We start from the raw sequence: 115343 nt of genomic DNA on the forward strand, positions 1-115343 counted from the left end.
GATCAATGATGCGTTGTGCTTCTGACTCAGTTGATAAGAGCTTAGACTCAGCATAAAAAGCATTACCATAAGGATTATCAGGTCCCAAGGGTTCCGCTTGTGTATTCACTTCGTAAACTGAGTTATTTTCCCCATCAACGCACATATCCAGACGCACGTTAAAGAAGTGTTGATGAATTGGGGCGTTTAACTGCGGTGCAATCAGCGTACCGTACTTCGGTACTTCATTAGGCATTGCGGCAGCAGTATTAACAATACCAGTCAGCTTCACTTCGTACTGAATCGTACCATCTTGGTAAAAATACCAGAAGAACCCATATTCATAATTACCAACTGTCGCGATAAATGAGACGACTAAACGACGCGATCGCCTTACTTCAGTATGATCCGTTCTCCAATCAACGTGTTTCCAGAGAATGCCAAAATCTTCCTCATGCATACATATTGCATTTTCAATCTTCACTACTTGTCCGCGACTACTCGTCATATAAGCATCAAAGTAGCGAATCTCACCCAAGCAATCACAACCTAAAGTTAAGGAATTTGCCAAAGTCCCTACACCATACTCCCCAACATCAAACGCATTTTTGCGGTAATGCTGCGGTCGAGGATCGCCATAAGGTACTACCATGTCGGCTAACGAAGCGCGATATACAATTGGACGCACGCGCCCTTGATCTTCGTAACCTACAGTGTATAAAACTAAACCTTCTCTTGGCGTAAACCCGATACGAAATTGCCACTTTTGCCACTTAATAAAGTTTCCTTGTACCTCAAAACTTGTACCCTCCGGCTGCGTAATTTCTAGAGGTTTGATATCGCTGCGTAAATCTTTAATAAACTCTGTGGAATAATTTCCTGAATTCGGCGGTAAAGGAACAACACCATAATCCTCAACCCGAATTACTTCCATTTTATTCAAATCAACAACCGGAATCACGCCTTCAATCGGACGCGCATAACCGTTATCCGTCGGACTCGAACGCACCCAACACAACGCCCGTGACAGTCGCAATCCCTTTTCATCTTCAATGGCATAATAACCCGCCGACCACGGGTCAACCATTACCAAACTTGGATCGGTAATTCCGCGTTTCTTGATCGCTTTCTGAAACTCAGGACTCGCTTTAACCGCTGCTTCGCACTCAATAAATTCATCCAGCATAATAGAGGGCTGGACATCAGAAATTTGCTGCCACGACTTGACAGTTTCAGTATTAAGTGAGACAACCGCCTCATATGTCAATCCATCTTCATTATTCAGAATCCCAATAAAAGCCTCGCGCTCAATACTGTCACCCTCTTCAAAATTAAGAACGACACTCTTAGGAGGTTCCTTAAGAACAACCATCGGAAACCTAACTTTTTCCCCCAAGTCGTACTCTGCTTTAACCGTTGCGACAGCAACTGTAATTTCTTCAGGCGTTAGTGGGTCGAGTGGATGCCTTGCCGAAGCTGATTTAGTAAATGTATCAGGTAATTGATGTGCAGTAGTCATAATCGCTCTTTGTAGGTGTAAACCTCTGGCTTATAAAGTGAAGCGATTCAGAGTGATGCGATCGCGCTTTTCTCAGAGCCAAAGGTGATTGCACTTTGCCTTACACTACGGCGCTTGTCATAACACGTTTGTAGCCAAATTTACCAATCCTCTTCACAAATCGATTTTCCATAATCTACATTCCTAACGATTCCTTTTCTAACCTCCTAACTCTCTAGCAAAACCCGACTATTTTTATCGGGTATGTTTGACGCGAAAAAATGCACCGTGTTACTATCAGGCGACAGTTGACGGAAAAAAATGAAGTAGAGAGCGATCCATGACCCAGGCAAAAACCATCAACCCCACAGCAGCAACCTTCAAAGCCCTCAAATGTAAGGAATGTGGTGCTGAATACGAACTTGCGGCTAGCCATGTCTGTGAAGCTTGCTTTGGGCCATTGGAAGTTACCTACGATTACAACACCCTCCGCCGCACCGTAACGCGCGAAACTATTCAATCGGGACCAAATTCAATTTGGCGCTATCGTTCTTTCTTACCCGTTGCAACTGAAAATGTCATTGATGTAGGTACAGGGATGACTCCCCTTGTACAAGCAAACCGCTTAGCCCGTCGCCTGGGATTGAAAAAGCTATACATCAAAAATGATGCCGTTAATATGCCCACCCTTAGCTTCAAAGATCGGGTGGTATCCGTAGCATTATCCCGCGCACGAGAGCTAGGCTTTTCAACCGTATCGTGTGCAAGTACCGGAAATTTAGCAAATTCAACTGCAGCGATCGCCGCTCATGCAGGATTAGATTGTTGTGTATTTATCCCCTCTGATTTAGAAGCAGGTAAAGTCTTAGGTACGCTCATCTACAGCCCTACCGTAATGGCAGTACAAGGTAACTACGACCAAGTAAACCGCTTGTGTTGCGAAGTTGCCAATACATATGGTTGGGGATTTGTCAATATCAATTTACGTCCTTATTACTCGGAAGGTTCCAAAACTCTTGGCTATGAAGTCGCCGAACAACTCGGCTGGCAATTACCCGATCACATTGTTGCGCCCCTAGCCTCAGGTTCCTTGTTCACAAAGATCTACAAAGGATTCCAGGAGTTTACTCAAGTCGGCTTAGTCGAAGATAAAAGCGTCCGGTTCAGCGGTGCGCAAGCCGAAGGTTGTTCCCCCATCGCGCAAGCCTACAAAGAAGGACGCGATTTTGTTAAACCCGTCAAACCCAACACAATCGCCAAATCAATCGCCATTGGAAATCCAGCCGATGGCATCTATGCGCTCGAAATTGCGCGGAAAACCAACGGTAACATTGCATCAGTTACCGATGCGCAGATCATCGACGGCATCAAACTACTCGCCGAAACCGAAGGCATCTTCACCGAAACCGCAGGCGGGACAACGATCGCAGTTCTCAAAAAACTAGTGGAAGCTGGTAAAATTGACCCCGACGAAACCACAGTCGCCTACATTACTGGAAACGGACTCAAAACCCAAGAAGCCGTACAAGGCTACATCGGCGAACCGTTGACGATTGAAGCCAAGCTTGATAGTTTTGAACGTGCGTTAGAGCGATCGCGTACTTTAGAGCGTCTTGACTGGCAACAAGTCTTGGTATAAGTCTTCTGCTCAAGTCTTACTCTCGTCAACTGTTAAATTGTCAAATCAGGGGCATCTTTGCTATCTGGGCGCATAAATATGCGCCTTCACTAACTCTAGGATTGTTATCTCAACTATGGCTGTTAAAGTACTCATTCCCACTCCATTACAGAAATTTACCAATAATCAAGCGACGCTCGAATGCGACGGTAGCAATATAGCAGAACTTATAGAAGCGCTAGAAAAAAGCTGCCCTGGTATCAAATCGCGGCTTTGTGACGAACAAGGACAACCACGGCGATTTTTGAATCTATACGTCAATAGTGAAGATATCCGCTTTTTGGATGGAACCGAAACACCCCTCAAAGAAGGCGATGAAGTGAGTATTGTTCCGGCTGTTGCAGGTGGTTAGACATTGTGGTTGAAATCAAGATGAGTAAGTTAAAACTCAAGGCATAATCTGCCTATAAATAACCCTTAGGAGTAGAGTAGTGTTATTGACATCTGCTCTATTTTATGTTGTTCGGTAAGCCAATCTTTAGTAACACTTTTGCTTTAAATATCAACTCTTTGAGAAGTATTATATCGCTTGACACTGACAGGCGAATTAGTTTATTCTGCCAACGTTCTTAATAATTACTTGCAATAATCCTCATGCAAATCTATGCGGTTAAAGACTCCTGCAAAGGTGGAAATCGTGTGAGGGCATAGTAATTCCGATTACCACTTATCGTTCATCTGGGCGATAACAGATGGTGCAGCAGTTGGATTATGTATGGTGTGAGGCAAAAGTGAAGTTGCATCTTTTAATTTCCTACATGGCATTGCTCAGTGTTGGGAGTATTCCGACCGCAATTGCATCGCCAAAGTCACTTAATAATATTGCTAATAATTCTTATCAATCACTGCTTAGAAATGTAAAACAACTTGATAAAACAACGCAGCGATTATCTCAGGCTTCCCCGCCAGCAACTGAGGTTGTCCAAATTCAAGGTGTGAGGTTAAACCCAACGGCTAATGGATTGGAAGTTATTTTAGAAACCTCTACTCCACAAAAGCTAGAACTCTCGACAGCAAGCGAGAACGCAACTTTGATTGCCAATGTTGTCAACGCGCAGTTAGTGCTACCAGAAGGTAATGCGTTTTTAGCAAATGACCCAGCAGACGGAATTACTGCTGTTCGAGTCGTAAATCTCGATGCCAATATAATTCAGGTACAGATAATTGGAAGCGTAACAGTACCACAAGTTGAAGTCTTAGAGAGCGATCGCGAAGGGTTAATCTTCAGTGTAGTACCGCCAGCAGCCGTAACCGAAGCTGATGAACTTAACATCGTAGTGACAGCCACACGTACCGCCGAAGCGTTGGAGAATGTCCCGCGTTCAGTCACGACAATAACACGCGAACAACTCGACGATCAAACAACGGTTATAAGAAATTTACCCGATATCTTAGGTCAATTAGTTCCTGGCTTTGGTCCGCCAACACAAAACCGGAGAACTGGGCGTTTGCAAACATTGCGGGGTCGTCCACCACTAATTTTAATTGATGGAGTCGTACAAAGTACAAATGCTGGCTTCGATCGCCAACTCAATGCTATCGATCCATCAGCAATCGAACGAATTGAAGTTGTGCGTGGTCCTAGTGCTGTATATGGTCAGGGTGCAACGGGTGGAGTTATCAATATTATCACGCGGCAACCTACTGATGAGCGGCTGCAATCCGAGTTAATTATCGGTACGCGCACCGACGACGAACTACGCGGCGAAGGTTTTGGTTACAGTTTGAAATATGGTTTAGCGGGTAATGAAGGTAATGTAGACTATCGGATTAATACCTCTTTAGAAACAAACGGTGGTTGGTTTGATGCTGAAGGTAATCGTATTCCACCGAACGATATTGTCGATACAGAAACTCTCAACTTGTTGGCTAAGGTGGGAATCAATCTTGACGCAGAACAACGGCTAGAATTGACATACGATATATACCGCGATCGCGTCGATACCGAATTCATTTCAGACCCCAGCATTTTAGATATTCCTGGGCTACAAACCGCCAGGGCGCTGCGCGTCGGCGAAATTGCCCAAGAAGAACCAAGTAGACAAACAAACCAAGTCGCGAGTTTGAAATATCGCCATGAAAACTTAGGAGGTTCGCAACTCGACTTACAACTCTACTATCAAGACACCCAGATAGCGCAAGAAATTCAAGATATTAGAACCTTCTTTGGTGACGTTCCGCCGTTTATTCCTGGGATATTTCAGACGAATCTCGATCAAAGTAAATGGGGCGCTCGATTACAAGTCGAAACGCCGTTTTCTGAGTCAACACGCCTACTGTGGGGTGCAGACTATCTGCAAGAGGACAGCGATCAACCGTTTTTAGTCATCGATCCTGTTGCTTTTGATACGCGGCGTGAAGCTAATGTATTGACAACTGCTACACAAGTACCACCTTTTCAATTAAACAGTCTGGGAGTGTTTGCCCAAGTTCAGTGGGATTTGAGCGCACAATGGTTACTCAGTGGAGGATTGCGCTATGAAACGATCGGGTTTGAGGTCAATGACTTTTTTGCCAACCCCTTTGCTGATTTTGACAACGCACCAGCGTTAGTGTCAGGTGGTTCTAACCGCGTTGATGATGTTGTTTTTAATCTTGGCAGTGTTTATAAAGTCACCGATGAAATCAGTTTCTTCGCCAACTTCGCGCAAGGTTTTGCGGTTCCCAGTTTAGATTTTCTTGGTCAAGCAACCGCAGGCTTTGCAATTGAAGACGATAATTTATTGCAACCAGAGAAGGTGAACAACTACGAAATTGGGGTTCGTGGCACTTGGGGAACAGTACAAGCAACGCTGGTTGGTTTCTATAACCACTCCGATTTAGGACAAAACCTTGTGATTGCACCCAGTGGTCTGACAAATGCAGCACGAGGTCCGCAACGCAACTATGGCATAGAAGCAACACTCGATTGGCAACCAAGCGATCGCTGGGGTTTTGGCAGTAGCTTAACATGGAACGAAGGTGAAGCTAATTTTCCTGATGATAGTCGCGGCTGGCTAGCGCTAAGTAGTCTAGACGTTCAACCGCTCAAGTTGACAGCCTACATAGAAAATGAAACGCTACCAGGATGGCGAAATCGCTTGCAATTGCTTTTAGTTGGCGATCGCGACCGCGCATTTGAAGAAGAGGTAGAGGAATTTCAAATCGAGGGCTATACAACGCTCGATTTCATCAGCAGCCTCCAAATCGGTCAAGGAAGACTCGAACTCGGTATCGAAAACTTGTTGAATCAGCAGTATTTGCCTGTGAGTTCGCAAGATGGTACTGGAATTCGCGAAATTGTCCGCGAGGCGGCTAGAGGTAGAACAATTAGCGTGCGGTACGCAATTGAATTTTGATAGTGAATTTGCAGTCGGTTCTATGATTATGTGTCTGAGGCGGTGGTTAAAATCTAAGCAAGTGCGCCAGCTAATTTACTTTATTTTGTTTGGCTTGACTTTAACTGCAATTTGTGCATGCAACCAAAATCCTTCGCCACAGGCAGACGATCTTTCTACATCAGGTGCTGTGCGCGTTGTGAAACACGCAATGGGTGAAACCAAGATTGCAACCACTCCGCAGCGAGTCGTTGTCCTCGATACAGCCCCACTTGATGCAGCCTTAGCATTAGGTGTTCAACCGATTGGCGCAAGTTTGCCACGCACGGATGCTTTACCAGCTTATCTCGGCGATCGCACCGCCGGAATTACACCTGTCGGTGAAAATCCACCCAACTTAGAATCAATTGTCCGCCTTCAGCCAGATTTAATCATCGGCAATACAAACGCGCATCGACAAATTTATGACAAGTTATCGCGAATTGCTCCAACAATCCTCACCGCCGGAAACAGTACTGACGGACAGTGGAAACAAGAACTAAGACTGTATGCAGCAGCACTCGGTCGCACCGATGCAGTTCAAACACTACTCAACGACTACAATCAGCGTGTCAAAAAACTCAAACAGCAGCTAAAACAAGCTGACGACCTCCAAGTGTCTGTGATTCTGACTGCTCAAGAGTGGATCGCTTTTTACACCAAAACGAGTTTTCCAGGTTCGGTACTGCAAGATGTTGGTTTAGCTCGCCCTCCGATTCAAAATATTGAGGGAAAATCCTGGGTACAAGTATCGCAGGAAGACCTTCAGAGTATCGATGGTGATGCGATCTTTCTACTTCATGTCGCTTCAGATAAAATGCCAGGAAGCTTTACAGTGAACCAATTTGTGAAAAATCCGCTCTTTTCGCAATTAAAAGCCGTTAAACAGGGACGAGTATACGAAGTCGATGCTGAAGTTTGGCATCTTGGGAGCAATATTTTGGGAGCAAATCGTATTCTTGATGACTTGTTCAAATATTTGGTAGAAAACACCCACTGAAACTATTTGTCGTGGAGACGATCGCCTTTACTTATGACATCAAAGAAATTGATTGCGGCGATTCTGTGTCAATATTTAAAAAAGTAGTAAATTGACAAGTGTGCGTGAAGCAAAGCGATCGCGTTTAAAGCTAGATATAACTAAGGATTAACCTAAGCAATGGCAGACGAAAAAACTCCAAGCCCTAATGGAGACGAAAAACCTAACGTTGCTGAACAAGCCCCTGAAGGAAAAACTGCAAAAGAGGAAGCTCCTCCAAGTACAGTAGAAGAACAAGCGCCTAGCGTCGTCGCAGAAAATCTTCACAGTACGGACGAACCTGAAACTACAGATATTCCTTCTGCAAATGCTCCTGATCCGCAAGCAGCAAATCCTGAAGTGAATCCTAATGCTGCTAAAGCAAAATCAGCAGCAGCGGATACATCGAGTGCTCAATCAGAAGAATCTACCCCAGCCAAACCAGCTGCTAAAAAAACTCCTGCTGCTAAAGGTGAAAAACCAGCTGCAGCGAAAGCTGCTGGAGACAAGCCAGCTGCCAAAAAGGAGAAACCTCCTGCGGTTGAAGACAAGCCTTTTGCTGAATTTATGCAACAGCACTACATACCAGCTTTGCAAACAGCACTAACAAAAGAAGGCATTCAAGACTTAGATCTCAAATTCGCTAAAGAAAAGATCAATGTAGCCGGTTTAACCGACGAATGCTGGCAAGTTAAAGGTTCTTGGCTAAAGGGACAGCGACATTTCAATGTCTATTTTCCTGAAGAAAGTATTCAAGGACAACGCGCCCTTTCCTGCTACGAAGGTTCTAAGCCGAGTGCAATTGAGCCATTCCTGATTGACGAGCGTCGCATAACACTTGACCTAATGGTATTTGGAGTCATGCAACGTTTAAATGGTCAAAAGTGGTTATCACGAAATTAATTAAAGAGCAGTTAGCTATTAGTAATTAGCGATTAGCTAATTATAGAAGAGTTGCAAGTGCAAGACATACAGTTATTTCTTGGGGCTATGCCCTTGGCTTAAATTATGAAGTCTGGCTAAAAGCTAATTGCTAATTGCTGTTATAACTACATTTCCAAAAAGGTGTAAACTACAACACCAGTGTCGGGGTCGTTGTCGATTCCGACATAGCCTGATTTGAGCATATTTTTTAGCATTGCCTCTACATCAGCGAAGCTAGCACCAGTATCCATGACACCTTGCGTAACCGAAATTTTACCACCTCTTTTTGCAGCCGCACGAACAAGTTTGACCATCAATTGGTCGCCGGACGGTTTAATAACATGTGTCACAAAGGCAGGTTGAGCTAGCGGTACACCATAGGGAGATAAACCTATTTTTGCTCTTAGCTTGGTGTTGTAGTCATCAACCATTCGCGGAATCAAAAATAAATCGATGAGTTGTCCTACACCAAATAAACCAAAAGTCCCCAACCAGATCAATCCCGTGATAATTTTACCGTTGTAGAGGCGGTGCAATCCATTGAGCTGTAGCAAACAACCCAGCCATAATATATAAGCACTACTTACTTTGTTTGGAGGCTTTGCAGGTAATTGTGGATCTCCAGTTTTCATAGGTGTAAAGAATATTGCTTTAAAGTAAAAAGTCGCGTGAATTAGATTAAGCTACAAACTTCTCTTTCTATTACCTTAGCTTTTACTGATAAATCCTGGGATGGCTACTGGCATCACATTCGCCGTATACATACCAGATTACGTTTTCATCAGGTAAAATTGCGAATTTTATTAGCTGAATTGCCGAAAATTGCAGTAGGCGATCGCAATTTTGTTAAAAAAATTGACAGCGTGTTGCAACTCTTAACTAAATAAGTGTTTGCCATGCCCTTAAGCCTTGGTAGACTAAGCGTTATCAATTGTTATTTAGTCATTAACTCAACTGCCCCAGGCACAAAACAACAGCAGAAAAGGGCAAATAAAAATATGGTTGATTCTCTTAAAAAACCAGCAGATTTTGAAGAAATGCGCCCAGGGGTGAAAGTACCAGCAAAGGAAACCCTGCTGACGCCGCGATTTTATACAACAGATTTCGACGAGATGGCGCGAATGGATCTCTCGGTTAACGAAGAGGAACTCCAAGCGCTTTTAGAAGAGTTTCGCACTGACTACAATCGCCATCACTTTGTCCGAGATGCCGAGTTTGAGCAGTCTTGGGAACACATTGATGGAGAAACTCGCCAACTCTTTGTAGAATTTTTAGAGCGTTCTTGCACTGCAGAGTTTTCCGGCTTTCTGCTGTACAAAGAACTCAGCCGTCGTCTCAAAGACAAAAATCCTCTCCTCGCAGAATCGTTTGCATTGATGTCTCGCGATGAAGCACGTCATGCAGGATTCTTGAATAAAGCATTGTCAGACTTTAATTTGTCCCTAGATTTGGGCTTTTTAACGAAAAGTCGTAAATATACGTTCTTCAAGCCAAAGTTTATCTTCTACGCGACGTATCTATCCGAAAAGATTGGTTACTGGCGTTACATCACAATATATCGCCATCTAGCCGCACACCCAGAAAATCGCATCTATCCAATCTTCCGATTCTTTGAAAACTGGTGTCAAGACGAAAATCGTCACGGCGATTTCTTTGATGCACTGATGCGATCGCAGCCGCAGTTTCTCAATGACTGGAAAGCGCGGTTATGGTGTCGTTTCTTCTTGCTATCTGTGTTTGTGACAATGTATCTCAACGACATCCAACGTGCAGGATTTTATCAATCCATTGGTTTAAATGCGCGAGATTACGACATCTATGTCATTGAGAAAACTAATGAAACAGCAGGGCGTGTCTTCCCCATTACTCTGAATGTGGAGCATCCCGATTTTTATCGCCGACTTGATATTTGTATCAAGAATAATGAAAAGCTGAGTGCGATTGTTAACTCCAACACGCCAAAATTCCTGCAGTTTTTCCAGAAGCTACCGCTATACGTCGCTAATGGTTGGCAGTTCTTATGCTTGTACCTGATCAAGCCACTTGATGCAGTGACACAAGGTGCGGTGCATTAGATATTCTTAAGTTTTGCTCCGCTGCGGTGGTTCTGCAAGGCGCAGAGCCACTTTTTTTTATGAACTGTCATAAATGCCAAAAGATGCGCGATCGCTTACTCCTAATTTTTAGTTTTTTTTTCTACTTGTACATATCATCTACTCCCGCGAATAGCCAACCACAGCCTTCTCCCACCCCTGGTGCATCTGATTTAGATTTGAGTCCAGACATTGAAAATAACCCAGTTTTGCAGCGCTGGCGCGATCGAGTACCAAATATTTTAGAAGAAATCACGCGCGATCCTAGTTTTCGCACACGCCTACGCTTAGGGTATTCTTTGCTTCCTTCAACAGATCAAGCCGCAGGAATCACCTTTGGAATCGAAGATGTTTTTATTGGTAGCACCCGTTTTACAGTAAGTGCTGAATATTATGCGGCTTTCAGTGGCACTTATACAGCCTACGGTACCGATTTGCGCTACTATCTTCGTCCTTTAGGTAGCTACATTAACGTTGCTCCACTTTTAGGATATCGCTATTTAGCAACTGACACCTATTCAATTGATGGAGTTAATCTTGGTGCGCGACTACTTTTAATTCTCTCGCGCAACGGTGCAGCAGATATTTCAATAACTCAAAGTTGGGTAGATCCAGGTACGGATACTGCAGTGAGTTTAACAACATTATCCATAGGTTATGCTATAACCCCAGAATTGCGTGTTTCTACTGACATTCAAAAACAAAATTCCCCTCGAAGCAAAGATAGTCGCGTCGGAATTATTTTAGAGTGGATGCCTTAATTTCACTAACTGTCTAACTTTTTATAAATTTAGTGCTTGGCAGCTACTGTTTCATAACACTTGAGAACAAGTGATGCAAGCCTATCTAAATCTTCTGTTGCTAGCTTGTGCACATTATTACAACTGTAGTTAATAAGACTTAAACCGAGTTCAGTATATCAATTTAGGATGAATAAGTTCGGGAAACCGTACCAGTGTTTTTGTTGCGATCGCACCTGCTGTTCGCTAAATTAGCACTCAGGAGTTGAGAGTGCTAAAAACGGAAAAATTTATATGGCAGCAGTATCTCTAAGTGTTTCTACAGTAAAACCTTTAGCTGACCGTGTCTTTGTTAAAGTCAGCGCATCTGAAGAAAAAACAGCAGGTGGATTATATTTACCCGACACAGCGAAAGAGAAACCTCAAGTCGGAGAAGTTGTTGCGATTGGTCCTGGTAGACGTAGCGACGATGGTTCGCGCCAGGAGATGGAAATTAAAGTTGGCGACAAAGTACTTTACTCGAAATACGCAGGTACAGACGTCAAACTAGGTACAGAAGAGTATGTGCTGTTGTCAGAAAAAGACATCCTTGCAGTAGTTAGCTAATACCAATTACCAGTCACCAATTACCAATTACCAAAATCATAGATAACTATGGCAAAGCGCATTATTTACAACGAAAACGCTCGTCGTGCCCTTGAAAAGGGTATGGACATTTTAGCTGAATCTGTTGCTGTCACCCTAGGTCCAAAAGGACGTAACGTGGTGCTAGAGAAGAAGTTTGGCGCACCACAGATCGTTAATGACGGCGTGACAATTGCTAAAGAAATTGAATTAGAAGATCACGTAGAAAACACTGGTGTTTCACTCATTCGTCAAGCTGCTTCTAAAACTAATGACGCTGCAGGTGACGGGACAACCACAGCGACCGTTTTAGCTCATGCAATGGTTAAAGAAGGCTTGCGTAACGTCGCAGCTGGTGCTAACGCGATCTCTCTGAAGCGTGGTATCGATAAAGCAACCAACTTTTTGGTAGATAAAATCGCTGAACATGCACGTCCAGTAGAAGATTCTAAAGCGATCGCTCAAGTTGGTTCGATCAGCGCTGGTAACGATGAAGAAGTTGGTCAGATGATCGCTTCGGCGATGGATAAAGTCGGTAAAGAAGGCGTTATTTCCCTCGAAGAAGGGAAGTCGATGACAACCGAACTTGAGATCACAGAAGGGATGCGCTTTGACAAAGGCTACATCTCGCCTTACTTTGCAACCGATCCTGAGCGGATGGAAGCAATATTCGATGAGCCTTACTTGTTGCTCACCGATAAAAAGATTACCTTGGTACAAGATTTAGTACCAGTACTAGAGCAAGTTGCACGTTCTGGTCGTCCGTTGATTATTATCGCTGAAGATATTGAGAAAGAAGCGCTAGCGACTTTGGTTGTTAACCGTTTACGTGGTGTATTGAACGTTGCTGCAGTAAAAGCTCCTGGCTTTGGCGATCGCCGCAAGTCGATGCTTGAAGACATTGCAGTTCTGACTGGTGGTCAAGTTATCACCGAAGACGCTGGTTTAAAATTGGAAAATACCAAGCTTGAGATGCTCGGTAAAGCTCGCCGCGTCACAATTACTAAAGACAACACAACAATTGTTGCAGAGGGTAACGAGCAAGCTGTTAAAACTCGCTGCGACCAAATTCGCCGTCAGATGGAAGAAACTGAGTCTTCCTATGACAAAGAGAAACTGCAAGAGCGTTTAGCTAAACTTGCTGGCGGTGTAGCTGTTGTTAAAGTTGGTGCGGCTACCGAAACCGAAATGAAAGACCGCAAGCTACGCCTCGAAGACGCCATCAACGCGACGAAAGCCGCTGTGGAAGAAGGTATTGTTCCTGGTGGTGGAACAACTCTAGCGCACTTGTCTCCTGAGCTAGAATCTTGGGCTAGTGGTAGTCTCAAGGATGAAGAGTTGATCGGTGCGATGATTGTTTCTCGCGCTTTGGCTGCGCCACTAAAGCGGATTGCGGAAAATGCTGGTCAAAATGGTGCTGTGATTGCTGAACGCGTCAAAGAAAAAGACTTTAACGTTGGTTTCAACGCGGCAACCAATGAGTTTGTTGATATGTTTGATGCTGGTATCGTTGACCCTGCTAAAGTAACTCGTTCGGCGCTACAAAATGCTGCATCGATCGCTGGTATGGTGTTGACTACTGAATGTATCGTAGTTGATAAGCCGGAACCAAAGGATAATGCTGCGGCTGGCGCTGGTGCTGGTATGGGCGGCGGAGATTTTGACTACTAATTAGTTTCTTGTGGGGCGGGTATCTTGCCTGCTATATTCATAGCAGCTGCTTCCTAGTGGAGGTGGCTGTTTTTTTTACGAACCACAGAGGCGCAGAGAACGCAGAGGATATGAGTTAGGATATTCTTTGCTGTAATACAGATTGAATAAATGGACTTTTGTATGTATTGTATGCTGTTGCTTCTACGATACCGAAGGTAACAGCTGCTTTTTTTAGGCGATCGTATTCTTGGGCAAGCGTTGGGTTTTGGCGGAGTTGCTCTCGAAAAAAAATGTTATTTAGATGAACGTCAGAACCTTCTGGTGTCAAGTGTAAGTGAATGTTATAAAAGTTTTGCTGAAAATTGATTCTGGCAACTAACATTGGGCGATCGCTAGGAATATTAGCAAAAGGTGTATCTTCAAAGCCAATTGCTTTTAACTTGTTGAGAACATCAGTAAACTCTTGTTTTGAGCAAGGAATTAGAATATCAATAATTGGTTTGGCATAGATTCCAGGAATTGCTGTACTACCTATGTGTTCAATTTCTATGTTTGGTAGTTGTATAGATATTAAAGCTTTTACAAGCTGAAAAATTTCAGGATACTTTGGATTGTATGGTACAACTTTGCTATCAGTCAGTTGATATGAAACTAGCAATGCCATAGTTTGTAAATACGATTCCTGCAATGATTTCCTTAATACGAAAGCTCGAATTCAGGAATACTTTCTGATTCATTCTGCGCAGCAGCTATCCATTCTTGTATGGCAGGAAGCGCTAATATTGCCTCAGCATACGCTTGACTTGTTGAATCTAATTTCACACCGTATGTCATAAAGCGTAAAACGACTGGTGCAAACATTGCATCAGGAATCGTAAAGTTACTAAACAACATATCGCCGCTACTGCCAAAATTGTTTCGGCAATTGTTCCAAATAGCAAGAACGCGATCAATCTCTTCTTGTACGCCTGGCTGCATACCTAATCCAGGTAAACGAGCACGACAATTCATAGGCATACTGTAACGTAACCTATAAAAACTAGCGTGCATTTCGGCACTGATTGAACGAGCTAAAGCACGAGCTAATGGTTCTTGTGGCAATAAATGTGTATCAGGAAATTCGGCTAGATATTCACAGATTGCTAAGGATTCCCACACTGTAATATCGCCGTGATGTAAAATTGGTACTTTTCCGGCTGGACTATGACGTAGAAGTTCTTGACGTGCTGCAGGTGTGTATAGTGGAATTCGGATTTCTGTGAAGTTTATGCCAATTTGTTTCAATACTAGCCAAGGGCGCAGCGACCATGAGGAATAGTTTTTGTTACCAATAACGAGGGTAAATGTTGACATAATCAAGCCGGTGTGAGAGGAACGATAAGGTAATCATAACTGCGATCGCGCATCAACCAATTAACCTTCTATTGACAGAAATTCTCATAAAAACTATAGTTACTAAAGTCCATTACCGACATCGTGGTTGAAAAGATGGCGATCGCTCTCTCGGAAGCAAGCTGGGATGAACTATGGACTGATTGGGATCGTGCTTATCGTGCTGATGCGATGGATAAGGACGATTGGATTATTGAGTATCCACCCCAACTTGCACAAGGATATAAGCGAAATATTTACTTGCGTAATGGGATTACTCTAACACTGCACAATTATCGATTTCACGATGATTTAACGGTTATTAGCACCCAATCTGAAGCGACGGGTGAGCCTTATCGAGAATTGGAGTTTGTTTTTAATCTTTCCTCAACAAGTAGATATTGGCAGGGTGATTTTGTCACTAGCGGACAACATTACTTGATAGCACACGCTAGCTTGGGAAGTTTTTACTGTCAGGAATTTGCTAAGGAACCAAAACTGGCAGTTGATATTCATCTCGAACCTGCTGTATTCAAGTCTATTGTGAGCAATTCTTTACATATTTTGCCTCTTGACTTGCGACGGATGGTAGAAAGCGACGATTGTCATCCTGTGTCTCGATTCCAAACGATTACACCCGCGATGCAATTGGCTTTAGCACAAATTCTCAATTGTCCGTATCAGGGAGTGCTCAAGCAGATGTACCTTGAAAGCAAGTCGGTTGAACTTTTGGTATTATTTCTCAACCAAGCACAAATAAATTCTGGAACTACATCAAAAATTAGGCTGCAAGCGGATGACGTTGAACGAATTAATGAAGCAAAGAAGATTCTAATTCAACACATTGATAATCCACCAACGTTACTGACTTTAGCGCGTCAAGTCGGGTTGAACGATCGCAAACTCAAGCAGGGATTTCGTCAAGTTTTCAACACAACGGTTTTTGGTTACTTGCATCATTATCGCATGGAAAAGGCACGGCAACTTTTGATCGAACAGTGGTCTATCAGTGCGATCGCAACTGCGGTTGGTTATGCAAGTCCTACAGCTTTTAATGCGGCATTTCGTCGTAAATTTGGCACAAATCCGAAAGCGTATCAGTTAGCTAGTCGTCATAACATCAGTGGTAATTGGTAATTGGTAATTGTGTTGTCGAACCGCTCGCTAGCCACTTGCTCCTCGCTCCTCACCCCTCCAAAAAGTCCGCCACGAAGAGAAAAAAGTCCGTCTTGAAGAGAAAATAACCGCTCAAACCGCGTATTCTCTAAATCATCTTCCTGAGAAGACTTAGCAATTGTTGATGCTTGGCAATATAGCTAAGCCGAGGTTTGGTGTGGGGATATGAGACGACAACAGCAGTTAATTTTCATAGCAGTAGTTACTGTATTTGCGACACAACCTGCATGGGCAGAAGAATCGCCGATTTTGCGTCGCGATCAGATGGCGCGACCCGCAACGACAATTGAGGAATGGCAAGATGCGATCGCCCAAACCGTAGTCCAAATTACCCAAGTGCAACTCAATCCTACAGATGCAGGATTTGAAGTCATTTTAGAAACCAATAATCAACTTGCAACGCCTGTAACGCGCGTTGTTGACAATGCACTAATTGCAAATATTCCTAATGCAGTGTTGACATTACCCAATGGTGAATTTCAAGCGGTAGAACCTACTGAAGGAATTGCATCGGTTAGCGTTACAAATTTATCTGGTGAAAATGTGCGAGTTATCATCACAGGATTTGATGCACCTCCCACCGCACAGATAAACGCCGTAGCACAGGGACTGGTGTTGAGTGTTGCACCTCAAGTAGCCCAATCTGAAGATGAAACGATTGAAATCGTCGTTACAGGAGAGCAAGACGGGTATCCTGTCCCAGAGACAACGACAGGAACAAGAACCGATACCCCAACTCGTGATATTCCCTTTTCAATTCAGACTGTTCCACAGCAGGTTTTACGCGAACAACAGGTGCAGCGAGTTAGCGAGGCGCTAAGAAATGTGGCTGGCGTGCAATCTGAGCAATCTCCTCGCTCTGCATTCGAGGCTCCTCGAATTCGGGGTTTTGGCGGTTTTGATAGTTTCAATATCATTACCAATGGTCTACAAGACGGCAATGCAGGTAGTCAAATTGGAATTGGCAACATTGAGCGTGTGGAAGTCCTTAAAGGACCGGCGGCGGCGTTGTTTAGTCAAGGTGGACCTGGAGGAACAGTTAATATTGTTACTAAGCAACCTCTAAGTACGCCTTTTTATAACGTCGAAGCCAGCGTAGGCAGTTTTGATACGTACAGTGGTTTAATTGACTTATCAGGTCCTTTAGATCAAGCAAATAACGTCCTCTATCGTTTCAATGCTTACGGATATCGAACTGACACATTCGTCGATTTCTTTGAGATCGAACGCTACGGATTTGCACCAACAATTTCGCTACGCCTCGACGATGATACTGATTTGACTTTAGAAGCTGAGTATAACTATTTCGAGCAACCGAACGATCGCGGCTTACCTGCAAGGGGAACTGTTCTACCCAATCCTAACGGTGAACTTCCCATTAGTCGCTTTTTAGGCGAACCATCAATTGATTATGTCAGTGGTCGTGCTACAAGGCTAGGATTCAACTTAGAACATCGCTTGAATGAAGACTGGCAAATTCGCAATAATTTTCGCGTTTCATTGTACCAGCAACCTCAAAACTCAGTTTTTCCCGACACTCTTTTAGAAGACAACCGAACTTTAACACGCGGCTTAATCGTTGCAGAGCAACAAGATACGAATACTTATGTCTTGAATGCGGATATTACTGGAAATTTCAACACAGGAGCTATTAGCCATCAGTTATTAGTTGGGTTTGACCTGTATACATTAAATAGTACATCTCGTTATGTACAACGCAGCCTCAGCCCAATTGATATTTTTAACCCTGTCTATAGCCCTAGCACTGTGGGAGATGTGATTGCAGAGTTTTCACCTTCATCAACCAATACCGATCAGTACGGTATTTACATTCAAGATCAAATTACACTACTGGACAATTTAAAACTGTTGTTGGGTGGACGCTTTGATTGGGTTGAGCAAAGGACAAAAGAAGAAGGCGAACTTACTGGTTCGCAAAGCGATGATGCGTTTAGCCCTCGCGTTGGTATTGTCTATCAACCGATTCAACCGATTTCACTTTACGCTAGCTACAGCCGCTCATTCAAGCAAGTTACAGGTTCAGGGTTAGATAACACGCTGTTTGAACCGGAACGCGGTACTCAATATGAAGTTGGAACAAAAGTAGAGTTGAGCGATCGCATTGCGGCAACATTAGCATATTTCAACATCACTCGTGCTAATGTCCTTACCGAAGATCCCGAAGATCCCAATTTCTCGATTCAAACCGGAGAACAACAAAGCCGAGGAATTGAGTTAGACGTTACTGGTGAAATCTCACCAGGATGGAGCATTATTGCAGGTTATGCCTACACGAATGCAGAAATTACTGAAGATAACACCTATGAAGTTGGTAATCAAATTAATAATGTGCCAAATCATGCTTTTAATATTTGGACAACATATGAAATTCAGCAAGGTTCGCTGCAAGGATTAGGCTTTGGTTTAGGATTATTTTACGTTGGCGATCGTGAAGGAGACTTAGACAACTCATTTAGTTTACCAAGTTATTTCCGTACCGATGCCGCGCTATTCTATAACCGAGGACAATTCCGAGTTGCACTCAATGTCAGAAATTTGTTTGATATTCGGTATTTTGAAACTGCTGAAGGCGATTTGCGTGTGTTTCCAGGCGAACCATTAACTTTACTTGGTTCGGTTTCTTGGCAATTTTAATAATGTTGAATATGTTGCTAAGATTCCATGAAAAAGTAGTTAATAGCTAATAAAGCTCTCTATGCTAAATCTTGAATAGCTTGATTAACTTCTTCAATCAGTTTGGGTAGATCTTCTTTAACTACCTGCCAAATAATATTCATGTCAACGTCAAAATAAGCATGAGTAACTCGGTTTCTCATACCAATAATCTCGCGCCAAGGAATTCGAGAATAAGTATTTTGACAAGCAGGGGAGACTTTATTGGCAGCTTCTCCTATAATTTCGATCAATCGCACTAGTGCTAAAGACAACATTTGGTTACTATCTAAATCTTCGCGATCGCGATCTTTAACAAAATTAATTGCTGTAACTGCTGCATCTCGAATATGTTTAAGACGAGTTAGATCGTCAATCGTGCTCATAAACGATCATTGCCTCTTGTAAAACGCGATCGCGAAAATAACAACTTAAATCTGCTGGTGTTCTTAAATCTACCACTTGCCCTAACAAATGACTTAACTCATCTTCCATCCTCACAATTGCTAACCCAGGTGTTTTTCCTACTTCAAACTCCACTAATACATCTATGTCACTATTCTTAGTAAAATCATCACGCAGAACCGAACCAAATAAAGCTAATTTACGAATAGAGTGCTGCCGACAAAACTGATATATTTCGGCTTTTGGTAAATCAATTAGCAATGTTTTCATAATTCCGATTTCTTCAAAACTTTTCGACTTTTTTTTATTAACGCAATGTCACCACTACAATAATATATACTTTTTTAATATTAAAAATAACCTTTTTGTCTAGTCATTAATCACTATTCTAGTGTCTATGTTTTTATAATTTATAACAATTTTATAAACTTCAATAAATAAATCAATATTAGCAAAGCTACAAAAATAAGTATTTATTAGTTAGAAAAGCTATTACGTCTTCTCAAAAACTAGTGAACTATATGAGAGATATCTGTTATTTCGTTGATCATTACAATATATTACTATGGCATTAAAACTATCCTTACTTATTCAAATCTATCAACGCTTTTTGTTCATTCTCTTTTTGATTTTAATCACTGCGTGTTTCCCTCAAAATCACACTGATACTCCCAATTTACACTCGGCAACTTCAGAATGTCGAGTGATTAAACATTGGATGGGCGAAGCTTGTGTTCCTGCTAATCCACAACGAATTATTGTCCTCGATACCAATCCCCTAGATGCTGTTTTAGCACTCGGAGTTAAACCTATCGGTTCTCCAGGATTTGAGTACCTTTCACTTCCAGAAGCGCAAACAAAGGAAATTGAAATCATTGGGAGTAATGCTCAACCCAGCCTTGAAAAAATTGCCCTTTTAAAACCCGATTTGATTCTAGGTATTCAGTGGAACGCAGAAATTTATCCACAATTATCGCAAATCGCACCGACTGTCATGGCTCCCGCAAACGATCCTGAGTGGAAAGAAGATTTGAGGCTTTATGCTCAAGCACTCGGCAAAACTGAAAAAGCTGAACAACTATTGCAAGATTACCACGAGCGAATTCAAGAATTTCAGCAACGCATGGGTGACAAACTCCAACAAACGGAAGTTTCCATTGTCACAACGATTGCTTATGGTTCTAGTCTTCCCGCCCGCATCTACTTAAGCGAATCATTTATGGGTTCGGTAGTTCAAGAAGCAGGCTTACAAAGACCAACTGCACAAAATACACTACCATTTGCACTAACCCAAAACTGGGCAATAGATGTTTCAATTGAACGACTTGACTTAATCGATGGCGATGTCATTTTTGCGGCAAATACCGATCCTCAAAACTCAGAACTAAAGTCTACCTTATCTGCACTTCAGCAAAATCCGTTGTGGTCGAATCTCAACGCGGTTAAACAAGGCAAAGTCTATACAGTAAGTTATGACATTTGGGTTGCTCAGCGCAATATTGGAGGTGCGAATCGCATTTTGGATGATCTGTTTAAGTATTTAGTTGAGGAAAACGATTAGTAGATGAGTTTATGCGATCGCCCAGTTGAATTGCAACATTATTCTGTTGCAAAGCTAGAAATAAAAGCTGCGATTGGTTCAATTTGTGACTCAGATACTTCAACTGTATTTTCAGGAATGAGTCCTTCCAGACTGTAACCGTCTTCTTGACCTTTAGGCATTGGGTAATATTCAACAATCGTTGCTATAGCACCTTTGTTCAAATCGTATTTAGGCAAATCTTTTTGTAAAGCAACTTGGGTAAAGAGTTGAAATTTCATTGTTCTTCCCTCCTGACTGGAAACAGTGTAACAAACCTTGTGAGTCCGGCAGAAACTAGCCAAATTGTTTTCACACTCAAAACAGTGCCATTTGCTCTGGTTAAACTTCCAACAATGACAAATTTTTGACCATAAGGCGTTTCTTCTGTTGGTACTGCCTCTAACGAAAGTATCTGTTCTCTTAAATCTTGTTCTAATTGCTGCCAGTTCTCTAATATATAACCTGCTTGGGCTAAAAACTGAGACTTATCATCTTTTGGCAGTAAAACCAGTAGATAGTTCCTAAGCTTAGTTTTCGCGATCGCGGCATTAGGGTCTAAATACGTCAATGACTAGCTTGTCCTCAAACACCAATTAACTTCTGTAACGACCAAGGGAAGTTGCTTGATCAATCTTATTATGGCTACCGATATCGAGTATCGGAATTCACTACAAAATTAAACACAATTATCAACTATGTTACAGCCGAAGTTTTTAGAACAGTTATTTGCATCTTTTAACATCGATCCTTACACAGCCCAAACTTTACGCTTTACGCCACCAGACGATCGCACTGAAGTGATTTCTGCTGTGGAGTATGTGCAAAGCGATCGCTGTAATGGCAATGATTAGAAACTGCTTGTTATTAAGCAATAATCTCGCAATCTGGCATCTCTATCTCACCAGTGCTATTGCCGGACTCATTGGCTACATTCAGGGACTTGCGTTTTCTGCTTCACAAGCACTCATTGTTCCTAAGCAACATTATGTACGCATTGGTGCTTTGGGTTCAATCCAAGGCTTTGGTTCGGGTGTCTTTGCACCTGCTTTAGCTGGTATCCTTTATCCACTTGTCGGGCTTGCTGGGATTTTAGTTCTGGATGTGATGACGTTCATCATTGCAGTTGGTACACTCGTAGTCGTGCATATTCCTCAACCTGTGTATCAGGATGAGATGCAACAAGAGATACAAGTGCGATCGCGGCAACAATTAACGTTTGGGTTTCGATATCTTTTACAACACCCTAGCCTAGCAGTTCTGCAACTATTTACACTAAGTTTTATCTTTTTTGATAACGCGGCACTACTTGAGTCTGTTGTTTTAGCACGTACTAATAATAACACCGCTTTAGGAAATATCTTTGGTACTGAACAAGGTAGCGGTATGGCGCTGCAATTTACGCTTTTCTCATTAGATCTCCTGCATGAATCGTAGATGCCCTACGACTGAAGTCGGGGCTATCCAGGCAAAGTGTACCTTCATACACTAAAATGAGATTTTTAGTAGTAAGTCCACGGAGGTGGACTTTGTTTATTTAGGTGCGAATTTATTCGCCCAGTATTCGCCCAGTATTCACGCAGGAGGTCTATTTATTGTGGTGCTAATTTGTATAGGTAGCTATGCAATTCCTGTTCTGAGAAATATTGAGGATCTCTAGCCGGATCGTGATATCGTTCTTTAATGAGAATGCCGATGCATAACTTTATTCGCCCTGTTGCTTGATTTGCTCTAACATTGATTTGTAATCTTGGCGTTCAGGATAGAGTTTTACCAGTTTTTCCAAGGGAGCGATCGCGGCATTTGCAGAATTCATCTGCAACCGTGTCAAGGCTAATCCTTCGAGTGCGGCTTGATTTTCTGGCTCTCGTTGCAAAACAACTTCGTATCCTTGTGCTTGTGCTTGCCGTTGTGATTCTGGCGACACTGCTGCATTCGGGCTAGGTTGAGTCAAAGCATGGTTAATAGTACTAATTGCACCATATAGTGTTGAACCCAAAAAAGCCACAATCGATGCCCAGGTTATAATTTGCTGAAAACGCTTGCGAGAACTATTTTGATATTTATCCATAAGTCTTTTATTATTACTCAATGTATTGTGTCTACTGTTAAGCTACCCATTCTTGTGCAAGTAGTAACCTCTTAGTACCTAGCTTGATGACACAAGACAAACATGGTAGTGATTACCGTACTTCAGGGAAAAATACACACACCAAGTAAAAATATTTGTGGTACTCTAAATTAATAGAAAGTGCTTTTCGAGCTTGAGAAGCTAGAGCATTGCAGATTAAATCAAATTGAAGGCGCTTCTCTAATCGAGCATTGACCAAACTTTATTAAACATTAAATCGAGGTTATGTCTCAGCAAGTTATTCACCCAATGGTGAAGTTGCAACATCATGTGCGATCGCTGGTAGAATCAAATATCCTCAAACCAAGTGATAGCATCTGGAAAATTGCCCTATTGTATGGAAATGAATGGCATTACTGGAAACAAGAACTATTGGACTTCGGGTTTGCGATGCAAGATCCTGTCAGCGAGCTATTAGCAGTTGAAGCGTGGGATGAAGAATAAGGTTATTATCGCAAGTTAATGCGCTGATTTTAGAGCAGCAGCGAGTTCTTTGGCGGTAGCATAGCGATCGCTGGGGGTAGGATCTGTTGCTCTTTCAATCACTCTTCGCAGTTGTGGTGTAATTGTGGGGACACTAGAGACATCAAAGTAATATCCTTTACCACGTTGTTTAAGAAACTTAAAGGGAGTTTCACCAGTCAGTAGAAAAATTAATGTAGCACCTACTGCATAAAGATCTGACTGAATCAATGGTTGCCCTCGCTCTTGTTCAGGCGCAGCAAATCCTTCTGCACCGATCCGAGTTGCCGGAGCCGTACTACTTTCCTTAACTGCACCAAAGTCTAGGACTACGATATGGTTATCTGCGCGGCGTACTAGTAAATTGGCAGGTTTAATATCACGGTGAATTAGAGGAGGATCTTGAGTATGAATGTACTCTAATACGTCACAAGTTTGCAGCATCCAAGCGATCGCTTGTGCTGGTGTTACAGGTCCTCGCTCTAGTACGAGCCTTTCGAGATCTTGACCGTGGATCAGTTCCATTGCTAGATATTTCTTACCATCTTGGAGAAAAAAATCATAATACTGAGGAATACCTGAATGCTGTAATGCAGCTAAAGTACGCGCTTCGCGTTCAAATAACTCTCGTGCTTTGGCAATTTTTGCCATATCCGCATTCATTTCTTTTAAGACAAGAAGTTGGGGATGTTCGGTGATTGTTTTGGTAGCATCCCATGCTAAATAAGTTGTTCCCATACCTCCTTGTCCAAGGGTACGTAGCACTTGGTATTGTCGAATTTGGCGCAAAACTGTAAGCGGTTGACCGCAGCGACTACAAAAAAGGCTGTTAGCCGAATTTCCCCTATGATCGCAGCGCAAGCTAGAAGTTGTAGCAATCTTTCCTTGTGGATTCATCTGAAATCTGAGGAGAGGACCGCCTCGCGCCAACTGAATAATAGAATTATCAGCAACAGGACTTTGTGTCACCAAAGTACCATCTAGAAAAGTGCCATTTGTTCCTCGATTAGTCAGATGCCAAGCACTTTGATGTCCGGTTTGAACGCGCTGTAGTTCAAGATGATAGCGGGAAACCATCAAGTCACTTAATACGACGTCATTGTCTGGAGAACGACCAATCCGAATTAGCGATTGATTTTCAAACTGCCACTGCTGTAGTGGTGTTTTTTGTTGAGGATCTAATAAGTACAGTGCGACCACACCAAATAAGATAAGATGAAAAGACTAAAGTATCGTAGTGAAAATTAAGTTAAAGGTATTGTTGGTTCCGCGTCGTCGCGTTTCGGACGAACTTTTGCCCGAATTAAGATTGCTGTGATGTTATCGTGACCATTGTAATGATTTGCTAAATCAATTAAATTGGCAAGACCTTGAGTTAAATTTGCTTCTGAACTTAGAAGTGGTTCTAAGTGCGTGTGCCAGTGATGTTCTACAAGGTCATTATCTGAAAGACCATCAGAGGTTAATATCAGTAATGTATCTTCGCTGAGTTCAAGAAACTGAACATCAGGACTAACATAACTTGCTTCTCGTGGTCCTAAGGCTTGCGTGAGTTGGTAAGCATCAGGACGCCCATAGGCAACATCAGGTTCTATCCCACGTAAAATTTCGCGTTGCCCGACTTCGTGATCTGTCGTTACTTGTTCGAGTCCATACTGACGTGATAAACGGTAAAGACGACTATCACCAACATGAGCAACAGCAACTTGAGTATTTTGAATCAAAGCCATGACTAAAGTTGTACCCATGCGCCCGACGCCTGCGCGGGCATCTTGTTGGTTGAGGTCGTAAATTGCTTGGTTTGCCAATTGCACAGCTTCGCGAATTGTATTTTCATCAGGTAGTCGATCGGATTGCCAATGACTTTCAAAGTATTGTTTGAGAGTATGTACTGCAAGTTTGCTAGCGACTTCGCCACCAGCATGTCCGCCCATGCCATCACAAAGAATGTATAGCCCACGTGCCTGCAGAGTGCGATCGCCAGGAGTATCAAGTTTATGAATTGTCGTCTCAATACCAAAAAAGTCCTCATTGTGTTCGCGTTGGCGACCGACATCTGTACTTCCTGCATCTTCTAAGCTAAATAATGCTACGGGTAGTAATAGTGTTGGCATGCTTTCAGTATAAATTTGCGTGTCTCCTACTTCTTGTACATCATCAAGTGTTTCTGCAGAATCGGAAGATAACGATGTTGTTGTGGGGGCAAACTGGTCTTGAAATTCTGCAGCAATCGATTCTAAGTGCGATCGCACCTCGTCTATCGATTGAATGCTACCGCTTTGTAGCGCGTTAATTAATTCAACGAGTAAGCCTAATTGAGTTCGTTGAGACTCTTGAAATAGCTGATACCAGAGATCGCCTAAGTCGTGCAGTGTTATTCCAGCATCAGGTTTATTGTACAAACGCTGTAGTGCAAGTACTCCATCTTCGTCTACCCGCAGATTAGCGAGTTCCAACAAGCTTTGCTGACATTGCCAAGGTTCAAGTGCTACCCAAAGTTGCGTCATCTCGTGCAGCCAATACAAGATTTGCAGAGGAGAAGTTTGGTTATCTTGCCAGAGAGTTACAAGCTGTTGCCAATGAGAACGATCCTCAATCAACACAAATTCCACATCGTCACTTTGCCATGCATCATGAATCGCTGGAACAACTTGTTGGAGTTGTGATTGTAGCGTTAGATAAGTTTTTGCGATCGCCGGAACTTCTTCCACGGCTGCTGCACCTGCGAGGAGGGGCGATACTTGCAATGGTTGACAATCAAGAACTCGCCAGCAGATTTCTGTTTGGTCTGCTGATGCTGTGAGTACGTCAAGGATTTGATAGCGTTGCTGTTGATCTAAAAACGCCCCAACTTCTAGTTTTGGCAAAACAGGAAGCGGTATATTTTGTACTGCTAAATCAGAGGTTTCGTCTACAGTTGCTACAGTGTCTGTTTGACATGGCGTCTCACTCGCAGTAGAAGAAATCAACGAGGATTGATTTTGAGCAGTTGCGAACCAAATCGTTCCGGTAACAGCATTGCAGTTGTGGCATCGTTCTTGATTGAGTGCCACAGTTGTGCCGCACTTTGCACAAGGTTTATGCGTAAGCGAAGTACCGCACTGTTGGCAGAACTTATTGTTGGTTGGGTTCTCAAACTGACACTGGGGGCAAATCAGCATATTATAAACAGCTTTGAGGCACTATGGCATGTCATTGGCTACATCCTCCAAGTTGCCACAATTTGTTGCTCCTGCCCACAATTACTAAGCAGTTATGCATTTAATTTAGTTATCGCGACTAATTTGAAGATAAGGTAATCAAAGTCTATAATACTAATTTCGTTGCTGCCGTTGTTGCCACAGTTTTAATAAAGATTCTTCCTCAGAAGTTAGATAGCGCCATTGACCAGGTTGAAGATCTCCTAGTTGCAGGTAAGCGATCGCCACTCGAACTAATCTTAAAGTCGGAAACCCTACTTTTGCAGTCATTTTGCGAACCTGACGATTTTTACCTTCTGTCAGTGTCATTTCTAACCAAGCGGTGGGAACATTTTTGCGAAAGCGAATAGGATGCGATCGCGGTGGAATCGCTGGTTCAATATCGAATAAACGCACTAATGCTGGTTGCGTTTGGTAGTTATTAATGACGACTCCTTGCTGTAATTGACGCAACGCCGCAGCGTCAGGAATCCTTTCAACTTGTACCCAATATGTACGAGGATGCCGAAACTGGGGATGTGAGAGACGATGTTGCATCTGTCCGCAATCGGTTAATAGCATCAAACCTTCACTGTCCCAATCTAAGCGCCCAACCGGATACACTCCAGGAACCGCTATATAGTCCTTAAGCGTATGTCTTGCTGCGCCACTACTATCAGTAAATTGGCTTAAAACACCATATGGCTTGTTAAACAGAATGTAACGATACTTGCCCATGCACTTAGAGATACCAGATTTATAATCAACGCTTTTCTCTCCAAGATAAATGAATCACCCGTTTGTCAACGGAGTTTGAAAGTAAAGTTCTTACTTCAATCAGAGGCGAATAATGAATTAAATCAATTTTATAGCTTATCTTTTTTTACTAATTACTCAATAAAAGGTGTGATAATAGTGACCATCTTTTGAATTTTGATTTGTCAAACAGACAAACTGCTGAACTTTTATGTAACTACAACAAATTAGTTTTTAATAAAATATCAAAAACCTTATTTTTCTATTTTTTTAATCTTTGAGTTACAAGAAAAATAAAAATAATTAAATGAGCAGAAAAACATGCAAACATTAAAGAGCTTAATATATCTATCAAAAGGTAATTTGCCATCAAAGATGGCTCATACCGTACAAATTGCTAAAATGGCACAGGCTTTTTCTCAAAAAATTAAAAATTTTGAGTTAGTTACTGCTGGTGATGCTTTTTCAGCTATTCAAGGTATGAATTCAGAATTTCAAAACTGGTACGGGTTACATCATAAATTTAAGCTTGTACGCTTGCCAATCCACGTCAAATTCAGGTATCCGTTTCCTCATAATTATGAAAATCAAACCTTTTATAAAATAGCTATTTTATATGCTTGCTTGAAATCCCCCTCTGTTGTATATACTCGTACTCCTGCTATTGCTGATATCTTACTAAAGATTGGCATACCTGTTTTATGGGAGTGGCACGAACCGATACCAGAAGAGTCAAAGTCTTTTTATCAAAAAATTTTTGCTGATCAAAACTTGCTTGGTGTTGTTACTACCTTACCTCAGTTAGCCGAAAACTATATCGACAATGGATTGCTGAAGAACAAAATCCTAGTTGCAGCTAATGCAGTTGATCTGAAGAACTTTCTACCTTATCAAGATAAACAATTAGCTCGAAAAGAACTATCTATTTGCCAAGAAGATAAAATAGTTGTGTATTCAGGACACTTGTACGATTATAAAGGTATTCCAACAATTTTGGAAACAGCTCGTCTTCTTCCAGAGTATAAATTTGTACTTGTTGGAGGATGGGCTGATGATGTTCAGAAAGTACAAACAGCTTACCAAAAAATTGGCTTAAGTAATATAACGCTTGTGGGTCACGTACATCAAACAAAACTAGCTTCTTACTTATATGCAGCAGATGTACTGATCCTTCCTACAAGTAAGTATTGGGATTTAGCTGGAGCAACTTGTCCGCTTAAGCTTTTCGACTATATGGTTTCTCGAAGACCAATTGTAGCTTCAGCATTACCAACAATAATGACAGTAGCACGAGATCAACAAAATGTGATTTTAGCAGAGCCAGATGATCCTATTTCTTTTAAAGAAGCTATATTAAGCTTATTTGAAAATCCTGTGCTAGCTGATACTATTGCTGAATGTGCTTTTCAAGAGGTGCAGGACTTGACTTGGGATAATAGAGCAGAGCAAGTTCTACAATTTATCACGGAAAGATTACAAGAAGTAGATGAAGATATAGTTAGCTATAGAACGAGTTTTATAAAATACGTTAAACAAAAAGTTTTTTCACGTTTAGATAGTTATCTACCTTCACTTCAATCATCGCAAGTAAGGTAAATTTAACTGGAATACATCTCATTCTCCCTCTCTTCTCTCAATGATAGGAGAAGAGGTTTTTTCTTTCAATTTCCTTACCTGAAGGCAAAGGGATTTGTGGTCAAAGCAACTGATACCATTAAAACTCAAATAAGGGTTTGGAACACCAAACCCCTACTTTTGTGAACAGAACTCTTGACTGTCTTTTACTCTAGCAATGTGTTATATCCGATTAATTGGATAATGAAAAGCTAGCATGATGTTGGCTATGATAACTCGATAGCTCCCAACGCTCTTAAAGTAGTTTTTTGCGCGTTAGTTAAACCTTCGATATCAGTAATGTTCATATTTTCATAAGGTCTAGTAGTTCTTAATGTTTTCTGACATTGTCCAGTCTTATGCCAAAACTTTATTGTTTCGTCTTGGCTACTACTTGCCACTTGACCATCAGGACTAAAGGCGATCGTTCTTACCCAACTTTTATGTCCTTGCAGCGATTGTAAACATTCACCCGTTGTGACATCCCATAGCTTAACACTACAGCGATCGCCATTCGTTGCTAACATTTGACCATCAGGGCTAAACACAACTGACCAGATCGTACTCGGATCGGCTAAGAGCGACTGCAAACATTGACCTGTCTTGACATCCCAAAGCTTAACAATACCATCATCACTGCCGCTCGCTAAAATCTGACCATCAGGACTCAAGGCGACAGACTTGATGCTAGCTGTATGTCCGTGTAGAGCTTGGTAGCATTGATGAGTAGAAACGTGCCAAACTCTCACGGTTCGATCAGTGCTACCACTAATGATGATTTGACCATCTAAACTCACTGCGATTGTACGCACCTGGCTAGGATGATGCATTGTCCTTAAGCATTCTCCTGTTGTGACATCCCATAACTTTACGCTACAGTCATCACTACCACTCACAATCGTCAAGCTATCGGGAAGAAACGCCACCGAGCGCACTTGATCTTGATGCCCATGTAAGGTTGTCAGACATTCACCCGTGCTAACTGACCATAATCTTAATGTTTGATCGTTGCTCGCACTCACTAAAGTTTGATTATCTGGGCTGAAAGCAACCGACTGTATTCGGCTAGTATGACCTGGCAAGATTTTGATATTTTCGCCATCTTGAGGATTCCACAATCTAATAGATGTATCATTACCACCACTTGCCATCAGCCCATTAGGACTAAAAGCGAGGGCTGCAGCCCAGTTCTGATGAGCGTTTAAAGTTCTGACGCATTGACCAGTACTCATCTCCCATAATTTGATCTGTTGGTCGTTACTACTGCTTGCTAGTGTTTGACCATCAGGATTAAAGGTAACTGCTCGGACTTGACTTGTGTGTCCTTTTAAGGTTTTGAGACATTTACCTGTGTTGACTGACCACAGTTTGGCTGTGCGATCGCTACTCCCACTAGCTAAGATTTGACCGTCGGGACTAAACGCTACTGATTGAACTTCGTTTGTATGGTCTTGTAATGTCTTGAGACATTCACCTGTGCTAACTGACCACAGTTTGGCTGTGCGATCGCTACTCCCACTGGCTAAGATTTGACCGTCGGGACTCATTGCCATTGATAAAATTTTGCCGGTATGCTGTTGCAAAGTTGTCAGCCGTTTTTGCGAGCTAACAGACCATAACTCGATTGTTCCGGTGCTGCTACCACTGATCAGAACTTCACCATTAGGACTAAACGTCAATGAGGTTATTTGATTCACACCTCCACGCAAAGTGGCAATAGATTCTCCAGTATCCGCAGACCATAGTTTGATGCCATCACAACTTGCACTCGCAAGAACTTGACTGTCAGAACTTACTGCGAGCGCGCAGACTGGATTAAGATGTCCGTGCAAAGATTTGAGACATTGACCTGTATTGATATCACCCAACTTCACTGTGCGATCGCTAGCAAAAACCAGTGTTTGCCCATCTGGACTTATATTTGCGACACGTAACCATGTATTGCATCCCTTACTCAGATGTTGTAGCTTCATCTGAGGAACGTGCCAGATGTATGTTGCACCACTAGTGTCAACCACAGTCAAAAATTGTCCATTAGAACTAAATTCGATTGCTAGAAGACTACCAAAATTTGCTAAGAAGACCGACTTATCTATATTTGAGGACGCCAAGTTCACTTGATGTAAATCGATATCAAGACAAGCTTGCCATATGTTTAGATGAGAGAAGTCATATCCATTAAGATCAACTTGCATGTGACCCAATAGATTGAGGATATTACCTCCGGTATACCCTGGTTGCAGCGGCGATCGCTCTTGCAAGCTTTTGATAATTTTGTTGAGGTGGTTGGTAATACTCTTACGACTTCCCATGTCAGCAAAAAGCTGATTAATTATTGGTTGCAAAATGTAGCGAGTTTGTGCATTTCTAATATATTCTTTTGCTTGAGCTTTTACTAGGGCATGACTTCTGAAAAGTACTAATTGTTGTGTCTTCAACTCTAAACATATTTGCTTAATAAAGCGGTCTGTCACGTATTCAGCGATCGCAGGTTGTTGTGTAAATAGTCCTGAATACTTTTCAATCAACGCACGTTGTCGCAGGGACTCTAGAGCCTCAGCCAACTCTAGGGGGTGTACTTCTTGAAGAATATCTTCGGTTAGTTCTCGTAAGGAAACTGGCTTGCGGTTAATTGCTAACCAGTACATAATATCTTGCTCCATCCCTGATAGACGCTCAAAATCTTGGTCGAAGAGATTTTTAATATTGCTAAAAACTGTTTTACCTGAATTTAAGAAGTCTGTAACATTACCATCAAAGACATCTTGAATAATAGGAGCAACCATCTTTAATAACAAAGGATTGCCCCCATAAATTTTCATGATTTTTTCAAAGCTTGCCTCAGTTCCATACAATTGGCTAGATTTAATAATTTGCTGACCTTCTTCTAGGTTTAACCCACCTAAGTACAATGTTTTTATGCGTTGTTCGCCTTCTTCCAAAAACAAATTTCTTGGCTTCTCTCGACTAGTTAATAGCAAACAACTTTGATGCAATGTTTCTCCTATACACCCAATTAACTGTAAGTACCCTTCGGATTCTCGGTGAAATTCCTTGTTATTATTGTTATGTAAAATAGTATCAAAGCCATCAAGCACAAGCAGACAGCGGTGTTTGCGTAGGTAATCTAGTAATCTTAAAACACGTAAACTAATATTTTCTGGTAAATCAGTTTCTTTGTTTTGCGAAAGAAAATAAATGAGTTCCGCCAAGGTATCTTTAATTGGTGGAGCATGATGTAGGGATCGCCAAATAACATACTCAAACTTGTCTTGTACCTGCTGGGCTAACTTAACCGATAAGGCTGTTTTGCCAATGCCTCCTCTACCTAAAATTGTGACTACACGACAGCGATCGCTGACAATCCATTGCTCTAATGCAGATATCTCTTGAGTACGACCATAAAAGATTGCCACATCTGCTGCTTCTCCCCAATCCCTCCGAGTTTCAGTAATTTTTCTTTCTTGAGGTGGTAACGATTTTACTTCTTCTAATTTTCGCTGTAACGCAGTGCGAAAGTTCTTTTTACTAACTTTTTCTCCTAAAGCATCGGAAAGGATTTTCCATAATCTAGGTCCGACATCACGTTTCAAATAGTTGTCACTGTATCCCTCTTTGTCAGCAATCTCTTCATATGTATAACCTAACCAAGCACCCTTGAGAATAATTTTTTGTATATCTGTTAAATAACTTCCTTTTGTAGCAAAAACGGCAATATCTGCAGCCTTAAATTCTTCTTTACTATCTAAGTCTAAGTCAGATTCCGAATAGTTCATCTTTACCTCTACTTGCTTACAGTTTGTTGCTCTACCGCAGAACAAAGTTTCTGATTAAATATTTTATTTTTCTAATTCAGTAAGATTAGGGTACTGAAGAAAAATAGATTATTCGGGATGAAAAAATTACTCTTTGTACCATCATATTGACGGGATTTTAAGGTGAAGTATTGCAGCTATAAATCATACTTTAGTAAACAATAATATAGCAAAACTGTTCTTTAGAAAACAATTAGTAAGTAATTTTGCTAAAGTTCATAAAAAAACTCATACTTTACAGAATTTAGTGTTCTCTTAACGAAGAAATACGTAACTAATTAACCATAACCTTTTGTTGTAATTTTTGTTTCAGAACTTTCATATTTCATTAACAGAGTTTATTATCTTGATTTCCAGAACTTTATTGACTAGCCATATTTATAAAATTGATACATAAGGAAGTAAGTGTTTATTAAAAGAGAGCTTGATGTATCCTTCACATTCAGAAGATAAAGCGAGAACCAATGGTTACGGACGGCACAATCCTGATGCAACCAGTCGTCCAACCTTTTATATGTCAGAAGAACTGCTAAGAGCTATTCAGATTCAAGCACAGCGCGAACGCAACTCTCGTTCTGGGTTTATTTCTGGTTTGTTAAGCTTTCTATTGTTGTCACCCGTTGGTCAACAATTACGAGACAATGCTCGTAGTAACAACCGCACTTTAGCTCAAGAATTAGAGCAATCTTTAGCGTTACTACAACAACAGATACCTATTGAGCAAGTTAATCAGCTTGCGGTTACAAGCCAGCGATCGCAAATAGAAATGCTGACTCATTTGGTGTTATTAGGATTACAAGCATATTCTAGAGAGTAAAGCTTGGCTATAAAAGGCTAGCAGTTATCTATCGAACCTAACTAATTGGCTCGCTGTATGTCTATGGCTTTTCTACAGTTGTAGTCCCATATTGAAGTCATTGAATTATTGAAATGAAATAACAGCATACTATCAATGTCTTCCTAAGCAGAAATCAAGTTAATTTTAAAGGTATTGTTCTCATAGATTTTGGGAGGTATAGAAGAAAAGCGTTTCACAACAGCTCTACTTTTTCACATTTACCAAATTCACAAAGGACGGTACTAACCTAAACAATGATCTAGTTATCCCCCTCAAGTTATTACGTTACATCACCGCAATAGCTGAAGTTATCGGTAAGCTTCAGCTAAGTAACCAACTTTACCTGTACTAAGGTAAAAAGAAAAATTTGAACGAATACATTCGTGCTGACTTATCTATGGCTACCTTTAGCTGATTCACCACTACACCAACTCTTAAATTAATTAATACTTAATGTCAGTGATCTAAATCACAATGTCTTGTGTTTAGTGAAGCAGAAATACGTTAGGTTTGAATCAAGCTATCAAGCAAGAATTGATAATAGAAAAGTTCTAAAATAATCCTGCTTAGTAATATAGCTACGTGTATTAGAACTTACATAGATTTTTCACCAAATTAGGTTTTGAGTAGGTTCAACAAGTACTACATTAAGTTATACTGCTTTTCTAAGTATGTTATCTAGAAAACTTTTCTAGAGAGTTAATAAAGATTAATTAAATCATTAATATTTTACATCTACTACTAATTCTATCAAAGGCAGATTTGATAGTAATATGGTTTAAATGTATAACTAAATATATAACATAGTTAAACAGTAATATTGTTAATCTCGTACATGAGAAGGTCAAAAATCTGATGAATTAAATGCTGTGTAGCATTGAACAAAAGTTTTCTATTTAAAAGTGTATATGTATAAAAGGAAATATAAGTTAGTATATTGTCTGTTATGAACTCAAGATCTTTATTCCAATAGCATAGTTATATAATTTCATTACAATAAAATATGACTATTGTGTAGTTATTAGGTGAGACACTAATTGAAACTTGTTTAATAACATAAATAAATAGGTAGAATTAAAGATAGTTATAGGTCAATAGTTAATGGCTAGGGTAGCAATAATTAATAATTAATCATTAACTAGCATAATGCGCGCTGTAAACTACCATCACAGCGAGTGCATTTTTCTCTACTGTATCTACTACTTGCTTGAATAGTACCAATCTTTTCAGGAATGAATGCAAATAATATTAAACTTCTGTTGGGTTTTAGAAGCAGATATGGCAGATGTGTAGACTAGAGATTATAGACCAAAGACCTCAAGCAATTGCTACACTTTTTTGCGATCGCAGCAGAGCTACTATAAAAGCACCAATTACAACTATCTCATTCACCGCAGACTAATTCTTACATAGAAAAATACTGAATTTATCTGTATCGACAACCTTATGGTTTCAGAGGAAGATACTGAAGTGAACATGAATGTGAGTTTAACTATTCAGTAAGCGTTGACTAACAATTACAGTACTTTTATTCGATAGATGCTCTCTTAGTTAAACCTAGAAATAAAGCTTCGCTGAATTATTTGCAATACATTTACTAACACATCTTAATCGCATTATTGACTGCGGCTAGTCATGACTTTGTTTGTAAGATCTAAGGTTTTATTTGTATTTACTCTTTTAAATTACATTGATTAACCAGTGTTGATATGAAAACTCCTGTTATTGCAATTGGCTTGGATGCAGCTGAACCAGCGTTAATTGAACAATGGATTTCTCAAGGATACTTAAAAAATCTACGTAGTTTGAAGGAGCAAGGTGCCTATAATCGATTACACAATTTCAATTATTACAGAGCAGAAACGCCTTGGACAACTTTTTTGACAGGGTGTTCGCCCCAGAAGACTGGGTATTGGGCACCTATTAAACTTCGTCAAGGAACTTATGAGATAGACGAAATTGGTGCTTACGATTTTGCTGAGTACCCACCTTTTTATACATTAGGAGATGAGTATAAGGTAGGAATATTTGACCTGCCCCATTCTAGACCCTCCAATCAAGTAAACGGCGTACAGGTTTTTGCTTGGGGAGCGCATGCTCCTTTAACATCTAGTGAATCTCAACCATCACAACTACTACAGCAACTGATTGATAAGTATGGAGAACATCCAGCATTGCATAAAGATCATGCAAGTTGTCTGGATGTAGCTGCGTTGAAACGCCTGCAAAAAAATCTTGAGGTTGGGATCTCGCGTCGTTCTGCTATTTGTCAAGAGCTATTGCAAAGAGAAGATTGGGACTTATTTTTAACAATCTTTGGTGAAACTCATTCAGCAGGGCACTATTTTTGGCATCTTAGTCAATCAGATCATCCTTTATATGCGCTATTGAATCGCCCTTCTGGAGATCCTTTACTAGAAGTTTTCCAAGCTATAGACCAAGCCATTGGTGAAATCTTAACTAAAGCACCAGAAAATGCTCGCATCTTGATTTTTGCCGATCATGGCATGGGTGCCAATGTTATGGATTTACCCAGTATGGTGTTTTTACCAGAGTTGCTCTATCGATTGAGTTTCCCAGCACGTGTAGGAATAGCTGCAGGTCAATTGGGAACAACGTTAAAACATCCTTTCACTGGAGTACGTATTCAGCGGGGACCGTTGGGTATGCTTTGGAGCTTAAAACATGACTCTAATCCATTGAAAAGAGCGTTGCGCCGCAACACTCCGACTAAATTATTCAATTACCTTGAGCCGCTTTTTGGTAATTCTCAACAGTCCGATTTAATTTCTCCCTTCCAATTACAAGCGCAATCAGATCCTTTATACTACCAACCTGCAGTTTGGTATAAACCATTTTGGTCTCAAATGAAAGCATTTGCGTTGCCAAGTTTTTCAGAAGGTTATATTCGCATCAATTTACAAGGAAGAGAACCTGAAGGAATTGTTGCACCATCAGAGTATGAAGCCCTTTGCGATCAATTAAGCCAAGAACTTTATGCATTAAGAAATAGTCGAACTGGTACGCCCATAGTCAAAAATATTATTCGCACGCGGCAATCAGCAATTGATGTTGATCCTAAGCTACCGGATGCTGACTTAGTAGTTATTTGGCAAGAAGATCATGCTACAGATGTTGTGGATAGTCCTACGCTTGGACGTATTGGTCCAGTACCCTATTTTCGGACAGGTAGTCATCGTTCGCAAGGTTTCTTAATTGCCAAAGGACCTGGAATTGCTTCTGGTTCTACATTACCCCTGGGACATGCGCTAGATCTTGCACCAACAATTTTGAAGCTTATGGATGCTCCAATTCCTGAGTATTGCGAGGGCAAGGCATTACTAGATTTATCTTCAGTCCTTGTTGGCTAAATCAGCTAGTTAAAGTGATTGATATTTCAGTGTACAACAGCGCTACTTGGGGACAAAAATAACTTTTTCCCACTTACTACTCTTCAACAAAAGAAAGATGGCAGAATCTATTAGAATACCTCACCGCGCTACAAGGCGTCAAAAACTAGACTGGAATGGAAAAAACTACTTATTCTTGGGTTTGGCTGTCAATGCAGTACTTTGGACGTCAGCGTTTACTTATCTGAGTACTCAACAACCAACCTACACTAGCAGTTGGACAGCCACTTTACCAGGCACAGAGTCAAGAACATCTGTAAATTTACCTCAAATTGGGCAAACTTCTACTCAGGTACAGTCTCCATATAGCAACACCTCGCAAGACCCCAGAGAGAATTATAAGTTTATTGCAGAGAGTGAACCAGTTCGTTTAGCTGCTGCCTCTCTAGTTAACATGACTTTAGAAGAGTTTGGTAAGCCGCGAGTTGAGAGAATTGCTAATACCACGCTTGTAACTTTCAAGGTTAGTGGAGAAACGCCAGAAGAAGCTCAGGCAAAATCATATGCACTTCATAAAGCGCTTGATGCCAGACTTCGCGAGCTAAGAGTTCAAGAATCTACTATCCAAAACACTGGCTTTGAAGCAGTACTAGGTACAGCACGCAAAAAACTACAGGAATCGCAGCAACGCCTGTCTGATTACAAAGCTCGCTCAGGTCTGAGCGCTAACGAACAAGTTACTCAACTTTCTTCTAGTATTGAACAGCTACGCAAGGAACAAGCTAACATCGCATCTCAACAACAACAAGCTGATGCTCGTTTGCAGCAGCTATCAGCTAACTTAGGTTTGTCTGCTCAACAAGCTACAGAAGCTTTCAGCTTGCAAACAGATCCTTATTTTCAAAAAGCATTAAGTGATTACGGAGAAACGAGTGGTATTGTAGCTGATCTCAGCTCTAGATACACATCAGAAAACCCTGCTTTGATCAACCAGGAAGCTAAACGAGATGCTATGGAAGCAGCCTTGTTAGCTCGAAGTCAGTCTCTATTAGGAAAACCTGTTAGTCTCGGATATGTGGAGCAACTAAGCCTAAACAATAGTGGCGCTCGACAACAACTTTTTCAACAGTTAGTTTTAGTTCAAGCAGATAAGCAAGGACTCCAAGCGCAGGCAAAGGAAATCGAACAGCAAATAGCAATACTTGATAACAGGCTCAAAAACTTAGCTCAGCATCAGTCTGTAGTAGACGATCTTCAGCGAGATGTACTCATTTCTGAGGCAATATTTTCCTCTACACTAGCCAATTTAGATCTTGGTGGTTCAGACAATTTAGGCTCGTTTCCTCCTATCCAAGTTCTCACAGAACCTAGTCTACCGCAAAGCCCTAGTGCACCAAACAAGCAATTTATTTTGCTAGGGACAACATTAGGTTCCCTGTTTTTAACTGCTGGTTTATTATCAATTTTTTACCGCAAACATTACAGTTCATTGTTTAAAAAAGCTAAGTCTCTGCGCACAAGGGAAATGCCACTATAAGCAGAGACTTTTCCTAAAAAACATAGTACATCGTTCTGCTCTAATATCTCATGAAGCCACAAAATTTTGAAGAAAAAGTAATTTGGTATTGCATCGTTGGAACGTATGCACTGTACTTTCTAGGAGCACAGTTCATAGTAATACCTGTGATGGCTTGGATTTTAGGGTTATACGCGTGCAAAAAACTTTGGGAGCAAACAAACGACACACCAGTTGAAAAGAGGCTTACTATTCCTTTTGCCATTTGGATATGGGCTGCTTCCATGTTAGTCATGGAAGTTGCTCTAATTATGGGTCATCTTGACTTTGACTTAGGAACTGTCAAGATTATCAAATCAACTATAAACTCTTTTGCTAGAACATGGGCTCTTTTCGTCTTATTTCCTCTCATTGGCAGCCTTCTTAATATCCGACATCAAATACTATGTAGAGCGATTTGCCTTCTTTGCTTGCAAACTTTAATTATTGTTCCTTTCTCATATTTAATAGCACATACAAACTTAGCTGGCTTTACGTATATTTCCCCCTTACAGAAAATAGGAGGTTTAAGCGAGTTATTTTACACTGTAAAGTTATTCGATCATGTGCGAGGAAGCCAAATTCGCCTACGTTTATTTGCTCCTTGGTCTCCTGCTTTGGGGCTAGTAGCTAATGTTTACTTTTACCTCGCTTGTTTAGAACCTCAAAAGAAGTGGCGGTGGATTGGTATAGCTGCTGCTATTATTATGATTATTGGCTCAGTATCAAGAGCAGCTATTGTTTGTTTGCCAGCTACTTTAGTTCTAACTTGGCTTCTCGTGAACTTTACTAAACCCCGAGTACAAATTGCCACTGGAACTACTAGCTTCTTTCTAGGTTTTTTAGGCACGCAGTTATTGGATGTAGTAGATCATTTCAAAAATTATTTTCATAGCTTTCGTAGTGCATCCTCAGCAACTAGAGACGTATTAAATAGTATGTCTTTATATCGATGGCAACAAGCACCAATTTGGGGTCATGGAATGGTTGAGTCAGCTGCCTCAGCGATCCTACGTGTACCCCTTGGGACTCACCATACGTGGGTTGGTCTTCTATTTCGTCATGGAGTAGTCGGTTTTTCTGCTTTAGCTTTTCCTATGTTGTGGAGTTTTCTTGAGCTGGTAGCGCGATCGCAGAAAAATATACTTGCAAGAGTTAGTTTAAGCATATTAATAACTTTGTTTGTTTTCAGTTTTGTTGAAAATCTAGATCCATTAACTTATCTTTTCTGGCCTGGTTTAGTCATGATGGGTATGGCATTGAAAGTCAAAACACCTGTAAGTCAAACATAATTTGATTTACTTATACTTTTTAACATAAGCAATACCATGCTTTACATCTTGAAAAATAAACCTATTAAATTTGCTTCTAATCTGTTGACCTAATTCGATTTTAGCAAATGTTACTTCACAAGTTATTACAAACTCAGTTATGAGAAAATTACTGAGTAAGCACTTAGTTTGAAAAATAGAAGTTTTAATATTGAGCTTAAATCATGGTAGATGTATCTATTATTATTCCTGCTTATAACGCAGAAAAAACCATTTTAACAACAATTAAATCTATTCAGAAACAAACTTGTTCTAATTTTGAGTTAATCGTGATTGATGATGGCTCAACTGACAAAACTTGTGAATTACTTAGTACACTTTCTGAACCAAAATTAAAAGTTTTTTCTTATAAAAATGGTGGTCTTCCTGTAGCTCGTAATCGTGGTATTACTCACGCAAGGGGAGATTATATTACATTTATTGATGCAGATGACTTATGGACACCTGATAAACTAGAACTACAGTTAGCCGCTTTACAAGAGTCTTCTGAGGCAGGAGCTGCATATAGCTGGACTGTTTTTATCGATGAAGAAGAAAAATTACTATATGCAGGAAAACCACTGTTTTTTGAAGGTAATATTTATCCTCACTTATTAGTTGAAAACTTTATCTGCAGTGGCTCAAATATTCTTGTTCGTAGGCAATTTATCGAGTCTACAGGAGAGTTTGATGCTTCTCTTAAATCTGCCGAGGATTGGGATTACAATATCCGTCTAGCCCGCCAGTGTCATTTTGTAGTTGTTCCTAAGTATCAAATACTTTACCGGAAGTCATCACAAGCTATGTCATCTAAAGTAGATGTAATGGAAAAAGCCATTCTTACCGTCACTGACAGAGCTTTTTGTAACGCCCCAGCAGAATTACAATTTCTCAAGAACCGCTCCCTAGCAAAAACCTATCAATTTTTTACAAAATTATATCTTGAGTACGCTTTAGATCGTGATGGGCTTAAGATAGCCAGCCAGCGAATACAAAAGGCATTCCAATTATATCCCAGGATTGCACTAGACAAAGAAACTCAGCGCATATTTTTTAAACTTTTGCTACTGCAACTGCTTCCATATAGAAAAGCTATGCAGCTTATCAAGTTTTTTGGTGAAAATTTCCCTATAATATCAATCCAAAACAAAAGTTTAACTTAAGAATTAAGTGCAAGTGCAAGTATGAGTGGAGTAAATTTTCCACTCATTTAACTTCTAAAACTATGGTATTAATTATCCACTCTATTGACTAAAAGCAAGGCAAAATCGACGCCAAACATAGTTGAAAATATTACTTATCCGGCTTTTGTTAGCAATCAAGGAACGCAATCCAGCAAAAGGTAGAGTTATCCAAGAACCAATGATTAGAACAGGTGGAACTGAGATGGGTTCTTGTTCATATCCAACTTTGTTCAATAAACCACCGCAGATATACTGGAAGGTGGCAATCTCTGTGGGCTCAAGTTTCTCTCGCCATCTATACGCTGGCTCTTTGGAAAAACCAACTCTTGAAGAGCTTGGCTTATCAGAGTAAGAGCTATTGACTAAATTAATTTCAAGCATTGAGGGTTCATAGTCTAAACCTAACCATGATGTTAGGGTACTAAGCGTTGACTCTGGAGCAGTTATGAGGTCTTCAAACCGCTGGATATAAACACGCTCTGTACCAAATTGCTCGCGAGCTTGAAGCGCTGCATTGAAAGCTGCTTTCCACATCAGACTAATGATTGTTGGATTGTAAGAGTTGGTAATTCGACTTTTTTGAGAAGAAGCAGCAACATTCCTCCAGTCACGATATGAAGCAATAACTCCTCCTGGATGGCGAACCATACAAATAACTTTTGCACTGGGATAGCGAGTTAAAATTTCCGAAAGTTTAAAAATATGCCTGGGTGTCTTTTCACCCCACTGAGTCTTATTATCACGCTGAGCAGATAGCTGGCAAAACGCTTCAAAATACGAGTCAGTACCATAACCAAGCTTCTGTGCTAACATTCGTAACTCTATTCGATCCATCCATCCTTGTTCTGGAATACCTTCCCCATACCTTTTATGAGTAAGAGCAAGAAAGTAGTCTTCAGTAAGTTTTATCTCTGCTAAGCTTAGAGCCTGTTGCTCGCGACCAGCCATTTTTACACGTAAATCATCAAAATAGTGAGTTTCTCTGGGAGTAATATGTACGCCTGAGTGTTTGTTTAGAATTTGCTGGATTAAGGTTGTCCCAGAACGTGACGCACCAACTATAAAAATACTTTTTTTACTAGCAACATTCGCTTTATTTGTTGTCATGATTACATCTATGTCAAGTTATTAAAAAAGTATTACTTGCTTACTGAGCTAATGTGTTTATCTATGTTAAATAGTTAACTAGATTACAAAACAGTTGGAATTAAATAAAATATTGATATTCAAGCTATCAATTTTTACTATTTAAATTAAACAAATTTTATTTTCTAATTTAGACTTTTAATCTTACTAGCTAGAAGAATGGATGTAACTGGTTCTTCCCATTCATTTTCCGTAGGATTATATATTGCCCAAGGATGTCCAGCTTTACCAAAACTATAGTAACACCAAGAAAACCCTTTAGCATTTACTTCTGAAAGAACTGCTTTGATCCATTTCAACCGTAAGTATTGAGGTGCAAAATTATTAACTCCAAACTCTCCTACATAGATTGGCTTATTGTGTTTCTTAGACCATTGATATACTTGCTGAAAAGCAACAGCTAACTCTTTATATTCTTTTTCTGTTCCCCAAAGTAATCCTTTTTTTCTGCCGCTAATACCCTGATGTGTAAAGTTTAATGGTTTATAATAATGAATTTGAGCAATAATATGCCTATCAAAAGCTGGAAGTTTTAAATTTTTAACAAGTTGCCACCAATTGTTGTAGCCAGCACTACCAATAATAATGTTTCGGTTAGGATTAGTTTTCCGTATTAGAGGAACAACATCAGCAATCCATTGGTTCCATATGGTACTATTTAAATTACCGCAAGGCTCATTCAAAATATCAAAAATAAGATTAGCAGAATAATTTTTATAATGAGCAGCAATCTGTGCCCAAAAAGAGAGAAAGTAAGCCTTATAGTTGCCTGGCTCATCTATAAACTCTTTATGATTTTTCATAGTGAGAACTACGACTAGTTTTTGAGAAAGGCAATCATTTATAGCACGATCGAGAGAATCAAAAAAGTCACTCTCTAGCTTAGTTCCCTGAGCATTTCTCATTGGGTACATCCATAAACGTACTGAATTAAACCCTGCTTCTTTCACGAGAAAAGGTAACTTTGGGTTCCAAGCTACCCACCAACTAGGATCTTTAGAAGTAATCTGAGATTTTAGATTGATGCCTTTACCAATACGCTCATTCATTACCCAAGGATCGACACCATTTTGTTTGTATATTGCTTTAGCATTTATCTGAACAAAACATGAGAATAAAATAGTGAAAGTTAGGATAAAGACATAGATTATTCTAACTTTTTGGTTAAAAATAGATATTTTCATCTTCTCTATATTAAAAATTTGTCAATTATTGCTGAATTTAATTTTAAATTTTCCTAGTGAAGCCTGAAATAATTTACGTAGAGTGATAGAAGTAGTCTAGTTAAATTCAGTGATTAGATAATGAGGATGTTTACTATGATTTGAGAATTTTTCTCAGATTTTTATCACAATAAAACCATATTTGACTAAAATTCTAAAAGAGTCGATACCGAAAAGTTCAGGTATAAATTATACTTTCTCAAAAGTTTTGATAGTGTGAAATCTAAGGTTTAGCAAGGATACTTTTACTCGAATTAGAGGTAAAAATCTAGAAAATAATTATTTCTGCCAAGTCATTACTTCTTTTTATAAAGTTTACAAGATTGCTCTTATTTGTGTTGCATCTGATGATATTTCCACAGTTTCCCCTGTTTTCTCAGCAACTCTTGATATCCTCCTTCTTCTACAATTTTGCCCTGCTCAAGTACTACTACCTTGTCTGCTTGGAAAATGGTAGATAATCGATGGGCGATCGCAATCACTGTTCGACCAGCAGAAAGTTTCTCTAATGATTCTTGAATCAAATTTTCAGACACAGAATCTAATGCACTTGTAGCTTCATCTAGGATTAAGATATCTGGATTACGCAATAAGGCACGGGCGATCGCAATACGCTGGCGTTGACCTCCAGATAACCGTACACCGCGATCGCCTAGCTGAGTTTCAAAACCTTCGGGTAACTCTCGGATAAATTCCAAAGCATTTGCTTGTCGCGCTACTTCCCAAATTGCCGCTTCGTCTACATCTTCTAAAGCATAAGCAATATTGTTACGCACAGAAGTATTAAAAATGAACGTGTCTTGACTAACGATAGCGATTTTTTGGCGCAGCGAGTTAAGGTCAAATTTCCGTATATCAACACCATCAATCAAAATCTGACCGCCCATTGGATCGTAAAATCTGGGAATTAAGTCTGCTAAAGTACTTTTGCCAGCACCAGAAGCACCAACAAGTGCTGTCATTTGTCCCTGATTGATAGTTAGTGTAATGTCGCGTAACACCAATTCACTTTGGTTATATCCAAAGTCTACAGACACAAACTCAATAGTTTGCTGCAATCCAGGAAACTGGGTTTGACCATTCTGGATATAAGCTTTGTCGTAAGTACGAAGTAGTTTTTTAATATTGCTAATTGACCCTTGGAAGTTACTAAATTTTACTCTAGCTCCATCGAGTTGACGTCGAATTGGCATTAGCCGTAATAGAACGAACAAAAACGTTAGCAGTGAAGCTGCTTGTAGCTGTCCTCTTGGAATCAAAACAGCGAATGCTAAAATTAACAAGCAAATGAGTATTACAGTAGCTACTCCTTCTGAGAGAGGTTCTACTAATGCCTGGGCTGATCTAGATTTAGTAGCAGCTTGCAAAAGTTGTGAACTCGCATGATAAAATCTCTTACGCTCAAATTCTTGTGCTGTAAATGCTTGAACAGTACGAATGCCATTAATGAACTCCAGTGACACTGAAACATACCAGCGACTAGCTTTAGATCTGGCAAAACTTGCTTCTCGTACTTGTTTTAGAAGCGTAGATATCCCTACTGATAGCAGACCAAATAACATCACAGTAATGATTGTTAGCTGCCAAGATAACAAAAACATCGACACAACATAAGTTGTCAGAATTAAACCTTTAGTCACAAAAATAGAAATTACCTCAAAAGCTTGGGCAATTTGATTAATTTCAACGGTGAGGCTATTAACTAGACTTCCAGTTCTTGTTTTCACAAAGTAGCTTAAGCTAAGTGACTGTAATTGCTCGAATACTCTTAAACTCAGCCGATAAGCTAAAGTAAACTGAGAAGTGTAGACATAAAGTCGTCCTAAGTACGTCAGGCTTAAACGAAATAGAGTTGTCAGTAGAATTAGCCCTGATATGCGGTAAAGTCGCTCAGTTGCAGGAGCATTTACTCCCAAGATCCAGATATCAAATACTTGTATCCCTGTTTTGATAGGGGTTGCATTAGGATTAGTCAAGCTTTGGATAAAGGTTAAGATGAACCCAACGCCAATGCCTTCAAAAACTGCTGCTAAGAGTGTAAATAGTAATGCCAATAAAATAATTCGGCGAAAATGCTTGAATTCTCTGATGATTAAATAGTTACCTTGCCAAAAGCTACTAGCTTTTAGCACTACACTGATTTGTTTAGGAAGTTTAAAATACACTGTTTCTTAGGTTTTAATTTTACTATTAGTTATCTAATTGACAAAGCAATGAAGAGCAACACAGATAGTCTTTTTATATGCTTAATAAGCATATAGATTTCATTAAATATACGGTTGAAGCGATCGCTCTTTAGCTTCAATCTTTAGAGAGATCTAGATAGCTCCTGAAGCATATGACGTTTTTGGATAGCTGCTGTCCTTTCTAAAGCAAGCTTTTCCATATGCCAGTAAACAGATTGTGGTAAAAGCAATAGCGCGTGTGCAGCCACCCAAGTCAACAATATACGGCGTGGCTCCTGTAGTAGAATTCGCCAGTATGTGAACAGAGTACGATAAATAAACTGCGCAGCCATCGTACCTGCTTTAAGACGTACTGCGGTGCGAGCTAAGTACTGTAACTGATAAGCTTTAGCGGGCTTTTCCCACTGCGCGATGAACTCAGGTGCATAATCACGCGTTTTGTCTAGCACTGTCTCCCACGACTCTAGCTGTTTGTACAAGTTAGCAGAAAGCCCTCCTGAATTAACACGATATAGCGTCAGGACATCTGGAATCCCCTCAATTTGCCAAGTAGTCTGCAGTGCAATTCGTAGCCAGCATTCTACATCTTCTGAGCGATGCAATTGAGGATCAAAATAGCAATCTTCAGTTGTGCCATTGCGATCGCACTCAAACTTGATTGCTTCAAGTACCGCACGCCGTACCACTGGTGCTGAACCATTGCCAACTGGGTTGCACAAAACTATAGAATTTGGATTGATGTCTCTCAGCACAGGCATTTGATAGCTATTTAAAGAGTGACCAGCTTCATCAATAAAAGCAGAGCGGCTAAAACTGACACCGACATCAGGTGAATTGTGCAAGTGTTCGAGGTGCTTCTCTAGCTTTTGTGGCAACCACAGGTCGTCACCATCAATAAAAGCCATGTATTCACCTTGCGCATGACGTATTCCCAGGTTGCGCGCCGCCGCCGGTCCTTGATTGTGCTGACGTAAGATTTTGATGCGCGGGTCACAAATGTTTTGACACACTTCAACACTCGCATCTGGAGAGCCATCATCAACTATCAGCAACTCAAAATCGCTATATGTCTGCTGCAGTACAGAGCGCACTGTTGCTGCAATGTACTTCTCTACCTTGTATACAGGAATTATTACCGTTACTTTCATGAGTAATTTTGTTTTATCAGTTAGCATTCACAGCAAAAAAGGCGAGCAGCTTGAAGCACTCAGAAATTGAAATGGTCTATACCGATTCCCCAGATAAGTCTTGAAGAATACGGCGTCTTTGAGTCATTCCTGTAGTCTTTAGAGCAGCAGCTTCCATTTGGTCGTAAAAGAACTGAGGTAAAAGCAACAGTGCATAGGCAGCCCCCCAAGTCAGCAAAGTGCGGCGTGGCTCCTGTAGTAGAATTCGCCAGTATACGAGCATGGCACGATGGATAAGTTCCACTGCAATTGAAGCTGCTCGCAGTGTTACTGCTCTCCGTGCTAAATACCTGATCATATAAGCTTTAGCGGGCTTTTCCCACTGCGCGATGAACTCAGGTGCATAATCACGCGTTTTGTCTAGCACTCTCTCCCAAGCCTCTAGCTGTTTGTACAAGTTGGCAGAAAGTCCTCCTGAATTAACACGATATAGCGTCAGGACATCTGGAATCCCCTCGATTTGCCAAGTAGTCTGCAGTGCAATTCGTAGCCAGCATTCTACATCTTCTGGTCCGCGAAATTGAGGGTCAAAATAGCAATCTTCAGTTGTGCCATTGCGATCGCACTCAAACTTGATTGCTTCAAGTACCGCACGCCGTACTACTAGGGTTGAACCGTTTCCAATAGGATTGCGGCAAAGCACATATGCTGGAGTAATATTTTGAAGTTTAGTCGGTAGTTGATAAATGCCTAAAGAGTGACCAGCTTCATCAATAAAAGCAGAGCGGCTAAAACTGACACCAACATCAGGTGAATTGTGCAAGTGTTCGAGGTGCTTCTCTAGCTTTTGTGGCAACCACAGGTCGTCACCATCAATAAAAGCCATGTATTCACCTTGCGCATGACGTATTCCCAGGTTGCGCGCCGCCGCCGGTCCTTGATTGTGCTGACGTAGGATTTTGATGCGCGGGTCACAAATGTTTTGACACACCTCAACACTCGCATCTGGAGAGCCATCATCAACTATCAGCAACTCAAAATCGCTATATGTCTGCTGCAGTACAGAGCGCACTGTTGCTGCAATGTACTTCTCTACCTTGTATACAGGAATTATTACCGTTACTTTCATGAGTAAAATCTTGGTTAGTGGCAGAACAAATTACTAAAAAATCCTCCTTAAGCAATTACAAAAACTGCTACTTCAGCTCAATCACTTTCAATGCAATTCACAGTTAAAATCAGTTAAAAAGCATCATGTTTTTTCTTAAAAAATACTACTAAAGTAGTAAAAATAATTTTTATATCATAGGCTATACTCCAATTCTTTTGATACCGCAGATCTAGTTCAACTATTTCTTCAAAATTAGAGATTTTAGAGCGACCATTAATTTGCCATTCTCCAGTCATACCAGGTTTAACATTTAAGCGTTGCCAAAAAAACTGAGAATATTGAGCAACCTCATCAGGGGTTGGAGGTCTTGTTCCAACGAGACTCATTTCTCCTTTCAGAACATTCCAAAACTGTGGAAGCTCATCAAGGCTTGTCTTTCTTAAAAAATGCCCTATCCGCGTGATTCGAGGATCATTACTATTTTTAAAAATTGGACCTACGGCTTGATTTTCTACTAATTCTTTCATTTTTTCAGCATTAGCTACCATAGAGCGAAACTTCAAAATACAAAATTTTCTTCCTAGTAAACCACAACGAGTTTGCCTAAATAGTATTGAGCCTGGGCTATCTAACTTAATAGCAATTGCAATAGGAATAAACAAAAATCCTGTAATACATAACCCAATTAGGGAGCCTATAATATCTATGATGCGCTTAGGTGCAGAGTAAACAGAAATATGAACATCTGTAGTCTTTTTAAATTTTGCCTGCTTGTTAATTGAAGTAATAACTTTTTTTTTGTTAATACTCGTTAATCTATTCATCACTTGTTTGTAGGCTATACGAATTTAGTTTTTGATTTAGAATTAATAAAAAAAATGGTAATCCTTCTACTAAGTATCGCTTCCATAATCTTTTAGGCTCAGACAACAGTCGATGTAGCCATTCAAAACCCATATTACACATCCATTTTGGTGCTCGCTTTAAGTTGCCTGCTTCAAAGTCAATAGTTGCACCTAGTGCGAGGAAGATTTTAATATTGGGTAAGGAATTCTTGTATCTACACAACCATTTTTCTTGCTTAGGAGCACCAACCCCAATTGCCAGCACAGTTGCTTCTGACTGATTAATTACTTCGATAATTTTTTTGCACTCTTCGTTATTATGCTCGAATCCAAAAGAGGGAGAATAGTAACCTACAATGATATTCCTACCGATTTTTTGATTGATTCTCTGTTGTGCTTTTTTAGCAATTCCTGGTTTTGCACCTAATAAAAATATTTTTATGTCTTCGTTATTCTTATGATAATTATAAAAAGCAGGGAAAAAGTCAGAACCCGAGATTTTTTCTCTAATTGGTGTATTCAAAAATTTTGAAGCATACATCAATATTTGGCTATCACAAATTTTGTAGTCAGCCATCAAATAGCTTGTATAGAATTCTTTGTCTTTCTGCAGTTTTATTAAATGATCTACATTAGGAGTAAATACAACACCTGATTTAAGTTGTATTAGCAATTCTCTTTTTGTAAGGTTATCTATTTCAATATTCAAGATATTGATTTTTTCTTTTGCTGCTACCATAAAATTTCAACATCTATTATTTTTTTTAAAGCACAATAAAAACATGAATCTAAGCCATTACATATTTCTTGGTTGATATGTAACTTGATTTGTACATCTTTGCTAAGCAGCAGATCTATTTGATCCTTATCAAACTTTACGCAAGAACATTTCTGCTTGTCTGGATAATCTTCTGAAAACTAAAGCTTGTCGATACTGATAAGTTCTGCAGTCTATTAGCTTATTTTTTCAATAAAAATTCAGGGATAACATTATCCTACTTCTGTTTAAATATGATTCTGAGACTAATACAGCAAGTACGTAGTTATATGTGTTATTAAACTCACAAACATAACTTTTCTACTTTCTTGTACATCAAGTTCACAAAGAATATTACAGTATAAAGATGTAGCTGTATAAGAGCCAAACATCACATGCAGCTCTAGCTGAGTAATAAATTTCTACTTGATTGTATATATAAAATAAGCTGAAAAAAACATACACTCAGCTTAGATATATCTGAACTTATATACATTGAATATTTTTTGAGTGACATGGATTATATAAGTATCAGTAACATATAAAAATTAAAAGTACATGTCCCTGAGAAACAGAGAATACCAAGAGATAAAAAAATATCATTAATATTTTTTAAAGAGCAAATTCATCCTCTATTTTTATATTTAAGTTGCGTTATTTAAGTAGTATCATTTTATTTTTCTATTAAATTTAGTAGTTTATTCTCAAATAATTGCAGTGCTATTATTAATATCTTTTTTACTAATAGTCTCCAGTTGATCTTGAGTTTTAGTAGCTAGTTTTATGAGTAGCAAAAAGTATTTATTTTTCGTGATGTGAAATTATGGAAGCAGACAAAGTTAGTATTTCTAATAAGAATATGGTTTTCATTGTTGGTACACCCCGTTCGGGTACAACATTGATGAGTCAGATTTTAAATAAGCATTCAGATGTGTGGATCGCTAAAGAAACGCATTACTTTGAAGATTTACGCATGAAGATGGCTGGTCGCGAACAACAAATCTTGAACTCAGAAGAAGTAAAACTTACTGAAGACTATTTTTTAGCTCTCACCCACAAATCTTATGGAGTCAAGTCCGATCCAGAGCAAGGCTGGATGAAGCGTATAGAGTTACGGACATTAGCTCAGCAAATTGGTCGCGGTACTGACTCATATTTTGAGGCTTTCTGCCAACTTTGCGCTCAAAGAATGAATAAAACTAGATTCGGTGAAAAAACACCTAGACATATTTTTCAACTATCAACAATTTTTTCTCTTTATCCTAATGCACAGGTAATTTGTATGGTTCGCCATCCAGGAGGTGTGTTAGCTTCATCTCGTGACTGGAAGAATGTTGCTACTGACTCTTCTCAAAAACGTAGACTTACAGATTCCTATAACCTTGCACTTAATAGCTTGCATTGGAGGGCTGCTTTTAATGCAGCAATGGAAGCCCGCAAACAATTTGGTGAAAGCCGCATATTTATTCAACGTTTTGAAGACTTAGTCACTGAACCAGAAGCAACGCTCCAAGCTTTAACAGCATGGCTATCGCTAGAATATCAACCTTCTATGTTGGATGTTGATTTAGTGAACAGTTCCTACTCGTCTGCTTGGAGACAGCCTGGTGTAGGATTATCTTGTGAACCTGCATATCGTTGGCGAGACAAACTTAGTCCTACAGAGATTGGAAGTTTACAAACCTTTTGTGGCAATCTATTAAGCAAGGCTGGATATGACTATGAACAAGTTTCTGCATCCTATGCTTTGGTTGTATGGTTTTGGATGATTTTGCCATTTGCAGGGATACGCTCTTTATCTGCTAACCGAAGTCGAATGAGTAATATTCCCAATTATGTTTGGCGTCGACTTCGTTTCACGTTGTCCTAGTAAAAGCGCAGTAATAAATAACACTGCGTATTGACGTAATTAGTTGCAATTTTGCTTTTAGTTTGTCAACTAAAAGTACAAATGACTAATTTAAACTCTTTCAGCCAGAGGACACAGATCTATGAAGATGCCTAATTTTTTGATTATTGGCGCAAATAAGTCAGGAACAACTACACTCTATAACTATCTTAAACAACACCCAGAAATTTATCTAAGTTCCTTAAAGGAACCACATTTTTTCTCTTATGGTTATGATGAGCGTTGTCCTATCGCCGAAATTTCACCTATAACCAATCTAAAAGATTATTGTGCTTTATTCCGACAAGCTTGTAATGAAACGGCTATTGGAGAAGCATCAACTAGTTACTTAAACCATCCACAAGCAGCGAAACGTATTTATTCTTGCCTACCAGATGTAAAACTAATTGCTATTCTTCGCGATCCGGTTGAAGGAGCATACTCCAAGTTTTTAATGGAATATCGTAAGCAGTTTGATATCTCTAGTAAACAAGATCCCATACATGTTTTTGAGCAAGCAGTTCGTACTTCTTCGTCAATTCGGATGAATGGTCTGTATTACAAGAAAATACAACGCTATCTTCAATTCTTTACTCAAGAACAACTCAAAGTTTATCTATTTGAAGACTTAAAAAGTAATACTGAAAGTTTATTACAAGATGTTTTTCTATTTTTGAACGTAGATGAAATTTTCATGTAGATAAGTCACTAGATGTTTATAATGCAGGTGGAATTCCTAAGAATAAAATTATTTATAATTACTTAGAAAAATCAAGAAGACTCAGTCATACTATCAAACCATTTATCTCGGAAGCTTTGCTCAAGCAAATTTATAATGTTTATGCCAATATACGAAATTTTAATTTTGTGCAACCTCCAAAACTACCTTTGGAAATACGTAAACAGTTAATTGATATATACCGCGATGATATATTACACTTACAAGACCTTCTCCACCGCGATCTTTCAACCTGGCTAGAATAATAAAGAGGTACTTAACAAGTGAATAAACATAAGTTTTGCTTTATTAAAACTTTGATAAATCTGTAGAGTAAAGTAAGTATTTTCGTGTTAATAAAAAATAGTTAGATCAGTTAATTATAATTGGCTAATTAATTTGATAATTATAATAAAATTTTGTGATTACACTCAGATACTTGATGACTCAGCTGTTACCTTTGTTACTTGAGTGTTATGTACCTTAACTATAAAAGTTAGCTTTAAAATAAAAATATTTGTGTTTTATCAATGTATCTAAAACGAATGTATGAAGTTTTAGCACTTATCTATACTAAGATTTATGACTACAGAAATAAAGTTATTCCTCAATCTAAATTCATATAAAAGCTATATTAATTCAAGTATTTATTATAAATCTGTATGTTTGACTTAGGAGTTTAATTTACATATAACTGCGATAATGCCCTAGACAAATTCTGAATACATAGTACTATACACCTTGCTGATAGATTTTGTAAATTTGTCTACCAATCTTAGACCAATTATACTTCTGTGCTAAGGCATAACTTTGAGTACACATTTGCTGCCAGTGTTCTGCAGGAGTTGATAAGGCACGATTAATTGCTATTCCTAAATCGCGATCGCGAGGATAACAAAAGCCGTGCTTACCATCAGTAATGATCTCGCTTAGGGAACCCTTACATGGAACGATGACAGGGCGACCAAAAGAAAGTGCCAATAATGCTCCTCCAGAATTCAAGATTTTTTCGTAAGGTAATACTACCCAGTCGCACGCATTCATGTAAATTTGGATATCTTCATCTTTGATAAATTCAAGCTGTAGGTGAATTCGGGAATCTGCTTCGGTAGCTTGCTTAATTTCTGCTAGCAGCTCAGGTTCGCGACAGAGTCCAGCAATAATTAACACAACATCTGGATCTTTAATCTGCCTAAATACAGCGAGTAGCTGGTTAATACCTTTGTAAGGTTTTATCTTACCTAAATGGAGTAAAACCTTCTGGTGGGGAGCAATACCAAGTTCCTGGCGGGCTTCTGCACGACTGATCTGATTGGGGTAAGCGCCGATGTAGTTACCATGAGGGACAATATGCACTCGATGGGTGCGTCCATACATCTGAGCGAATTCCTGCCGACTATACTCACTCATAACTATGATATCGCTGCATAAGCGGCTCAGAATCCAACGAAAGCTTCGCTCAATTAGCGGAGCACTACAATTATGAGATAGCGTGTTGTGAACTGTCCAGACAAGTTGATAACCTTGAGACTTAAGCAAGAAAAGATGGCGCAGGTTTTTCAGGGTAGACCATAAGGATTGAGGTATTCTGTTAGGAGTCAAATCATAACAACTTTGAATCCAATGTAAATGAAATACATCCCCTGTTCTCTGATTCGTCTTGAGCTGGATAACGATTGAGGATAGCTCAATTTGTTCGACTTCTACTCCATAGGAGCGGACAGATGACCACAAACAAGATATGTAGTTATTTTCTAACGGATAAACAGGAGGAGTTAGCACTTTAATTGTGGTATGAGGCTTATTTATTTCAGCCAATTTGTACGGTCTATTGACTGTTAGTTTAAGCATAATCTTTGTCCTGCGCTCAAATAGTTAATAGAATCTTGATTGTGAGTAGCTTAGCTACTTTAATTGGTATTTTCTTTGTATAGAATAGTCAAACAATCTTAATCCTGATGCTGTCAAAAGAGTACCAAGCCACCACTCTTGATGTGATAATTTCTCTAAATAACTACTATCTATTTTTATTTCCTGATTGCCTCTTCTACGCATGCGATTACCATAAAGATTGTGATGCTTTAATTTCCAAAACTGTAATTGATCGCTTTCAAATTCCAAACTATTTTTTTCAAGAATTTTAGATATTGTATGTGGGGTATCACTTACAATATCTTCGTACCTTAGACAAAAGTAGTTAGTAAAATTACTAAAACTCGAGTAATTATTTATATTAAACTTTTGCCAACGTTTTAACACATTGTAATAGCTATACTGTGCTTCTTTTTCAGAATGAACTCTTTTTTTTGCCCAGCTATATGCTACTGCGCGACTATCTCTAACAAGATGCAAAATAAAAACTTCAAATAATTCTGATTTCAAATAGTTTTTTAATCTAAGAAGATTTTTGGAACTATCACATACTATTTTTTTCCAGATATCTTCAAAACTGCCTTCAGTAGACAGTAGGTATTTTCATTGATTTCCTCTTTACTATTAAAGCTTGGTACTATACCAAGTTCCTCACAGTTTGCTTCCATTTCATATCTAACTTTACTCCAGTAGTCACACTCATTGACATGATATCCACAAGTACAACAATCCTTTTCTTCTAACTTTAATGAATTATCAGAAAAAGATTTCCAATATTTCCCAAAAGCCATGATCTCTCCCACACTTTCAATCTGGCTATGTGAGCCAAGTATGAGATCTAGCAAAGTACTTCCACTGTGTCCTAAACTCAGTATATAGATAACTTTAATAGGTGTATTCATAAAAATGCTAATAAATTCCAATATTTGGGGGTGTTAATCGGTTTTACAAAAAAGACAGCTTATAACTGAATGACAAAATGTTCCTTTAGCCTTATGCAAGTGCTTGTCTTAGCGCTTGCTGTATTCCTAACGAGCGTTGACGGTAGTTTTGAATTCCTGTCTCTACATCCTTACGAGCCATCAACGGGTTAGCCAAGATCTCATCAATACTAGAAAGTAACTGCTTGCGCTCAAAGTACTCTAAAGGAATGGAATGCTGCGCTTGACCAATTTCTTCCATAAATCCACGTACTTTAGAATCGTATTCTGCAGCTATGACTGGTACACCTAAACCAGCCGCTAGGATTAGTGAGTGGAGGCGCATACCAATTACTAAGTCCAATTCACTAATTAGTTGATTGAGGGTATGGAGAGATTCAAAAGAGCGATGAACAACGAAGTGGTTTGAATAACGGCTGTAGCGCAATAGTTCTAAAGTAGCAACGTAGTCATCATTGCTTGAGTGATAGCCGGATTTCAGCGCTTGAAATGGTAGAAAATGGACAGTAGCTTCATACTGTTCTACTAAAAGATCTGCGATCGCAGCCATCTCTTGCTGATATCTCAGATAAATACCTGCATCTGTATATCGTCCGCGTAAATTTAATGGTCGAATAGAAATACCTATCTGAATAGGTCGCTCAACTGGCTGATTTGGTAATCTCGTTTCTGGTAAAAACTGCAACGCCAAATCACTGATGATATGAATCGATTTACGTACACCTAGTTTTTCTAGCTTAGATTTGGAATCTGCGTCGCGGACTGTCAAGAGATCAACTCGGTTGAGAACTTGAGGAATCATGTCTTGGGTTTCCTTTCTCCAAATTTCACCAACACTAATCCCCAACACAAGAGTGCGACGGCGAAGTCTGATGGCTTGCTGTAGGGGACGCAACCAACCTTTTGCAATAGATTGGTCAACGCCATCTCGCAGCAAATCGCCTCCTCCTAATATGAAAAACTGATTTTGAAGCAGTGCTATATTATGTTTAATTTTTAATTGACTATTTCTGTAATGAACTGCTCTAACAGAATGACGGGCTGTAGTATCTTGAGTATCTCTAGAAAAAACTGTAATCTGCAGATTATCTTGCAGCTCACGTAATAGCTTAAGCATACCTGCAAGCATTGCCTCGTCACCAAGGTTATAGCTACCATAGTACCCACAGATTAAAATGCTTTTCTTTGTGTTCAAGTTTCCTCCTTTTAAGTAATTCGATAGGAGAACAAAGACGGTCATTCAGTACAGATCATCAACCTCACTTCAGTTTCATTAATGTAATTTAGATGAAAATGCTGTTTTCAAATTCTGATTCATACATTAGTAAACTTGTTATATGAATACTGCAGTCAAAACATGATATTTTCAATTCAGAAAAGCTCAGATATCTTCTGTCATTAATCAATGCTAAATAGAACAGCAGTTAACTATTGACTAGCATAAAACGTGTGATAGATAACTACGTAAGTCCACTCATAATGTTATAAAATTCTATTGTAAAGCTAGATGTATATTTTTTGTAAACAGTTTTGAATTATTACTATACATAAAAATTTTAATAATAAGAAATAAACTCAAAGAAGCTCAGCCGCTTATAACTTCAATCAGCCGACATAAAAACTGAAAAATTGTTTTGACAATGCTGAACAAGTTTTTCGAGCCGATACTTTAAAGAATCATGAGGTTTTGAGTAAAAGCCACTTAGTTTAGCTATTTGCATATTTACTTTCATTTGAAATCTAAAAATTCTAACTTTTAGTTGGCTGAAAGTCGGCTTTTTGTAATACTGACTCATGGGACCAGTATAGTGCCTAACAAAATCATTTAGGTTTGCGTTATCAGTATTGTTCCAACGCTGGTCTAAGATCTGTACATGTCTAGATTTTTTAGCGTGATGGATAATATGTCCATTCTCATATGGTGCTTTATCTTCTTCAGGAACATCAATTTCTATCGTATTTAAAATTTGCTCAAAAAACTCTTTGGCATCAGCAGTATTCTTAACAATAATTACTCCAGAGTTAATTCTACCGGAATGTCCATGTACTAAATAGATAGACTTTTCTGGAACTTCTATAGATTCTATTCTGGGTGTTTGCGGACGAATTTCACCATCTGCATCTATAAAAACAACCCATTCATACCCTCTATTCAACCCTTTAACAATTAAAGGAATTTTTAGCCAAGCACTTTCTTTAGGAGAGTGAACCCACGAGGGACGATTAACAAGTACGTATTCATAAGAGTTCTTACTTGCATATAACTGTTGACTCTTAATACACTTACTATACGTAAACTCATAACCATTTTGAGCAATTGAGAATATTAAAATTTTTGATTGCATTGTATCTCCTTTGAAACAAAATTAGAATACATTAAAGATTTATCAATACATTATCAAGCTCTAATGCAAAGTAGATTTCGGACTTTTCTAGAAGAGATTTCGCTAGGTGATATTAGTTGACCATTTTCCATAATTTCTTTAGGTATAAAGCCCAAATATTCTAGTTGAGAAATCAGTGTTTTTGCACTATGTCCACCAGCCTTAAGTGCTTCAGAATTTAGCTCAATTATCATTACTAGTTCTGGATTTCTCCGAACTGTTTCTACCATACCAGCCAGAACCTGAGGTTCTACACCCTCAACGTCGATCTTCACAAAGCCCACTGCAGGATTCTTCAATGCAGACATATAAGCATCTACGGTGGTGCATGGAACTCTAACGCTTCCTTCTTCGTTCTGGGTCCATTGCTCATTTAGACTATGCGTGCAATTTCCCTTAGAAATAAAAAGCTCTACTTCTCCGATACTATCTGAGAGTGCTTGACAAACTGGCTCTGCAACGTGGCACTCTCTAGCTTTGATATTATGCAATAGTAAGGGGTAGTTTTCAGGACAAGGTTCAAAGGCAATTACTTTTCCATTAGGTCCAACTAAGTCAGAAAATAACCAGGTGAAATAGCCTATATGAGCACCTATATCTAAGACAAGCATCCCAGGTTTAATCAACTGCTGACACCATTGAACTGTTTCGTATTCGTACCAACCCATAATCATTTCCCAGCGCCAGCGCCATGTCCATCGCCAACCACCAGTCGTTCGAGATGGAAACTGAATACCTTGCTTCTTACCACTTATAAGGGCAAGCATTTTAATAAAGTACCTAAATGCTTTGCGATATAGAGAAATCTGGCTATTACTGTGTAAATAGCTCTCCAACATCTGCAAATATAATCTGTGACTGAGTGATGTTCTGATATAGTTATTCATACTTAGAATTTAGAAGGTTACGGAAGACTATCTCAATAGCAATATCAAAAAGTGTTTGAACCTGTAGCTGTAAAATTTACAAACTACCACGAGCAACTGCATTATGCTCTAACAAAATTTTTAAATTTTTTAAACATATTTTTTTTACTCAAAAAAGAAGAGTTTTTTCTTAGTGTTTTTTCGTAGTTTAATTCTTTCACAATTTTTAGATAGTACGTTGGATGAATTACATCAAGTTGTGTTAAATCAGATTCAACTTTTTCTGCCTCTAATAAAGGATAATTGCTCAATAATTCCTTTTTCACAAACAGAAGAATTCCTTGTGAATAACACCACATAACTCTTGGGTTTGACCATAATTTACTTCTAATAACATCAATGGCTACATACCCTCTGTTACTGAAATGTTTTGCCCAATAAGATGGCCACTGACAATTGATATGCATATTTCCAGGTACAAAAGGAACTGCTGCTGAGAATAGAATAACTGGAGCTAACTTAATTAAAGACTCAACAAACGTTTCAGCACTATCAGCTGATAAATGTTCAGCTGTTTCAACAGAAATAGCTAAATCAAACTCTTTTTTAAGACTAAATGTTTGGTTAAGATCGGCAGAAATAAAGTTTTCTTTCGGAATTTTTATTTTTTTTTGATCTACCCAATGTCCATCTACACCAGTAACATTTTCAACACCTAATTCTTGAAATACCGATAGCCATACACCAATACCACAACCAAGATCTATTACTGATGTGGGCTGAACAAGCTTGATGACTTCTGGAATAATCTCTAACGCGCTTGGTCGCGTACTTTGTAAGTGATTATAACTTCCTTCAATATACTGATATGTTTTTAAAGTCATGTTCTTTCCTAGTAGAGATGAGATTGATTAAGTTGTAAATTCAGTTTTTGTGAATAGTACAAAGTAGTACAGTTTTTAGTAACACGGATGAAGAAGTTGAGTAAGATGTTAAGTGACAAAAACTTGCTTATAACCCTCACTCAAAAACTCAAGTATGTCGATACAGAAAATTTCAGAGATGATTGTATTGAGTTAAATAAAACTAGTTAACTGGGTAAAGTAGTCGAGTATCAGTAGGAGTATGCTCCCAGTTCAAGCATGATTCATATCCTAGTTTGAGCAGTAAGTCGTTGTAGTTTGCTTTGAAGAATTGCACATGTTCTGAATTGAAGTGATTCTTCCAATCACCAGGAACTCCTTTACGATAATGGCTAGTGATATCCTCCTCGCCAAGCCGTCTACCTTGTGACTTGTGTGTGAAACGGTTGATGTAGACAATTTCTAACAATCTGCTCATCAAAATCCGATCGCAAGTCAATTGAAAAGATGTATACTTGTTAAACGTACGCACTACTGCTTTTGATAAAAAATACTTTAAACACTTTTGTGTATTGCTTCTAGAATCGTCAATGATTTCTAAAAACTGGAAGATATTTATAAAACTTTCATAGGGATTTTGGATAATATTTTCCATCCTGAGTTCGAGGACATTAGGCAAATCATAGTTCCAATGATACATCTCCTCTAAAAACTGTCTGCTGAATTCCATCTCTAATAGCAAACCTTCTTCTTTTGAAGCTTTTTCTAACTGTGCTCGATGTAATATGAGTTTCTCCCAGTTCTCTGTTGAATGGCTATAGCGATGAGAAAAGTAGCCAGAGACTATAACATCTCTAGGATCTCTAACTACATGAAATCCTTTGAAATTGCTTAACGAACTTACATATCTATAATCTGCATTTACATAAAACAAAAAGCCTATCTTATTCTGATCTATAAACCTACTTAAATCCTGTTGGAACTTATTAGAATTACTAGCTACAGCGTGTTTTAGCCCTAAGTCAAAACATACTTGTTTAAGAATATTTATAATCCAAGTAGTAGCTCCTTTATGATGTCCAAAAAATGCTAATGTAGGCTTTATTTTTTTAGGCATAATTATTGCATTGAAACTCTTTTTATCTATCAATTTTTTAGCGGTATTATTTTTAGAATAGTTGGAGAATACTGAGTACTTTCTCGCTAGCAGCAACTTACACAAGAGTAAATGCTGTAGTAAACTAATCTAGCTTTACCAGTTTCAAAAAAAATATAAACTAGTTGAGATTATCTAGGGCGATCGCAGAAAGTTAGTTTCTGATTTATAGCTTCAACTAGTTGAGTTTCCCAATCTTCTTGTGCCCTCACTATGGGTTTATTACCAAGCATCGCAGCAAAGCCACCAAATGATGAATAAGGTGTACTTATGACTAAATTAGTTCTTGCTAATATCAGCAAGTCTATAAGTGCGTCTTGTACGCCCTCTAAAGTATGGCGTTCATTAACTTTCTCCCGTATTTTGCATTTGCCAGTATCAAGTAGGGGCATCAGTACTTCTTCGTTTCCATCACTAACAAGAATAAAAACTGCACTTGGCCAGAGTTGTGCAAGTAGCCGCACGATCGCAACATAACGTTTTACTGGAGGTAATGCGGTGTTGTACTTATTTATAAAATCTCCTTGTCGCACGTGAATCCCCACTGTAGGAGATTTAAACTGAGCCATAAATTGGCTAACTCTTTCTTCAATTTCAGGTCGAGGTAGAAGACTTTTAAGGACTTCTTGATGATATGAACCAAGCCGAGAACCACCACCTGTAGAGGCTTCTAAATTACTCACTGATACAACTCTATGCGGTGGATTTATTAGTGACTCAACATTCTCACCATTTGTTAATCTACCCTCTTCAAAAGAGTAACAGTCAAATCGTTTTACACTACGAAAAAACAAGCGTTCTCCAAGACCTAACAACTCATAGCTACAAGGTCCTCCAACAAAAAGATCGTGGTAAGTAGCATAGCAATTATTGTTACGCTTCCAATTCACAATCAGCTTACGTTTTGTGTTTAATGCATAAGCATAAGCTAAGCAATGTAACCGTAAACGATTTGCCAACCCGTCGCCATTGAAATAAGTCACATAGCTGAAATTGGAGGCTATCATAAATCAAGGATTATTGGAAACTGTTGAGAAGAATAAAACAAAGCTCTTTTATCTATCGACTAGATCCAGATTTTTAAAAAGTACATTCCCTTTATAGTATTCAATATCTTTAAAAGCTGGAATCAAAGACTTTATTCTCTCAATATTTGGCTGACCTTGATATATTTCCTTATTGTAATACTCAGTATAAAAGTATCTGGTGCGAGACAATGTTTTAAGCCCTCCTTTAATGAGTTCTTCTTCTGCACCTTGAACATCAGCCCAAATAAAATCAACTTCACCAATTTGATGCTCTTCAGCCCATGTATCTAGTTTGTAAGTCGGTACTTTAATATTTGTATCAAATGTACACCAAGGATATAGCTTCAAATGCTCTTTAGGTGCTTTGAGAGAAGATGATGCACTCCAATCATGAATCGAAGTATATTTTGGATGCTGACCACTACTCTGATAAAATTCTGCTTGCCCGTTAGTATCAGACATAGCTATTTCATATAGCTGACATCTGCTATCTTGTACCCGACTTTTGTGCAATGCTATAGCTCGAGGATCAGGTTCAAAACAATATAGTTGAACTTGCGAAAACTCCTTCAAAAATTCTAGGGAATCTCCGCCACCAGCAGCTCCTACTTCTAACACAACTGGGTTATCCTTTTGGAGTAGTTTTTTAATTTTTTGCTTGTTCATACATATCTCCTATTTCGTATTTTCAAATATAAACATAATTTTTTATACTCAAAGTTGATTAATTGTACTTGTAATGCTTGGACAATAATTCACAAGCAGCACTTTGATTAATAGTGCTTTGTATATATTTTTTGAATGCTATAGCAATGATTTTCAAAAGCTAATAGATTCTACTTTGAATTATGTTAAGCAAACTGATGTCCTGGTTGGAGTTAGTGTTACTTAGTATGAGTTCCATCTACTTAAAGCATCTAATAGAGTAGACCATATGTCGATACATAAAAGTGCAGAATAGTTCAGCTACTTGAGATAATAGAAGTAACCAAGGCTTTTTGCTATTTTCATAAGTTTTCTAGTCATTTTTTTGATTTATTTTTTTTTAAATGCGATCGCGTATTCTGAAAGTGCATACCATGCACATTTACAATACATATAATTTGTTTTAAGATATATATGTATTAATATTACAACAATAAATTTTTAAAAATCTATTGTTGTTTTGTTTTGCTATTAAATAAACAGAGTAAAATTTCTAGCTATTTTGAGTTTTATTTATGGTGATTGGTAGACGCTACTGAATAGTAGTATGATTTACCCTCTATCTCTCCGAAAGTCATTTTTACTTATCTTCTCACCCAGGATTGGGGAAACCGAGAGGAGGACAGGAAAAACCAAACTTTTCAAAATTCCCCAATTTTAGGAAACAACTGTGTTGCGAAGATTTCCCTCTTTATAGCAAGCAGCATGGATTTAGGGGATTTATAAAAGTGATGTTAGTTAACTATTGATGTATTAATTATCTATCGATTGCTTTTAACTTATTCTTACTCAGTTAATAAACATCTTTAATAAAGATGCTCAAATCTATCTATACTATAAACGATAGATAAAGTTTTTTTTGAAGAGTATGTAGCTCGTAAATCTATTTAGATTAAAATTCTTGAGTTGAAACTAAATTTGAGGTAGGACTTGATGTTTCCATAAGGGAATTATAAGCCCTTCTGCACGAGCGATCGCAAAGCCAAGACAGTTAGCAAAATATTCGAGAAGCTTCACTTCGTCTCTAGTAAACTTACGCGTAACATAGCTACCGACATGAAACACTCCAAGTACTTCACCTTCGGCTTGCAAAGGAATACCAAGCATTGAATGTAATCCCTTATTGCGGAGAATAGGACTCACAACCTCAATTGTGGACAGATCTTCTACAATCATCAACTGGCACTCAGCAGCAATACGACCAGCAAAGCCTTGCCTTAGAGGGATTCTAATTCCTGCTGTAATCTCATCCTCTAACCCAATAGAAGCATGCACTGCTAACTGCTCCTTATCTTGAGTTTGCAGTAAAACTGTAGCAGTGTCCATATTTATAATTTGACGCATTCCATTGAGTAGCTGATATAGTGGGGTTTCAAGCATTGAATTTCTCAAGTCAGTATTCTGAACTAACTGTTGGGCTTTATGCTGAGTCTTCTCTGTTTCGACTATATTGGTATCCGAACAAATAGTTAGGTTATCGTCATTATCTGTATTTTCCTTTGATATCTGAGATGTTGTTATCTGTTCTTGTGTTCTCCGATTTTTAATCACCCTAGCAGGTACACCAACAGCAACAGAGTAAGGAGGAATGTTTTTAGTAACAACAGCACCTGCACCAATTACACTACCTTGACCAACAGTAACCCCATCTAATACTTTAACTCCACTACCCAGCCAACAATTGTCTTCAATGATAATCCCTTCGTAACTGCTTCCCTGCCCTCTAATTGTACGGTTGGGATCGCCAAAGTTATGATTATTAGCATAAATACCTAAATGAGAAGCAATTCGGCAATCTCTACCAATTTTGATATAGTTACCCGATAGACAGGTGTAAGGACCAATATAAGTATTATTACCAATCTCTATATCACCACTCTTATGAGTTTTGATAATAACTCCTAAATCAATCTTGACAAAATCTCTTAGCCGAATTCTACTATTTTGACCTGTGTTTCGTAAGCAAACCCCTCGATCAATTCTTACCCCATTACCAATTTCAATTCTACTCGTATGAATCAGTTCAACTCCAGATTTAATCTGTACTGAATTCCCAAATTGCGCAAAAATACTACTGTAAATTCGTCTTCTTAATGCTCTACCTACCGATAGGGGTACCCATCCCAAAAAAGTAGTTATTACAGCTTCCTGCCAACGAAAATGTTGTGAGATAAAGGGGAATTTTACAGCATTCATATTTACTGATTAATTTTGTTGAGTGGGATAATTTTTTAAGTAGCGCTATTTGAAACAACACCTGCTCGTCAGTTTCTGCTGTTTAGTTATAATATCCTCTACTCAATCATAAATTTTTCAATAATCTTTAAGGTGATTTAAAATGTTTTTATGCTGAAGTTATAAATTAACTTAAAGACTATTTTTACTTGTTTTATTTATTACTTGCTAACAGGTTTTGATAAATAGCTACAGTATCTGCTGCCTCTAAAGACATAGTTCGGATCGGCTGGATTCCTTTACGGAGTTTAGACAAGAAATCGATATCTATAGCTAGTAAACTAAGTGCTTCTGCCCAAGCTGGAATATTAGTAGGAGGTAGTAATAAACCGTCTACATTATGTTTGATTAGTTCATTAACTCCCCCTACATCTGAGCCTAATACAGGCAACCCTAGAGCGTGAGCTTCTAAAACAGCCATTGGTCTGACATCAAACCATTGTGCCGGTAAAGCTAAAACATCATATTTGGCTAACACTGTAGGTAATTCATCTCTTGTCAAAGTTTGAGCAACATGAATTCGAGGTTCATTTTCAATACTCTTGAGGATTTCTTGTCTATATTTTTCTTCATCAACTGCACTACCATGAATTGTTAATTCAATTGGTACACTAGTGGGTAATGATTTGATTGCTTCTACAATAATATGAATTCCCTTGTTACGATTCCAGCGCCCTAAAAAGACAACTTTTAAAGTCTTATTACTTTCTCGTTCTTTATTTTGGCTTGATGCTAGGAAAAAATCAGGTACACCTGTTTTACAAATAAGTAACTTTTCTTGAGGAACTCCATTAAGTAATAATGTTTCATATAGTCGCTCACTCAGCGTAACAATGCGATCTGCAAACTTTGCCATTTCTAACAAGCCATTTCTGCGAGCAACTACGTAAGCTGGTAGAGAAAGTGGAGTTAGCAATCCTGTTACATTTGTATTAACTTGAACTGGTACTTTGTCTAATTGATGTATCAGCCCACTTACCAGATTACTGATAAATAAAGGTGTATTAGCCAAGTTTCTAATTGCTACATCTGAAAGAGATTTTGGCACACCACAACAACGGCTACATCTTACTTCATCGATTTTCCCATCACAAACTTCTTGACCATTTAACATCAAAGTTTCACGCTGGCAAACAGGAGTCGGTAAGCGAATTGATACAATTGTTGCCATACCAAGTTCTTTCGCAAGGCGTAGATGCGATAAACCACATTTTGGAGTCCATTGATGTTGATGGTAAATATCAGCTTTCTGCTCTTTTAACCAATGCGCAAAAAACTCAAATTTACCATGCGGTGATTCTCCATGATTTGGTTCTGCCTTTGGCGTAGGAAACACAGGATAGCGATACACTTCTATTCCGTTATGTATGTAAGTATTTTCGCATTTACTATCTTGAGCTGCTGCTATTTTACTTTCAACTCCATACGTTTGTAGCAACGGTAAAAGTTCGCTAAGGCGAATTTGAATTCCGCCACATTTTTCTGGTAAGTAACGGGCAACAGCTTGAATAGTTTTCATAAATTATTTTTCCTCTTAAAATATTGAGGTATGGCAAATAAAAACTGAGTTAGTCTTTTGAAAATATTATTTTTTCAGATTTTCCTCAATAAGAAATTGACCAAACAAATTACTAAAACTTACAGTTACTACTAGACAATGAAAAATATCTATTAAATATATAAAACTAATTAGATTCTACATAAACTTATAAAAAGCCTTATTAATTGTCGATACAGTTAAGTTCAGGTATTTAGAAAATTTACTTTTATAAAGTTTGAGAAAGAATATTAAAAATAAATAGGATAATTTAATAGTTTTACAGAGCTTTTCTGTAGCATTAATTAAGTTAATCTAGTCAATGTGGATGCGTTAATTATATTCGACTCATACAGTTGGCTGTAAATAACAAGTTATATATGGTGGCTGCGATCGCCTCTCAACTCAATAAAAAGCGATCGCCCACTACCCAAACAACGAAGTCCTCTTAGCAACCCAACGAATCGCGTGTCACCACTCCTGTTTTTGAATTTATCCCGTTTGCTTGCGCACAGAGTTTTTTAACCACAGTTCTGTCAAGAACTGCATTAGTAAAATCAGCACCAGTAATCTCAACATTATTGAATGTGGAACGCAGCATCATAGCCTCTTCCATCACAGCATCACTTAAGTCAGCCCCAGAAAAGTCAACTATATAGGCAATTCCATTTGTAAAATCGGCTCCACGTAAATTTGCTTTTGTTAACTTTGCACCATTAAAAACCACACCGCGTAAGTCAGCATTACTAAAATTAGCTGCTTCTAAATCTGCATTGGCAAACTCAGCCGTTTGTAAGTTTTGACCTGAGTAATCTTTGCCGATGACTTCTCCAGTAGCCGCAGCACGAGAAATAGAAGAAGAACTAGCTGCTTGTGCAGTCATAGGAAAGACTACAAAAAGTAAAAACACAAAAGCAACTACTGCAAGTCGATAGAAACGCTTCATCATCCTTTAAGAAAAACAAAATCCACTAATATGGTGAATAATTTGGATTAGCAGGATACATTTAAAGCCTGCTGTTAGTACAGTAACCTGATTACATTCACAATAGAGATAATCAGAAGGCGTAGTTGTTTCCTCAATTGAAAACTGCCCCTAACTTACTCAAATAAATCTAACGGTAGATGACCGTACATTTCGTTGATTGCTCCTGATTCTGGGGATTGACAAGAGACAAGTACACCTCGATGTTCTCCAGAATAAGGATTGAGATAACACAAACTAGTCACTGGATTAAATTTAATATAAACAGGATCTTCAATCAAAGTTAAATCAAGATTAGGTTGATAGCCCAAGGCTTTTGCATAACTTGCCAAAGCTGCTATACCCTGGGTTGCTGTATCAGCACAAATTCCCAAAATTTGGTAATCAGAAAAACGACTGACAACTAAAACAGCCTGACGAATCAATGCTTTCTCCGATTCAGAAGTGACTTTACCAGCAGTACAATTAAAGTCTTGTAAAAGTGTCTGTGCTGCTTCGACAGTAAGATGAGATTGCTGTTGTGGGTTAAACATAATGTTGGCTATCGACTACTTAATTTTTATTGTGATATCGTTTGCAAATAAAAAAGCGGTGACACTGAAGTGTTCCGCTTGGTTGCAATTAATAATTTCAAGACTAAGCTGCTTTAGTCAAGCCACTGTGTCTCAGTAAAGGTTCAGTACTAGGTTCGCGTCCTCGGAATGATTGAAAGACTTCCATCGGATGCTTGCTACCACCTAACGCCAGCACTGTATCGCGGAAGCGCTTCCCTGTAGCAGCAATCTTCTCAGGTTCCAACCCTGATTCCTCAAAAGCCGCAAAAGCGTCAGCACTGAGCACCTCTGCCCACTTATAGCTGTAATAGCCTGCGGCATATCCACCAGCAAAAATATGACCAAACGCACACAAAAAGGCATCTTCTGCTAGCGGTGGCAAAATAGTAGTAGACTTAGCGATTTGATTGCGTATATCATTAACTGTTTCACTACCACTAGGTTGATAGCGATTGTGTAATTCAAGATCAACCAAGCTGAAATGCAGTTGCCGTAACATTGCACTACCACTCATGTAGTTACGCGCAGCAACTAACTTTTGATAATAATGCTCAGGCAAAGTTTCACCCGTTTCATAATGCTTCGCCATTCCTAATAAGGTATCGCGGTGATAGCACCAGTTCTCCATAAACTGGCTAGGCAGTTCAACTGCATCCCATTCAACATTATTAATGCCTGCTGCCCCAGCATAGTCTACCTTCGTCAGCATATGCTGCAAACCGTGACCAAATTCATGGAATAGAGTTTCTACTTCATTGAAAGTCATTAAACTTGGTTTGCCATCCACTGGGGGTGTTTGGTTGCACACAAGATAAGCTACAGGTTTACGAGTTAAAGTTGTTCCTGCTTCAGTCATTTTGGCACGACCGATGCAATCATCCATCCAAGCCCCGCCGCGCTTTTCTGCAGGGCGACTGTAGGGATCGAGATAGAAATATGCGATCGCGCCACTTTCATCTGCAATCTGGAAATATCTCACATCTGGCTGCCATACTGGTGCTTGACCATCCGCAGCAGTCACACTTACACCAAAAACACGCTCAACTAAGCCAAATAGCCCGTCTAGAACTTGTGGTAACGGGAAATAAGGACGCAACTCTTCTGCCGTAAAGTTAAACTTTTCTTCGCGTTGGCGTTCTGCCCAATAGCTGATATCCCAATGTTTTAACTCACTATCCGCACCCTTAGCCGCTGCAAATGCTTTTAACTCTTCAAATTCTTGCATTGCTGCATCATAGCTGGCACTCCGCAATTCCTCTAAGAGGTTTTCTACTGCTTCAATGCTCGGAGCCATTTTACTCGCCAAACTTAACTCCGCATAACTATCAAAGCCAAGTAATTTAGCTTCTTCCTGGCGTAGTTGCAAAATCCGTTCAATCAGCGGCGAGTTGTCTAAATCACCTGATGATGCCCGAATAATAAAAGCCCTGTATAATTTCTCGCGTAAATCGCGGCGAGTACTATGCTGCATGAAAGGACCAAAACTGGGGAAGTCTAAAGTAATCCGCCAGGGACCTGCTTCGGGTGTAGCATTTTCTTCACCAGCAGCCCGCGCCGCTTGTGCAGCTAAACTTTTGAGACTCAACGGTAAACCATCAACTTCGTCTTGTTCTGTCAATGTTAGGCTAAAAGCTTTTGTCGCGTCTAAAACATGATTAGAAAACTTGGTTGAAAGTTCTGCAAGTTCCAGTTGAATTTCGTTAAAGCGCGATCGCTTTTCTCCTTCTAAACCTACACCAGAAAGCTCAGCATCTCGAATCGCTGCTTCTACAATCCTCTGTTGTGCAACATCTAAACTATCCCAGCGATCGTGTCGTAAAGCGTTAAACGCATCATACAAGGGTTTACTTTGATTGAGCGTGTTGTAGAACTCTACAACTTTGGGCTGTACGGTTTCGTACGCTTCGCGCAATTCTGGGCTATTTTTTACACCCATCAAATGCCCAATGATACCCCAACTCCACCGCAAACGCTCTGTAATCCGGTCTAGTGGCTCTACTAAACCACTCCAAGTTGAACTGACATTCGCTTCTAATGTAGCAAGTTCGGTTTCCAATTCTCCTAGTAACTGTGTCATTGCTGGCACAACATGTTCAGGCTTGATTTGCTCAAATGGAGGAAGATCTTTACCGATTAGCAATGGATTGTCAGTAATTGTGGTTGCACTCATAACTTGTTTTAGGTCGCTGTATCTTAATTATCATTAACATTTACAACCCTTGCCGAGTGCAGAAGACCGTAACCCACATTTCCGCTATGACACACAAAGGTATCACTTGTACAACGTACGTGAATGCTAAAAACCTCTTATCTCCAAACCTTTTTTCAATGTTGACCAAAAGGGTAGCTTTCTTTTAAAGTCCCTCTCTCAAACTTGGGAGAGGGATTTAGGGTGAGGGCAAGGATTCATACGCACAAGTTTACTGCTCTTTCAAGCTCTCCTCTAGCTGTCTGCGTCCAATAATTTCCTTTTCTAGTTCTTGTTTGGCAAGTTCAGCCACTGTTGCACGTAGCATTGCCTCTTTCATCTGTTTGAGTGCAGTAATATCCCTAATCATCACCTGCGTTGCTGGTTGACCCGAATGAATAATTGGTACTTCTGTCATCTCAACATCGATGACTTGGCTATCAAGCCGAATTAACTTTTCTTGATTGATAGCAATTGCTTGATTGACTTGCACTTGATTTTGTCGCGTTGCTACAGCCGCCCTAGAATCTGGATGGACAAAATCTAAAAGTTGCTTGCCAATAAGTTGGTCTGGAGTAACTGCACCAAAAAGCCTTGCTCCCGCAGCATTGATATATTCCAGTTTTCCTGCAACATGGACAGCAATTGTTTCTGAAGAAAGATCCAGCAAACTGCGATATTGTTCTTGGCTTGCTCTAAGAGCTTGTTCGGTTTCTTGGCGTTGTCGGAGTGTTGCTTCTAATTCAGCTATGTTGCGGCGTAACTTCAGTTGCGTGACAACCTGACGACCTAAAATCTCTAGTGCTTCTTGTTGCTGGGGAGTCAAATTGCGAGGCACATAGTCAATTGCACATAAGCTACCAACAGCAACGTCTTCTGAAGTCAATAATGGCGCGCCAGCATAAAATCGAATCTGAGGACCTGATGTTACCAGAGGATTGTCAGAGAAGCGCATATCTTGCTGAGCATCTGGAACAACAAACAAATCACTTTGGAGGATTGTATGCGCACAAAAAGCAACGTCGCGAGAGGTTTCTGAAGCATCTAAGCCTAACTTCGACTTGAACCATTGTCGATCAGAATCGACTAGACTTACTACCGCGATTGGAGTTTCACAAATTTGCGAAGCTAAACGAGTCAAGTCATCGAATGCTTGTTCGGGATCGGTATCGAGAATTTTATACTCGCGTAGGGCTTTAAGCCTAGCTTCCTCGTTACTAGGTAATGGAGCTTTCACTGTTGTATTCCTTTGTTACTTGATTATACTTAGAGGCAAATTCAGGAAGATGGCAAGAGTTGATCGACATCTAGCAAGAAGACTGTTAAGGACGTTTCGGCTTGCGGAATGTGACAAACATGAGTGGCGATCGCTAGTAAATCTGCGTGACGATATGAGTCTGGCAAAACTTGAATTCTCGATAACGGGACATCTATCAAAGTCGGAACGGATGCAACTGGAATACCATAAAGTTCTCCTACTTTGTTCTCAACAATGATTAAGTATTTCCCTTTGGCTGTAAAAAAGCGCCGATGTAGCTCAACAATGGTAATCTGGCGATCGCCAAAATGTGCCAGCCCTACACCGTTAAATCCAGATCCGTAAACTGGCACTTGGTTAGTTACTTTAAATACGGCATCGCTGGGTAGTGCTAAGTTAATATTACCCATGCCAAATACAACTAGTTTTTGGAACTTTACAGCAGTTTGGCTGTGAGAATGCTTTCGGCTATGAAGATTTGAATTGGCAAATGCGTTTTTCATCTCAAATTACTTGCTTTGTATTTCAGAAACTGATTGCTAAACACTTGCTAAGCGGTAGGCATCAATAGTGTCTCTAATTGATGCAACAAATTCTTGCTCGATATAAGGTTTAGTAAAGTAATTAGTCGCGCCTAAATGCTTGGCTAACTGTCGATGTTTATCACTACTACGTGATGTCAGCATTACGACTGGAATCTTGCTCATTTGCGGATCTTGGCGACGATGGCTGAGAAACTCAAAGCCGTTCATATTCGGCATTTCTACATCACAGACAACGAGTTGAATGACTGACTGTTGCAATTGCTCTATTGCCTCACGTCCATCGCGTGCTTGCAAAACTCGATAGCCCGCTTTTTGTAATGTGAGAGCTAATGTTTGGCGGAGAGTAATTGAGTCATCAACAACTAAAACTGTTAGAGTATTATCTCTTTTAACAATTGTTGGAGAATTATCACTAGTGGTCACTATAGATGAATCAGATGGTAATTCAGTGGGCGTAGTGTTGATTTGACTTCCTGTAAAAGATGCCAGCATTTCTGCGCCATCAATCACTGGAATCAGACTGCCATTACCCAAAATTGTACAACCGTAAATATAGTTTGGTGGTGCGATCGCTTTACCAAAGGGTTTAATGACTAATTCCTGCTCAGTCACTAAACGGTCAACTTCGACAGCAACAATATTATTTTCTTGCTCCAGCAACAACATAGGAGAAGCCCAATCTTCTGGAGTTGGAACTGCTTCCAAGTTAAGATTAGGAACTGTCTCAGGCAACGGACAGCTGTATCTAATAACTTCAGATAGACGATATATCGGCACAATCCGATCTTGCCAGTGTAAAAAGCGATAACCACTAGAGTGTTTAACTTGATTGGCTTCTGGAACCAAAATTTCCGCAATACTGTCCGAAGGCAAAGCATAAGCATTTGTGCCCGCAAAACAAACTAGCAACTTCGCGATTGTTAGTGTTAGAGGAATCCGTAAACTAAATACGCTACCCTGCCCAGGTTCAGAAGTTACAGTAACGTTACCTTTAAGCGATCGCAATTGAGCGCGGACAACATCGAGTCCGACACCTCTACCTGATAACTCACTCACTTGCTTGGCGGTAGAAAACCCTGGCTCAAAAATCAAATCTAACAAGCGTGCAGTAGAAGCTGTATTAACTTGCTCTGGAGACAACAAACCCATTTCTGCAGCTTTAGCACGAATTCGTTCTAAGTTGAGTCCTCTGCCATCATCTCTTACTTCAATAATCGTTTGATTACCCTGATGGTAAGCCCGAATTTCAATTTTGCCCTGCGCAGGTTTACCTTGCTCTAAACGGACATCAGAAGTTTCAATTCCATGATCGAAAGCGTTACGTACTAAGTGCAACAAAGGATCGTACAGCTTTTCTAAAACTGCTTTATCAACTAACACTCCTGTACCGCTTAGCTTTAAATCAACCGGCTTATCATAAGACCGCGATAAGTCGCGTAACATCCGAGGAAAGCGGTTGAGAACCTCACCTAAAGGCAACATCCGTGCCCACATCAAGTCATCCCGCAAGTGTGCTAGCATTTGGCGCTGTCTTTCGATCGTCTCACTCGACTGTCCAGCAAGGAGAACAACATCACCTACTGTTTCTTCGAGCTGCACCATGTCTTCGAGAGTAGCTTGCAACAATGAGTAAACTTCACCGTAGCTATCCATCTCTAATGAATCAAAAGATGCTAGCGAAGGAAGTTGAGTAGAGGAAGCAACAGAGGAAGAAATCAGCTTCTGTGCTCCTTGAGCAGGTAATATCCCTGAACGACTTGAATCAAAGCGTGCATAATGCTCAGGTGCAACGACCATTAAGTCAGATAAATCGCGTAATTGCCGCGCCATTGTTTGAAACTTAGTAAAGCGGCGCAATAGTTCTTGAATCGTTGCTTGTAATTGTTCGTTTTGTAGCGATAGACTGTTACGGTTAATTGCTAACTCACCAACCAAGTTGTTCATTCGCTCTAAACGATCTAAGTCAACTCGCACAGACAACTGAGCCGTAGGACTGGAATTTGTCGTAACTTCCTGTTTTGGTGGTGCAGATGGCGTTGTCGCAATTTTTGTTTTTTGGGACGCTGCGGGTACTACTTCAGGAACTACTGTATCTGAAGATTTGGCAACCGTGGAATTGTCAGCGATCGCGGGTGCAAATACTTCTGCAATGTTAGTCTGCGAAGTGACTTGTTCTGTAGATCGTGAGTCTGTGCTTGTTGGCGTGCTATCCGCAGCTAAGTTGGCATTGAGATGATTATTACCTTCTCCAAAGCCACCAAAAATATCATCGAGTGAACTCGCTGAAACTGCTGCAACCTCCAGAGGATTGGTAGCAGGTGTTGTTGGTTCTAGCTCAAAGTTAGGGTCTGGAGCGCTACTGAACAAGTCATCTAGCATTGAGCCTGCGGTAGAAACAGTGCTAATGTCCAATAATGGCTGTAGGGATTGCGTAGGTGTTGGCTCTAGAATACCTTGCGTAGACTGCTTGATAAGTTGGGTTAAAGCTAGAGAAGGAGAACCACCTTGAGTGCGATCGCCTGCGAGAACTGCTAAACGTGCTGCTTGAAAATCAGCAAATGCCGTTTGAGCAATTTGAACTGCTGCTTTAGGATGGGCATCTAGTGCAGCAAGTGTTGTCGATGCGATCGCTCCAAATCCAGGCAAGTTTAGTAGTTCTGCAATCCCAGCAAAAACCTCTGCTTGTGCGCGTACTTCTCCTTCTATAATTTCTTGATCCTGTGACCGTGCTAAAACTTGAGCAAGCCGCTCAATTCCTTGAGCCACGTCTACTTCAAAAATTGATGCTGCAATATCCACACCTAATTCAACCGAACTAGGCATCTCTGTTGAACCTTTAAGGTATTCTCCTATTTGCGCTTCAATTTGGGCAAATACAGGTTCAGCATTAACCATTGCTTTTTCAGCATCAAACTCTCCCGTATTGAGTTGCTCGATCAATGGGAGACGAAGGCAGTCGTATGCTTGAAGTAACAAGTTTTCGACATCAACATTAATTTCTAATTCTGGATTATGCAGACCTTTAAAAATATCTTCGAGACTATGCGCTAAAGTTTTGATGACGTCTAGTCCAACACTTGCAGCCCCACCCTTAAGCGAGTGCGCAGCACGCATCATGTTATGGATTTTAGCAGTACTGCGATCTTCTCTTAGTGTTAATAAATCTGTTTCAATTACTTGGAGTAATTCAGGAGCTTCTTGGATAAAAAACTGATAGGCTTGGTCGCGGATATCAGAATCGATTGCCATATTTATAAAGCTTTAAATATAAAAAAATGAAAATAGTAGGTAAGAGGTCAGAGATCAGCGTTCAGGGTTCAGGGGGAGCAGAGGGGTAGAGAATAGGCGGGTAGTTGGGTAGTTGGGTTCTCTCTTACTCGCCTACGCTCCCACACTCTCACTCGTCACTAGCCACTAGTTACTCACCCCTCACCCCTAGTTAACTTTGAATTGACCAACGCTCGTTTGCAGTTCATCAGCTACGCTCATCAATTGCTTAAATGCAGTTGATACCTGAGTCGCTTCATCTGAAGTTTGACTAGCGATCGCGGCAACATCATTCATCCGTTGCGTAACTGCCTCAGAAGCTTGCGATTGCACTGCTGATGCTTCACTGATTGCTTGCACCAAGTTACTGATTTCTTCACTAATTGCAGTAATTTGATTGAGGCGTTGGCGTGTATTATCAACAAGAACAGTACCAGCAGCAACTTGTTCTGTTCCTGCTTCCATTGCAGCAACTACGGCATTAGTTTCTGCTTGAATGTCTAAGACAAGTTTTTCGATTTCTGCGGTAGCTTGAGCAGATTGGCTGGCTAAGACTCGGACTTCATCTGCAAGAACCGCAAATCCACGCCCCTCTTCACCCGCACGCGCAGCCTCAATAGAAGCTTTCAGTGCTAACAGGTTTGTTTGTGCGGCGAATCGACCAATCAAGTTGACAACTTTAGAAATCTTTTGTGATGATTCTCCGAGTTGCTTAACTTTTTTAGCTGTTGCTGATACAGTTTCACGAATCGCCTCAATGCCATTAACTGTACGGTTCATTGCGTCATCTCCTGCGGCAACAGTGTCGTTTGCTTTTTGAACTGCAACTTCAGCTTGTTTTGCACTGGTAGCAACAGCAGAAATTGAGTGAGACATTTTCTGAAGTTGCTCTAACGCACTATTAATTTCTTCAGCCTGACGTAAGGCTTCTTGGGATAGAGCTTGTACCGAATCTTCACTATAATTAGTAGTTACAGCTACTTGTTGAGCTGCAGTTTTCACTTTGCTCACAATTTGCCGGAGACTAGAAATCGTCGCATTGTAAGAGTCTGCGATCGTACCAATTTCATCTTCGGTTACATTTGCACGAATTGTCAGATCTCCCTTGTTAAGAGGATCGACTTCTATCAGCAGTTCAAGCGCACGTTGCTGCAGTTTTTCTTTGGCTTGTGTTTGCTGTTTTAACAGGTTAGCACGGTCTAATGCAAAGCCAACTTGCGTTGTTAACTGAGCAAACAAATCAATCTCACCTTGTTGCCAAGCCCGTGGTGTAGAACACTGGTGTGCAATTAGTAAACCTAAAAGTTGACCACCTTGAATAATGGGCGCAACTAAGTTAGCTTTTACCGCAAACTGCTCAAGTTGTTTAATGTGGCATTCAGTTAGACCTGCTGTATAAATATCTTCTGTTGCTTGTACTCGTCCTTGGCGATAGCGTTCCACATATTTGTCTGCAAAACAAGGATCGTTAATATTTGCACCCAAAGCTTGCGGAAAACCTACAGCTACTGATTCTGCAATTACAGTACCTTGCCACTGCTCGTTGAAAGTATAGACAACTACGCGATCGCTTTGCAACACCTGACGAACTTCACTCACAGCAGCGTCGAAAATATCTTGTACTTGAGAGTATTGTCCCAAACGTAAGGTAATATCTTTTAAGAATTTTGCTCGCTCGGCTTCTTGACGACGATTGGCTAAGTTTGTCTCAATACTGTCAGCCATTTGGTTAAAACTTTGAGCCAATTGACCAACCTCGTCTGTGGCAAAGACTTTTGCTCGTGCGGAGGAATCACCTGTTGTAAATTGCTGGGCAGTTTGCTGTAGTTCTCGAACAGGCTGAGAAAGCGCTCGGGCAATCATGAGTGCTAAACCCAAGTTAGCCGATATAGCTAGTAAACCGAGCAGTAATTGTGCTGATAAACTTCCGGCAATGACTCCACTGACCTCTGTATCTGGAGTCCCTCGTACTAAAATTGCTACTGGATCGGCAGTAGAAACAGGAACAGAACCACTGGCTTCTTCTTTAAAGAGATTAGGTAATGCCTTAGCAGCTAAGGTGTATGACACTCCATCTACTTTTTTGCGTTGTGTAACTGGTGATCCTTGCGCATCTGCTGCTGCTGCTAGTAAAGATGCATCTGCTAAATTTACTTGAGATTGAGCGCTATCTAAATTTTCTGATTTCTCTGCTCCCTGATTTAACGAGGTTGCTAAAACAAATTCTCCTGTGGGTTCGCGAAAATAAACAGCACTGTAACCATCTTGAAATGCTTTTAATGTTCCTTGAACAATGGGCAACTTGTTGTTAACAATGTCTCCAGACACTAAAGCTCCGATAACTGCATTTGTGCCTGGTTCTCTAACTGGTGTCACAGTGTAGCGGATCAAAGCGTCTGTGTTGTTGAACTGTGCGGGTAAAGGTGGAGCTTCTTTTGTTAGTTCAGCCCAACTGACAACGGCACTAGCTTTAATTTGCTTGGGCTCGTTGAAAACTTCTTGAACTAAATTATTAGGGTTAAAGATCTCTCCTCTGCGATCAGCATTAGCATTCACAATGATTCGCAGATCTCTTCCTACTAGTGTGGCATACTCAATATTCCGAGCTTTAATTTCGTTTTGCAAGATCTGCTTGACTTGATTTTGAAGATTTGGTGTCAAGGTTTGAGCTTGAGTAGCAGCAATAATTGCAGCGTTATCAGCTTGTCCGCGAAAACCAAAACCCATTTGGTTTACTTTAATGTTGTAGTTAATTTCTGTAACAGCTACTTCAGATTCTGCTTGGTAAACTAATTGAGTTTGTAATCCCTTGATATTGAGCCAAGCCCCGACACCGACAATACTAACAATTGATGTGAGTGAAGTTGCCGCAATAATTAACTGCTTACGGCTAATGGGTAGGTCATAAAACCATTGCAGTCCAAAGGTACGTGCTACTTGAGGGCGAGCAGACTTGATCTGTGGTAGCTGTACTGATGTTGCTAATTCTGGTTGCTGCTCTGGAGGAGATTCGTTAAAGCGATAATCTAACATGGCTATCTCTGATTAATTCACCTTGAATTGGCTGGCGTTAGCTTGGAGTTTTTGGGCAACGGCTAAGAGTTCTTTGAAGGATTCAGCAACCTGCGTTGCTTCAGTTAGGGTTTTGTTGGCGATCGCAGCTACATCAGACATTGTTTGTGTGACTTCTTCAGAAGCTTGGCTTTGCTCTACAGCAACTGTAGCGATCGCTTTCACAAGTTCGTTAATTTGGCTACTAACGTCAGAAATTCTGTTCAGGCTTTGACGGGTTTCATCGACAAGCTGCGTACCTGCTACGACTTGTTCTGTACCAGCTTCCATCGCGGCGACAACTTCATTTGTTTCGACTTGAATGTCTGTGACTAGTTTTTCAATTTCTGCGGTAGCTTCAGTTGATTGGCGTGCTAGGGCGCGAACTCGTTCTGCTACAACTGCAAAACCACGTCCTTGTTCGCCTGCGTTAGCAGCTTCAATCGCTGCATTAAGTGCGAGTAAGTTTGTTTGATCGGCAAACGTACTAATCAAGTTGACGACCTTAGAAATCTTTTGCGAGGATTCGCCTAAGCGCTTGACTTTTTTTGAAGTTTGTGCAACTGTTTCTCGAATCGCCAAAATTCCGTCAACAGTACGGTTCATTGCCTGATCGCCTTCTGCTACAGTTTGACTTGCTTGTTGTACCGCAGTTTCTGCCTGTTCAGCGTTAGCAGCAACAGTGCGAATCGAGGTTGCCATTTGTTGAATTCGTACTAAAGCACTAGTAATTTCTGCAGCTTGGCGCGATGCTTCTTGAGAAAGTTCAGCAACCGAACTTTCTTTAGTCGTCGTCGTTATAGCAACTTGCTGGGCTGCTTCTTGTACTTGAGTAACAATTTGTCTTAAGCTAGAGATTGTTGCATTGTATGAGTCAGCGATTGTCCCAATTTCATCCTCAGTCACGCTAGCGCGAATTGTGAGATCCCCCTGCGTCAGCGGATCAACCTCCATTAAAAGTTCTAAAGCTCTACGCTGTAGTTGTTCTTTTCCTGCTTTTTGCTGTTCTAGAAGGCTGACACGATCTAAAGCAAATCCGACTTGAGTTGCCAACTGAGAGAATAAATCAATCTCAACTTGTTGCCAAGCACGCGGTGCTGAACACTGATGTGCAATCAGTAAAGCAATTAACTTGCCGTTGGTGATAATGGGTGCTACTAAGTTTGCCTTGACTGTAAATTGTTCAAGTTGTTTGATATGACACTCAGTTAAGCCTGCTGCGTAGATATTTTCAGTTGCTTGAACGCGCCCCCGACGATATTTATCTACATAGCGCTCAGCGAAGCAAGGATCGTCAATTTTAGCTCCCAAAGCTTGCGGAAAACTATCAATAACAGCTTCAGAAGTTACAGTACCTTGCCACTTTTCGTTGAAGCTATATACAACCACGCGATCTGCTTGGAGTGCTAGACGAATTTCTTGCACTGCTGTATCTAACGTATTTTGCGTACCCAGGGCTTGGCTGATGCGAACAGTAATATCTTTTAAAATCTTGGCTCGTTCTGCTTCTTGGCGACGGGCTTCTAAGTTAGCTGCAATATTCTGCGCCATGATATTCATTTCGCGGGAAAGTACCCCAATTTCATCTTGGCGATCGCTACCGACATCTAAAACAAGTCCTTCTTCACCCGATGCGACCTGTTGGGCAAAACTTGATAACCGCCGCATGGGGCGAGCAAAAGAATTCGCGATCGGAATTGAGAGTAAACCTACAAATAGTAAGATTCCGCCCCCGATACTGTAAGCAATAAACTGTTGATTTGCTAAGTGGTTTTCAGCGTCTAAGAAAGATTCGCCAACATAGGCAATTCCAACAGGCTTGGCTTGTTCGGGATTAAGTATTTTCTGATGATCGTAAAGTGGTGTGTAAAACGTGAGATACTGCCTGCCAACAATCCTTGTTTCACCAACAAATTCTTTGCCTTCATTGAGGACTTTTTCTGCGACTTCACGTGCTACTCGCGTTCCAATAGCTCGCGTTTTATTATCTACATAAGGAACATTAGTAACGACTCGCCAATCTTTAGCAAATACAGTTGCTGTAGGCACGTTATAAATCTGAGTAAACTTGTCTACTAAGCCGTAGTTACGATTGAGTAAAGTCCCAATCACAACACTACCGACTATTCTGTTATTAACTTTGATAGGATGAACTGCCATGCTCATCAAGCCAGCTTTTCCACCATCAATGTCATACGTTCCTTCAGGAAAAGGAGTTTTTGGCTCAGGCATATTTCGGTTAGGTTGTTGCCGTATACCAATATCAGCTTGTTGTGCTAAGCCTAGTTTCTGCAGAGCTTGATTTTCAACTAACTCCAAGCCAGACAAAGGTTGCCCTGTTTTGAGAGCATTTTGAACAATAGGAATATCAGTAAGAGAAATTCCTGTAGGTAAAGATAAACGTTTCTGTTTTGACAGAGTTACTTCCTGATCTGGCACAGGTAAAAGTGGCTGGTTAGAAAAGTCATCATCAACAACAAAAATATTTTGGGCGACACTTTTACCTTGAGCATCTGTAATAATTTTAAAGTTTTTAGTTAGCTCAGGATTTTCTAGATTTTCGTTAATAACTAAATAATTTTCTATAAAGTCGCGACGAGCTGCTACTTGTTCTGGATTATTGAGATCGACTTCAGTTGCTTCTATAATATTAGCGATATTTGCTGCTTGGGTTTCAGTGTCTACTTGTGTCCACAGTACATACTCATTTGCAAAAGTTTGTCCTTGCTGCTGTAAAGTGTGTTTTAGATCTTCTATAGCGCGATCTCTATTTAGAGTAATTAAACCTTGCGTCACAACTAAAACAGGTACAGCTGCGCTACCTACGAGAAGCAAAGTCAGCTTGGTTCTAAAAGTTAAGTTGTCCCAGCCGCGACGCAGCCAAGAAAATGGATTTTTAGATCGGGACTGAGATTGACTTGGTATGGTAGATGCTGGTTTAACAATGATTACAGATGCTTCTAGCGATTCAGGTTCGATATTGCTAGATGCCGAAGTTTCGCCAATACTATCATTTACAAATTTTTTAGGGCGGTGATCTAACATAGTTATTGCTAAATATAGGAATTAGAGAGCGGAAATTGGGGAATGACTAAGATAGAAAAGACAACCAGTCATTAGCCCCTCATACCTAGTTAACTTTGAATTGACCAACACTCGTTCGCATTTCATCAGCCACTGCTAGTAGTTGCTTAAAGGCGGCAGATACTTGAGTTGCGTCATTAGAAGTGCGATTGGCGATCGCCGCCACATCACTCATCGTTTGAGTAACTTCATCAGAGGCTTGTGATTGCACCACAGATGCTTCACTAATTGCTTGTACTAAAGAGCTGATCTGAGCACTCACCATCGTGATTTTGTTCAAGCTTTGACGTGTCTCGTCAACTAAACGAGTTCCATTCACAACTTGTTCAGTTCCGGCATCCATTGCGGCAACTACAGCATTAGTTTCTGCTTGAATTTCTGCAACAAGCTTTTCGATTTCTGCGGTAGCTTCTGCTGATTGTCGAGCAAGAGAACCTACTTCATCTGCAACAACTGCAAATCCTCGTCCTTCTTCTCCAGCACGTGCAGCTTCAATTGCTGCATTGAGCGACAGTAAGTTTGTTTGCTCTGCAAAAGAACTAATCAGACTCACCACTTTGGAAATTTTTTGTGAAGATTCACCCAACTGTCTGACTTTGGCTGATGTTTCTACTACAGTTTCCCGAATTGCTTCGATACCATCAACGGTGCGGTTCATGGCGCGATCGCCTGCGACTACTGTTTCATTTGCTTGTTGCACGGCAACTTCTGCTTGTGCTGCACTTGTTGCAACAGCTTGAATCGAAAGTGACATTTGACGAATTTTTTCGAGCACGCGGGCAATTTCTTCAGCTTGGCGTAATGCTTCAGTGGATAGTTCTGCGACAGCTGTTTCGTTATTTGATGTTGTATTAGCTACCTGCGCTGCTGCATTTTGTACTGTACCTACAATCTGCCGTAAGCTATTAATTGTGGAGTTGTAAGAATCAGCAACTGTACCAATTTCATCAGCAGTCACCTTAGCGCGAATAGTGAGATCGCCACGACTAACTGGATCAACTTCTTGCAGTAGATCTAGAGCACGTTGTTGTAGTTGTTCTTTGGCAGTTTTTTGTTGTTCTAGCAACTTAGCACGGTCTAAAGCAAAGCCAACCTGCGATGCTACTTGAGCAAACAAATCGATTTCAAACTGCTGCCAAGTTCTGGGTACAGAACACTGATGCGCTATTAATAAACCCAAAAGTTGTCCATCTTGAAGAACAGGAGCAACTAAATTTGCTTTGACGTCAAACTGTTCAAGCTGATTTATATGACACTCAGTGAGTCCAGCCGTATAAATGTTATTTGTAGCTTGTACCCGACCTTGACAATAACGTTCTACATATTGATCGGCAAAGCATGGGTCATCAATATCTAAACCTAAAGCTTGCGGAAAACCTTCTAAAACTGATTCCGCTGTAACCTTACCTTGCCATTGTTCATTAAACGTATAAACCACGACTCGATCTACGTTAAGAGCCTGACGAACTTCTCCAACAGCAACATCAAAGATATCTTGGACTTGCGTATACTGTACCAAATTGACTGTAATATCTTTTACCTGGCGTACCCGTTCAGCTTCTGCAGCTTGGCTATCTAGTAGTTGTTGCAATCTAGCTGCCATCGAGTTGATATTACTACCAAGAGTAGCAAGTTCGTCATTACCTTTTACAGGAATCCGACTATTCAGTTGTCCTTGTCCAAGTTGTTCTACGGTATCCGCTGCTGTCAGAATTGGTTTAGTAGCACGGTTAGCTAGATATGCAGCTAGTAAACCGACAAGAAGTGCGGTAAGTCCTGTTCCCAATATCAGGGTTGCTTCTAAACGTTCTAGGGGAGCAAGTGCTATGGATGTATCTTTAAGTAGCACGATTTGCCAGTATAAATCTGGTAGTCCTTCAAGCGTTTGGGTTGGAGTATATGCAGCTATTTCTTCTTCGTCATCTTCGAGATCAGTCACAATTTGTGAGCCAGATTTTCTCGTAATTAAGGGTTTTGCCAGTTCAGGAAAATGCTCGAAAAATTCTCCACTAAGATGATGCTCTTCGCCACTAGCGATAAACACTTCTCCAGATGCGTCAAGGATATGATACTCATCTTCGACACCTTCGGTCAGCAGAAAACTTTCGAGTTGCTTAACAGGCATACGTGTACGAAGAATCGCAATCATTTCACCTGTATCGCGATCGAGAATTGGTGCAGCAAAATTAATCACTAAATCTTCCGATGACTGTGATTTTGCTGGCAGATCAATGTACGATTTAACGTTTTTCTTAACAAGCTGAAAATATAGTTGATCTCGATGGTTTGGCAGAGATGCTCCTTCAGACTGAAATAGTACATTACCATTGAGGTCAAAAACAGCAATACTATCGTAGTACTTATAATTCTTGATGAAAGAATCGAGAACTTCTTGCCTTTGTTGCAAAGTTGTTTGCGATCGCAATTGAGAGTCTGTAAAAACTACTGAATTTGATAGTGTTTGCAAGTCTCCATAGCGTTCAAACATAAAGCCATTGGCTTTGTTGGCAATCAGAGAGGTTTTTTCTACTTGTCCTTGAACAACTTGTTTGACAAATGCTTGATGCGTGAAGCGATAAGCTGTTGCTCCAATTGCTAATACAGGGAGTGTGCTCAGTGCGATCGCAAGTACTGTTGCTTTATACCGTAAGCTAATACCCTTAGACTTACGCTGCTTAGTTTCGGGCTGATCTAAATTCAACGTATTGCTTGCTACTTGCTGTGACGATTCGCTTGTGTCTAATGGATTTTGTTGAGTAGCTAAGTCATGGCTTAACGATTCTGTTTGGGGTATCTGGTTGTGAATGGCAACTGTGTGCGAGGATTGATGAGGCGCATCACTTTTAGGGGTCTTTGTATTGGGTTCAGAAGAAGGAACCATAGGTAAAAACTAATAAAAATATAGTTATTTACATCAAACCCTTCAAACAAAGGCTTGATATTATGTATGACTTAGAGGCTTACTAACATTGCAAGCACACCAATGCTAATTGCTGACTGCGCTAGGCAAGTAACAATTAGCGAGAACCAAAATATAAATGACTTAAGCTGATTTGAGATGAAATATCACTCGTTAAAAATTGAAGTTTTGAGTCATTCCAGCAATAATTGAGTTGCTGTCAAGAACTACGAAAATTTCACCAGTCCGCTTGAGCCAATAACCACGTAAATAAGGTACTAATTCAGATTTAACTGCAGATTCAGGCGGTGATTGAATGACGTCTGGATTGCACAATTCGAGGTCTTCTACACGGTTGACTAACAACCCTAGTACTTTGTCACTAGTATTTTGTCCTAGAGTAGCTCTATGTTGCTGAGCATCGCGAATGACAACAGCAGTATAAGTAGAAGAGTTTGTTGTATGTTGAGATAGGGGAGTTAGTCCTAACAAATGCCCTAAGTCTATAATCCATAAAATATCACCCCGCCAGTTATAGACACCCAATACCCAAGCTGGCATATGGGGAATCGGTACAACTTGAGTCATCGGGATAGTCAGCACTTCGCTGATCTGATTCACTGCCAACAGAGCTGTTGTGTCAGGAATAAGGTGCAACCGCAAAAATTGTTGAGTTACACCGGTTTGTTCAGTGGAAATGCTAGGTGTAGTGCCTCTAGTCAAAAACTCAGATATCATGATTCGTCTCCTGGCGAGGCTAACAATATTGCCTTAACCTTGAATAAGTTGCTTAACAGTGCGTACTAATTCTTCTTGATCGACAGGTTTTGCCAAATAAGCATCGGCTCCCTGTTTTCTACCCCAGAATTTATCCATGTCACTGCCTTTGGTTGAGCAAATCACAACGGGAATTTTGCTGGTACTTGCTTCTGCTTTGAGATCGCGGCAAAGTTCAAAACCACTTTTGTCTGGTAGAACAACGTCTAAAATGATCGCATCTGGTTTTTGACCACTTAGTTTGTTCATGGCATCACCACCATCACAGGCAGTAATCACATTCATTCCGCTACGACGTAGACAGCTGCTAATAATTTCGATTTCGGTAATAGAGTCATCAACAACTAAAACTGTACTCATTGTTTAACCTCAAAAAAATAATCCGTTGTATTTGTTGTGCTGTTTCCAGCACCAAGTATCTTGTTGTGTTGTTAGGTAAAGTGTGAGAAAAACTCAATTACACCTGTGGGGTTTTATTAAGGTGCATTTGTGTGACTTCTAGCAACGTTTGAGCATCTACTGGTTTACTCAGAAAATCTGTGGCACCAACAAGTTTGGCTCGAACCCGATCAATGATGCCGTCATTACCAGTAAGAATGATAATTGGAGTGTCACGAAACACAGAAACTTTGCGTAGCTGACTACAAATTTCATATCCATTCGTGTTTGGCATGACTAAATCTAAAAAGATCAAATCTGGCTTGCGGGTAAGTAATGTTGCGATCGCGCGTAACGAGTCTTGAATCGCAACAAATTGATAGCCTGCAGTTGTTAACATCTTTTCTAAGCTTTGACACACTAACGGACTATCATCAACGCAAGCAATTAAAGTTTTTGATGCAGTTACTGCGGGTTGTGAAACTACTGTCGGTGGTGTAATTGGTGGTGTAGCATCAGGAATATCAACAAATTCTATTAACCCTGATTGAATGTAAGGTAGTAGTGACGCTGTTACATCCATAACGTCCCGCTTCATTCCTGCTGCAATATCTCGTAGCGATCGCTGTCCATCTAATAGTTTTGTCAGATTTTGAAAGACTGCGGGAGATACTTGTTGCTGTAATTGCTCAGGCTCGCGAATGACTGGTGCGCGGTTTGGCGAACGGTCTGCTAGCTTAGCTTTTTGCCAGTTTTGCCATGCGTGCTGAGCTTCGGCGATCGCTTGTCCTGGATCGAGTAAGACAAGTTGTGGAACGGAGAGATTTTCTGGTTTTATTTCACAAGTGATGTGTGTTACTTGAGTTACGTCAAATAATACTTCAGCAACAATTGAAGCAATAATCTTTGCTGCCTGATCGCGAGATATATGTTGTTGTTCAATTGCAGAATACAACAAGAGATATTCCCAAGAAATATCTCTACTGAAACTCATACTGCTTTCTGCAATTTTAAGAGTATTGACGTCAACTTGAGGACAGTAAGCAAGTACATTTCTTCGCCAGCGTTTTACAGGATGATGACCTCCTGTCGCATATAAAATTCGTCCAAGGAAAAGATAAAGATTCCACTCTTGAGTTTGATCTTTTAGTAATACTCTTCCACTAAATCTCTCTTGCTTTAATATTGCTAGTTTACCAACAAAATTGGTATTATTGATTGTTTCAGCAAGCATAATATTAATTTCTCATTATATTTTGGGCATTAAAAAGGTTAGTTTAGATAGTTAGATAGCATAATTTATCAAAAAACATAAAAATAATGTTTAGGCGAATCAACAATTAGTATTAATAGTGCGATTAGCATCAAAATATAGACTCAATGCCTACAGCTTAGAGCGTGAAAGCAACCACGATTCTTACACCATATTGATTCCAACAAATACTACGCTGTATTAATTTGAGTTGATCATGACATTGGCATAATTAACTCAGTAACCGTATCAATACTGAATTTGTTTAGGGAAGAGAAGCTTATATAGGTGTTATCGCGGGATCTTAGAGGAATCAAACGAGTTATCAGTGTGAAACGATAACAATAAATTCTAAAAATTAAATTCTTAAGCTAAGATACTCGAAAAATAAATGGTTAAAAACTAAGACGCGAAAAATAATATTAAAATTGAGTCGAAAATGGCTGGAACTGTCATGGTAGCTAGTAACACGAAGGAAATAGTTATCTATTACCCATTATCATTACTAGTTCCAATTTGTTGTATAAGCTTTCAATTTTATCCGATGTATTCATTACTACTAAAGAAAAGCTCGCAACTAGACAGCTTTGATGACAGTGTTGTTTGCGCTTAGCGTGGACTTCCCATGATCAAGCAATTGAAACAAAGTACAAAAAATCTTAGCAATGAGCAATCTTTTAAACTGCTAAGGCTAGCATGTAGATCAGCTCAGTTAGCGTTTTTAGATTTTCCCCACAATTTCCTCAAATTCTTTATATATATATAGATGAGGAAGACACAGCACTTTTGTAGCTACTTAACCTGCAGGACATATGGTAAGTAGGTCACTACAAAGTGAAGATACATGGGAGGCAGTCTAGATGTTCGATAGAATTCTCGTTGCAATGGATACCTCTGCAATTGGCAAAGATGTTTTTGAGGAAGCGCTGTGTTTAGCAACAGTCAGTCATGCAAGATTAATGCTGGTGCACGTTTTGTCAGGAGAAGTTGAAGGAAGTTCAAGTGTACCTATATTTCCTACAATGGGCTACTATCCTGGAGTGAGCGATCGCACGTTGGAACTTTATCAACAGCAGTGGCAAGAAATGGAAAAATACGGTTTAGAGCTATTGCGATCGTATACTCAACAAGCAACTGCGGCAGGAATTACGACAGAATTTCATCAGTGTGCAGGAAGTCCAGGTCGCACAATATGCCGTACGGCTGGCGATTGGAAGGCTGATTTGATTGTCATTGGACGCAGAGGTCTTTCGGGTTTAAGCGAACTACTTTTAGGTAGTGTCAGTAATTATGTTTTGCATCATGCGCCTTGCTCAGTACTCACGGTACAACATCGTGTGAGTACTCATCCAGAAGCAACCCAAAAAGACGACACAATCGAAAATTTACAGAAAAGGAAGCAAAGCTCACCTCATTCATGGGTGGGATGTGGTGTTGGCACTTTTAAGTGCGATTAAGACCTCTGATTAATTCACGAAGCACGTCATTCAAACTGCGCTCTTTCTCTTTGCAGTACTTGATCAGCAGAGCATACTCCTCATCAGAACATCTTATAGTTAGTTTTTTCATGCCGTCATATTGCCGTCATTGTGAGATAATACTAGCATGAAAACACTGAAGTTCAAACTGTACAACCACAAACGAAATCGGTATCTCAAACGGTCAATTAATGCTGCTGGAGTTATCTACAATCACTGCATTACACTTTACAGACGGTACTACCGGATGTGGGGCAAACATTTGAGTTGTGCTAAACTTCAGGCTCATATTGCTAAATTGAGAAAACGTAATTCTTTTTGGCAATTGGTCGGATCTCAGGCAGTGCAGGATATCTGCCAACGGATTGAAAAAGCCTATCAGTTATTCTTTAAACACCACAGTAAAGGAGTTAGACCACCTGGATTTAAGAAAGTTAAAAAGTATAAGTCTTTCACCTTAAAGCAAGCAGGATACAAGTTTCTAGGAGACAATCGAGTCAAGATTGGGAGCAGAATCTATCAGTATTGGACTTCTAGGGAGATAGAGGGAAATGTTAAGACTTTAACCATCAAAAGAACTTCGCTTGGAGAGTTATTTATGGTTGTAGTTGTTGACGACCGTAGTGAATCAGAAATTAAGACCACGACTGGTAAAATAGCGGGTTTCGATTTCGGTTTACGGACTTTTCTCACTTGTTTTGATGGCTTCAATACTGAAAAAATTGAATCTCCTCAGTTCTTCAAGCAACTGCTCAATTCTGTTCAAAAAGCTTCGGGACAACTCTCAAGAAAATTAAAGGGTTCAACCAACCGCGAACGAGCAAGAAAGCACTTAATCCGCAAGCATGAGACGATCGCGAATTGCAGACGAGATTGGTTTTGGAAACTGTCCCACGAACTCACAAATAAATTTGATGTGTTATGTTTCGAGACACTAAATCTCAAAGGAATCCAACGTCTTTGGGGGCGCAAAGTATCGGATTTAGCATTCGGCGAGTTTCTACAAGTACTAGAATGGGTTGCCAAAAAGAAAGGTAAGCAAGTTGTATTCGTAGACAGATGGCTGCCGTCAAGCAAGACCTGCCACTCTTGCAACCACGTCCTTGAAAGTCTCGAACTATTTATTAGAGAATGGCGCTGCCCATCATGCCAAATAGTTAACGGTAGAGACGAAAACGCATCTAAGGTAATTCAAGCAGTGGGGGCATCCAGTGTTGGGTTAGGCAATGTCAGACAGCCTTTGGCTGCTATTGCTGTTTGACCCCAGAATCCCACGAATTCAATTCGTGGGAGTATGTCAAAAATTAGTAGTTAGCTGCTGTTGGGTAATAGGAAGTTATGAGTCGTGAAGTGTTGAGTTTAAGAGAGTTAAGAATATTCTTTAATTCAGAATAATTGCCTCCGGCACACTGCGCGAACAAAACTCAAAATTCAAAACTCTCTTAGGTTTTCATTTCTACATATGAGTCGAATCAGTGGTGTGAGATCCTGAAGAAAGAGTGGCAGTTAACGGAGTCGGAAAATGGAGCAACATCGCAAGTCAACAGTTGTCATAACAGGAGCTTCTTCAGGGGTTGGTCTATACGCGGCAAAAGCACTTGCTCAGAAAGGATGGCACGTAGTCATGGCGTGTCGAAATTTGGAAAAGGCAAAAAATGCTGCTGAAAGCGTAGGAATACCACAAGAAAACTACACGGTCATGCATATTGATCTTGGCTCGCTTGATAGCGTGCGGAAGTTTGTGAATGACTTTAGAGCAAGTGGCAAATCTTTAGATGCGTTAATCTGCAATGCTGCAATTTATATGCCTTTGTTGAAAGAACCGCAGCGCAGCCCAGAAGGCTATGAATTGACTATGACGACCAATCACCTTGGTCATTTTCTGTTGTGCAACTTGATGCTTGAAGATCTCAAAAATTCATCAGCTACAGATAAGCGAGTTATTATTTTGGGAACTGTGACGCATAACCCTGACGAGCTGGGAGGGAAAATTCCTCCACGTCCTGACTTAGGAAATCTTGATGGCTTTGCTGATGGGTTTAAAGCTCCTATCTCGATGATTGATGGCAAGAAATTTGAGCCTGTCAAGGCTTATAAAGATAGCAAAGTTTGCAATGTACTAACAATGCGGGAGTTACATCGACGCTATCACGATACAACCGGAATTACTTTCACTTCACTTTATCCAGGTTGTGTCGCAGACACGCCTTTATTTCGCAACCATTATCCATTGTTTCAGAAACTTTTCCCTTTGTTCCAGAAATACATTACAGGTGGTTATGTCTCTCAAGAATTGGCTGGTGAGCGCGTCGCAGCAGTAGTTATTGATCCTGAATACAAGCAATCAGGTGTTTATTGGAGTTGGGGTAATCGCCAAAAGAAAGATGGCAAGCCGTTTGTCCAAAAGGTTTCTCCCCAAGCCCGCGATGATGCAAAAGCTGAACGAATGTGGGATCTCAGCGAACAGCTCGTTCAAGCTTAGCAAAATCAATTAATGAGGGGTCGAGATCAGGGGAGTCTGTCATAGCCCTTAGACTTAAGGGTCAGACAATCATCATCCCCGATCCTTCAGTTGTCTTATGCCGATCGCAATATTTGTTGATGCATGAGAGTAGTTCTGTTGCAATTGATGCATATGATTGAATAAGTTCCAGCAGTATTGCTCGGTTAGCCCACAAGTAACAGCACCTCGGAGAACAACGTTAAAGTACCAATCGTTTGGGGCGAGTTCTTCAGTTAACTTATCAATGACTACGTAAGTACGTACGTTTTGATATACGCGATCGCGGCTGGAGACATTGATAGTTTCTTGACGATACCAATTATGAACTACGCCTTCGCGTTCGTCTAAATGCTCACTTAATCGCCAAGGTAATTGATACAATACGCCTTCTACAACACCACTTTGATCTTTGATAATATCTAAAACTCCAGAGCGACGCAGCGCTGAATAAGAATAAAATCCCAAGCGATATCCTAAAAGCTGAGCAGGTCCAATCACGTAAATATGGGTTTTTTCACCAAGCGATCGCTTGAGGTCTACCGGACACATACAAGAACCGTAGGCAAAGTAGTAAAACATTGCTTCTTTATGTTGTCGCTGCGTTACTTGTGATGCCGGAAAGCTCATAAACTGCAATCAAAGTACTTAATATATTTTATTCAGCCAATTTTAGCAGAACTACTTGAATCTAAAGTGACGTATTCCGATCAACAAACTGTAGATTAAAATTATGAGTTCCAAGTTGGTATCAACTGAGCTGCGATCGCCCATGCAACGCACAGATTAAGAGACTGCAATTCTTGAAGAAAAAACAGTATTTTTGCCTGAAAAATTCGATTTTGGCGGGTGTAACCTCAAATACTTGTTTTAAACTTTTACGTGTTTTTACTTAAAAATTTTAGAGAAAAACTATTTATTAATACTCTAAATTAATTTTGCAAAATAAAGAGACCCAAGATAACATTTGATAAAATTCGATTTGAGCGGATTTTAAGGAATAAAGCGACTTATACTGGCTTAAATGTGAATTAACGCTTGTTTGTAAGGAAAATCAGATATACAGCCAAACATACTTCCTGAGACTTATAGACTGTCGTCATCAAAAACAACATAATACGGGTATCTATATTGCTAATTTAATCACTTCTATGGCAGCTCCGATTGAATTTGAATTGTTTGCTCCATACATCAAAGGAGCAGCCTTGATCGGGGATTTCTCAAATTGGGAAGATATCCCCATGCAAAAAGGTGAAGATGGTTATTTCCGCACGCAAGTAGAACTCGAAGACGGAGATTATCAATACAAATTCCGCGTTCAATCCAAATCATGGTTTTTTGAACCGGATCAATGGGTAGAAGTTGTCGATCCTTATGCTGTTGATATTGATAACCCTACTCAAAATGGAGTAGTGCGGATCAAAGATGGGGAACGTATCGTTGACACCTATGTTTGGCAACACGACGATAAGCCTTTACCAGCAGATCGTGAGTTGGTCATTTATGAATTACACGTAGGTGATTTTTCCGGCGGTGAAGACGATCCTTACGCCCGTGGCAAATACAAGCACGTAATTGAGAAACTTGACTATCTGTGTGAATTGGGCGTTAATGCAATTGAACTAATGCCCGTTAAAGAATATCCTGGAGATCATAGCTGGGGATACAACCCTCGACATTTTTTTGCTACAGAATCGAGTTATGGTCCAACTGAGGGATTGAAGCGTCTCATCGATGAATGTCATGGGCGAGGGATGCGCATCATCATGGATGGTATTTATAACCATTCAGAAGCGTCAGCACCATTAACACAAATCGATCACGATTACTGGTATCACCATGAACCCCGCGATCCTGATAACAACTGGGGACCAGAATTTAATTATGAGCATTATGACAAAAAGCTAGAAACATATCCAGCACGACGATTTATTGGAGATAATATCCGTTTCTGGATTCAGGAGTATCATACAGATGGTATTCGCTTCGATGCGGCACGACAAATTGCTAATTATGACTTTATGCATTGGATTGTGCAAGAAGCTAAAAATACAGCTAGTATGAAGCCATTTTATACAGTTGCTGAACATATTCCGGAAACACCTACCATCACTAATGCTGATGGACCTATGGATGGTTGCTGGCATGATAGCTTTTATCACTGTGTTTTAGAGCATATCTGCGGTGACACATTTGATTTAGATCGCCTCAAAGATGTAATTGACTGTAAGCGCCAAGGTTTCATGGGGACAGTTAACGTTGTCAATTACTTAACGAATCACGATCATAATCACCTAATGGTGGAGTTAGGCGATCGCGAAATTTTTGACGAAGAAGCATTCAAGCGGATCAAGCTAGGCGTTGCCATTTTAATGACAGCGATCGGTGTTCCACTGGTGTGGATGGGCGAAGAGTTCGGCGAATACAAGCCTAAAACTCCTGATTCTGCCAAAATTGATTGGACGTTACTGGGTAATGACCTCAATCGTGGTTTATTTGAGTATTACAAAGGGATGATTGCGCTACGTAAGCACAATCATGCACTTTATACTGAAAATATTGACTTCTTCCACGAAAATCCAGAAGCTAAAGTTCTCGCTTACACGCGCTGGAATGATGAAGGTTCCCGCGTTGTTGTCATAGCTAACTTCTCAGAAGACTTCCTCGGAGGTTATCATGTGTCTAATTTCCCTGCTGCTGGCAAGTGGCACGAGTGGACAGGTGACTATGATATCGAGTCTGGAGAAGATGGCTTGATGCTTGACATTGGAGGTTACGAAGCCAAAGTATTCGTCTGGCAACAGTGATGCGCTAGCCAAAATCATCAGTCATTCCTTAAGTGAGCTACACAAATGCAGCTCACTTTTGGTTTTACACAGATTATTAAAAGCTCTGAGCTATTTGCAATTAGCACTAAGCTAACAGCTCTTATTTTCTTACAAAATTGTGCCAATTTCTTTTAGATAAACTCGCGTAAACGGTTCTCCCGCGCCTAAGGTATAATCTTCAATCAAGCCCCGACGACGAATAGAAATGTTGTCTCTTTCTTTGACGACTATGGTTGAATCTTCAAAAACGTCTCGCGCCAATATCATTTCTGTTTCTGTTGGATCATTGAGCACAACCATATTGCTACCGTAGTAGAATATTCCTTCTTTTTCCAAAACTTCCTCGTTATACTCGGCAATTAGCAGATCGAGCCTAGGATTACGTAGTAAGTTTTGAATATTGTTGTTGTATTCTTTGTTCAAGACTTTTGGCGAACGATTAACAAAAACACCATCTTGACATACCGCCCCAATTGTCCAGTTAGGATGTTGCAAAAGAATGTGATCGATTGTTTCTTGCAATTCGCCTACAGAAACACGATTGAACGTGATAATTGGTATTCTAGCGTGATTGCCAGACTCAAAAAAGGTTTCGAGAATGTGTGATGGCACATCCACGCTTTCGCCAACAGCAGGATTAAGATGCATAAAAATACCTGGCGCTGCATTAATTTCAATGATGCCAAAATTGCCTGATTTCCAGGATTGAGAAAGGCTATGGGTGATGACATCAATGCCAAGGCAAGTTAAGCGAAAATGCTGAGCAATGTCTTGCGCCAAAATGATGTTGTCGTGATGAACATCGCGGGTTGCATCAATACTGAATCCGCCAGCAGAAAGATTAGCAACTTTACGCAGAGACACAGTACGCTCTTGCTCTAGTATGCTATCTAGCGATAAGCCTTGTTCTTCTAGATAAAGTTCCATAGCCTCATCGCACTGAATTTTACTCATTGCAGAGGTTGGCGTGTCTAGACGTGCTGGTTTACGATTTTCGCGCTCAATTAACTCAGCAACTGTAGATTCACCATCACCAATAACGGATGCGGGACGCCGTTCAGTTGCAGCAACAAACCTGCCGTTGACACACAGTAACCGAAAATCTGATCCTGAGATGCTTTTTTCTACAATGATCCGAATTGGTTGATCTTCTGGAATCGCATTGACTGCTCTATTGTAAGCAGATTTGAGTTCCTCAGAATTTTGCACATCTGCGGTGACACCGATTCCTTTATGTCCCACTACAGGTTTCACTGCAACTGGATAACCAATGTCTGCTGCTGCTGCCGTAGCTTCTTTGAGAGAAGTCACAAGATCGCCACCTGGAACAGGAAAACCAAGTGTCCCTAAAAAAGCCTTACAGTCATCTTTACGTGTTGTAAAGTCTGAATCGAGGTGACTATCACAATCAAAGGTTGTCGCTACACCGCGTACTTGTTTGCTACCATAGCCATATTGCATTAACCCTTCATCCCAAAGATAGAATGTGGGAATGCTCTTTTTATCAGCCGTACGTAGTAAAGCATAAACTGTAGGACCACCGTACACTGATTGGCGAAATTTGTTTTGAAGTATCCTAATTTGCTCTTCGTATACTATTTCGCGGTTTTGGGTAATTGCTTCAAACCAGTCCCAAACAAAATAAACAACTGCGCGGGCTGTTTTACCATGCAATGATTGTACCGCGATTCTGGCATACTCTGGATGGTACTGAATGCTCCAGTGCTCCAAATGCAAACCCATATCAAGTTTTCCTACTTCGGAAACTGTACGAGCAAATAGATGTGCATGAGATTGGTACTTTTCTGTGCGCAGTTGCGGGTAGCGATCGCCAATTACAGCAACATATTCTTCGATCGATAAGGGCTTTTCGTACTCTGTCAGTGCAATATCAAAGACAATCGCACCGGTTTCTAAATATTGATTGGGACCTTCGTAATGTTTAAGATTGAAGACATCAAAGACATCAGTTGCTCTAGCATTTACTCTCACGACATCTGTACTTGCGCTTTGTACCATTGAGTTTCTCCCAAGAACTATCATGTGGACGCCTAATTGCGTCTTACGTTACTGCTTAGTGATGACTATTAATAAGCCGAAGACTAGGATATACGCGATCGCTGTACCATTTGGTTTCGTGCGTAAGCTTCCTTGAATAGTGAACCTACACTCTGCCTTAATTCTTTGAGAAAGATTATCTTTAATGCAATTGTTTTGCAGCCATCTCAAGGTATAGTTTTGTATACTTTAGACTTCATAACTAAAAATTTATTCTCGTTAATCATTTTATTACTGAGATATATAACCTGCGAAAGGTACGCTCTGACTTCTTCTATGAGTAAATATAGAAATGATTAAAGAAGTTTAGGAGACAGCATTATGCACAATATGGAAGCTGCTCTTCGAGAAGAAATTCGGCAACTAGCAGAAGAAGCTTTTCATAGAAGACTTATCTCTGGATATGGCGATGGTCCAACCAAGAATGAGTACCAAATTGTCTTTAAAGGAAAACCAAGACATCTCCCTCTTAAGAGAGCACGTGCCTTTTTAGATAACTTAATTTTGAGAAGTCGTGTTAGAGAAGCTTCATCAGTGTAAATTATAAATAACAATGACTTTGCAATAAAAGCAATCTTCATAAATAAGGCTTAAAAGTAAAAGACCCCAGTGTAGGGTCTTTTTTGATTATGGTAGTAATTTATACATTGATTTTTACGCATACTAAACAGTAAGTTGAAAACTTCTGTATATAAATCTACCAAACGGGTAGTAGCACAGATAATATTATTGTGATTTATTTAGTATATAAGTAGGACTTATGTACATTTCCATCACCCTCTGTTTAAACTTTTGTAGCTATCAGAGGTAGGTCGGCAAAGAAGTAACAAAGGTTGAAACTTACAATTCCACCAATGGCACTTAAGTCCTAACCCTAAAAAATAACTTGGAGGGAATATGGCGCAGAGCCAAACTAAAGGTCAATTGGTTATTATCGGTGGAGCAGAAGATAAAGAAGGAGAATGCACTATCCTACGAGAATTTGTGCGTCGTGCAGGAGGAACCAAAGCACGGATTGTCATTATGACAGCAGCGACAGAATTACCAAGAGAAGTAGGAGAAAATTACATCAGAATCTTTGAACGCTTGGGTGCGGAGGATGTGCGTATAGTAGATACTGAATCACGCGATGATGCTAGTTCTTCAACAGCGTTAGAAGCTATTGATAAGGCAACTGGTGTATTTTTTACAGGAGGCGATCAATCCCGCATTACAGACATATTAAAAGATACAGAAATTGATACCAAAATTCACAAGCGTTTTCAAGCAGGACTTGTTGTTGGCGGAACCAGTGCTGGGGCGGCTGTCATGCCAGATGTCATGATTGTAGAAGGGGATTCAGAGACAAATCCTCGGATGGAAATTGTCGATCTTGGTCCTGGTATGGGTTTTCTGCCAGGAGTTGTCATCGACCAGCATTTTTCTCAACGGGGACGTTTGGGACGTTTAATTGCTGCTTTAGCACAGCAACCTGCTGTTTTGGGATTTGGTATTGATGAAAATACGGCTATGATTGTCAGTAATGACCAACTGGAAGTTGTGGGAGAAGGTTCCGTTACAGTTGTAGATGATTCAAATATTACTCACAGTAATGTAGATGAAATATTAAAAGACGAGGCTTTGGCAGTTTGTGGTGCTAAGTTACATATTTTGCCACATGGATACAAATTCGATCTCAAAACTAGAAAGCCCATTCTAGATAATATCTCCCCAGCTACTAATCAGTCACAAAATAATAGCTCAGATGCTAACCAAACAGTAGGACAATCTACTGAGGCACAATTACTAAAGCAATTAGCTACATAAGAGACATTTTATTAGATTAATTATTTAGTAAAATAACTTCATGAAGTAGTAAAAAGCTACTTCTTTTTTATGCTCTTCAAAAGCATATATATTTGTCATATGCTAAAAAACATTCACTAAATCACATAGAAAAATACATTTTAAAATTAATAAAAAACATCATTAAAAAATATTTATCCTATTTTTTATCACTTCTAGTAATGTATATGTTTACTTTAAAAAATAATCTCTAATGTAAAACAAAGAAAACGAGCAAAGCAATTATCTAATTTTTTCAAAATTAATTCGTAAAAAAAAGACCGAGCGTTTATGACCAATAAAATAGAATTCAAGCTTTTTGCACCTCGTAATAAACAAGCAGCATTAATGGGTTCCTTTTCTAGCTGGAACCAAATCTCCATGACAAAGAATGAGCAAGGTTTTTTTCAGACTGTTATTGAGTTGGAAGATGGCATTTATCAGTATAAATTTCGGGTTCAACAGCTAAACTCGAATTCTGAAGTAGAGCAGTGGGTAGATGTTATCGATCCTTATAGTACAAATGTGAATGAAGCAGAAGGCACAAGTGTATTACAAGTCAAGGATGGAAAGAAAATTATCGATGATTATGTCTGGCAGTACAATAATAAAACGCTACCTGAAAATCAAGAGATAGTGTTGTATGAGATACACGTTGCTGATTTTACAAGAGGAGATAATAACTCTGGTAGACAAGGAAAGTATAATGATATCATCACTAAATTAGATTATCTCAGTGACTTAGGAATTAACACTATTCAGTTAATGCCAGTAACTGAATTTACCGGAAGTTATAGTTGGGGTTACAAAGTACGGCATTTCTTCGCTACAGAATCAAGTTATGGTTCAACCACGGATTTAAAGCAATTAATTGATGAATGCCATGCCAGAGGTATTCGATTCATCATTGATGGCATTTATAACCATTCTGATGAAGAATGTCCTTTGCTATTGATTGATCGTGACTACTGGTATTATCATTCAGCCAAAAATCCTGACGATCCAGATAGCTATTGGGGACCTGAATTTAATTATGAGTATTGTGATGAAGAACTAGACATTAAACCTGCTTGGCAGTTTGTTGGTGATGTCGTACGTTTTTGGATTGAAGAATATCACATTGATGGTATTCGCTTTGATGCTTTGAAGCAGTTAGGCAATTATGACTTTCTTGATTGGATTGCACAACAGGCAAAACAAGTAGCTGGGGAAAAATCTTTTTACAACGTGGGAGAACATATCCCAGAAACACCAGAACTAACTGTTGATTCTGGATCAATGGATGGTTGCTGGCGTGAAAGTTTTCGGATTTTCGTTTTAGATTATGTAAGTGGGAAAACGTTTAATTTAGAGCAGCTTAAAGAAGTTCTTGATGCAAAACGCCAAGGATTTTCTTATGCAACAAATATTGTTCATTATTTAGCTAGTCACGATCGCAATCACTTGATGGTAGAACTCGCCGATCGCGGTATATTTGATGCTGCTGCATTCCAACGAGCAAAATTAGCTGTTGTTCTCCAAATGACCGCAGTCGGAATCCCAATGATTAGTATGGGGGAAGAATTTGGTCAAGATACACGCCAAACTCCAAATCAACCGAATCCGTTAAAATGGTCATTGCTAGAAAATGCAGCAAACCGTAATTTGTGGGTACATTACCAGAAATTAATTAACTTACGATATCAAAATTCTGCCTTACATACAGAAAATATTGAGTTTTTCTACGCAGATCCAGAAGCTAAGTTGCTAGCTTACCAACGTTGGAATGACTCAGGTTCTCGTGTTGTCGTTGTGGTGAATTTGGGCGATCGCCATCTGACAAACTACTGTGTGAAAAACTTACCGACTGATGGAGCTTGGCACGAGTGGATAAGTGATACAGTAGCTCAAGCTTCAGAAAATAACTTGTACGTAGATTTATTAGAGTACGAAGCTAAGGTGTTTGGATCTCAGTAGCAACCTTCACATCAAATCAAGCTGTGATAACATGAGAGATTGCTGCATTATATTTATTTAACCGAGTAAATCATGGCTTTGACGCAAGAGCGTAAACAAGAGCTAATCTCTAGCTACCAAGTTCACGAAACCGATACAGGCTCAGCGGCTGTTCAAATTGCGATGCTGACTGAGCGAATTAACCGTTTGAGCGAACATCTCAAAAGTAATAAGAAAGATCATTCTTCTCGGCGGGGATTGTTAAAAATAATTGGTCAGCGCAAGCGTCTGTTATCCTATTTGCAAACAGAAGATCGAGAACAATATCAAAATCTCATTGGTCGCCTCGGTATTCGTGGTTAGGGAGTAATTGAGTTCATGACACCTGAACCTGAAAATAAGCGTTTGCCCTTTGAACCTAGTAAAAAACGGCAAAAAACGGCAAAAACAAAAAAAGCTCCAGTTGTTAAAAGTAAAGAAGTAGAAACTAAGAACAAGCAAGAACCACAGGTAACTCGAGAACAAATGGCAGTACCGAAAGTGGTGAGCGATCGCATGGCGCGACGCATGGCAGCTTTTTGTGGCGTACCGACAGCATTAGGTATGACTACATTTATTGTCAGCTACTTAATTGTGAGCAACGGCTGGTTTAAATTGCCAACTGTAGCAGTTTTGCTAGTCAGCACGGGCTTTTTTGGTTTAGGTGTATTGGGTTTATCTTACGGCGTTATTTCTGCTTCCTGGGATGAGGAAACTGTCGGAAGCTTGCTAGGCTGGCAAGAATTCACCAGCAATTGGGGTCGGATATTGTCAGCTTGGCGCTCAAGGCGGCAAAAAAAGAGTTCTGAATTTTGATTTTTGTTAGCGTAGCGGTGCCTTAGCACGTTTTGAGTTAATTTTAGACAAAGTACTAGGTTTTGAGTTTTGAAGTATGAGTTATATCAAGTCTCTATAAATCGGGCATACCTTGCAAAGGGAAAATAAAGAATGACGAATTAGTATTAACCCTATTGATATAAGAGGTTGAATAATTTGTGATTCACTCAAAACTTAGACATTTATAACTCATAACTGACCTATCCGGAACGCTATATTTGAATTATGTAGGGTTTATTTATAGAGCAATAGCAATCAACTGAGCAAGGAATTAACATGATTGTAGTCATGAAAATCGGCTCTCCTGAAGTCGAGATTGCACGTATAAGCGAAGAACTTACTACGTGGGGTTTAACGCCAGAAAAAATTGTAGGCAAGCACAAAGTTGTGATCGGATTAGTGGGAGACACTGCAAGCCTAGACCCATTGCAGCTACAAGAAATTAGTCCTTGGATTGAACAAGTGTTGCGCGTAGAGCAGCCGTTTAAGCGAGTGAGTCGTGAATTCCGTCATGGCGAAGCTAGCGAGGTAGCAGTTGAAACCCCTAACGGTACAGTTTATTTTGGACAACATCATCCTGTAGTCGTCGTTGCTGGACCTTGCTCGGTAGAAAATGAAGCAATGATTGTCGAAACAGCACGGCGTGTTCAAGCTGCAGGAGCAACATTTCTACGCGGCGGGGCTTACAAACCAAGAACTTCGCCTTATGCGTTCCAAGGTCATGGTGAAAGTGCTTTAGAACTATTAGCAGCAGCACGCGAAGCAAGTGGATTAGGAATTATTACGGAAGTCATGGATGCGGCTGACTTGGACAAAATTGTTGAAGTTGCAGACGTCGTTCAAGTGGGTGCGCGGAATATGCAAAATTTCTCGCTGTTGAAAAAAGTAGGAGCGCAACCAAAGCCTGTACTCCTCAAGCGGGGAATGTCCGCAACAATTGAAGAATGGTTGATGGCGGCTGAATATATCTTAGCTGCGGGAAATCCTAATGTTATTTTATGCGAACGCGGAATTCGGACGTTTGATCGACAGTATGCACGCAATACGCTTGATTTAGCAGTTATTCCAGTATTGCGATCGCTCACGCATTTACCAATTATGATCGATCCCAGCCACGGTACAGGTAAAGCAGAATACGTTCCGGCAATGTCGCTAGCAGCAGTTGCAGCAGGTACTGATTCATTGATGATTGAAGTCCATCCTAATCCAGCAAAAGCTTTATCAGATGGACCACAATCTTTGACACCAGAACGTTTTGACAGCTTGATGCAAGAACTCAGCGTTATTGGTAAAGCTGTATCGCGTTGGCAAGAACCAGCGATCGCATTGTCACGTTAGACTTCATGTATGAATCACAGACGCCCTCTGACTAAAGTCGGGGCTACTCAAGCGAAGTGTGCCTCCGCACACTCTCAAGTTTAAGTTTTATTTAGGAAGTCCACGGAGGTGGACTTAATTTGTCTAGTAGCGAATTTGTTCGCACTCGCATTCTATCCCTAACGACGGCGTCCGCCACTACTGCGGAAACCACCGCTGCTGCGGCTGCGGCTTGAGCCAAACGAACGGCTGCTACCAAAACTTCCAGAAGAAGGACGTCGGTTGTAGTTAGAGTTACCAGAACGCAAATTACTTGCACCAAATCCTGAACCGCTAGGACGGTTAGTTGTGGTAGTGCGCGGAGCAGTCCGTCGCGTGGTTGTAGACGGTTGACTATAACTTGGTGTTCTGATGCGCCCTGTTGTGCGGAAATTAGACCGTCGGTTTCTTTCTGCAAGCGGTGCTGCATTATATCGCGATTGATAGCGGTCAACTGCTTGACCATAAGAGCTACCATAACCACCATAGCCTGTAATCACAGATGCTCCTGGTCGATACAATGGTGGTACGTAGTACTGCGGTCTAAATAATAAGCTACCAATGGCTTGACCAGCTAAAGCACCAGCAAACGGCGACCAAAAACCCGTCTCGCGACGAACAACTACAGTTTCTTGCTGTCCAGTTTGGGGATTTGTCTGAGTTTCTGCAACATTATGGACGTATTCGATTTTAAAGTCTTCCGTTAAGTACAGTACTGGTTGACCATTTTCTACTTGGAGATAGCTTTTTTGACCAGCTTTGATGTCTTCATCTGTTAGCCGCGCCATCTGCAAATTAGCTGTAGTAAAGGTTGGGGGTGTACCAGGAGGAGTATTGAGTAAAAATAAACTATACTCTCCTGTTGCATCATCGTAAGTAGCTTGCTGAACAGGGTATTGTCCATCACTCAGCCGAGTATTCGTCGTCACTGGAGAAGCAACATTTCTCACCTGTGAAGCATTAGATTCTGGTCTACCACCACAGGCGATCGTTGTCCAGCACAAAGTTATGGTTAAAAAAATCAGTGTAACTCGCCGCAAGATTGTCATCATATTTTCAAAAATCAGCTTATTTCGAGATTAACAAGATCTCAACTCTTCTGACATCTGGCTATTGTAGGGACTTCAATTGATTACAAAGGAACCAACTCAGGAAAATATTGCAGCAACTGGTCATTGGTCAACTCGTCACCAAATTGCGCCGGAGAAAAATGCACTTGAATTCCTCGCAGTTTTTCTTGATAATGCAAATTAATTAAAGCTTTTAACCCAGCTTTCAGGGCGGTAACATCAGCTAAATTTGTTTCTAATTCAGGAACTTCACCTTCAAAAGCCGCAGTCACCATGACAACAACATTACGAGTTGCTGGTAGCGATAATGGTTCATTTAAGTCAGCATCACCATCTAAGTCTACTTCACTTAAGTAACGCTGCGCTGAGTCAGTAAACAACTCGTTGAAGTAATCGCCAGCTTCACCTTCATCCCAAAAAACATCACCCTCATTAGCCGCAGAAAGCCAGTATTCATCGTATTGTAGTAAGCTTTGGCAAACTTCTACTAGTCCTTCTCCTAGAACTTCTAAATCGCCCTCTGTATCAATTGCCTCGCGTGCGGTACGATTTAATATTCCCAAGAGTGGTGCGACATCAGAACCCGCAAGATGGACAAAAATACGACAGACCACAAAGCGGGTGCGATTCGTCATCCGATTTAAGCGATCGCGCCATGCATTCATTTATCATATCCTCACGATTTACAAAAATGATTTAATGCCTACTAATATCAAATCTGGTTAATGACTTGCAATTAAAGTGGCTAGTAGCTAGTGACTAGTGACTCAATGGTAGTCTGGTTATTCAATTAGAGATGATATAAGTTAGCAAAGCATCCATTATGAATATTGGCATTGTTGGTCTTGGTTTAATTGGTGGTTCTTTAGGTTTAGATTTAAGATTGCAAGGATACCGTGTATTAGGCGTCAGTCGCCGAGAACAAACCTGCGAGCAAGCGATCGCCTGTGGTGCAGTTGATACCGCAAGTGTTGACTTGGCAACGCTTAAAGCTACTGATCTCATCATTATTTGCACGCACATCGCGGCAATTTTGCCTACAGTACAACAACTCATTCCCCATTTATCTCCTGCTACAGTTCTAACTGATGTCGGTTCAGTCAAAGTTCCTGTCGTGGAAGCAATCGCACCGTTGTGGGAAAATTTTGTTGGCGGACACCCAATGGCGGGGAAATCAGAAAGTGGTCTTGGCGCCGCACAAAAACAGTTATTTGTCAATAATCCATATGTGCTCACTCCCATTGCGTCAACACCAGCAAGCGCAGTGCAAATTGTCGAGGAAGTTGCGCGATCGCTCCAAGCAAAAATTTACCACTGTCGCCCAGAAGATCACGACCGTGCAGTCAGTTGGATTTCGCACTTACCAGTGATGGTGAGCACTAATTTAATTGCAGCGTGTATGAGTGAAAGTAACCCTGAAGTCTTAACTCTAGCGCAGAATTTAGCTAGTTCTGGATTTCGCGATACAAGCCGCGTCGGTGGTGGTAATTCAGAGTTGGGTGTGATGATGGCACGCTACAATCGTCAGGAATTACTGCGATCGCTACAGTACTATCGCCAACACTTAGATGATTTGATTGCGATCGTCGAGCAAGAAAACTGGGAAGCTTTAGAACAACAATTAAAGTCTACACATGCCGCCCGAACTCGCTTTCTCAAAGAGTGAGCTTGAGTTTAATGATAGGTTCACAACAGTTTACCTTAACAACATTTTATATATTCAATGGGGTTATCATCGCACTAACATGAAAACGATGAAAACAGGTATTAGTTCAGTCATTTGGGTACATTACATAAGTATCATCTGTACTCAAGCTACTCCTCGTATTTTAGTTTTTTGTAACTACAAACTCAGTGTTTTGTTTACGATAAAATTTGTATGACGGCAAGTAGTGATACCCGCAAAAGACAACAGTAAGTGCCTTGCAACTAAAGTAAATAGGTAAAGAAGTTAGGAAATACTATCTTTTTCCGTGCTTTAAGAAGTGGATACGTGTTGATTGAATTAGCAATAATCTTTCAATGTGAATACAAAAACTGTTACTCAGAATAATTTCATTGAAGTGCAATAAAGTTGTCACAAAAATGACATAGTAGCTGTTTAAACTAAAACTAAGTTAAATGGGAAACTATCAAGATATCAAGACAGTCAACAATCTATAAAGAGCTTTGCTAAAACAGTATTTGTATTTTTGTATCTAGTCATCATTGATTTGCTGTAAGTGAGACATATGGACAACAACCCACAAGAAACAAGACAATTACATCACAACTCCTCGATTTCTCCCTGGCGGAAAACAGCGAGTTACGTATCAATGATGCTACTGGGAGCGGGTGTTGCTTTTTCAGGAAGTAATCTCGCAACGCGAATGCAGTCATCATCGATCTCAACACCGATTAGTCCCGCGATCGCTGCACCTATCCCAACAACAGACCCTAACTTTGTCGCTAATGTTGTCGAAAGAGTTGGACCTGCTGTCGTGCGCATTGAATCATCACGAACTGTTACTACGCGAGTTCCTGATGTCTTTGACGATCCGTTTTTCCGGCGGTTCTTTGGTTCGCAAATTCCCCGAACGCAACAAAGAGTGCAACAAGGAACAGGCTCAGGATTTATTATTAGTGCAGATGGACGCATTTTAACGAATGCTCACGTTGTTGATGGTGCGCGCAGTGTCAGTGTAGTTCTCAACGATGGACGCCGCTTTACTGGTCAAGTGTTGGGCACAGATCCAGTGACAGATGTTGCTGTAATTAAAATTGACGCAGCTCGACTACCAACATTGACAATGGGTAACTCAGATCAACTGCGTCCAGGAGAATTTGCGATCGCGATCGGTAATCCTTTAGGATTAGATAACACAGTAACAACTGGAATCATTAGTGCAACAGGTCGTACTAGTAATCAAGTCGGTGTCGCTGATAAGCGCGTACAATTTATTCAAACTGACGCAGCCATTAATCCTGGGAACTCAGGTGGACCTTTGCTCAATGCTCGTGGTGAAGTTATTGGGATGAATACCGCAATTCTACGCGGCGCTCAAGGCTTGGGTTTTGCGATTCCAATTAACACTGCACAAAATATTTCTAACCAATTGATTGCGAATGGTCGAGTTGAACATCCCTATGTTGGGGTTCAAATGGTAGCACTATCACCTGAGTTGCGGCAAGAAATCAACAGTAATCCTAATAATGGTCTAAGAATTACTGACGATCGTGGCGTTTTGATTGTGAGGGTTCTTCCAGGTTCCCCCGCAGCCCGCGCCGGACTCCGTGCTGGTGATGTGATTCGTCGAGTTAATGGTCAAGAAGCAGCAACAGCTGAAGTCGTCCAAAGAGCAGTAGAAAATACTAGAGTCGGCGGACAATTACAACTAGAAGTAAGTCGTGGTGGTAGAAATGTCAACCTTGCTCTAAATACTGGTGCTTTTCCTAGTCAGCTACAGTCTCAAAATTAAAGCTACCAACAGGCGAAAACGTTTCTATAGATAAAATTGACAGGGGCGAAAACACTTGTCCCTGTTTTTTCTTGTATGCGTAATAGAGTGGAGCTAATCTTGAGGAAATAAGTAGGCGATCGCTGTAAAAGCGAACATAGTGACTAAACTGACTAAAAAGAATGCAAAAAAGAAATGATACATAACCAAAAAATTACTTATTTTGAGCTTTAGAATTTATGATTGAATTTCACAGCTCAAAAATCGTGACCTCCTCATGAATAATCTATTCATAGTTTGACTTGCACAAGCATTAGGTGAGTCTAAACACCGTTTGTTGTGCTCTATAAGGTAGGCTCACTAAGTCAAACATGAAACTTGAGGTAGGAATATTACCTGCTCATTGCTATAGCTGCAAACTATTGTTTGCTCAGCAGAACAAATACTCACTACATGGTTGTACAAAAATTTGATGCACCCATGAAATACAACCAGTAAACCTTATATGAAAAAGCAAATTTAATCTTGCAACTCTTTTGCTGTCCAATTCTCAAGTTGATTGACTTCGGGAAACAAACTTTCTACATCGTAGGGATCGTCATCGACAATCTCTCGGCGAATCCATTTTTTTAAGCTACGATGCAAGGAAGATATTGTCATAGACTCTATTATCAAAGGAAAGCGATATTTAAAACTTTGAGTAAAAAACATACTATTCTCCTGACAATACAATGAAGTTAATTCAAACAACAATCTAATGTTTAAAAAATTAAAACTTTGAGCTACTGAATAAAAGTCATGACTTTTCTACTAAATAAATAATTGCAAATAAAATTTAAAGTTTTGTTTAAAAAATCAGATGATAGGTAACTAAGTGCGCTACCACCGAACAATATTAGATTACCAACTGCATATGACAGTCATATGAAGAATATGTGTCGGATCTTTGTAAAGACTACTATTTAATATTCTAGATAGCTAAAGCCTTACCTAATGTTAATTTTAGTCACTTAATGTTGCAATACTCAACGCAAACCTGAGCCATCAATGCAAAAATTGAATACTTTACATTACACATGTGCAATGTTACCAAATACAAGTTTGATAACGAAGAGCACAGGGAAAGTTAATTTGAAATAGCAAAAAAGGGTAGGTTGCCTACCCCAATGAGTGAACTTAGCAGACATCACTCCGATCTGCTGGCTTGTAGATTCTAGTTATGTCATGACGTAAGTTATTTAGGATACAGACGATAGAATCGGAAAAAGAAGTTATCAACGGGCAAAATTTCGATGTCACGAAAGCCTGCGGCTTGGGCATAACGTCGTAAGGTATCGGTTCGCATCACGGTACCTGTTCCACCACAGTGATATTCGCCGTCGTCTGCCATACCTACTGGCAAGCAGTGTAAAACGCTCCAACCGTACATCATCCACTCTATATCATTGCCAGAAGCTGTAAAGCGATCGCCAACTCGTTCATCTGCAATAAGAACTGCACCGTTGTTTTTTACTAAACGCCGCATGGTTTGAAGTGCGCCCACAGGATTACCCAAGTCATGAATGCACTCAAAAGCAGTGACTAAATCATATTGCTGCGTCAAGATTGGGTTACTGACATCATGATGATGAATTGTCACGCGATCGCTTAATCCTGCTGTTTGGACGTTTTGCTGAGCTAACTCGACTGATGGTGCATCTATGTCATAGCCATCAACTTGCACCTTGGGGTATGCTTGCGCAATACCAATACTTGACCAACCTCCACCACAACCAATATCTGCAATCCGCGCCGGAGGCTCGGCTTGCAACCGAGCATGAACATCGGGCATTGCCGGAAGCCATTCAGTTCCCAACTGTTGGAGAAACATCGAGCGGTTAATTGCAGCTTGTCCTTCGCGAAACATAGTTCCATACTCGCGATAAGGTACGCCACCACCGTTGCGATAGGCATTCAATAGTGAGCTTAAGGGGCGTGTTACGCCAACCAGCATATAAGTTAAAGGAGTTAGATAATCCAGACTGTCGCGATCGAGGAGTGCTTCGACATGTCCTGCGCTTAAGTGATAGCGTCGTGTTTTTGCAGGTGCATTTTCATCATCAACTTCTAGGATACCTGTAACTGTTTGCTGTTCGAGCCATTCGCGCACATAGCGCTCAATTGTGTTAGTTTGAGTTGCCAGTTCCGTTGAAGTTAACCAGCCTTCAGCAAGTACTCGATAAAAACCCAGTTGGTCGCCAATGTAAATTGTGAAAATATCAAAAGTACCTGCAACCGACTTTAGCAATCGCTCAATCAAAGCTTCTTTCTGTTGCAATGCAACAGACATTTGTATAGTCATCTGTTAATTCTTCCTTATCGTGTTGCCATCAAAATTGTGAGGCAGTTAGCTTGACATCGGCATATTTCCAAGCTGCGGCAAATTGTTGTTGTATCATTTGAGCTTCCTTGGTTTTGCCTTGAGCTTGTAGACTTTGTACAAGTCCAAATAGCGACCAACCATTGTGTGGATATTGTTTTAAATCTTCGCGGTAAACAGCCTCAGCTTCTTGTATCTGACCAACGTTGAGTAAGGTGTAGCCCAAGTTATGACGTACAGGGTAGTACCAAGATGGTGGTTCGATATAGCTCAAACTATCTTGAATACTTACTGCTTTTTTAAGTTGGGCGATCGCTTCATTTGTTTGCCCTTGAGCCTGAGCAAGTTCCGATGCTAGTACATGCGAGGCAATATCTAACAGCGTTGATGCTTGAGGAAATGATGCCAAAGTTAGCTCTTTCATTGCATCTGTCTGGGCAATTTTGCGTAACTGTGCGTACTCAGACTTTGCTTGATCGAGATTCCCGCGCCGCACATATGCTAAACCTCGCGCCCAGTGCCACATTCCCGTGGTGTATTGTAGTTCTGAGCGAGGCTGTGGTTCTTGGAGGATTTCTTGCCATTTACCAAAGCGCACTAAGGCAAATAATGGCATTGGTTTGAAGTCTTCCAAAGCAGGAACATCCTGATAGGCGCGATCGGGAATTTTCGCAACTAACTTCCGCGCAGCTTCGAGTGCTAGAGTGCTACGCCCTGACATCTGTGCTGCTGCAAAGAGAAAGTGAATGTTGTGTGGATAGTACGCTAATGCATAGTAGCTGTGCACATTCTGATCGCGAGTTCCACCGACACCATGTGTTTCGTCTACTCGAATAGCACGTTCGTTGATGCGTGCAGCATCGTAGTAGCGTCCTACTCGCCAGTAAACGTGTGATGGCATATGTACCAAGTGTCCAGCATCAGGTACCAGTGTTTCTAGTCGTTGTGCGCTCGGTATTGCTCGTTCTGGAGTCTGCGATGCTTCGACAGCATGAATGTAATAGTGGTTGGCTCCTGGATGATTGGGATGGCGCTGCAAAACTGATTCGAGTGTTGATACAATTTCGTTTGTGTAGGTTGTTGGTTGTCCGTCCTTTGTCCAGAAATTCCAAGGTGTCAGATCCATTAGTGCTTCTGCATATAGTGTTGCTGCATCTAAGTCATTTGGATAGCGCTGATACAACTCGCGCATAGCTTTGGCATAGTCTCGATCGAGTGAGGTGCGATCTTTAACTGGCTGTGGAGTATAACGCTTTGCAAGTGCTTGGATATATGCTTGCTCAGTTGGACTTGCCTTGGGTGCCAAATTCTGTGCTTTTTGCAGTGCCGTATATGCTTTGGGAACTGCTGCATCATCCATCGGTGCATTAATATTTGGACCTAAAACTAAGGCAATTCCCCAGTAACACATTGCGCAGTCAGGATCGAGTCTTGCTGCTTCACGAAAAGATCGCTCTGCCTCCGCGTGGTTGAATCCATAAGCGAGGATTAATCCTTGATTAAAGTAGCGTTGGGTAATAGGATTGTTGGTTGAAATCTGATGGTTGTGACTGCCAAGATTTAAGAATGGTAATTTGCGATCGCCCGCTTCAGTTTGATAATGACCGCCCGATTCACAGGCGATCGCTTTTTGCAATGGTGTAGCAGTCCATTCTGATAATCCGAATGTGATGAGTAGACTTAAGAAAAATGTCGTTCGGTTCATCTGTGTCACCTCTTTTGTGCTAGACATGTCAAACTGAACTAGCTGTTATGAAATACTTCATCAGCTCAGCTTGTGATTTAGTATGTAATTGGTAAATTTTGATGTTTATTGTGCTGACTTCTTTGGCGATCAGCGATAGGTATCTTCTATGGTTGCGATCGCAATTGAACCAAATTGAGAAAATGCTAGTAACAGCATGACTGAAGCGAGATCAGCTATAGCAAAAAGCTGAAGTGCTGTTCCCAGGGAAATACAAAGATGCATAAATGACTCCTTTACCTATGCGGTATCAAGTTTTTCGTATTTATTTCATCACCATGACCTAATTAATTTGTGCTGAACAGCGTCACAATTTATGCGTAAGTTCGTGTTTAGTGCAACGGCATTCTTAGTAGATGATTTAGAGACAAGAGTAAATGCTGCTAAAACTATCCAAGTACTACTTCACCGCATTCATCAGCTAAATAAGACAAACACTTGAAGCGCAAAAATATCACTTGCTCGTAAAAAGGATTCAACTTGCACAACGGTGGAATGCGCAGGATTGTGTGGTTAAAGAATTTGATTTCCCTCTCAAAAGGACAACGGTTAGGAATAATACGGCACAATAATCGTGCTACTTTGGGATTATGAATTTCTATCGATTCAAGAGATTGGCGTGCTGATTGCACTAGATTTAACCTAGGAACCAATAAACTTAGACTAGACATTTGTTACACCCCCTGCTTATTTGTGTCACTATTGTTCTATTCGGCATTTGATTTTTTATACGTTTAACCTTGATAGTGTATGCTGCTTGTTCGTGTCACTGACGCAAAGCGAGACAAACTGTAGTTGAACTTTTTCTGAAGGTAGCGATTTAGGTGGAACTACCTTTCAATTTCTAAAGTAAGCGAAAATCTTGTATCTGTCGTTACAGCAAATCTCTGAACTTTACTGAATAAACGTCTCAGGAAAACTCAGTTTACTTATTTCAAATTTTGCGCCTAGTCATCGGAAGTTATTAGTCTACTAAAACTCAAGTTGCAATATGAATCAGTGGTATAAAGAGGATCTCGCGTTTATTCATGATGTTGGTTTCAGCGACTATGCACTCCAGTCTGCTCCTGGTATACTGGCAATCCTAGAGCAAAATAAGATACACAAGGGTTTATTAGTAGACTTAGGTTGTGGCAGTGGATTATCGGCGCAAGAATTTACAGAAAACGAAGTTGAAAGCCCATGTCTTTTAAGCGTGGGATGAAAACGAGCAAGGATGGTTTTAACCATCCAGTCTTGTTGATATCTTAATATTTAAACAGGCTTGTTTATTGTATATTAATTAACTAGGAGGTGATGCTAATTGTACGGATGTCAACAGATTTTATTGCACCCAGATAATGAGCTAGAAGCGATTCTTGAGTTCATCTGCAAAACCGCAAATTCCCTGATTAATTGTGGCATATATTATGCTCGACAAATGTACTTCAAAGCCAAAAAGTTTTTGGGAAAGTATGACTTAGAAGCAGAGTACAAAACTAACAAGCATTTCAAGGCGCTGCATTCACAAGCAGCCCAACAAGTATTAAGGTCTGTATCTGAATCATTCGAGTCATTTAAGAAGTTAAAATCTGCATTTAATCGAGGGGAAATAGCGGATAAACCTAGACCACCGAAATATCGCAAATCGGGAGGTTTTGCTCTTGTCTCGTACCCCAAGCAGGCGTTAAAGTTAGTCGATACCGGACACTTCTCTCAACGGGGGACACCCCCGCACGAGAGTGTCCTCAATTTGATACGAATTCCGCTGGGAAAACAAGTCAAGTGCTGGTTTGGACTCGACTGTTTCTTTGTGCCAATGCCGTCAAATCTAAAGTTTGCAGACATTAAAGAACTACGAATTTTGCCCAGAAATAGCTGTTTCTACGTTGAGTTTGTCTATCAACAAGAGCCAGTTAAAACCCTGCTGGATAAGGGCAAGGTTCTAGGTATTGATCCAGGCTTGAATAATCTTTTAACTTGCGTCAGTAATATTGGTAAATCATTTATTATCAATGGACGCAAGCTAAAAAGTCAAAATCAGTGGTACAACAAACGAGTAGCTAAACTTAAAAAGAATCAGTCCCAAGGTTTTTGGAATGACGAGTTAGCTAATATCACTGAGAAGCGTAACAGGCAGATGCGAGATGGCATTAACAAAGCTACTCGATTTGTTATTAATTGGTGTTTGAACCATTCAGTTGGTCGAATTGTTTTTGGCTGGAATCAGCGCAACAAAGACAGCGTAGAAATGGGGAAAAAGAACAATCAGGAGTTCGTGCAAATCCCGATGGCGAAACTCAAAGACAGAATTCAACAATTATGCCAACAATACGGGATTGAAGTTGTAGAAACCGAGGAATCGTATACCAGTAAATCATCTTTTCTCGACAATGATATTCTGCCTACCTACGATGAAAAACTCAAGGAGCAAGAGTACAAGTTTTCGGGAAAAAGAGGGCAACGAAAGAAGGGAAAACTGCACAATTTGGGTCGTGGTGGATATCAAGCCAAATCAGGAATTAGGATCAACTCTGATGCTCAAGGTGCAGCTAACATTCTTCGCAAAGTATCGATACACTTAGGTCTAGACTTAACCAAGATCGGTAAGGCAGTCTTGACTCTGCCACAACGATATGATGTGCTTCAAAGGTTGAGCAAATCCTATCGTAAACAATGTGTAGCAGTATGTCTTCAGGAGGACACTTGCGTGGGCGGCTCTGCCGACTTGAGCAAAGTGTCCGTGACTACTGCGTAACAACGTTTGAGAATCCTTCGTGCTTCAGCCGAAGGAGAAGCCAAAAAGGCTCATTATTGCGTTCTCGGAATTGATATTTCAGAATCAATGATCGATATTGCCCGCAGGAGAGTGCCAAATGCAAACTTTCAGGTAGGGTCACTGTTCAAAGTAGAGATTCCGCCATGCAATGCCGTTACGTCCATCGGTGAATGCCTCAACTATTTGTTTGATCCAGACAGCGATCGCCAACTGCTAACTCAGCTTTTCCATCGTATCTACAACGCATTAACGCCAGGTGGTATCTTTATTTTTGATATTGCACCAGGACAGATTGAACAGGGAACTACAGTTAAAGGGTTCACTGAAGGAGAGGGTTGGATCGTACTCATTGACAAAGAGGAACGCCGCGAAACATTAATTCGTCGAATTATCACGTTTCGGAAGGTAGGGGAGTACTACAGACGTGATGACGAAGTACACCATCTGTGTCTGTACAAAGCAACAGAGATTGCCAGCGAACTACGTCAAATAGGCTTCCAGGTTCAAATTATGCGTAGTTATGGAACGTACAATCTACCGAAAGCTCATGCGGCGTTTATTGCACGTAAACCAACATAAAATGACACCCGCTTTTCTACTCAAAGCAAACTGAGTTAAAAAGAGGTCACAGCGTGACCTCAAAGCCCTTGTTTGACTCATAGGGTTTTAAGCAATGAGGGAAATATCATTATTCGTCATCGCTAAATTGGCTGAAAGTGTCGCTATGTGTACTTGACCGATTCCACCGATACCATCTGCGTCGAAGAACAAATCTCCAGTGGAACTGTTGTAAATAAATCTATCAGTACTATCTCCTGCTGCTGAACCGATTCTGAATGCATCAACATTAAGCGTACCGTTACCAACACCAAAATCCTCAAAAACGAGAGTATCATCGGCAACTACAAAATCTGTGATGATATCAGTACTGCCATCAAATCCGTTTCGGAAAACAAAGCGATCGGCACCAGTGCCCCCGGTAAGGACATCAAAGCCTAATCCACCCTCTACATGATCGTTTCCGCTGCCACCGTTAAGAATGTCGCTAGCTCCAAAGCCAAATAATACATCGTTGCCAGATCCACCAAATATCTGATCGCTGCCACCAAGACCATTGAGAAAATCATCACCGCCAAAACCTCTGATGGTGTCATTTCCGTTCGTACCAAACCGTGAATCATTGCCAGCGGTTCCTTCAATAAGTGCCATTATCGTTTCTCCTCTTGGATGAGATTTTTTGTTTAATGTTCATTCACGACTTACCCACAACAATTTCCTGAGAACCACATAAGTTCCCTAGAATTAAAAGTAAGAAAGAGTGAAGATTTAGGGTTTCACAAGTCAGCTCAAGATAACTTTCATGTTTTAGTAAGTGACTGCTTGAGAAGCATCGTTTGTATCTATTAAATTAATCGAGTATTTGGTATTTGTCGTTACAGAAAATCTCGGAACCCTAGCTGTTCAATTTCTCAGAAAATTCTCGACACACTTGATTAAACCTCAGTTTTTTTGTTGAAGGAGGTTGTAGGAGAACGCAACAAACACTGATGCTTCAAGACTTCTAAAGGAAATTAGTGTATTTCTGATAACCTCTGTAAATCTCAGATAGTATCAAGGTACAGCGTTTGATATGGTGTGAAGATGAATTTTGAACAAGCGCTGGATGTAGCTAACGCAGCCGTGTTTGCCAAATTTGGCAGATACTTGACTGATGTGGAAACTATTATCGTGATGGGGGCTTGGCAGAACCAGACTTATGAGCAAATCGCTGATGCTGCAGGCTATTCGGTCAGCTACTTCACCCGTGATGCTGGACCAAAATTTTGGAAGTTTCTCAGCCAAGCACTAGGAGAACCCGTTAGTAAAACCAATTTTCAGGCAGCACTAGAACGGCAACGCAGCTTATCAACACGAGCCGAAATTCCGTCTAAAGATTTCGATTCTAATGACGATGTTTTAGAATTTCCTAGTGGACCAGTGCCACTTCATTCTCCTTTCTATATCGAGCGTTTTCCAATTGAACAACGTGCCTATGCTCAAATCAGCAAGCCTGGGAGTCTAATCCGAATTAAGGCTCCTAAACAAATGGGGAAAACCTCATTAATGCATAGAATTCTAGCCCATGCTAAACCAGCAGGTTTGCGGACTGTACAGTTGAACTTGCAGCGGGCAGACAGCACTATTTTTACTTCTTTGGATAAATTTTTAAGGTGGTTGTGTGCTAATGTTAGCCGACAACTCGATCTAGAGCCGAAACTCGATGAGTATTGGGATGAGGATATCGGTAGTAAAGTTAGCTGTACGCTATATTTTCAAAGCTATGTACTGGCAAAAATTGATTCTCCTATTGTCTTAGCTTTGGATGATGTTAATCGGGTGTTTGAGTATCCAGAAATTTCTACTGACTTTCTGCCACTATTGCGTTCTTGGTATGAAGATGCTGCAGAACTAGAGATTTGGCAAAAGCTGCGACTTGTTGTTGTTCATGCAACTGAGGCTTATATTCCACTAGATATTAATCAATCACCTTTTAACGTTGGTCTACCAATTAAGTTACCTGAATTGAATGTAGAGCAAGTACAAGATTTAGCAATACGGCACAAATTAGATTGGGCTAAAGGTGAAGTAGGGAAACAAAATTTAGCTCCTTTACTTGCGATGGTAGGCGGACATCCTTATTTGATTCGGCTGGCACTCTATCATTTAGCACGTCTAGAATCTCTAGAAGAACTTTTGCAAGCGTCTTATACAGTGTCAGGAATCTATAGCGATCATTTACGGCGACATTTAGCAAATTTGCAAGAACACCTTGAACTCGCAGCAGCATTAAAACGAGTGGTAGTCGCCCCTGAAGCTGTAACTTTGGAAGCGATCGCTGCTTATAAATTAGAAAGTATGGGTTTGGTTAAATTGGAGGGAAATCGGGCTATACCAAGTTGCAAATTATATCAACTGTATTTCCGCGAGCAATTAAGTCAAGCTAATGAGCACTGATGAATATCAAGTCGGTGGTAGTCTCAAAACAGATGCTTCAACTTATGTAGAGCGACAAGCTGATGTTGAACTTTATCACGCCTTGTTAAGAGGTGAGTTTTGTTACGTATTTAACTCGCGGCAAATGGGCAAGTCAAGTTTGCGGTTGCGAACTCGATATCGGTTGCAAGCAGCAGGCTTTAGTTGTGCTTCGATTGATATGACTCGAATTGGCAGCGAAAATATTACGCCAGCGCAGTGGTACAAAGGCATAGTCGTTGAATTACTACGAGGTTTTAATCTTCTTGGTGAAGTTAATTTAAAAGTCTGGTGGCAAGAACGCGAGGATTTATCACCGCT

The 115343-nt window shown here is 40.2% G+C and carries 92 protein-coding genes and 3 pseudogenes (2 of these 95 cut by a window edge); 40 read left to right on the forward strand and 55 right to left on the reverse strand.

What is annotated here, in order from left to right:
• On the reverse strand, positions 1-1498 hold the 5' portion of the coding sequence (locus CSQ79_RS02100; RefSeq protein WP_099699528.1) for a primary-amine oxidase. Its footprint begins 446 nt before the window's first position; the window shows 1498 of its 1944 coding nt (coding positions 1-1498); its start codon is at positions 1496-1498; its stop codon lies beyond the left edge, outside the window.
• A gap of 319 nt (positions 1499-1817) precedes the next feature.
• On the opposite strand from CSQ79_RS02100, the gene thrC reads away from it, so the two are divergent.
• The 5 genes from thrC to CSQ79_RS02125 all read left to right on the forward strand — a co-directional run bounded on the left by thrC (position 1818) and on the right by CSQ79_RS02125 (position 8432).
• Positions 1818-3116 (forward strand): threonine synthase, encoded by a 1299-nt coding sequence (gene thrC / locus CSQ79_RS02105; RefSeq protein ID WP_099699529.1) that lies wholly within the window; start codon positions 1818-1820, stop codon positions 3114-3116.
• Between the two features lie 115 nt (positions 3117-3231).
• Positions 3232-3507 carry a MoaD/ThiS family protein gene (locus CSQ79_RS02110; protein WP_099699530.1) on the forward strand — a complete coding sequence of 92 codons (276 nt, stop codon included), beginning with the start codon at positions 3232-3234 and terminating at the stop codon, positions 3505-3507.
• A gap of 340 nt (positions 3508-3847) precedes the next feature.
• Positions 3848-6493 carry a TonB-dependent receptor domain-containing protein gene (locus tag CSQ79_RS02115; RefSeq protein ID WP_099699531.1) on the forward strand — a complete coding sequence of 882 codons (2646 nt, stop codon included), beginning with the start codon at positions 3848-3850 and terminating at the stop codon, positions 6491-6493.
• Positions 6483-7511, forward strand: a complete 1029-nt coding sequence (locus tag CSQ79_RS02120) for an ABC transporter substrate-binding protein (RefSeq protein ID WP_289500307.1) — start codon at positions 6483-6485, stop codon at positions 7509-7511. The genes CSQ79_RS02115 and CSQ79_RS02120 overlap by 11 nt, the downstream gene beginning before the upstream one ends.
• A 159-nt stretch (positions 7512-7670) precedes the next feature.
• The gene (locus CSQ79_RS02125) at positions 7671-8432 is read left to right on the forward strand and encodes a DUF2996 domain-containing protein (RefSeq protein WP_099699533.1); all 762 of its coding nucleotides are present in this window, start codon (positions 7671-7673) and stop codon (positions 8430-8432) included.
• Positions 8433-8578: 146 nt separating this feature from the next.
• Here the strand turns inward: CSQ79_RS02125 and CSQ79_RS02130 are convergent, their stop codons facing one another.
• The gene (locus tag CSQ79_RS02130; protein WP_099699534.1) at positions 8579-9085 is read right to left on the reverse strand and encodes a TM2 domain-containing protein; all 507 of its coding nucleotides are present in this window, start codon (positions 9083-9085) and stop codon (positions 8579-8581) included.
• 366 nt (positions 9086-9451) lie between these two features.
• Between CSQ79_RS02130 and acsF the strand changes: the two genes are divergently transcribed.
• The 4 genes from acsF to groL all read left to right on the forward strand — a co-directional run bounded on the left by acsF (position 9452) and on the right by groL (position 13581).
• Positions 9452-10528 (forward strand): magnesium-protoporphyrin IX monomethyl ester (oxidative) cyclase, encoded by a 1077-nt coding sequence (acsF, locus tag CSQ79_RS02135; protein WP_099699535.1) that lies wholly within the window; start codon positions 9452-9454, stop codon positions 10526-10528.
• Between the two features lie 59 nt (positions 10529-10587).
• On the forward strand, positions 10588-11307 hold the full coding sequence (locus tag CSQ79_RS02140) for a hypothetical protein (protein WP_289500310.1): 720 nt from the start codon (positions 10588-10590) through the stop codon (positions 11305-11307).
• A gap of 273 nt (positions 11308-11580) precedes the next feature.
• Positions 11581-11892 (forward strand): co-chaperone GroES, encoded by a 312-nt coding sequence (gene groES / locus CSQ79_RS02145; RefSeq protein ID WP_099699537.1) that lies wholly within the window; start codon positions 11581-11583, stop codon positions 11890-11892.
• 48 nt (positions 11893-11940) lie between these two features.
• The gene (gene groL / locus CSQ79_RS02150) at positions 11941-13581 is read left to right on the forward strand and encodes a chaperonin GroEL (protein ID WP_099699538.1); all 1641 of its coding nucleotides are present in this window, start codon (positions 11941-11943) and stop codon (positions 13579-13581) included.
• 115 nt (positions 13582-13696) lie between these two features.
• Here the strand turns inward: groL and CSQ79_RS02155 are convergent, their stop codons facing one another.
• Positions 13697-14227 carry a GrpB family protein gene (locus CSQ79_RS02155; protein WP_099699539.1) on the reverse strand — a complete coding sequence of 177 codons (531 nt, stop codon included), beginning with the start codon at positions 14225-14227 and terminating at the stop codon, positions 13697-13699.
• A 32-nt stretch (positions 14228-14259) separates the two neighbouring features.
• The gene (locus CSQ79_RS02160; protein WP_099699540.1) at positions 14260-14916 is read right to left on the reverse strand and encodes a glutathione S-transferase family protein; all 657 of its coding nucleotides are present in this window, start codon (positions 14914-14916) and stop codon (positions 14260-14262) included.
• Between the two features lie 123 nt (positions 14917-15039).
• Between CSQ79_RS02160 and CSQ79_RS02165 the strand changes: the two genes are divergently transcribed.
• Positions 15040-16071: a helix-turn-helix transcriptional regulator gene (locus tag CSQ79_RS02165; RefSeq protein ID WP_289500314.1), complete on the forward strand. Its 1032-nt coding sequence runs from the start codon at positions 15040-15042 to the stop codon at positions 16069-16071.
• 204 nt (positions 16072-16275) lie between these two features.
• Positions 16276-18765, forward strand: a complete 2490-nt coding sequence (locus tag CSQ79_RS02170; RefSeq protein WP_099699542.1) for a TonB-dependent siderophore receptor — start codon at positions 16276-16278, stop codon at positions 18763-18765.
• A 59-nt stretch (positions 18766-18824) separates the two neighbouring features.
• On the opposite strand, the gene CSQ79_RS02175 is transcribed toward CSQ79_RS02170, so the two are convergent.
• Together CSQ79_RS02175 and CSQ79_RS02180 are read right to left on the reverse strand one after the other, a co-directional pair.
• Complete coding sequence (locus CSQ79_RS02175) at positions 18825-19169, reverse strand: HepT-like ribonuclease domain-containing protein (RefSeq protein ID WP_099699543.1); 345 nt, start codon at positions 19167-19169, stop codon at positions 18825-18827.
• The gene (locus CSQ79_RS02180) at positions 19156-19458 is read right to left on the reverse strand and encodes a nucleotidyltransferase family protein (RefSeq protein WP_099699544.1); all 303 of its coding nucleotides are present in this window, start codon (positions 19456-19458) and stop codon (positions 19156-19158) included. The genes CSQ79_RS02175 and CSQ79_RS02180 overlap by 14 nt, the downstream gene beginning before the upstream one ends.
• A 295-nt stretch (positions 19459-19753) precedes the next feature.
• On the opposite strand from CSQ79_RS02180, the gene CSQ79_RS02185 reads away from it, so the two are divergent.
• Entirely contained in the window at positions 19754-20749 is a 996-nt protein-coding gene (locus tag CSQ79_RS02185) for an iron-siderophore ABC transporter substrate-binding protein (RefSeq protein WP_099699545.1), read from the forward strand.
• 38 nt (positions 20750-20787) lie between these two features.
• Here CSQ79_RS02185 and CSQ79_RS02190 read toward each other — a convergent pair whose 3' ends face one another.
• Entirely contained in the window at positions 20788-21009 is a 222-nt protein-coding gene (locus tag CSQ79_RS02190) for a DUF4926 domain-containing protein (RefSeq protein ID WP_099699546.1), read from the reverse strand.
• Positions 21006-21338 (reverse strand): DUF6883 domain-containing protein, encoded by a 333-nt coding sequence (locus CSQ79_RS02195; protein WP_099699547.1) that lies wholly within the window; start codon positions 21336-21338, stop codon positions 21006-21008. Before CSQ79_RS02195 ends, CSQ79_RS02190 begins: the two co-directional genes overlap by 4 nt.
• A gap of 127 nt (positions 21339-21465) precedes the next feature.
• Between CSQ79_RS02195 and CSQ79_RS27295 the strand changes: the two genes are divergently transcribed.
• On the forward strand, positions 21466-21621 hold the full coding sequence (locus CSQ79_RS27295; RefSeq protein ID WP_289500321.1) for a hypothetical protein: 156 nt from the start codon (positions 21466-21468) through the stop codon (positions 21619-21621).
• Positions 21587-22204 carry an MFS transporter gene (locus tag CSQ79_RS02200; RefSeq protein ID WP_289500323.1) on the forward strand — a complete coding sequence of 206 codons (618 nt, stop codon included), beginning with the start codon at positions 21587-21589 and terminating at the stop codon, positions 22202-22204. Before CSQ79_RS27295 ends, CSQ79_RS02200 begins: the two co-directional genes overlap by 35 nt.
• A 268-nt stretch (positions 22205-22472) precedes the next feature.
• Here the strand turns inward: CSQ79_RS02200 and CSQ79_RS02205 are convergent, their stop codons facing one another.
• Positions 22473-22838 carry a hypothetical protein gene (locus CSQ79_RS02205; RefSeq protein ID WP_099699549.1) on the reverse strand — a complete coding sequence of 122 codons (366 nt, stop codon included), beginning with the start codon at positions 22836-22838 and terminating at the stop codon, positions 22473-22475.
• Between the two features lie 285 nt (positions 22839-23123).
• On the opposite strand from CSQ79_RS02205, the gene CSQ79_RS02210 reads away from it, so the two are divergent.
• Positions 23124-23342, forward strand: a complete 219-nt coding sequence (locus tag CSQ79_RS02210; RefSeq protein WP_099699550.1) for a DUF4327 family protein — start codon at positions 23124-23126, stop codon at positions 23340-23342.
• A 15-nt stretch (positions 23343-23357) separates the two neighbouring features.
• Here CSQ79_RS02210 and CSQ79_RS02215 read toward each other — a convergent pair whose 3' ends face one another.
• The 3 genes from CSQ79_RS02215 to CSQ79_RS02225 form a co-directional block, all read right to left on the reverse strand.
• A complete protein-coding gene (locus CSQ79_RS02215; protein ID WP_099699551.1) occupies positions 23358-24560 on the reverse strand; it encodes a protein kinase domain-containing protein in 1203 nt (400 codons plus the stop codon).
• A 44-nt stretch (positions 24561-24604) separates the two neighbouring features.
• Positions 24605-26521 (reverse strand): serine/threonine phosphatase, encoded by a 1917-nt coding sequence (locus CSQ79_RS02220; RefSeq protein ID WP_099699552.1) that lies wholly within the window; start codon positions 26519-26521, stop codon positions 24605-24607.
• A 153-nt stretch (positions 26522-26674) separates the two neighbouring features.
• Positions 26675-27277 (reverse strand): pseudouridine synthase, encoded by a 603-nt coding sequence (locus CSQ79_RS02225; protein WP_099699553.1) that lies wholly within the window; start codon positions 27275-27277, stop codon positions 26675-26677.
• Between the two features lie 339 nt (positions 27278-27616).
• Between CSQ79_RS02225 and CSQ79_RS02230 the strand changes: the two genes are divergently transcribed.
• Positions 27617-28891, forward strand: coding sequence for a glycosyltransferase (locus CSQ79_RS02230; protein WP_099699554.1), 1275 nt, complete (start codon positions 27617-27619; stop codon positions 28889-28891).
• A 245-nt stretch (positions 28892-29136) separates the two neighbouring features.
• On the opposite strand, the gene CSQ79_RS02235 is transcribed toward CSQ79_RS02230, so the two are convergent.
• Positions 29137-32685, reverse strand: coding sequence for a WD40 domain-containing protein (locus tag CSQ79_RS02235; RefSeq protein WP_099699555.1), 3549 nt, complete (start codon positions 32683-32685; stop codon positions 29137-29139).
• A gap of 466 nt (positions 32686-33151) precedes the next feature.
• Between CSQ79_RS02235 and CSQ79_RS02240 the strand changes: the two genes are divergently transcribed.
• From CSQ79_RS02240 to CSQ79_RS02260, 5 genes are all read left to right on the forward strand, one after another.
• Complete coding sequence (locus tag CSQ79_RS02240) at positions 33152-33541, forward strand: hypothetical protein (protein ID WP_099699556.1); 390 nt, start codon at positions 33152-33154, stop codon at positions 33539-33541.
• Between the two features lie 1730 nt (positions 33542-35271).
• Entirely contained in the window at positions 35272-36933 is a 1662-nt protein-coding gene (locus CSQ79_RS02245) for an alkaline phosphatase family protein (RefSeq protein WP_099699557.1), read from the forward strand.
• A gap of 97 nt (positions 36934-37030) precedes the next feature.
• A complete protein-coding gene (locus tag CSQ79_RS02250) occupies positions 37031-38449 on the forward strand; it encodes a GumC family protein (protein ID WP_099699558.1) in 1419 nt (472 codons plus the stop codon).
• 50 nt (positions 38450-38499) lie between these two features.
• Complete coding sequence (locus CSQ79_RS02255) at positions 38500-39759, forward strand: O-antigen ligase family protein (protein ID WP_099699559.1); 1260 nt, start codon at positions 38500-38502, stop codon at positions 39757-39759.
• A gap of 203 nt (positions 39760-39962) precedes the next feature.
• Entirely contained in the window at positions 39963-40940 is a 978-nt protein-coding gene (locus CSQ79_RS02260; protein WP_099699560.1) for a glycosyltransferase family 2 protein, read from the forward strand.
• A gap of 81 nt (positions 40941-41021) precedes the next feature.
• Here CSQ79_RS02260 and CSQ79_RS02265 read toward each other — a convergent pair whose 3' ends face one another.
• The 7 genes and pseudogenes from CSQ79_RS02265 to CSQ79_RS02295 all read right to left on the reverse strand — a co-directional run bounded on the left by CSQ79_RS02265 (position 41022) and on the right by CSQ79_RS02295 (position 49338).
• The gene (locus CSQ79_RS02265; RefSeq protein WP_099699561.1) at positions 41022-42068 is read right to left on the reverse strand and encodes a sulfotransferase family protein; all 1047 of its coding nucleotides are present in this window, start codon (positions 42066-42068) and stop codon (positions 41022-41024) included.
• A gap of 164 nt (positions 42069-42232) precedes the next feature.
• On the reverse strand, positions 42233-43291 hold the full coding sequence (locus CSQ79_RS02270; protein ID WP_099699562.1) for a glycoside hydrolase family 5 protein: 1059 nt from the start codon (positions 43289-43291) through the stop codon (positions 42233-42235).
• A gap of 368 nt (positions 43292-43659) precedes the next feature.
• On the reverse strand, positions 43660-45495 hold the full coding sequence (gene hepA, locus CSQ79_RS02275; RefSeq protein WP_099699563.1) for a heterocyst formation ABC transporter subunit HepA: 1836 nt from the start codon (positions 45493-45495) through the stop codon (positions 43660-43662).
• Between the two features lie 143 nt (positions 45496-45638).
• Positions 45639-46664, reverse strand: a complete 1026-nt coding sequence (locus CSQ79_RS02280) for a glycosyltransferase family 2 protein (RefSeq protein WP_289500327.1) — start codon at positions 46662-46664, stop codon at positions 45639-45641.
• A gap of 76 nt (positions 46665-46740) precedes the next feature.
• The gene (locus CSQ79_RS02285) at positions 46741-47772 is read right to left on the reverse strand and encodes a glycosyltransferase family 2 protein (protein WP_099699565.1); all 1032 of its coding nucleotides are present in this window, start codon (positions 47770-47772) and stop codon (positions 46741-46743) included.
• Positions 47773-47885: 113 nt separating this feature from the next.
• Positions 47886-48500: pseudogene (locus CSQ79_RS02290) on the reverse strand (sugar transferase); the annotation flags it as partial.
• Between the two features lie 70 nt (positions 48501-48570).
• A complete protein-coding gene (locus CSQ79_RS02295) occupies positions 48571-49338 on the reverse strand; it encodes a WecB/TagA/CpsF family glycosyltransferase (RefSeq protein WP_099699567.1) in 768 nt (255 codons plus the stop codon).
• An 841-nt stretch (positions 49339-50179) separates the two neighbouring features.
• Here CSQ79_RS02295 and CSQ79_RS02300 point away from each other — a divergent pair.
• Positions 50180-51226: a sulfotransferase family protein gene (locus CSQ79_RS02300; protein ID WP_099699568.1), complete on the forward strand. Its 1047-nt coding sequence runs from the start codon at positions 50180-50182 to the stop codon at positions 51224-51226.
• A gap of 121 nt (positions 51227-51347) precedes the next feature.
• Entirely contained in the window at positions 51348-51944 is a 597-nt protein-coding gene (locus CSQ79_RS02305) for a sulfotransferase domain-containing protein (RefSeq protein ID WP_099699569.1), read from the forward strand.
• A gap of 750 nt (positions 51945-52694) precedes the next feature.
• Here the strand turns inward: CSQ79_RS02305 and CSQ79_RS02310 are convergent.
• The 25 genes and pseudogenes from CSQ79_RS02310 to CSQ79_RS02425 all read right to left on the reverse strand — a co-directional run bounded on the left by CSQ79_RS02310 (position 52695) and on the right by CSQ79_RS02425 (position 85769).
• Positions 52695-53813 carry a glycosyltransferase family 4 protein gene (locus tag CSQ79_RS02310; RefSeq protein ID WP_099699570.1) on the reverse strand — a complete coding sequence of 373 codons (1119 nt, stop codon included), beginning with the start codon at positions 53811-53813 and terminating at the stop codon, positions 52695-52697.
• A gap of 54 nt (positions 53814-53867) precedes the next feature.
• Complete coding sequence (locus CSQ79_RS02315) at positions 53868-54344, reverse strand: sulfotransferase family protein (protein ID WP_099699571.1); 477 nt, start codon at positions 54342-54344, stop codon at positions 53868-53870.
• A gap of 41 nt (positions 54345-54385) precedes the next feature.
• Positions 54386-54736, reverse strand: a complete 351-nt coding sequence (locus tag CSQ79_RS02320) for a hypothetical protein (protein ID WP_099699572.1) — start codon at positions 54734-54736, stop codon at positions 54386-54388.
• Positions 54737-54827: 91 nt separating this feature from the next.
• Entirely contained in the window at positions 54828-55970 is a 1143-nt protein-coding gene (locus tag CSQ79_RS02325; protein ID WP_289500331.1) for a polysaccharide pyruvyl transferase family protein, read from the reverse strand.
• 406 nt (positions 55971-56376) lie between these two features.
• Positions 56377-57120: a hypothetical protein gene (locus CSQ79_RS02330; RefSeq protein ID WP_099699574.1), complete on the reverse strand. Its 744-nt coding sequence runs from the start codon at positions 57118-57120 to the stop codon at positions 56377-56379.
• A 53-nt stretch (positions 57121-57173) separates the two neighbouring features.
• Complete coding sequence (locus CSQ79_RS02335) at positions 57174-57926, reverse strand: FkbM family methyltransferase (RefSeq protein ID WP_289500333.1); 753 nt, start codon at positions 57924-57926, stop codon at positions 57174-57176.
• A 221-nt stretch (positions 57927-58147) separates the two neighbouring features.
• Positions 58148-58909, reverse strand: a complete 762-nt coding sequence (locus tag CSQ79_RS02340; protein ID WP_099699576.1) for a class I SAM-dependent methyltransferase — start codon at positions 58907-58909, stop codon at positions 58148-58150.
• 202 nt (positions 58910-59111) lie between these two features.
• The gene (locus CSQ79_RS02345; RefSeq protein WP_143755410.1) at positions 59112-60005 is read right to left on the reverse strand and encodes a sulfotransferase domain-containing protein; all 894 of its coding nucleotides are present in this window, start codon (positions 60003-60005) and stop codon (positions 59112-59114) included.
• Between the two features lie 170 nt (positions 60006-60175).
• Complete coding sequence (locus tag CSQ79_RS02350) at positions 60176-61051, reverse strand: O-fucosyltransferase family protein (RefSeq protein WP_143755411.1); 876 nt, start codon at positions 61049-61051, stop codon at positions 60176-60178.
• Between the two features lie 48 nt (positions 61052-61099).
• Entirely contained in the window at positions 61100-61738 is a 639-nt protein-coding gene (locus CSQ79_RS02355; RefSeq protein WP_099699579.1) for an FkbM family methyltransferase, read from the reverse strand.
• 951 nt (positions 61739-62689) lie between these two features.
• Positions 62690-63157 carry a GAF domain-containing protein gene (locus tag CSQ79_RS28765; protein ID WP_502693903.1) on the reverse strand — a complete coding sequence of 156 codons (468 nt, stop codon included), beginning with the start codon at positions 63155-63157 and terminating at the stop codon, positions 62690-62692.
• A 162-nt stretch (positions 63158-63319) separates the two neighbouring features.
• Positions 63320-63973, reverse strand: a pseudogene (locus tag CSQ79_RS28770) (acyltransferase); the annotation flags it as partial.
• Between the two features lie 193 nt (positions 63974-64166).
• Positions 64167-65531, reverse strand: a complete 1365-nt coding sequence (locus tag CSQ79_RS02365) for a glycosyltransferase (protein ID WP_099699581.1) — start codon at positions 65529-65531, stop codon at positions 64167-64169.
• A 466-nt stretch (positions 65532-65997) separates the two neighbouring features.
• Positions 65998-66495: a pentapeptide repeat-containing protein gene (locus CSQ79_RS02370; RefSeq protein WP_099699582.1), complete on the reverse strand. Its 498-nt coding sequence runs from the start codon at positions 66493-66495 to the stop codon at positions 65998-66000.
• Between the two features lie 155 nt (positions 66496-66650).
• On the reverse strand, positions 66651-67067 hold the full coding sequence (locus tag CSQ79_RS02375; RefSeq protein WP_099699583.1) for a DUF1824 family protein: 417 nt from the start codon (positions 67065-67067) through the stop codon (positions 66651-66653).
• 103 nt (positions 67068-67170) lie between these two features.
• Complete coding sequence (locus CSQ79_RS02380) at positions 67171-69258, reverse strand: M3 family metallopeptidase (RefSeq protein WP_099699584.1); 2088 nt, start codon at positions 69256-69258, stop codon at positions 67171-67173.
• A 250-nt stretch (positions 69259-69508) separates the two neighbouring features.
• Positions 69509-70513: a GAF domain-containing protein gene (locus CSQ79_RS02385; RefSeq protein WP_099699585.1), complete on the reverse strand. Its 1005-nt coding sequence runs from the start codon at positions 70511-70513 to the stop codon at positions 69509-69511.
• Between the two features lie 41 nt (positions 70514-70554).
• On the reverse strand, positions 70555-71037 hold the full coding sequence (locus tag CSQ79_RS02390) for a chemotaxis protein CheW (RefSeq protein ID WP_099699586.1): 483 nt from the start codon (positions 71035-71037) through the stop codon (positions 70555-70557).
• Between the two features lie 36 nt (positions 71038-71073).
• Positions 71074-74328, reverse strand: a complete 3255-nt coding sequence (locus CSQ79_RS02395; RefSeq protein ID WP_099699587.1) for a hybrid sensor histidine kinase/response regulator — start codon at positions 74326-74328, stop codon at positions 71074-71076.
• A 186-nt stretch (positions 74329-74514) separates the two neighbouring features.
• Positions 74515-77379 (reverse strand): methyl-accepting chemotaxis protein, encoded by a 2865-nt coding sequence (locus CSQ79_RS02400; RefSeq protein WP_289500340.1) that lies wholly within the window; start codon positions 77377-77379, stop codon positions 74515-74517.
• Between the two features lie 12 nt (positions 77380-77391).
• The gene (locus CSQ79_RS02405; protein ID WP_099699588.1) at positions 77392-80442 is read right to left on the reverse strand and encodes a methyl-accepting chemotaxis protein; all 3051 of its coding nucleotides are present in this window, start codon (positions 80440-80442) and stop codon (positions 77392-77394) included.
• An 85-nt stretch (positions 80443-80527) separates the two neighbouring features.
• Complete coding sequence (locus tag CSQ79_RS02410; RefSeq protein WP_099699589.1) at positions 80528-83362, reverse strand: methyl-accepting chemotaxis protein; 2835 nt, start codon at positions 83360-83362, stop codon at positions 80528-80530.
• A 192-nt stretch (positions 83363-83554) separates the two neighbouring features.
• Positions 83555-84118, reverse strand: a complete 564-nt coding sequence (locus CSQ79_RS02415; protein ID WP_099699590.1) for a chemotaxis protein CheW — start codon at positions 84116-84118, stop codon at positions 83555-83557.
• A gap of 33 nt (positions 84119-84151) precedes the next feature.
• Entirely contained in the window at positions 84152-84517 is a 366-nt protein-coding gene (locus CSQ79_RS02420; protein ID WP_099699591.1) for a response regulator transcription factor, read from the reverse strand.
• 97 nt (positions 84518-84614) lie between these two features.
• Entirely contained in the window at positions 84615-85769 is a 1155-nt protein-coding gene (locus CSQ79_RS02425; RefSeq protein WP_099699592.1) for a response regulator, read from the reverse strand.
• 878 nt (positions 85770-86647) lie between these two features.
• On the opposite strand from CSQ79_RS02425, the gene CSQ79_RS02430 reads away from it, so the two are divergent.
• The 3 genes from CSQ79_RS02430 (at position 86648) to CSQ79_RS02445 (ending at position 89747) form a co-directional block, all read left to right on the forward strand.
• Positions 86648-87244: a universal stress protein gene (locus tag CSQ79_RS02430; protein ID WP_289500341.1), complete on the forward strand. Its 597-nt coding sequence runs from the start codon at positions 86648-86650 to the stop codon at positions 87242-87244.
• Between the two features lie 148 nt (positions 87245-87392).
• Complete coding sequence (locus CSQ79_RS02440) at positions 87393-88526, forward strand: RNA-guided endonuclease InsQ/TnpB family protein (RefSeq protein ID WP_099699594.1); 1134 nt, start codon at positions 87393-87395, stop codon at positions 88524-88526.
• Positions 88527-88787: 261 nt separating this feature from the next.
• The gene (locus CSQ79_RS02445) at positions 88788-89747 is read left to right on the forward strand and encodes a protochlorophyllide reductase (RefSeq protein ID WP_099699595.1); all 960 of its coding nucleotides are present in this window, start codon (positions 88788-88790) and stop codon (positions 89745-89747) included.
• Positions 89748-89819: 72 nt separating this feature from the next.
• On the opposite strand, the gene CSQ79_RS02450 is transcribed toward CSQ79_RS02445, so the two are convergent.
• The gene (locus CSQ79_RS02450; protein WP_099699596.1) at positions 89820-90395 is read right to left on the reverse strand and encodes a gamma-glutamylcyclotransferase family protein; all 576 of its coding nucleotides are present in this window, start codon (positions 90393-90395) and stop codon (positions 89820-89822) included.
• A gap of 521 nt (positions 90396-90916) precedes the next feature.
• On the opposite strand from CSQ79_RS02450, the gene CSQ79_RS02455 reads away from it, so the two are divergent.
• Positions 90917-92572 (forward strand): alpha-amylase family glycosyl hydrolase, encoded by a 1656-nt coding sequence (locus tag CSQ79_RS02455; protein WP_099699597.1) that lies wholly within the window; start codon positions 90917-90919, stop codon positions 92570-92572.
• Between the two features lie 129 nt (positions 92573-92701).
• Here the strand turns inward: CSQ79_RS02455 and CSQ79_RS02460 are convergent, their stop codons facing one another.
• Positions 92702-94612 (reverse strand): ATP-binding protein, encoded by a 1911-nt coding sequence (locus CSQ79_RS02460; RefSeq protein WP_099699598.1) that lies wholly within the window; start codon positions 94610-94612, stop codon positions 92702-92704.
• Between the two features lie 360 nt (positions 94613-94972).
• Here CSQ79_RS02460 and CSQ79_RS02465 point away from each other — a divergent pair, with 360 nt between their 5' ends.
• From CSQ79_RS02465 to aroF, 6 genes are all read left to right on the forward strand, one after another.
• Positions 94973-95191 carry a hypothetical protein gene (locus tag CSQ79_RS02465; RefSeq protein WP_099699599.1) on the forward strand — a complete coding sequence of 73 codons (219 nt, stop codon included), beginning with the start codon at positions 94973-94975 and terminating at the stop codon, positions 95189-95191.
• 357 nt (positions 95192-95548) lie between these two features.
• Positions 95549-96457, forward strand: a complete 909-nt coding sequence (locus tag CSQ79_RS02470; RefSeq protein ID WP_099699600.1) for a cyanophycinase — start codon at positions 95549-95551, stop codon at positions 96455-96457.
• Between the two features lie 309 nt (positions 96458-96766).
• Complete coding sequence (locus CSQ79_RS02475; RefSeq protein ID WP_099699601.1) at positions 96767-98431, forward strand: alpha-amylase family glycosyl hydrolase; 1665 nt, start codon at positions 96767-96769, stop codon at positions 98429-98431.
• Positions 98432-98503: 72 nt separating this feature from the next.
• Positions 98504-98773, forward strand: coding sequence for a 30S ribosomal protein S15 (gene rpsO, locus CSQ79_RS02480; protein ID WP_099699602.1), 270 nt, complete (start codon positions 98504-98506; stop codon positions 98771-98773).
• 15 nt (positions 98774-98788) lie between these two features.
• Complete coding sequence (locus CSQ79_RS02485; protein WP_099699603.1) at positions 98789-99265, forward strand: PAM68 family protein; 477 nt, start codon at positions 98789-98791, stop codon at positions 99263-99265.
• Between the two features lie 297 nt (positions 99266-99562).
• Positions 99563-100624: a 3-deoxy-7-phosphoheptulonate synthase gene (aroF, locus tag CSQ79_RS02490; protein ID WP_099699604.1), complete on the forward strand. Its 1062-nt coding sequence runs from the start codon at positions 99563-99565 to the stop codon at positions 100622-100624.
• Positions 100625-100782: 158 nt separating this feature from the next.
• On the opposite strand, the gene CSQ79_RS02495 is transcribed toward aroF, so the two are convergent.
• Together CSQ79_RS02495 and CSQ79_RS02500 are read right to left on the reverse strand one after the other, a co-directional pair.
• The gene (locus tag CSQ79_RS02495; RefSeq protein WP_099699605.1) at positions 100783-101694 is read right to left on the reverse strand and encodes a hypothetical protein; all 912 of its coding nucleotides are present in this window, start codon (positions 101692-101694) and stop codon (positions 100783-100785) included.
• Between the two features lie 80 nt (positions 101695-101774).
• Positions 101775-102377 carry a DUF1517 domain-containing protein gene (locus CSQ79_RS02500; RefSeq protein ID WP_099699606.1) on the reverse strand — a complete coding sequence of 201 codons (603 nt, stop codon included), beginning with the start codon at positions 102375-102377 and terminating at the stop codon, positions 101775-101777.
• Positions 102378-102535: 158 nt separating this feature from the next.
• Here CSQ79_RS02500 and CSQ79_RS02505 point away from each other — a divergent pair, with 158 nt between their 5' ends.
• Positions 102536-103378, forward strand: a complete 843-nt coding sequence (locus CSQ79_RS02505; protein WP_099699607.1) for a prephenate/arogenate dehydrogenase — start codon at positions 102536-102538, stop codon at positions 103376-103378.
• A gap of 565 nt (positions 103379-103943) precedes the next feature.
• Positions 103944-105170 (forward strand): HhoA/HhoB/HtrA family serine endopeptidase, encoded by a 1227-nt coding sequence (locus CSQ79_RS02510; RefSeq protein ID WP_099699608.1) that lies wholly within the window; start codon positions 103944-103946, stop codon positions 105168-105170.
• Positions 105171-105668: 498 nt separating this feature from the next.
• Here CSQ79_RS02510 and CSQ79_RS27300 read toward each other — a convergent pair whose 3' ends face one another.
• The 5 genes from CSQ79_RS27300 to CSQ79_RS02530 form a co-directional block, all read right to left on the reverse strand.
• Complete coding sequence (locus CSQ79_RS27300) at positions 105669-105809, reverse strand: hypothetical protein (protein ID WP_289500343.1); 141 nt, start codon at positions 105807-105809, stop codon at positions 105669-105671.
• 574 nt (positions 105810-106383) lie between these two features.
• The gene (locus tag CSQ79_RS02520; protein WP_289500344.1) at positions 106384-107490 is read right to left on the reverse strand and encodes an SAM-dependent methyltransferase; all 1107 of its coding nucleotides are present in this window, start codon (positions 107488-107490) and stop codon (positions 106384-106386) included.
• 28 nt (positions 107491-107518) lie between these two features.
• Positions 107519-109213: a tetratricopeptide repeat protein gene (locus CSQ79_RS02525; protein WP_099699780.1), complete on the reverse strand. Its 1695-nt coding sequence runs from the start codon at positions 109211-109213 to the stop codon at positions 107519-107521.
• A gap of 129 nt (positions 109214-109342) precedes the next feature.
• Positions 109343-109477 carry a hypothetical protein gene (locus tag CSQ79_RS27305; RefSeq protein WP_289500346.1) on the reverse strand — a complete coding sequence of 45 codons (135 nt, stop codon included), beginning with the start codon at positions 109475-109477 and terminating at the stop codon, positions 109343-109345.
• A 164-nt stretch (positions 109478-109641) separates the two neighbouring features.
• On the reverse strand, positions 109642-109923 hold the full coding sequence (locus CSQ79_RS02530; protein ID WP_099699611.1) for a Mo-dependent nitrogenase C-terminal domain-containing protein: 282 nt from the start codon (positions 109921-109923) through the stop codon (positions 109642-109644).
• Between the two features lie 320 nt (positions 109924-110243).
• Here CSQ79_RS02530 and CSQ79_RS02535 point away from each other — a divergent pair.
• The 3 genes and pseudogenes from CSQ79_RS02535 to CSQ79_RS02545 form a co-directional block, all read left to right on the forward strand.
• Positions 110244-110417 (forward strand): annotated as a pseudogene (locus CSQ79_RS02535) (class I SAM-dependent methyltransferase); the annotation flags it as partial.
• A 138-nt stretch (positions 110418-110555) separates the two neighbouring features.
• Entirely contained in the window at positions 110556-111989 is a 1434-nt protein-coding gene (locus tag CSQ79_RS02540; RefSeq protein ID WP_289500348.1) for an RNA-guided endonuclease InsQ/TnpB family protein, read from the forward strand.
• Positions 111990-111995: 6 nt separating this feature from the next.
• Positions 111996-112589, forward strand: a complete 594-nt coding sequence (locus CSQ79_RS02545) for a class I SAM-dependent methyltransferase (protein ID WP_289500349.1) — start codon at positions 111996-111998, stop codon at positions 112587-112589.
• Between the two features lie 87 nt (positions 112590-112676).
• Here the strand turns inward: CSQ79_RS02545 and CSQ79_RS27005 are convergent, their stop codons facing one another.
• On the reverse strand, positions 112677-113219 hold the full coding sequence (locus tag CSQ79_RS27005) for a calcium-binding protein (protein WP_143755412.1): 543 nt from the start codon (positions 113217-113219) through the stop codon (positions 112677-112679).
• Positions 113220-113651: 432 nt separating this feature from the next.
• Between CSQ79_RS27005 and CSQ79_RS02555 the strand changes: the two genes are divergently transcribed.
• Together CSQ79_RS02555 and CSQ79_RS02560 are read left to right on the forward strand one after the other, a co-directional pair.
• Entirely contained in the window at positions 113652-115004 is a 1353-nt protein-coding gene (locus CSQ79_RS02555; protein WP_099699613.1) for an AAA-like domain-containing protein, read from the forward strand.
• Positions 114994-115343: the 5' end (the start) of an AAA-like domain-containing protein gene (locus tag CSQ79_RS02560; protein ID WP_099699614.1), read on the forward strand. Its footprint extends 1180 nt past the window's final position; 350 of the gene's 1530 nt are visible here — the first part of the coding sequence; the start codon lies at positions 114994-114996; the stop codon falls past the right edge of the window. Before CSQ79_RS02555 ends, CSQ79_RS02560 begins: the two co-directional genes overlap by 11 nt.

It is taken from the genome of Gloeocapsopsis sp. IPPAS B-1203 (assembly GCF_002749975.1).
In the GTDB taxonomy this organism is placed as follows: Bacteria; Cyanobacteriota; Cyanobacteriia; order Cyanobacteriales; family Chroococcidiopsidaceae; genus Gloeocapsopsis.

What these genes read in the sequence shown, in the direction of transcription:
- CSQ79_RS02300 (WP_099699568.1), top strand. Translation starts at nt 50,180, where the DNA reads ATGGAAGCAGACAAAGTTAGTATTTCTAATAAGAATATGGTTTTCATT.
- CSQ79_RS02345 (WP_143755410.1), bottom strand. Translation starts at nt 60,005, where the DNA reads ATGCCTAAAAAAATAAAGCCTACATTAGCATTTTTTGGACATCATAAA.
- aroF (WP_099699604.1), top strand. Translation starts at nt 99,563, where the DNA reads ATGATTGTAGTCATGAAAATCGGCTCTCCTGAAGTCGAGATTGCACGT.
- CSQ79_RS02370 (WP_099699582.1), bottom strand. Translation starts at nt 66,495, where the DNA reads ATGAAGCGTTTCTATCGACTTGCAGTAGTTGCTTTTGTGTTTTTACTT.
- CSQ79_RS02310 (WP_099699570.1), bottom strand. Translation starts at nt 53,813, where the DNA reads ATGCTTAAACTAACAGTCAATAGACCGTACAAATTGGCTGAAATAAAT.
- CSQ79_RS27005 (WP_143755412.1), bottom strand. Translation starts at nt 113,219, where the DNA reads ATGGCACTTATTGAAGGAACCGCTGGCAATGATTCACGGTTTGGTACG.
- CSQ79_RS02190 (WP_099699546.1), bottom strand. Translation starts at nt 21,009, where the DNA reads ATGAAATTTCAACTCTTTACCCAAGTTGCTTTACAAAAAGATTTGCCT.
- CSQ79_RS02130 (WP_099699534.1), bottom strand. Translation starts at nt 9,085, where the DNA reads ATGAAAACTGGAGATCCACAATTACCTGCAAAGCCTCCAAACAAAGTA.
- CSQ79_RS02265 (WP_099699561.1), bottom strand. Translation starts at nt 42,068, where the DNA reads ATGACAACAAATAAAGCGAATGTTGCTAGTAAAAAAAGTATTTTTATA.
- CSQ79_RS02335 (WP_289500333.1), bottom strand. Translation starts at nt 57,926, where the DNA reads ATGCTTGCCCTTATAAGTGGTAAGAAGCAAGGTATTCAGTTTCCATCT.
- CSQ79_RS02355 (WP_099699579.1), bottom strand. Translation starts at nt 61,738, where the DNA reads ATGAACAAGCAAAAAATTAAAAAACTACTCCAAAAGGATAACCCAGTT.
- CSQ79_RS02455 (WP_099699597.1), top strand. Translation starts at nt 90,917, where the DNA reads ATGGCAGCTCCGATTGAATTTGAATTGTTTGCTCCATACATCAAAGGA.
- CSQ79_RS02200 (WP_289500323.1), top strand. Translation starts at nt 21,587, where the DNA reads ATGTGCAAAGCGATCGCTGTAATGGCAATGATTAGAAACTGCTTGTTA.
- CSQ79_RS02160 (WP_099699540.1), bottom strand. Translation starts at nt 14,916, where the DNA reads ATGTCAACATTTACCCTCGTTATTGGTAACAAAAACTATTCCTCATGG.
- CSQ79_RS02390 (WP_099699586.1), bottom strand. Translation starts at nt 71,037, where the DNA reads ATGAAAAACGCATTTGCCAATTCAAATCTTCATAGCCGAAAGCATTCT.
- CSQ79_RS02210 (WP_099699550.1), top strand. Translation starts at nt 23,124, where the DNA reads ATGTCTCAGCAAGTTATTCACCCAATGGTGAAGTTGCAACATCATGTG.
- CSQ79_RS02305 (WP_099699569.1), top strand. Translation starts at nt 51,348, where the DNA reads ATGAAGATGCCTAATTTTTTGATTATTGGCGCAAATAAGTCAGGAACA.
- thrC (WP_099699529.1), top strand. Translation starts at nt 1,818, where the DNA reads ATGACCCAGGCAAAAACCATCAACCCCACAGCAGCAACCTTCAAAGCC.
- groL (WP_099699538.1), top strand. Translation starts at nt 11,941, where the DNA reads ATGGCAAAGCGCATTATTTACAACGAAAACGCTCGTCGTGCCCTTGAA.
- CSQ79_RS02245 (WP_099699557.1), top strand. Translation starts at nt 35,272, where the DNA reads ATGAAAACTCCTGTTATTGCAATTGGCTTGGATGCAGCTGAACCAGCG.
- CSQ79_RS02220 (WP_099699552.1), bottom strand. Translation starts at nt 26,521, where the DNA reads ATGCTGATTTGCCCCCAGTGTCAGTTTGAGAACCCAACCAACAATAAG.
- CSQ79_RS27295 (WP_289500321.1), top strand. Translation starts at nt 21,466, where the DNA reads ATGTTACAGCCGAAGTTTTTAGAACAGTTATTTGCATCTTTTAACATC.
- CSQ79_RS02140 (WP_289500310.1), top strand. Translation starts at nt 10,588, where the DNA reads ATGAACTGTCATAAATGCCAAAAGATGCGCGATCGCTTACTCCTAATT.
- CSQ79_RS02375 (WP_099699583.1), bottom strand. Translation starts at nt 67,067, where the DNA reads ATGTTTAACCCACAACAGCAATCTCATCTTACTGTCGAAGCAGCACAG.
- CSQ79_RS02270 (WP_099699562.1), bottom strand. Translation starts at nt 43,291, where the DNA reads ATGAAAATATCTATTTTTAACCAAAAAGTTAGAATAATCTATGTCTTT.
- CSQ79_RS02240 (WP_099699556.1), top strand. Translation starts at nt 33,152, where the DNA reads ATGTATCCTTCACATTCAGAAGATAAAGCGAGAACCAATGGTTACGGA.
- CSQ79_RS02280 (WP_289500327.1), bottom strand. Translation starts at nt 46,664, where the DNA reads ATGAAAGTAACGGTAATAATTCCTGTATACAAGGTAGAGAAGTACATT.
- CSQ79_RS02250 (WP_099699558.1), top strand. Translation starts at nt 37,031, where the DNA reads ATGGCAGAATCTATTAGAATACCTCACCGCGCTACAAGGCGTCAAAAA.
- CSQ79_RS02110 (WP_099699530.1), top strand. Translation starts at nt 3,232, where the DNA reads ATGGCTGTTAAAGTACTCATTCCCACTCCATTACAGAAATTTACCAAT.
- CSQ79_RS02495 (WP_099699605.1), bottom strand. Translation starts at nt 101,694, where the DNA reads ATGATGACAATCTTGCGGCGAGTTACACTGATTTTTTTAACCATAACT.
- CSQ79_RS02340 (WP_099699576.1), bottom strand. Translation starts at nt 58,909, where the DNA reads ATGACTTTAAAAACATATCAGTATATTGAAGGAAGTTATAATCACTTA.
- CSQ79_RS02500 (WP_099699606.1), bottom strand. Translation starts at nt 102,377, where the DNA reads ATGAATGCATGGCGCGATCGCTTAAATCGGATGACGAATCGCACCCGC.
- rpsO (WP_099699602.1), top strand. Translation starts at nt 98,504, where the DNA reads ATGGCTTTGACGCAAGAGCGTAAACAAGAGCTAATCTCTAGCTACCAA.
- CSQ79_RS02235 (WP_099699555.1), bottom strand. Translation starts at nt 32,685, where the DNA reads ATGAACTATTCGGAATCTGACTTAGACTTAGATAGTAAAGAAGAATTT.
- CSQ79_RS02285 (WP_099699565.1), bottom strand. Translation starts at nt 47,772, where the DNA reads ATGAAAGTAACGGTAATAATTCCTGTATACAAGGTAGAGAAGTACATT.
- CSQ79_RS02520 (WP_289500344.1), bottom strand. Translation starts at nt 107,490, where the DNA reads ATGACTATACAAATGTCTGTTGCATTGCAACAGAAAGAAGCTTTGATT.
- CSQ79_RS02125 (WP_099699533.1), top strand. Translation starts at nt 7,671, where the DNA reads ATGGCAGACGAAAAAACTCCAAGCCCTAATGGAGACGAAAAACCTAAC.
- CSQ79_RS02180 (WP_099699544.1), bottom strand. Translation starts at nt 19,458, where the DNA reads ATGAAAACATTGCTAATTGATTTACCAAAAGCCGAAATATATCAGTTT.
- CSQ79_RS28765 (WP_502693903.1), bottom strand. Translation starts at nt 63,157, where the DNA reads ATGCTTGAAACCCCACTATATCAGCTACTCAATGGAATGCGTCAAATT.
- CSQ79_RS02445 (WP_099699595.1), top strand. Translation starts at nt 88,788, where the DNA reads ATGGAGCAACATCGCAAGTCAACAGTTGTCATAACAGGAGCTTCTTCA.
- CSQ79_RS02155 (WP_099699539.1), bottom strand. Translation starts at nt 14,227, where the DNA reads ATGGCATTGCTAGTTTCATATCAACTGACTGATAGCAAAGTTGTACCA.
- CSQ79_RS02430 (WP_289500341.1), top strand. Translation starts at nt 86,648, where the DNA reads ATGTTCGATAGAATTCTCGTTGCAATGGATACCTCTGCAATTGGCAAA.
- CSQ79_RS02320 (WP_099699572.1), bottom strand. Translation starts at nt 54,736, where the DNA reads ATGAATACACCTATTAAAGTTATCTATATACTGAGTTTAGGACACAGT.
- CSQ79_RS02350 (WP_143755411.1), bottom strand. Translation starts at nt 61,051, where the DNA reads ATGATAGCCTCCAATTTCAGCTATGTGACTTATTTCAATGGCGACGGG.
- CSQ79_RS02295 (WP_099699567.1), bottom strand. Translation starts at nt 49,338, where the DNA reads ATGGTAGCAGCAAAAGAAAAAATCAATATCTTGAATATTGAAATAGAT.
- CSQ79_RS02205 (WP_099699549.1), bottom strand. Translation starts at nt 22,838, where the DNA reads ATGGATAAATATCAAAATAGTTCTCGCAAGCGTTTTCAGCAAATTATA.
- CSQ79_RS02185 (WP_099699545.1), top strand. Translation starts at nt 19,754, where the DNA reads ATGGCATTAAAACTATCCTTACTTATTCAAATCTATCAACGCTTTTTG.
- CSQ79_RS02485 (WP_099699603.1), top strand. Translation starts at nt 98,789, where the DNA reads ATGACACCTGAACCTGAAAATAAGCGTTTGCCCTTTGAACCTAGTAAA.
- CSQ79_RS02410 (WP_099699589.1), bottom strand. Translation starts at nt 83,362, where the DNA reads ATGGTTCCTTCTTCTGAACCCAATACAAAGACCCCTAAAAGTGATGCG.
- CSQ79_RS02530 (WP_099699611.1), bottom strand. Translation starts at nt 109,923, where the DNA reads ATGTCTAGTCTAAGTTTATTGGTTCCTAGGTTAAATCTAGTGCAATCA.
- CSQ79_RS02460 (WP_099699598.1), bottom strand. Translation starts at nt 94,612, where the DNA reads ATGGTACAAAGCGCAAGTACAGATGTCGTGAGAGTAAATGCTAGAGCA.
- CSQ79_RS02170 (WP_099699542.1), top strand. Translation starts at nt 16,276, where the DNA reads ATGAGACGACAACAGCAGTTAATTTTCATAGCAGTAGTTACTGTATTT.
- CSQ79_RS02400 (WP_289500340.1), bottom strand. Translation starts at nt 77,379, where the DNA reads ATGTTAGATTATCGCTTTAACGAATCTCCTCCAGAGCAGCAACCAGAA.
- CSQ79_RS27300 (WP_289500343.1), bottom strand. Translation starts at nt 105,809, where the DNA reads ATGACAATATCTTCCTTGCATCGTAGCTTAAAAAAATGGATTCGCCGA.
- CSQ79_RS02555 (WP_099699613.1), top strand. Translation starts at nt 113,652, where the DNA reads ATGAATTTTGAACAAGCGCTGGATGTAGCTAACGCAGCCGTGTTTGCC.
- CSQ79_RS02230 (WP_099699554.1), top strand. Translation starts at nt 27,617, where the DNA reads ATGCAAACATTAAAGAGCTTAATATATCTATCAAAAGGTAATTTGCCA.
- CSQ79_RS02440 (WP_099699594.1), top strand. Translation starts at nt 87,393, where the DNA reads ATGAAAACACTGAAGTTCAAACTGTACAACCACAAACGAAATCGGTAT.
- CSQ79_RS02425 (WP_099699592.1), bottom strand. Translation starts at nt 85,769, where the DNA reads ATGCTTGCTGAAACAATCAATAATACCAATTTTGTTGGTAAACTAGCA.
- CSQ79_RS02405 (WP_099699588.1), bottom strand. Translation starts at nt 80,442, where the DNA reads ATGTTAGATCACCGCCCTAAAAAATTTGTAAATGATAGTATTGGCGAA.
- CSQ79_RS02380 (WP_099699584.1), bottom strand. Translation starts at nt 69,258, where the DNA reads ATGAGTGCAACCACAATTACTGACAATCCATTGCTAATCGGTAAAGAT.
- groES (WP_099699537.1), top strand. Translation starts at nt 11,581, where the DNA reads ATGGCAGCAGTATCTCTAAGTGTTTCTACAGTAAAACCTTTAGCTGAC.
- CSQ79_RS02465 (WP_099699599.1), top strand. Translation starts at nt 94,973, where the DNA reads ATGCACAATATGGAAGCTGCTCTTCGAGAAGAAATTCGGCAACTAGCA.
- CSQ79_RS02510 (WP_099699608.1), top strand. Translation starts at nt 103,944, where the DNA reads ATGGACAACAACCCACAAGAAACAAGACAATTACATCACAACTCCTCG.
- CSQ79_RS02420 (WP_099699591.1), bottom strand. Translation starts at nt 84,517, where the DNA reads ATGAGTACAGTTTTAGTTGTTGATGACTCTATTACCGAAATCGAAATT.
- CSQ79_RS02505 (WP_099699607.1), top strand. Translation starts at nt 102,536, where the DNA reads ATGAATATTGGCATTGTTGGTCTTGGTTTAATTGGTGGTTCTTTAGGT.
- CSQ79_RS02415 (WP_099699590.1), bottom strand. Translation starts at nt 84,118, where the DNA reads ATGATATCTGAGTTTTTGACTAGAGGCACTACACCTAGCATTTCCACT.
- CSQ79_RS02525 (WP_099699780.1), bottom strand. Translation starts at nt 109,213, where the DNA reads ATGAACCGAACGACATTTTTCTTAAGTCTACTCATCACATTCGGATTA.
- CSQ79_RS02365 (WP_099699581.1), bottom strand. Translation starts at nt 65,531, where the DNA reads ATGAAAACTATTCAAGCTGTTGCCCGTTACTTACCAGAAAAATGTGGC.
- CSQ79_RS02175 (WP_099699543.1), bottom strand. Translation starts at nt 19,169, where the DNA reads ATGAGCACGATTGACGATCTAACTCGTCTTAAACATATTCGAGATGCA.
- CSQ79_RS02475 (WP_099699601.1), top strand. Translation starts at nt 96,767, where the DNA reads ATGACCAATAAAATAGAATTCAAGCTTTTTGCACCTCGTAATAAACAA.
- CSQ79_RS02330 (WP_099699574.1), bottom strand. Translation starts at nt 57,120, where the DNA reads ATGCAATCAAAAATTTTAATATTCTCAATTGCTCAAAATGGTTATGAG.
- CSQ79_RS02225 (WP_099699553.1), bottom strand. Translation starts at nt 27,277, where the DNA reads ATGGGCAAGTATCGTTACATTCTGTTTAACAAGCCATATGGTGTTTTA.
- CSQ79_RS02450 (WP_099699596.1), bottom strand. Translation starts at nt 90,395, where the DNA reads ATGAGCTTTCCGGCATCACAAGTAACGCAGCGACAACATAAAGAAGCA.
- CSQ79_RS02395 (WP_099699587.1), bottom strand. Translation starts at nt 74,328, where the DNA reads ATGGCAATCGATTCTGATATCCGCGACCAAGCCTATCAGTTTTTTATC.
- CSQ79_RS27305 (WP_289500346.1), bottom strand. Translation starts at nt 109,477, where the DNA reads ATGCATCTTTGTATTTCCCTGGGAACAGCACTTCAGCTTTTTGCTATA.
- CSQ79_RS02255 (WP_099699559.1), top strand. Translation starts at nt 38,500, where the DNA reads ATGAAGCCACAAAATTTTGAAGAAAAAGTAATTTGGTATTGCATCGTT.
- CSQ79_RS02260 (WP_099699560.1), top strand. Translation starts at nt 39,963, where the DNA reads ATGGTAGATGTATCTATTATTATTCCTGCTTATAACGCAGAAAAAACC.
- CSQ79_RS02115 (WP_099699531.1), top strand. Translation starts at nt 3,848, where the DNA reads ATGGTGCAGCAGTTGGATTATGTATGGTGTGAGGCAAAAGTGAAGTTG.
- acsF (WP_099699535.1), top strand. Translation starts at nt 9,452, where the DNA reads ATGGTTGATTCTCTTAAAAAACCAGCAGATTTTGAAGAAATGCGCCCA.
- CSQ79_RS02470 (WP_099699600.1), top strand. Translation starts at nt 95,549, where the DNA reads ATGGCGCAGAGCCAAACTAAAGGTCAATTGGTTATTATCGGTGGAGCA.